The sequence below is a fragment of the Acinetobacter sp. BD54 genome (genome assembly GCF_044778325.1).
Lineage (GTDB): Bacteria > Pseudomonadota > Gammaproteobacteria > Pseudomonadales > Moraxellaceae > Acinetobacter > Acinetobacter baumannii.
Map to the genome: position 1 here is coordinate 1 of NZ_JANJEP010000004.1, position 115,343 is coordinate 115,343.

Sequence of the window (115,343 nt, forward strand, 5' to 3'; positions counted from 1 at the left end):
TCAATTACTGACTTAAATTTCGCTCAAATAAACTTCGAGTAATTTAAACCAATCAATCAATGAAAATTATTTCGATTAATCAATCAGTAAAAATCCACACAAGTTGTTCTTCAATTCTCTTAATGATCTTCTTACTGGTTCGTCACCAGCAAGCTAGGTCGGCTATATTACTCTTAATCTCTTAAAAGTCAACAGGTAATTTCGATATTTTTAAAACTTAGTCTCTAAACCATCTCATCATCAAATTCATCACTTAAAGCAATCAACCTAATCACAAGTAACTGTTTTTCAACAAGTTTATATCTGCATCACCGCCGATGGATGTGCATTATAGACCATTAATAACCCTTTGCAACCCCTTTTTATAGCAATTCATATCAAGCGTACATTTTTTAGGCTTTTTGGCTATATTTCTATATAATTTGATCAATTTTACATTGATAATAGCTTATCGCTTCTGTATTAAAATATATCTCTACCCAACTGCATATTGAATATAGCCTGGCTAGCGGTTAAGGAATTATATGAATTATTCTAATTTACTTTTGTCGAGCTTATTAACTGTAGGTCTTTACACCTCAGCCCATGCTCAAGAAAATCTTACTGAAGAATCTGCCGCTAGTTCGGAAGATGTTACTTCAACCCAGACTCAGCATAGCCGACCTCACTTACAAATTATTAAAGATTTGAAAGGCATAAAAGTTAAAGATTTAAAGATCAACGCAAATGCTGCTCAACCGGATACAGTAAAAGATCCATTACAGTCACTGAACCGTCCAATTTATTCTTTTAACGATATGTTAGACCGCCATGTTTTGCGTCCCGTTGCTGTTGAATATAGAGAAAAGACGCCAGAAGATGTACGTGGTTCTTACCGACAATTTCGTAAAAACCTTGGCGAACCATGGAATGCTGTTAACCAGCTAATTCAAGGACGTCCTGGCCGCGCAGCAAAAACTTTAGGTCGTTTTACTATTAATACGTTAACAACTTTAGGTTTAGCCGATCCAGCGAGCCGCTTAGGCTTACCTCCTGAAGAAGAAAGCTTTGGTGTAACTCTCGGTTACTATGGCGTTCCTTCTGGACCATTTCTTATGCTGCCTTTCTTTGGACCAAGTACTTTACGTGATGGCGTTGGCTTGGCTGTAGATGCTCAGGCCCGTCCACAAAAATACATTATGGATGATCAAGATGGCCTGTATTGGTCGACTAATCTATTACAAGCCGTTGATACACGCGCTCAATATCTAGATTTAGACCAAACGATACAAGGCGATCAGTATGCGATGATTCGTGATTTATATCTCCAACGTAAAGCATTCCAGATTGCCGAGAAAAAAGGTGATTCGGCAGATGTGTCTTTTATTGATGATGACGAATCTGAAGATGTACCAGAAGATAACACTGATAAAACCGAAAAATAATTAAAGGACAAATCAAGGTATTGCATTTTTCTTATAGAAAGGTAATACCTTGATTTTGGTCATACATCCTCTATGATGGATAAAGTGATCTTGAAAAAGGACTACCATATCTTCTATGTATTTTATTAAACCGACACGCTCTATCCCTTTCGTAGAGCAAGCTCTGGAAGCATTACCAGACTTACAAGTCATTCACATAGATGATCTCGATTTATACGACCCAACAATTATCGCAATTGCTGATGTACAAGATTTCCTAACTTATAAATGGCGTTTACCTACAATTGTGATTGCTTTTGAGCATGAAGGTAGTGCTTTAGCTCAAGCATGGGAAGCTGGTGCTCTTGCAGGATGGGTATGGAACCAATTACCTAAAGATCTAAATAAAGCTTTAACAAGAATTGATGCACAATATAAACGTAATCAAGATAGCCGTGATTTACCTTCGGCAGCAGAATTACAAAAACGTTTATTGCCAAATCCTATTGATTTATTAAATTATGAGGTTGAAACTTTTTTCCAACCTTCTGCCTATTTATCAGGCGACTGGTACGACTACTGGAAGCTCAATGATAAAGAGGTTTTATTTTATCTCGCCGATGTATCGGGGCATGGTGTAACAAGTAGCTTATTAACTTCTTGGATGGCAGCCTTTCATGGTCGCTCCAAAACACCACGACAGTTAATCAAAAAGTTAAATGGGATGCTGGTTCAAGAGAATATTGAAAAACATATTACAATTGTGGTCGGTATTCTAAATCTTGAAACTCATAGTCTTCGCTGGTCTAGTGCAGGTCATTACCCTCCTCCAATTATTTTTGAACCTAATCAACCTCCAAAAATTTTAACCACCAGCAGCTTTCCCTTAGGGTTAACTGATGAGTTAGAAGTTGAAGAACATGTATGCACATTAAATCGTCATGCACGTTTCATTATTTGCTCAGATGGAGCACTAGAACCATTTGATGGCGGCTTGAATGATCAGTTTCAACAATTAGTTCAACATTTGCAAAATCAATCATTCCAAGCCCCTGATCACGTTGCTGATGACATTGCCATCTTTAGTCTTTGTCGAATGAATTAATTTAAGAATCAATTAATTACATAATATACGACTTAAGGACTCTTGAGTCTGAGATGGCACTATGTGATAATTTTTCTATCCTTCTCTGAAAATGGCATTTATATGTCAACAGGTCATGTTGAATATGCAAGTTTAAATGGAACGCATATTTTCAAGCTTATTGGTGAAGTGCGAGCCCATTCTTGTATAAGTCTAGACAAACTTTTAAACAGAATTGAACAGCAAGAAAATGTTGTTGGTGCAATCGTTGATTTAACCCAAACAACATTTATTGATAGTACTGTATTAGGTATCCTAGCTAAGCTAGGTTTAAAACTGAAACAGACTCATCATATTCAAGCTGTGATGCTATCTACCAATCCAGATATCACAACCTTAGCCAACAGCATGGGGCTAGGGCAGGTTTTTGTCATCCTGAATTATTGTGGCGATCCTAACGTTTGCACTTTAACGTTAACTGACGAGCACATTACTCATAATGCGATGCTAAGAACCGTTCTGGACGCACATAAGACATTGATGAAACTCAATGCAAATAATCAGAACATGTTTGAGCCGCTTGTTAAGCAATTGCAAAAAGAACAAGACACGCTTGAACAAGTATCTGATAAGCAAAATGCCTAAACTTTATTGCTAATCTGGATGTGTATATGACTCTTGTTTCGGTTGTTCAAATGAATTCTCAAGATGACATTGAAAGCAACTTTCAAGTGATTGAGTCATTGATTCAGCAAAGCAAGGCTCAAAATGCCAGCTTAATAGTTTTTCCCGAAAACTTTGTTTGTTTTGCGGCTGGCAAACAGCGTGAAACAGCAGAGCAATTTGAGTCGATTCAACAAAGACTTGAGAAACTTGCGCATCAGTATCAAATCTGGATTGTTGCAGGCACTCTACCGTGCCCATTTCGTCCAGATGGTTCCATCATACAAGATGGTCGAGTGCGCACAGTGAGTTTATGCATCAGTCCTGAACGTACCGAAGCACGTTATGACAAAATACATTTATTTGATGTACAAGTTGGCGATGCTGTGGGTGGATATCAGGAATCTCGTTTCTTTGAACCAGGAACAGACGTTGTAGTCACATCTACCCCTTTTGGCAATATTGGCCTAATGGTATGTTATGACTTGCGTTTTCCTGAGTTAGCTTTAACCCTTAGACAGCAAGGTGCTCATCTATTAACTGCTCCTGCTGCATTTACCTATACAACAGGTCAGATGCACTGGCAGCTTTTGCTGCAAGCACGTGCAATGGATAGCCAATGCTATGTTTTAGGGGCTGCGCAACAAGGTTGGCATGGGGAAAAACGCCAAACTTGGGGGCATGCAGGAGCAACTGATAGTCGTGGTCAAGTTTTAAGTATGATTGGTTATGAAGGGAACGGTTTAATTACGGTACCTTTTGATTTAGCTGCTCAAGAACTTGTGCGTACATCAATGCCTTTAATGATGCATCGTAAATTAATTCACTATTAAAAGCTTAATTATTCATGTGGAAATACTTATTTAGCATTTTTTGCTTAGGGGCAAATATTCACTGTTATGCGACTGATTTCGGGACAACGAATAATTTTGTCTCTCCAAATTTGCAGCTTAAACAAAATGTACTACCTCCTACTCCAAAAAATATTCCTCTGCCTGCTTTTGGCCAGCGGATTATTGGTTGGGGGACAGGTGCAGAAGGTGCCAGACAGCGTTTAGAGAATATTCAGCCTGCCGATGTTTCTATGATTAAAAAACAAGGAGCAACTTTAGAAATGATCACGGCCTGGCAAGATTTTTATGAACAAGAGCAACAACGTAATGAAAATAACCCAACTGCAAAATATCGTGCTCGTTTAATGAAAAAAATTGCCGACCTTTGGTAACCATTTTAAATTAGTATTTTTAAGTAATGGAGTAATGTTTAGATTACTCCATTTTTTACGTTATCTTATTTTTATCAATAGCTCTAAATTATGAGCATTTAAGAAATTAAACATAAAGCGATATACTAGAAAAGCACCAATTAGTTTTCTGAGGAATATATGGACCAAGACTGTCAAAATCTAAAGCTTGAGAATCAATTATGTTTCCTCATTTACTCAACAAATTTAGCCCTTAATCAACTTTATCGCAAACTTTTAACTCCATTAGGGATTACTTATCCTCAATATTTGGTGATGTTGGTGTTGTGGGAAAAAGATGAGATTACTGTTTCAGAAATTGGCAGCAAGTTATTTTTAGAGTCTTCAACTTTAACCCCAATTTTAAAAAAGTTAGAAGCATTGCAGCTTCTTAATCGTACTCGTTCAAAAGAAGATGAAAGACAAGTCATTATCACGCTTAGCGAAAAGGGGAAAAAACTTAAAGAACAGGCCGTAAATATCCCAATGCATATCTTAGAGGCCAGTTCTTGTGATACGGCTACCCTTCTCGGTCTCAAAGATCAATTAACACAACTCCGTACAAATATAGCTAAATAATCACCAATTTTTTTACAAAATTGACTTGTTAAAATAATTAAGTCGTGTACGATATATTTGCATTCAATTTAATTTAGGAATAAAAAGATGTCATTAGAAAAAGTTGTGTATCGTGCAAAAGCCAAAGCAACAGGTGGCCGTGATGGTCGTGCAACTTCATCAGACGGTGTATTAGACGTACAACTTGGTGTACCTAAAGAAATGGGCAGCGCTGGTGGTGCTGTAACTAACCCAGAACAATTATTTGCAGCTGGTTATTCAGCATGCTTTTTAGGTGCTTTAAAATTTGTTGCAAATCGCGATAAATTCAATATTAGCAAAGATGCGTATGTTGAAGGTGAAGTCGGTATTGGTCCAATTCCAACAGGTTTTAGTATTGAAGTTACTTTAAATGTTTATTTAATCGGTATGGACCGTGAAGAAGCTGAAAAGTTAGTTGCAGCAGCTCATATCGTTTGTCCATATTCAAATGCAACTCGTAACAATATTGATGTGACGTTTAATATTGTGACTGAATAAGTTTTAATATAAAAAATGCCAGAATCATATCGGGCATTTTTTATATCTTACAAATTATGCTTCACTTGCTTCATTGGTTACACGAAGCACTTCTTCAAGTGTAGTTTTACCTGAGAGCACCTTACGTAAACCATCATCGCGAATAGAACCAGAATACTGACGAGCATGGTTTTCTAATTCAAATTCAGCTGCATTACCATGAATGAGACGGCGCATAGGTTCATCAATAGGTACAATTTCATAAATCGCTGTACGGCCATTAAACCCTAAATGAGAACACTGATCACACCCTTGAGCCTCTGGTAACTTTAAACTTGGTTCATGAGAAATATGCTGAAAAACTTGCTTCTCAAAAGTATCGGCTTCACGCCATGTCATACAATGTGGACATAAAGTACGAACCAAACGCTGCGCAACCACCCCAATTAAAGAGCTTGAAAGCAGGAAAGGTTCAATCCCCATATCTTTAAGTCGAGTCACTGCACCAATAGCGGTATTGGTATGTAGTGTTGATAACACCAAATGACCTGTTAAAGATGCCTGCACCGCAATTTCAGCAGTTTCTAGATCACGAATCTCCCCCACCATGACCACATCTGGATCTTGACGTAACATTGCTTTTAAAGCTCGAGCAAAAGTCATATCTACTTTGGTATTCACTTGAGTTTGGCCAATACCTTCAAGCTGATACTCAATTGGATCTTCGGCAGTTAAGATGTTACGGGTGTTGTCATTTAGATCAGATAAGGCAGCATATAAAGTTGTCGTTTTCCCCGAACCAGTAGGCCCTGTGACCAAAATAATACCGTGCGGACGATGTACTAGCTGAGTTAAACGCTCATAGTCATTTGCCATTAAACCTAGGTGAGTCATATTAAGGCGACCCGCTTGTTTATCGAGTAAACGCATGACCACCCTTTCACCATGTGACGATGGCAAAGTTGAAACACGGACATCGACTTCACGACCAGCAAGACGTAAAGAAATACGTCCATCTTGCGGTACACGCTTTTCGGCAATATCGAGTTTCGCCATAACTTTAATACGCGAAACAAGTAACGGGGCTAGTTCACGGCGTGGCTGCACAATTTCACGTAATTGACCATCTACCCGTAAACGAACTGATAGCTTTTTCTCAAAGGCTTCAATATGGATATCTGAAGCTCCAACACGAATTGCCTCAGAGAGAAGTGCATTGATTAGACGAACAATAGGCGCGTCATCCTCTTGATCCATTAAGTCTTCTGTTTCAGGCACCTGATCTGCAAGGCTTAATAAATCTGGATGGTCTTCTAAGCCTGCGGCGACTTGTTGGGATTCACCTGTATCCCCTGCATAACTGGTACTTAATAGACTATTAAATTCTTGTTCAGTGCATAATTGATAGTGTGCAGGTTTCCCCAAAATTCGTCTTGCTTCCTGCAATGCAATTTTTTCTGTATTTTGACGTCTAACAATAAAAACTTGATCACCGTCATAACGAAATAAAACACCATGACGCTTGGCAAAACTATATGGAACTTGTATTTGTTTCAATATTTGCATCACAATTTATAATGATGAGTAAGATGATTTTGAGTGTACTCTAAGCAGATTACAGCGTGAAGTCTGTTTAACAACTCGGTAGAGGAATTTTACGTCTTGTTTGAAAATAATGAATATCAGCCTCACCCCCAGAATTCTTTAAAATGGTGGGGTGAACAGCACTTTGAAATTAACCAGTCCAAAGCATGGCAATTCGGTTCAATGCTCTTTCGTTTAACACGTGGTATAAAAGAATGGCGTATCGAATATTATCGCCCGACTCTCCAAGATGATAATGAGCAAGATTGGCACATCATAACGGATGCAAATTTTGGTTTTCCACATTCTGTGCAAGTCGAACGTTATATGTTTCGGAAAACTAATCCGAAGTTTCTACTCATGCCACGTTTGGCGGACCGATCAGTGGTAATTAAACCAGTTGATCCAATCTACATTCCAGCGGGTCAACGTGGGACACTTTATATTAGTACCCCCCTATGGATTGCCGGTTTAGTTGAAAGTCAGCATGAACCTTTATTTGAGATTCCTGTAATTCAACCCAAAGATACATGGTTTGGTCCTAATGCCCAGCAAGGTGAAATTTGTTATGCAACCTCTGTTGATGGTCGTACCGATTTAAATCTATTAACCCCACGTGCTTTTCGTGCAGTTACGCCGATCGATTTTCATAATACCAGTAATCATCAATTACGCTTTGATCGTATGAATGTACCGGTTACTGCCCTACCACTATTTTATAGTGAAAGTACGGGACGCTTATGGACATCACAAATCAAAGTCTACTATGAAGGCTCTGACCGCCCAGCCCGTATTCGTATTGAAAACCGTACTCCCCCTCTGGCAGGTGAAGTGACTTATGTTCACCCACCACGTTCACCGGGTGGTGCGCTATTTAATATGTTTGATTCATTCTTTTAAGGGGGTTTTATGGCCGATTCAAGTATTCCAAAAGATATCGCTGATAGCCTCAAAAGCATATTTACCAATATCAATACCGAACGAATTAGTGAAATTTTAGTCGGTGTTGTGCTTTGTTTTATTGGTTTTGTCCTTGCCCGTATTATTTCAAATACATTTATTAGAACCGTTGGCTCACGTTTTAATGCTCACCAGCGTCTGGTATGGCGCCGCGGTATTTTCTATTTTATTTTCTTACTCTTCATTATGACGAGTTTAAAAGAAGCCGGGTTCAAACTTAGTGTATTTCTGGGGGCAGCGGGGATCTTAACAGTAGCACTCGGTTTCGCATCACAAACATCTGCCAGTAACTTGATTAGTGGTTTATTTTTGATTGGTGAAGGTTCATTTGAGGTCGGTGATACGATTCAAATTACACTTATTCGCGGGAATACAATCGAAGGCGAAGTTATCTCAATTGATTTGCTTTCGGTAAAGTTACTTACACTCGACAACGTCTATATTCGTTTACCAAACGAACAACTCATTCGTGCTCCTGTACACAACTTATCAAAATATCCAATACGGCGTATTCCAATTACTTTGGCAATTAACTTTCATGAAGACATTATTAAAGTTCGTGAGGTTCTACTTAACGTCGCAGCGAATTATCCACTCGTGTTAGATGATCCAAAACCTGCTGTTACAGTTACTGCCTTCAGGGAGTCATCGATTGAGCTTTTATTTGCAATGTGGTGTCGTCAAGAAAACTCTTTAAAAGTTCGAGATGAAATGCAAGAACGTATCCGAAATGGTTTTTTAGATAACCAAATTGAAATTCCTGTTCCGAAAATGGGCTTAATTGATCGACCATCTACTGCTTTTGCTGAAGATGATATCGATCAATACAGCAATCAAAAAGAGTTAAAACGAGAGCCTAAAGCTTAGGCTCTTGATTCTTCTGTACAGAGGATGACGGTGGTAATGGCGCAAGATAAGCAATAATCAACATTACCCCACCTGCTCCAATAAAAGAAATGACCCGAGTTAATGTCGCACTTTGTGATAGATCAAGCAAAATTAGTTTTAATACAACAATCCCTAAAAGTGCAGCGCCTACAAACCAGAGTTGACGAATCATTTTTCGACTAGAGTATGTAGTCAAAATAAATGCCAATATAACCCAAAGTAACGTCAAACTTAGCTGTACTACACCATTTGTCCAAATTGAAGCACTCCATAGCGGTGTTGCCCAGTAATGGTGCAAGCCTCTGACGACTACACTACTAAATACCAGTAAGCCCACTAAAATTGTTGTAATTTTAAAAGTCCATTCCAGCGATTTATCTTGATCAAAAGCATGCTGATAAATAATAAAGAGTAAGCCAGCGAATACCAAAATTGAAAAGAAGTCAGTTAAGTTAATTAAAGAAACAAAGTAAAGATATTCAGCAGAATGAACATCAACACTCACTACAAGCAACCAAATGAGGCTTAAACACCACACCGGAATTTGATGTAATAGTGTCGTTTTATGAGTTTGATAAGCCCAAAGCGAATAAATCACAGGAACAAAAGCCAAAGCGACTATTGGCATTTTTGGGAAAATAGTCACGCCAACTATCGCTAACGCTAACCAGCTTAAACCAGCCCATACCTTGATGTAACCCAAATGACTTGACTGCGGTTGAGCCATAATAAATAAGCCACTAAGAATAATGGTAGAGACTAGGAAAGTAGTTTGTTGTAATGAGTCTACCCATTTAAACAAAGTAAATACTTGACTCGCAAAGGCCTCCCCTAAAACCAATAACAGTAACAGGCTAATTAAAATTAACTGCAAACTTTGCCATTGCACACGAAGTTTATAGTGAACAATCGCACTAAATATTGCTATTAGAGCGATAGCAAACATCAAATATGGACTTAAAGCATGATGATGCCATGCCATTATTTCTACACCTGCTACGGCGCCCGCATACATGCCTAAACATAAGAAAATACCGCTAAACATGCTTGCGCTAAAATAGCGTTGTTCTTTGCTGTTGTATTGCAATAAATAAAAGGCCGAAATGAATTGGGCAATTGCATAAATGCTAGTGCTTAGCGTTGGAAACTCTTCATTTGCCCAAACCTGATAAAACAGTGCAAGGGAGCTGAGTAAAACTAAAATCACACCAATATATCGGCTTAAACGGTAGCGTTCAGTTACTCCCCATACAATGAGGGCCGTTCCTTGTGCAACCCAGCCAATAGCAGTCCAGTGCGCCCCTTTTGCGAGTGGAAAAATTAAGGCAAAAAAAGCAACCGCGAGAATGAAAAAACTTTTTGCAAGGACTGAAAGCTGAGGATGAGTTTTTTTAATCCAGAACGTTAACACCGCATAGGTGCCTGCTAAAACAGCAGCACCAATTGTTAAAGCTTGGGTCGACTCATGAACTAAATAGGCATGAAGCGTAAAGCCTAGTACAGGTACACTAAAAATAAGACCAACATCTAAGAGCGGAGGTAAACGGATTCCCTCTTGTTTTTCATGTTCTGAAACCCGAGAGATATTTTGGCTATAACGAACACTTAACCAAATAAATAACGCTATATGGAGCCATAAAATCCAGTCTAATGTGTCAAATTTTGCTGGCTCTGCATAAAATGCGATTGCACTACCGCCAATAAACATTGTGGCAAAGAAAGCGATCTGATTTAGGATTTTCCAAGGCTGAATAAAATTAACCGCAGCGACTGCAAGATTAATAACAAGATAGTAACTAAATAAAAAAACTACATCAGGACGATATTGCGGAATAACTAAAGGAGCCGCATAAGCCATACCCAGTGCGAGTATTGCCAAATAAATAGCTTGTTGTTTTAAACTCAGGAATACTGTAATTGCTAATAAAATCGTAAATAGAATACTTGCTGTAGTTAGGCTCGTGATTACACCAAAATGATGTGAGAACACAAGCGTTAGAAAGACAACAGCTAACCCTACACCTTGCAATGCTACAGCAAATAGCTGATTTTTCTTTTGCAAGGTATATCCAAATGCTGTTAATACACCGCCTGCAATCGCAATAAAACCAAGTTTCACGCCTAAGCTCAACTGCCAATGCTCACTTGCAAAACGCAGTAAGAGCACTACCCCAACCATAAGCACAGCAACAGCAACCCTTAAAATTGGATTACCATGAATCATCCAATCGACTGCTGGTTGCCACCATGCGGTGGTCTGCGTACGAACTGTTTGTTTTTCTTGATTTAATGCTATTGTTTCGGGTAAAGCTGGCTCGGTAATATTGTTTGGATCAACTTGCTCTAATACAGGCGTTATCACTTCTGTATGTATAGATTCATTTACATTTACTGTTTGCTTGGCTGTCTCGAGGAACAATAAACGAGTATGAAAAGCGCTGATGGTTTGAATTAAACATAATAATAAAACCAGTAAAGCCCCACCAGCAATCCACATCCAATGATTGATATAAGCAACTAATGCAACCAAGGCGGCTGCATAAATCACTGTTCTTTGCATATGAATAGAATAAAGTGGCGTTTTTTGCTGAGAAAACTGCTGTTCTAAATGAGTTAAACGCTCATGTAGATTTGACAGTAATTGAACGAGAATGACAGTAAGTGCAATAGATAAAGCAACAACGGCACTCTGAAATTTAAAACCAATTGAAATGGCTAAAAACAAAGTCAAAGCGATCAAAACAATGATCATTCCCTGTTTGTCTTTTTTATACATGGGCTTAGCAATATGACACCTTCATTACAGGTCATCTTACTTCAAGCCAATACAAGCGTATATTTATACATACAAAATACTGCAAAAATCATAAACCTGCATTCATAGCCGTTTTCACGTAAAATACCCGTAATTCAGATTAAGGAATTGTTCAATGCCACCATTTGTCTTGGTTGATGGGTCCTATTTTTTATTTCGTGCATATCATGCATTACCACCATTGACGACCTCTACAGGGTTACATACCAATGCAATACGTGGGGCAATTTCTGCCATTCAAAAATTGATGCGTCGTATGCAACCGACACATATGGCCGTTATTTTTGATACACCTGAACCAACTTTCCGTCATAAGCTTTCACCTATTTATAAAGGTGATCGCCCAACTATGCCGGAAGAATTGTCTCAACAGATTCCATATTTACATGCATTGATTAAGGCTCAAGGTATTCCTTTATATAGCCTTCCGGGTGCAGAAGCCGATGACATTATCGGGACTCTCGCTAAACGCGCCGTAAAAGAAGGTCATCATGTGCTTATCTCAACCGGAGATAAAGACATGGCCCAGCTGGTTAATGACTATGTAAAACTTGAAGATAGCTTTAAAGATCGAGTACTAGACACCGACGGCGTATTTGAAAAATTTGGTGTTTGGCCAAACCAGATTATCGATTACTTAACCCTTATGGGTGACGCATCTGACGGCATTATGGGTGTACCTGGCGTAGGCGCAAAGACGGCTGCCAAATTACTGACTGAATATGGGACATTGGATAATATCATTGCCAATGTAGACCAACTTAAAGGTAAACTAAGCCAAAATATTAAAGATAATTTAGACAATATTAAGCTTGATCACCAGTTGGCAAGCATTGTCTGTGATCTTCCTTTAGAACTCGACTGGCATGAATTAAAACTTACTGATCCAAATGTAGATGCCTTACGCACTCTCTATACGGAGCTTGAGTTTAGAAACCAGTTACAGTCTCTCGATCATCCAAACAATCCAAATAGCCCAAGCTATAAGCAGCAAGCTTCACAAACTATTGTCCAAAATGAAGTTAAACCTGCTCAAACGATTGAAACAGAAGATCAAGCAAGCTTGACTAGTCAAGATGACCAGCTTGGAACTGCAAACTATCATACTGTTTTAACACAAGAAGCATGGGATCAGCTCTGGCAACGCATGCAGAATGCCGATCATTTTGCTATTGATACAGAGACTACAAGTCTTGATTACCGTATTGCCGAGATGGTTGGTTTTTCAATCGCATTTGATGCGAAAGATGCCTACTATGTTCCTTTAGCACATAATTACGAAAATGCACCACAACAACTGGACCGTGAACAAGTTTTAGCGCAAATCAAGCCTGTACTTGAAAATGAAGCAGTTAAAAAAATTGGTCATCATCTTAAATATGATGCGCACATTTTTGCTAATCACGGTATTGAACTTAAAGGTTGGTATTTCGATAGCATGCTGGCATCTTATGTACTGAATGCAGCAGCTACTCGTCATGGCATGGATGATGTTGCTCGTGTTTACCTAAGCCATTTGACCACTACTTTTGAGCAAATTGCTGGCAAAGGTGCAAAACAGAAGACTTTTAATCAAATTGAGATTGAAGTTGCAGCACATTATGCAGCAGAAGATGCACATGTGACCTATCGTTTATATGAAGTACTTTCAAATAAACTTAAAGCACATCCTGAATTGGAAAATATTTTATATAACATCGAGATGCCAGTTGCCCGAATTTTATCGGGTATGGAAGAAGATGGAATTCGTTTAGATCATGCTTTCTTAGATAAATTAAGTGTTGAATTTGCGAAAACTATGGAAGATCTTGAAAATCAGGCCATGGAAATTGCAGGTGAAACTTTTAATATTGCTTCGCCTAAACAAGTAGGTGAAATTCTATTTGATAAGTTAGGCATTAAAGGTGGTAAAAAAACTGCAACTGGGCAATACAGCACCAGTGAAAGTGTTCTTGAAAAAATTGAGCATCCCTTAACAGAAATTATTTTAGAACACCGTGGATTAGCAAAATTAAAGAGCACCTATACTGACCGTTTAATTGAGCAGTCGCATAATGACACCCATCGTGTACATACCAGCTATCATCAAGCACTAACGGCAACAGGTCGCCTATCCTCTTCTGACCCTAACTTACAAAACATTCCAATTCGTAGACAGATTGGCCGTCAAATCCGTAAAGCATTTATTGCACCGGAAGGACGAGTTTTGTTAGCAGCCGATTACTCGCAAATTGAACTTCGTTTAATGGCTCATTTTTCTCAAGATGATGCCTTAGTTCATGCATTCCAACATGGTCAAGATGTACACCGAAGAACAGCGGCAGAAGTGTTAGGTATTGCAATTGAAGATGTGACCAATGATCAGCGCCGTCAGGCTAAAGCTGTGAATTTCGGCTTACTTTACGGCATGTCCGAGTTTGGTTTAATTCGTCAACTTGGCTTTACTCGTGAAGAATCGCAAAACTATATCAAACAATACTTCCAACGTTATCCTGGCATTTACGAATACATGCAACGTACTCGCCAATTAGCATCGGAACAAGGGTTTGTTGAAACTATTTTAGGTCGCCGTCTTTATACACCGGATATTGACGCTCGAAATGTGATGGTACGTAAAGCTGCTGAACGTGCTGCAATTAATGCACCTTTACAAGGTAGTGCTGCTGATATTATTAAGTTAGCAATGATTGAAGTAGATAAAATCCTGCCAAAAGATCAAGCAAAACTATTACTTCAAGTTCACGATGAATTGGTGTTTGAAGTTGATTCAAACATTGCAGATGAACTTTCAAAACAAATTGCGGATGTCATGCAGTCTGTTCTGGAAATTTCTGTACCGTTAGTCGTAGAAGTAGGCCAAGGTAAAAACTGGGATGATGCCCATTAATTTATCGATAAACCAATAAAAAAGGGCTGTAATACAGCCCTTTTTTTAATCTTACAAAATTAAAGTCCAGTTAATAAAACTTTAGCGACTTCATTCATTAAGATCTCGGCAATATAGAGTGCCAAAAATGCCAGAATTGGAGATAAGTCAATCATCCCCATATTAGGCAATAAACGACGGAATGGGGCGAGTAACGGTTCAGCTAAATCTTGAATCACCTCAATATAAGGTGAACGAGATTGAGTAAACATAACGACCCAACTCAAAATGATTGTTGCAAAAATTAAGTAACGGCAGAAACGAATCAAATCCTGAATCATGGTCACAAAAGTCAGAATCACTAAATGAACCGGACTATTTGGCATGGAACCCGAAAGATACATTACACCGAAAATTTTCAGTAAATATAAAATAATTAAAAGAACCAACGCTGCCAGATTGAATCGGCCTTTTGCGACCGTTGGAAAAATTCGGCCAAAAATATCAACAATCTTAGTCGCCTTTACTGTCGATAAAACCACAGGATTATAAGGACTTACTGCCGCCAATTGCATTAAAAAACGGAAAAAGACCAATAAAATCGCGACGTTAATTAAAATTCCAAAAATTAGCGCAGAATTTGCACCCATAGTTGTCTTATCCTATTAAAGCTATTTTGCACTGTCACTCAGTTCTTGAGCCAATTCTTGGCTACGTTTCTGTGCAGCAGCTAATGCAGATTGAATATTTTGAGAGATTTGTGCACGATCAAAAACTTCAAGTGCAGCTTGGGTTGTACCATTCGGTGACGTCACATTTTTACGCAGCTCAGACGGAGTATTTGAACTCGTAATTGCCATTTGAGCTGCACCTAATGCTGTTTGAAGAGTTAAAGCAGTTGCAACTTTTTCATCCAAACCTAAATTTTTACCTGCACGAATCATACTTTCCATGAGGTAGAAGAAATAAGCTGGGCCTGAACCTGAAACTGCCGTTACCGCATCAATTTGAGCTTCGGAGTTTACCCAAATTGTTAAACCAGTTGCTGCTAAAATCTGACTCGTTAATTCACGGTCCGAGGCACCAACCACATCAGTCGCGTAAATACCATGAGCACCAGTTTGAACTAATGCAGGTGTATTTGGCATAACTCGCACAATACGTTCACTATCAATCAGATTTGATATTGTCTTAATTTCCGCACCGGCAATAATCGAAATAACCAATTTATCCGATAATAAACCTTTTAACGGACGTAGAACATTTGCCAGAACTTGTGGTTTTACAGCAAGAACAACTACATCGGCATTCTGGATAGCAGCCGTATTATCTTGAGTTACATGAACTTCTTTTTCTTGCAATAGTTGACGAATTTGTTCGACAGGATCTGAAACGGTAATACGTGTTGGTGGTAATCCTCTTGAAATGAGCCCGCCAATTAATGCTTGGGCCATATTACCGCCACCAATAAAACAGATATTACAATTCACTGCTGTTGCCATAACTATATTCGCCATTTACCAGATTACAAGAATGAGAAATTAAATCTGGTTGCCACCCTCCTTCCTCACAATATGGAGACTGAGCCAACCAAAATCCTTTCGGTGTAAAAACCCCAAGCATAACATTATCTAAGACTAATATTTGAATTGTATGACGAAGCCAAGGCAAAATATGTGCTTCTTGAATTGCTTTTTTTAAAGGCCATTGCCCAACACGACCATATAGGTGAATCTTTTCCCCTCCTTGACGTCGAATGATTTTTAATTTTTTATTCAATAAAGAATGACTTAAACCAATTTTTTTACACTCAACATGGAATAGTCCAGCTGCGCCCTGCCATTTTTCTTCTAATTTAAATGAATGCTCTAGTTCAGCATCAACCGGATTTAAAGTTTCAGCGAGATAAACCTGTTTACTCAGCCTATAGAGTATATTTTGATAACGGACATAGTAAAACTTGTTCCAATGTAAAGCGGCTTGAGCATCTGACTTAGACTCAATAACTTCTGTTCTCAGACGCTCGACCATTTCAAATGCAGGTCGATATTGCCCTTGGCCTTTCATCCACGCAGAAAGTAACTGGCGCTGCCGCGCAAAAGATAACTCGGATAATTTCGTTAAATCTAAATAGTCAGCTGAACCAGAATATTGCCAATCATCTTTAAGAACTTCTTCTAAAATTTCAGAAGCATCTTGCATCAGATAACTGGTTCGACTCAAAGCTTGCTGCATTTTTGGAAAACGGCTTGTTAAAAATGGCCACAGTGCTTCACGACACCACACCCTATCGTAATGGGTGTCATAGTTCATTGGATCATCAATATATTTAACTTCAAGCTGAGCGGTCCATAAAGCAATTTGCTCACGTGTTAAATCCAAAAAGGGGCGCCAAATTGTCATATCTTTACGGTAATCAATAGCCTGCATCGCAGCAAGCCCATCTACTCCCGCACCTGACAATAATCGCAAAATAACTGTTTCTGCCTGATCTTGTTGATGATGAGCAAGCAACAGAATTTCATTTTCTTGTAAATGTTGCTGATATGCTTGATAACGCGCTTGACGTGCTTGTGCTTCCAGATTGCCGTTTGCGATCTGAACTTTTTGAATAATATAAGGAATATTTAATATTGTTGCCTGTGTGGCAACCACTTCCGCCCACTCTGCACTTTGATCTTGCAGTTGATGATCAATATAAATTGCTCGGATCTTTTGAGGGAAAATTTGAGCCATTAAATGTAGTAGTAGCATTGAATCCATGCCACCACTACATCCAATAAGAAAAGAACTTTTTTCAGAGAACTCTTGAGCTTGCTTTAAGACGCCATGCCTAAATTTTCGCTGCCAAACTTCATTAAACGTTGATAACGTGCTTCGCATCGTTCATTTGCATCCATTGGTAGCAATTCATCCAAAGCCTGCTTTAAAACTACTTTTAAGTTTTGCATCACACGCTCAGGATCTAAATGCGCACCTTCACCTTCATCTACTACGTATTCAACAATACCTAGTGATTGTAGTTTATCTGCTGTTAAACCTAAAGCTTCACTCGCTTGAGCTGCTTTCTCAGCAGTTTTCCACAAAATAGAGGCACAGCCTTCAGGCGAAATCACAGAATAAATACTATGTGACAACATAATCACTCTGTCAGCAACACCAATACCTAAAGCACCACCAGAACCGCCTTCACCAAGTACTGTTGCGATTACAGGTACTTTCAGGCTTGAAAGTTGAGCAAGGCTAGTCGCAATTGCTTCTGCCTGACCACGTTCTTCAGCACCAACACCCGGATATGCACCCATAGTATCAATAAAGGTGAAAACTGGTAGATTGAAACGCTCAGCCATATCTAAAAGGCGCTGAGATTTACGGTAACCTTCTGGGTTACACATACCAAAGTTGTGCTTTAATTTTTCACGGGTACTACGACCACGGTGTTGTCCAATGACCATCACAGGTTGACCGTCAAAACGAGCAAGACCACCTACCATCGCACCATCGTCACCAAACAACCGATCACCATGCAATGCATCAAACTCTGTAAAGATTTCACCGACATAATCTAGAAACTGCGGACGTTCAGGATGACGTGCAATTTGAACCGTTGTCCACGCTTTGGACTGAGTAGCTTTTTTCATAGGTCGAATATTATCCCTTTAATCGATAAATTTTTCCGACTGAATATTCAATTCAATGTCCCAATGCTTAAACTGCTCTTGCTCATCATGCAAGTCGGCAACTAACAATGGCCATTGTTTGGCATCACCAGAAACACTAAGTTGCCATTGTTGATCATTTATGATGGTCAATTCAATGGCAGGAAGCATCTGATCACTGCGGCTATGGTTGAGTAAAACTGCTAGGCGAAGTAACAAACTTAAATAAACTAATTTATGACCTCCAGCCTTTAAAACTTCATTTTTTACATCATTTCGCAATTTACGGCGGTGATGAGCAACCAAATGTGAAAGATGATTTTGGTCAATTTGTGAGAAACCTGGGATATCGGAATGTTGCAATAAATAAGCACCATGACGATGATAGCCACCATGACTAATCGCTAAACCAATTTCATGCAAATATGCTGCACGGCGCAGTAAGTCACTGTCTTCACTCGTTAAATTAAGTGGTTTAGCAACACTATCAAATAAGTGTTGAGCAGTATTTACAACCCGTTCTGCCTGTTTCGGATCGGCGTTATAACGTCCCATTAACGCTTGTACACTACGGTCGCGGATATCCTCATGCTTAAAACGGCCTAACAGGTCATACATGACTCCTTCACGTAATGCACCATCAGAATATGCCAAACGTTCAATTTCTAAAACTTCAAAAACAGCGTACAAAATTGCCAATCCGGCTGGCAAAACTGCTCGTCGGTCTTCTCGAAGTCCTTCAAAATCAATTTCAGAAATATTTTTGAACTTAAGTAACTTATCTTTAAGTTTATGGAGACCTTCACGTGTGACATTTTCTTGCTCGTCACTTAGCCCCATATTCACCATAATCTGGCGGCAAGCTTTAATGGTCCCACTTGAACCTACAACAGTATCCCACCCTTCCATCTTATAAGTGGTGGCGATTGCTGAAAGCTCTTTACGCGCAGCAACAACTGCTTTATCAAATGCTTTTTGTGTGATTTCACCATCGGCAAAATATGCTTTTGTATAGGCTACACAACCCATCTGTAATGATTCAGTATAAATTGGCTCAAATTCTTCGCCAATAATAAACTCGGTAGATCCACCACCAATGTCAACCACTAAGCGGCGTCCACCATTCGCCATCGTATGTGATACACCAAGATAAATCAGGCGTGCTTCTTCACGGCCTGCAATAATTTCAATAGGTTTGGGCAAAATTTCAGCGGCTTTTTGAATAAACTCATGGCCATTTTTAGCCTGACGCAAAGCGTTCGTCGCCACAATTCTTAAACGATTAGGTTGAACTGAGCCTAAACGCCCAACAAAACGAGCCAAACAGGCTAAACCACGTTGCTGTGCTGCTTCTGTTAAGTTTTTATTTTCATCAAGACCAGCTGCAAGCTGTACTTTTTCTGACATTGAAGCCACTTTTTTAACTTCACCATGATCTACCCGTGCAATGGCAAGGTGAAAACTGTTCGACCCCATATCTATGGCAGCAAGTAATTCTTCATCAATCAGAAAGTCAGACATTATTGAACTAAACCCATAACAATTCACGCCTAGAGTAATTCACAAGAATGCAATTGAAAAGCCATTTTCATCAACAATTAATAGCCTTTGATATTTTTCTATTTGTTAAACGATTGTACAAGCCGATGATGAATATCGTGAGCATCCATTAGACAAATTTACTTAAGCCTTGAATAATAGCATCAAACCCTTACATTGAACTAAGTAGCTATGTAATACTGATAGAGATTATCTTCTCCTATAGTGATAGCACTTTTTTCTAAAAATTGGAGCCGTACCATGTCTGCGACTATTGTAAATACAACTGATGATAACTTCCAAGCAGATGTTCTAGATGCTGAAACACCTGTACTTGTTGACTTTTGGGCAGGTTGGTGTGCACCTTGTAAAGCGATCGCACCTGTTCTTGAAGATTTATCAAGTGAATATGCGGGTAAAGTAAAAATCGTTAAAGTTGACGTGACTTCTTGTGAAGAGACGGCAGTGAAATACAATATCCGTAATATTCCTGCTCTATTACTTTTCAAAAATGGTGAAGTAGTAGCTCAGCAAATCGGCGCTGTGCCTCGTTCTAAACTCGTTAGCTTCATTGACGAAAACGTTTAAGACGTAACGTTACAGATGAAAATACGCTATACCTTTATAGCGTATTTTTTTCGGCTATAAATTGACAAATTAGCTGATCTCACTTATATTGCATGCTCAAGAGGCACTGAAGGGAATCGTCTTCTGTCCGGCTTCTTACAAGACACAAACATAAAGATCGCCACTCGGCAACAGAAATTGTTTTTTCACATTTCTCTTCGAAACAGTTAATCAGACTTCTGAATTGTTATTGTGTAAATACAATTGCGATACTCTTTTTTGTATGCGAGCGATTTTTCTTCTTTTTAAACCACACTCTACTCTTTCCTAATTCTGACCCTTATGAACTTAACTGAACTCAAGAAAAAACCAATCGGCGAACTAATTAAAATTGCTGAATTTATGGGCCTTGAAGGTATGGCTCGTAACCGAAAGCAAGATATTATCTTTGCCATCTTGAAACGCCATGCGATGAATGGCGAAGAAATTTTTGGTGACGGCGTTCTTGAAATTCTCTCTGATGGTTTTGGTTTTTTGCGCTCTGCCGCAGGTTCGTATTTAGCTGGTCCGGATGATATTTATGTGAGTCCTTCACAAATCCGACGCTTTAACTTGCGTACAGGTGACACCATCACAGGTACCATTCGTCCACCAAAAGAAGGTGAGCGTTATTTTGCTTTGCTCAAAGTTAATCAAATTAACTATGACACGCCAGAAAATTCTCGTAATAAAATCTTATTTGAAAACTTAACTCCACTTTTCCCGACCGAACAACTGGTTATGGAACTTGGTAATGGTACAACAGAAGACTTGACCGCGCGTGTAGTCGATTTAGTTGCACCAATCGGTAAAGGTCAACGTTCTATTATTGTCGCTCCGCCAAAAGCGGGTAAAACAATGTTACTTCAAAACATTGCTCAATCTATTGTGAGAAACAATCCGGAAGTTTTCCTTATTGTTTTATTAATTGATGAGCGCCCAGAAGAAGTAACTGAGATGGAGCGTACCGTACGCGGTGAAGTCGTTGCTTCAACATTTGATGAAGCACCAGCACGTCACGTACAAGTTGCAGAAATGGTCATTGAAAAAGCAAAACGTCTTGTTGAGCACAAAAAAGACGTTGTGATTTTACTTGACTCCATTACACGTTTAGCCCGTGCATACAACACAGTAATTCCTTCATCAGGTAAAGTATTAACTGGTGGTGTGGATGCACATGCTTTAGAACGTCCAAAACGTTTCTTCGGTGCTGCTCGTAATATCGAAGAAGGCGGTTCTTTAACAATCATCTCTACTGCTCTTATTGAGACTGGCAGTAAAATGGATGATGTCATTTACGAAGAGTTTAAAGGTACAGGTAACCAAGAAATTACACTTGATCGCCGTATTGCTGAAAAACGCGTCTTCCCTGCCATGAATATTAAGAAATCTGGCACACGTCGTGAAGAACGTTTAATGGATGAAGATAAATTACGTAAAGTTTGGATTCTCCGCAAACTTCTTCACCCTATGGATGAGTTGGCGGCTATGGAGTTCTTACTTGATCGTATGAAAGAAACCAAAACAAATGATGATTTCTTTGATCAGATGAAACGTAAAGCTTCAACATAAACATATTATTTATTCTAAAAAGGCCGCTCTATTGAGTGGCCTTTTTTATTTGGTTGACAAGCTTTACACAAAAATACATTTTGCTGATTTTTATGTAAAATTATTTATAAGTTTTTGAAAACAAATATTTTTAATATAAAAAAGCCATGTTTTTTAGTAGCTTACTTATACCTTTTCCAATATATCTCAGCTGATTAATTGTTTTTTTCTGTTAAAAAACAGGCTTTTTTCACTCTTTTCCCGATCTTTTTTGACAGCCAACAGTAGTATTTCAACATTTGCAGTGATAGCATAGCGGCAGACCAGTTAGACTGCTCCATGCGTTGTTACCTAGCTACGTTTTAGGAATAATAAAAGCAAAACAGTCCAACCTAGGTTTTTTTAATCTCAAATCTTTTTTGTGAGAGTGATGCCATGTTATTCAAAAAATTCGCTGTTGCTGCTGCTGTTGCTGCTACTTTAGCTTTCGTTGGTTGTTCTAAGAAAGAAGAAGCTCCAGCTGCTGGTGCTGCATCTGAAGCTGTAGCTGCTGCTTCTGAAGCTACTGCTGCTGCTTCTGAAGCTGCTGTAGCTGTTGACGCTGCTGCTTCTGAAACTGCTGCTGCTGCTTCTGACGTTGCTGCTGCTGCTTCTGACGTTGCTGCTTCTGCTGCACACTAATCTACACTCTAGATTAGCTAAAAAAGAGGACATTTTGTCCTCTTTTTTATGGCTAAATTTTATGTTTAGACATCAAATAGATTTGATGTATTAATGACTAAGTATACTTTTCTAATATTAAGAAAAATTTATTCTAGGTTTATTTAAAATTATAAATAAAAAAAGCAGATCAATCGATCTGCTCATTTCCAACGCGTTGTCTAAATTTCTGACCCGCTCTGAAGGTAACTACACGGCGTGCAGAAATCGGAATTTCTTCGCCAGTTTTCGGATTACGTCCTGGACGCTCGCGTTTATCTCTAAGCTCGAAATTACCGAAACCAGAAAGCTTAACCTGCTCGCCCGCAATAAGCGCTTGGCTAATTTCGTCAAAGAACAACTCGACCATTTGTTTTGCTTCACGGCGATTTAAGCTGGTTAACTCACTTAAATGATCAGCCATGTCTGCTTTAGTTAATGCTGTCATGAGGCCCTCAATGTCGCTTGATAAGTGTTTTCCAACACTTGGATTATATTGTCCATACCAGATTTAATTTCAGCATCTTCAAGCGTACGTGAAGGATGTTGCCATAATAACGCAAACGCTAATGAGCGTTTACCTTCTTCGACACCCTGCCCCGTATACACATCGAATAACCAAGTAGAGTCTAAAAGCTCTCCACCAGTTTTTTCGATTAACTGCTGAATATCTCTAACATTTATATTATCAGAGATTAAAAGCGCAATATCACGTCTAACCGAAGGAAAACGTGATAATTCTGTAAAATTAGATACATAAGATTGCAAAACAGCAGCCTGATCAAGCTCGGCAACCCAAGTTGTGCTCAAATCTAGTTCGTTTTCTAAAGATGGATGCAAGCGGCCTAGATAACCAATTGATTGGCCATCAACTAAGATTTCAGCAGATTGCCCTGGATGCAACCATGGACGCTCTGAACGTACATACTCAACTTTGACACGTCCAGCAGCTAAAATCTCTTCTACTTCACCTTTAAAATCGAAGAAATCCATTGGCTGTGGCTTAGCATGCCATGATTCAGGTTCACGAGAACCTACGGCAACTAAAGCCAATGTAGGAATTTGCTTCAAATCCTGAATAGAATTAGCTTTTTGATAATCAAAACGTAAACCTAGTTCAAAGAAACGTACGCGGCTTTGCTGACGGTTTAAATTATATTGTACACAAGGAATTAAGCTCGAAAGCAATGTGCTGCGCATTGCAGCCAAATCACTAGAGATTGGATTTGCCAACATTAACGGACTTACTTGCGGGTTCAATTGCTTTTCAAGTTTTGCATCAGCAAAGCTAAAGCTAATCGCTTCTTGATACCCTAAAGTGACTACCGTTTGACGTAACTGTGCGATTTCAAAACGATCTTGGTACTTAGCAAGTTGAACATCCATACTTGGTAAGCTGATCTGAATATTGTCATAACCATCAATACGTGCAACTTCTTCAATCAAATCTTGATAAATTGCCATATCGTAGCGATGTGATGGTGGAACTACGCTCCATTCACCATCCGCTTGAATAGTGACTTCACAACCTAATCGAGTTAAAGCATCTGTAATGAACTCTGCCGCTACTTTGTAACCCAACAACTGGTCTACTTGAGCTTGCTTAAGTTCAATCGCTTCACGTTTCGGAAGTAAATCAGATTTTTCAGCTACAGTAATTGGACCGAACTCACCACCCGCCAACTCTTGAATAAGCTGAGAAGCACGGTTCATCGCAATTAATGGCAATTCAAAATCTACACCGCGTTCATAACGTTGTGAAGAATCTGTATGTAAACCAAAGCGACGAGCACGTCCAGCAATCGCAAGCGGAGCAAAAAATGCGCTTTCCAAGAAGATATCAGTCGTATCATCAGTTACGCTTGATGCTAGACCACCCATGATACCAGCGATTGCTAGTGCTTTTTGGTCATCTGCAATAACCATCACATCATCTTGTAGTTCAACTTCTTGATCATTTAAAAGCTGTAACTTTTCTTGTGGCTGAGCTTGGCGAACATGTACAGTCCCTTCGATTTTAGCTAAATCGAAAGCATGCATTGGCTGCCCCAATTCCATGAGGACGTAATTCGTTACATCAACTAAAATACTATGAGTACGAATTCCTGAACGTGCTAAAGCCTGTTCCATCCATTCAGGGGTCGCAGCTTTAACATTTACATTTTTAATGACACGTCCTAAGTAGCGTGGAGCACCATCAGTGCTGATGACTACTTTTTTCTCATCAGTGATTGTCGCATCAACCGATTTAATTTCAGGCTCATTCATTTGCAGTTGGTTAATCACTGCAACTTCACGTGCGATACCACGAATACTAAAGCAGTCACCACGGTTTGGTGTAATACTAATATCGATGACATTATCATCAAGTTTTAAGTATTCACGAATGTTTACCCCTACTGGAGCATCATCAGGTAACTCAAGTAAACCATCGATTTTATCTTCAAGGTCAATTTCAGAGGCACCGCACAGCATACCTTGTGACTCAACACCACGAAGCTTACCTTTTTTGATTTTAAAATCACCCGGTAATATTGCACCAATAGTTGCCACAGGTGCTTTCATTCCAGCACGAACGTTAGGAGCACCACATACAATTTGTAAAGGCTCACCTGAACCAATATTCACTGTTGTTACACGCAGACGATCTGCATCAGGGTGCTGTTCAACTGTTAGAACTTCACCAACTACAACGCCAGTAAATGGCTTAGCAACAGGTGCCAGCTCATCTACTTCAAGACCAAGCATAGTCAACTGATCAGATAATGTATCACTATCAATTGCTGGATTAACCCATGTGCGTAACCAATTTTCGCTAATCTTCATCTTTATAAAACCTTATTTAATCCTGAAAAAATGTTAGGCAAATTGGCGTAAGAAACGCACATCATTTTGATAGAACATACGCAAGTCATTAATGCCATAACGCAACATTGCAAAACGTTCTACCCCTAAACCAAAAGCGAAGCCTTTGTATTTATCAGGATCAATCCCCGCAGCACGCAATACATTTGGATGTACCATGCCACAGCCTAATACTTCTAACCAACGTCCACGCTCATCCATGATATCCACTTCCGCACTAGGCTCTGTGAATGGGAAATATGATGGACGGAAGCGTACTTTTAAATCTTTCTCAAAAAATTCATTCAGTAGGTTAATCAATAAACCTTTTAATTCAGCAAAGCTGGTGTTCTCAGCAACGTACAAACCTTCAATTTGATGGAACATTGGCGAATGCGTTTGGTCTGAGTCGCAGCGGTATACACGGCCCGGACATACAATACGAATTGGCGGCTGGCTTGTTTCCATGGTACGAATTTGCACACCAGAAGTATGCGTACGCAACAAATGGTTTGCATCGAAATAGAAAGTATCATGCATAGCACGTGCAGGATGGTGCCCAGGAATATTTAATGCTTCGAAGTTATGATAGTCATCTTCAACTTCTGGTCCTGTAGCAACCGTAAAGCCAGCTTTAGTAAAGAACTGGCAAATTCGTTCTTGCACTTGAGTAACAGGATGAACTGTACCAACGCGCTGTCCACGGCCTGGCAAAGTAATATCAATGGTTTCACTTGCCAATTTTTGCGCCAGTGCAGCTTGTTGTAATGCTGTTTGACGTTCAGTTAAAGCGTTATTAATTGTTTCTCGAACAGCATGAATCGCAGCACCTTGTACTTTACGTTCTTCAGGGTCCATTTTCCCTAATGCTTTCGATTGTTCTGCAAGCTGGCTTTTTTTCCCTGTAAATTGCACACGCACCTGATCAAGTGCAACAAGGTCTTGAGCTGCTGCAATGGCAGCAAGCGCTTCTGTGGTCAGGGCTTCCAGTGACATAGTAACTCTCAAAGCAACAAATTTAAAAATATAATAAAACACTGCATTCTAACAGTTTTTCACCGTATTGATGAAGTTTATCCATCATGAAAAATGTATTAGGCAACAAAAAGATAAAACGTATAAAATAATAGCATCGTCAATGAGATCAATTATTATGGCGCTTAATCAGATTTGGAAACAACAACTTACACTTGTGACCTATGGTAACGAATACCTACGTCAGAATTTAAGTTTTAGCCAATGGCGACAACATCATATTTTTGACCAACATAGTTTTCAATTTCGTGACTTAATTTCACAACATTTACTTGCTCAACATTTCCAAGTTTGGTTAGAAGCACTCAAAAAACAAGGGACGACTCAAATCTCTCTTCACCTATCTACTATTTTAAATGAAGAGCAAAACCCGAATAGTAATGTCGAACTTTTACCTTATGCTCATTTTATTGTAAGTCATCAAAACAATAAGAAAATCGCATGGATTTTTGGACATGAGCTTGCCGAATGGTACAGCAGCGATAACGAGTTTGAGCCGCCTCTGACTCAACGCAGCGATTTACGCTTAGAGACTTTCTGGCGTTTTGAATTGAATGAAAAATTATCTAAAAAAGTTGAAGCTGACTTAAAAGCACCTCAATGGGATGAAATTGCAAACTTTATGGAAACTGAGTTATTTCGAAGTAAGTATGCAGCAGGTTTTGAAGAACCAGAATTTCAGAAAAAATATTTTGATGGGTCAACACATCAAATTTCGGTAGAGCATCAACCAACTCTTGCTCTTATTCCTGAAAGCTACCCAGCAGATTGTGCACATCAACTCCTCTACTGCACTCAGGCCTTATCAGATTATTTAGAGCAGAAAAAACGCACCGCAAATGATCCTTTAGGGGAAGACTTAGACCAAGAACAAATTATTAACTTAAGAAACTTTACCCACAAAACTGACGACCTATTTGCAAAACTTATTGTGAAAGCAGCAAATCACTATCAAACAGCTCAATTAAAACCTGTTGAGAAACCTTCTCCTTTTGATGCAACGAATGAGTCCGCAGCTCATTTAAAAGCGCCTCATCATAAGGCTGGAGGAACAGGTGTAATCAAGCTTATTGTTCTGACAATAATTATTTGTGCCTTAGCTTATTATTTTGGTCTTTAATCAAGATTAAAGTTCCCATTCATAAAATAGTTCTGTTATTCCGAGGCCGAACTCTGGTAGTTCGGCTTCTCCAGTTAATTTGGCTCCCATTTTTTCATAGAAGAAGCGACTTGGATTTTTATTAAAAACTTCTAAACGAATAAAAGCATAACCTTGATTTAAAGCGCATTGATAGAACTTTTGGAATAACGCACGCCCTACTCCTTTTCTTTGAATTTCTCCTAATAAATAAAAAGCACGAATTTCAGCAATATTATTTTCCGGATTTAAATAACCATCGAGAAAGCCTTTCACTACTCCATTTTCAGTATAGATAAATAACTTATGATCAGGACTTCTACTTATCTCTTTCCATAACTGTTGTTTATCTAGTACGTTAAGCTTATTCAATATTTCTTGCTTAATCATACCTGTATAGGTTTCTTTCCAACTCTGTACATGTACTTCTGCAATAGACAATGCATCCTTAAATGATGCTATACGAATATCTGTGTCATTTAATGGTTTCAATTCACTTCCCTCATGTCACTACTTTTTAGAGTGAAGCATTAATTCGTCTCGTACTAACCTACTCAGTTAAAAGTAACTCTCGAACATGTATTAAAGCAAAACCCAACAAATTTAGTCCTTGCCATAGAGATGGATCTTGAATGTGTGGATGGTCTTGCGCCATACCAACACCCCAAATTTTATCGACTGGAGATGCTTCAATCAAAATACGGTCTTTTGTTGCTAATAAGAATTTTTTTAACTCCGGATGCTGTGAGAATTTAGCAAAATTCGCCTGCACCACTATGTCAAAACGTTTTTCTTGCCATATCTGTTCATTATAATTACGTACTTTACGGCCTAATTGCTTCGCTTCATTCGGATGTTTAACCTGCAAAATCTGTGCAAAAATTTCTTTATCATTAAATAATTTTGCTTTTTGCGCCATCATATAGTGCTCAGCAGTAAAGTATTCAATACCTTTTACATTAAATTGCGCAGGAAACCACTGGCTAAAACAGCTTTTATCAATAAGATTAGCTTTCTTAGGAGTATGTCCCCAGAAATATAAATATTTGAACTGGTGACCTTGCTGTATTTTTTGAATTAAGTCATTTAGAAATTTTTCGTCTTTCATCATTTATCTCTGATTATTTTCTTTTTTAAAATAGAACCACTAAAAATAAAAAAGACCGCTAAAAGCGGTCTTTTTTGAATCTCTAAGCTTATGCAGCTAATGCGCCTTTAGCTTTTTCAGCTAAAGCAGCAAATGCTACTGCATCATGCATAGCGATGTCAGCTAATACGCGACGGTCGATGATCACTTGAGCTTTTTTCAAGCCATCGATCATACGGCTGTAAGACAAACCGTTTTGACGAGCACCAGCGTTGATACGCGCAATCCATAGAGCACGGAATTGACGTTTCTTCTGACGACGGTCACGGTAAGCGTATTGACCAGCTTTGATTACCGCTTGGAACGCTACGCGGTAAACGCGTGAACGAGCACCGTAGTAACCTTTAGCGCGAGCAAGAATTTTTTTGTGACGGCGATGAGCCACTACACCACGTTTTACACGAGCCATTTATAATCTCCTTAGATGTATGGGCACATACGACGAACTGAAGCAACGTCACTTACGTGAACCATTACACAGCCGCGCAATTGACGGATACGCTTAGCAGATTTTTTGGTCAAAATGTGGCGCTTGAATGCTTGTTTGCGCTTAAAACCGTTTGCAGTCGCTTTGAAGCGTTTAGCTGCACCACGGCGAGTTTTTAACTTAGCCATAGTAACCTCTTTTGGGCACCTGTTCGGCACGATTGCACCATTGCAAAATCGACCTGCAGGTAAGGAAGCGCGTATTTTATAGTATGCTGACTAAAATTAAAACTATTCCTAGAATTTTTTTAAATTAATCCCTTTAGAAATGAGAAAAACCTATCTCTTTTTTAGATGAATATAATCGGCAATAATTTCAGCATCGCTGCTTATTTACCCCTATAATATGAGCAAATTATCAACATACGATATTTCAAATGCAGAAACATGATGCATTCGCTGCCCTCCGCTATAGAGATTTCTCAATTGTCACCATTAATCAATTTTGCTTAACATTAGCAATTTTGATTCAAGAAATTATTGTTGCCTATTCACTTTATCAAATTACCAAAGATCCTTTAACTTTAGGTTTAATTGGACTAGCAGAAGCCATTCCATTTATTGCCCTATCGCTTTGGGGTGGTTATTTTGCTGATAAATTTAATAAACAGGTCATCATGAAAATCTGTTTATTTTTCTCAGTACCTCTTCCTTTAGTTTTATGGTTACTGTTCCATCTGCATGGGTTGGGTCATATCAGTGTAAATTTCCTCTCTTGGGGCATTTATGCGGTTATTTTTGGTTTGGGCACCATACGTGGTTTTTATAACCCTTCTGCTACGTCCCTAAAACCATTTTTAATTCCACGTGAGCTTTATGCAAATGGTGCAACATGGACAACTATTGGCTGGCAGAGTGGTGTAATTATTGGGCCTATGCTCGGTGGGTTCATGCTCGCTTATTTAGGCAGAGAAACCAGTCTTTTTAGTGTTGCTGGTCTACTTAGTATCTGCTTTATTCTCATTAATTTATTACATAAACGTAGCTTTCCTAAAATTGAAACTGCCAATGTTTTAGAAAGCTTAGGCGATGGCTTTCGCTTTATTTGGAAAACCAAAATAGTTCTTTGGGCAATTTCTTTAGACCTTGCCTCTGTTTTATTTGGTGGTGTAATCGCTCTACTCCCTATTTTTGCCGAAGATATTTTAAAAGTCGGTCCTGAAGGCTTGGGTTACTTGCGTGCGGCTCCTTCTATTGGTGCGCTCATTACTATGATTGCTTTAACTCGTTTTCCGCCAACTCAGCACGCATGGCGTAATATGCTACTTGCAGTTGCAGGGTTTGGTGTATTTACAATCCTTTTCGCGTTCTCGAACAACATGTGGTTATCACTATTTGCGTTGGCGATGACGGGTGCTTGCGACAGTATTTCGGTGGTAGTTAGACAAACCATTTTGCAAATATTCCCACCAGAAAATATGCGTGGTCGCGTAGCGGCTGTAAATGGAATGTTTGTCTCATCAAGTAATGAGCTGGGTGCATTTGAATCAGGCTTGGCTGCCAAATATTTGGGAACTATTGCAGCGACTATTTTTGGTGGTTGTATGACTCTTGCAGTAGTAACCTTCTGTTGGCTAAAAACCAATGATCTTTTTAAAGTCGATATTACTAAAAGCTCAGAAGATTAGTTAAATCATTTTAATAAAGCATCTTCGGATGCTTTTATTTTAAATAAAACCTGTAATTACCCAATAAATGAAGATATAACGCCCAGCCTTAGCAATAAGGACCATAAATAAAAAGCGCCAAAAATTTTCTTTGAATAAGCCAGCAACCAAAGTAATAGGGTCACCAATCACAGGTGTCCAACTTAAAAGCAGCGAATAAAAGCCATATTTATGATAAAAGCGTTGGGCTTGTTCTAAACGTTTTTCAGAAACCGGGAACCATTTTTTATGTTTAAACTGTTCTATTTTTAATCCTAACCACCAGTTTATACATGAGCCCAATACATTTCCGAAAGTAGCAATCAAAATGAGAAGAAAAGCTGAATGTTGATTTTTTAATAATAAAGCAGCAAGTACAGCTTCTGATTGTAGCGGTAATAAGGTAGCCGCCCCAAAAGCACTCAGAAAAAGTAAAAAGTAACTTAGCATATTAAATTAGACCAAATCACCTTTCACCTTATTCATTACCCTACCAATAAACTTAGATGACTTTAATAGATAATGCTTTTTGTACTGCAGGGCGTGCTGTTAAGCGAACAATGTATTCTTGTACATACGGGTAATCCTCTAATTGAATCCCCTGCCATTCATAACGCAAAATCCAAGGTAGAATTGCCATATCAGCAATGGAGTATTCCCCTGCAACAAACTTCTGACCAATGAGCTGTTTATTCAACACACCATATAAACGCTTAGTCTCATTTACATAGCGGTCTATAGCATAGGGAATTTTCTCTGGCGCAAAGCGGTTAAAATGATGATTTTGTCCCAACATAGGACCTAAGCCACCCATTTGCCACATAAGCCATTGTTCCACTTCAACTCGCTCTTGCTCGTCTGTCGGGTAGAACAATCCAGTTTTTCGTCCTAAATACTGCAAGATCGCGCCTGATTCAAATACTGAAATTGGCTCACCACGTGGACCATCTTGGTCAACAATGGCAGGAATTTTATTATTCGGAGAAATTTTCAGGAAGTCTGGTTGAAATTGATCATTTTCTAAAATATTAATTGGGTAAAGGGTGTAATCCAGTCCCATTTCTTCTAAGGCAATTGTGATTTTATGTCCATTGGGTGTGCCCCAATAATATAGATCAATCATTCTATTTTCCTATTCATCGTTATCATGACTGCGTCTTGCGTTATATCATGTTTTGGGTAATACAATGATATTTCCAACACCAAAAAACACATAAAATTTGAGAATAACTTTGGCTTAAAACGATATTAAACGTCAGTTTAAGAAAATAGGGCTAAAAGATGAGAGGCATAAAAAAGCACTGCTTTTGCAGTGCTTTTTTTGAGTGTTACTTTTTCTTTTTCGGTCCAAGTAACATACCCATTTGTCGACCTTCCATTTTCGGTGCTTGCTCTACAACCCCTAACTCAGCTACGTCTGCTTCAATTTTTTGCAATTGAGCTAAACCAAGTTGTTGGTGAGCCATTTCACGACCACGGAAACGTAAGGTGATCTTAACTTTGTTGCCTTCTTCAAGGAACTTCAGAATAGCACGAAGCTTAACTTGATAATCACCTACATCAGTTGCTGGGCGTAGTTTGATTTCCTTCACTTGCACTTGATGCTGTTTTTTCTTGGCATCTTTTTGCTTCTGTTTCAGGTCAAACAAGTGCTTGTTGTAATCCATGATTTTACAAACAGGCGGCTCAGCGTTTGCGACAATCTCAACAAGGTCAAGATCTGCATCCTCAGCAGCACGCAGTGCTTCATTTAATGAAACAATTCCTTTTTGCTCACCATCAGCACCGACAAGGCGTACTTCTTTTGCACGGATCTCATCGTTAATTGCTGGACGGTTACTCTTTGCACCTTGTTGTTGGTTACGGTCAGGCTGTTTAATCTTTCTTACTCCACAATATACCGGCCACGTTCGGCGACGGCAGATTTCACTAAGTCAATGAAAGCATCCACTGACATAGTACCTAAATTTTTTCCTGAGCGAGTACGTACATTCACTGTACCTTCTTCAACTTCTCGATCACCAAGAACTAACAGGTAAGGAATGCGCTCTAGAGTACGCTCACGAATCTTAAATCCGATTTTTTCATTTCTCAAGTCAGAAATAGCACGAAGACCATTTTCCTTGAGTTTTGCCACAACTTGCTCACTTGCTTCAGCTTGAGAATCAGTGATATTCATGACACATGCTTGTACAGGTGATAGCCAAGGCGGCATAAAACCAGCGTAGTGTTCAATTAGTATACCAATAAAACGCTCAAAACTACCAAGAATTGCACGGTGCAACATGACAGGTTGATCACGCTCGTTTTCTTCAGTTACATAAGAAGCATCTAAACGAACTGGCAAGTTGAAGTCACACTGAATGGTACCACATTGCCATACACGACCAAGACAGTCTTTTAAAGAGAACTCAATCTTTGGACCATAGAATGCGCCTTCACCCGGCTGCAATTCCCATTCAAGACCAGCTGCATCTAAAGCATCTGCCAAAGATTTTTCAGCTAAATCCCAAAGTGCATCATCCCCTACACGCTTTTCTGGGCGAGTAGATAATTTCATTTGAACTTCTTCAAAGCCAAAGTCTTTATAAACATCTAAAGTGAGTTTAATAAAGTCTGCAACTTCTTTACCGATCTGTTCTTTAGTACAGAAGATATGCGCATCATCTTGAGTAAAACCACGAACACGCATAATACCGTGTAAAGAACCAGACGGCTCATTACGGTGACAAGAACCAAACTCAGCTAAACGAATTGGTAAATCACGGTAAGACTTTAATCCTTGGTTAAACACTTGAACGTGACAAGGACAGTTCATTGGTTTTACAGCATAGTTACGACTTTCAGAATGAGTCGTAAACATATTTTCTGCATAGTTTGCCGCATGACCAGATTTCTCCCAAAGCGTAAAATCTACGATTTGCGGAGTTTTGATTTCTTGGTAACCATTGTCTTGCTGAACTTTACGCATGTACTGTTCTAGTACTTGATAAATAGTCCAGCCATTTGCATGCCAGAACACCATACCCGGTGCTTCTTCTTGCATATGGAACAAGTCTAATGCTTTACCAATTTTACGGTGGTCACGCTTTTCAGCTTCTTCAATACGCTTGATATAAGCTGCTAACTGTTTTTTATCAGCCCAAGCAGTACCATAGATACGTTGAAGCTGTTCATTCTTCGCATCACCACGCCAGTAAGCACCAGAGATTTTAGTAAGCTTGAATGATTTTAAGAATTTTGTGTTCGGTACGTGCGGACCACGACACATATCTACATATTCTTGGTGGTAGTACAAGCCCATTGCTTTTTCTTCAGGCATGTCTTCCACAAGACGTAATTTATATTCTTCGCCGCGGTCAGTGAATACTTTGATGACTTCATCACGCGGTGTCATTTTTTTGATAACGTCATAATCTTGATCGATGAGCTTTTTCATACGCTCTTCAATCGCAGCCATATCATCTAGTGTAAAAGGACGTGGCATCCAGATATCGTAATAGAAACCTTCTTCGATGACCGGACCAATCACCATTTTTGCTTCAGGGAAAAGCTGTTTTACTGCGTGCCCTACAAGGTGTGCACAAGAGTGGCGAATGATCTCAAGACCTTCTTCATCTTTTGGAGTGATAATTTGTAAGGTCGAGTCTTCGGTAATTAAGTCACATGCATCAACTAAGCGATCATTTACTCGTCCAGCAACGGTATTTTTTGCTAAACCAGGCCCAATACTTTGAGCGACTTCCATAACAGATACAGGGTGATCAAAACTCTTTTGATCGCCATTTGGCAATGTGATAATTGGCATAAAAAAATCCTTAAGGAGTGATGCCCTATACGAAGGAGCATTTCACCGCGAGATTATGATCGAGGCAAGCCTCAAAATATAAAAACGGTGTAAATCAAAATTAAAAAACCTGAAAGATTTTACACTTGTTCAAGCCAAGTGAAAACCTTTGTACTCATAAAATCATAAATACATTTTGCTTATACGGTAAACAGCAATAAATGACTTTAATAAGGACCTAGCTAAATTTTCAGAAATACATAAATAGGATAATTATTCATCAGAACTGATTTAAGATGTTGAAAATAGCATTTCTGCTCATTTTCTGACTGGGAGGTATTTCTCTTTAAGACTAAAGCATTAATGCTTTGATTACTATTAAGCCATATTTTCAAAGAATGAATTAAAAAATAGAACATGGAGTTGTTTCACATGGTTAGTGCCTATAACGAATTACCACGTACACCCGCAAACTTTGTTGCATTATCCCCTCTGCGCTATTTAGAGCGCGCAGCTTATATCTATCCAGACCAAGCTTCTATTATTCATGGCAACCGTCAGATTTCATGGAAACAAACTTATCAGCGCTGCCGTCAATTTGCATCTCAGCTTCAACAATTAGGCATAGTTAAAAATGATACGGTTTCAGTTTTACTGCCAAATGTACCAGCAATGATTGAAGCACATTTTGCTGTACCAATGGCGGGTGCTGTTCTTAATACCCTAAATACCCGTTTAGACGCTAAAACCATCGCTTTTATGCTAGAGCATGCTGAAACTAAAGTACTTTTAGTTGACCCCGAGTTTGTTAATTTAGCAAGAGAAGCTTTATCACTTATTCCTAACCAACATATTATTGTGATTGATGTTGCGGATGAAGAGTATAAAGGCGAAAACCAATTCCTTGGTTCTTTCGAATATGAGGAATGGTTATCTCAAGGCGATGCCAATTTTGAATGGCAATTACCTGAAGATGAGTGGGATGCAATTAGTTTAAATTATACCTCTGGAACCACTGGAAATCCTAAAGGAGTGGTTTATCACCACCGAGGTGCATATTTAAATGCGGCTAGTAATATTTTAGCTTGTGGCATGAAACCTCGAGCCGTTTATTTATGGACACTTCCTCTGTTTCATTGTAATGGTTGGTGCTTTGCATGGAGTATTGCAGCCAGTGGCGGAACCAATATTTGCCTACGTAAAGTTGACCCAGAACTGGTGATGCAGCTTATTGCAAAACATAAGGTGGATTACTTCTGTGGTGCTCCAATCGTCCTATCTATGATTATTAATCTGCCTAAGGAAAAGCAGCCAAGCATAGAACATCATGTTGAAGTTATGGTGGCAGGTGCTGCTCCACCTGTCGCTGTCATTGAAGGTATGCGAAATATTGGAATTAATGTCAACCATGTGTATGGTTTAACCGAAACCTATGGACCATCTGCGCTTTGTGCTTCTCAAGCGGGATGGAGCGACCTCTCCATTACCGAGCAAGCGCAACTACACTCTCGTCAGGGTGTACCTTATCCTTTACAAGATAGTATGCGGGTGTTAGATCCTGAAACGATGCAGCCAGTTCCAAATGACGGTGAAACCATGGGAGAAATCATGTTCCGTGGCAATATTGTCATGAAAGGATATTTAAAAAATCCAAAGGCAACTGAGGAAGCTTTTGCAGGTGGCTGGTTCCACACTGGAGACTTAGCGGTTTGCCACCCAGATGGTTATGCAAAAATTACTGACCGCTCTAAAGATATTATTATTTCAGGTGGAGAAAATATTTCATCTTTAGAAGTCGAAGACGTTTTATATAAACACCCAGCAGTTTTAACAGCCGCTGTTGTGGCAAAACCTGACGAACGTTGGCAAGAAGTACCCTGTGCATTTATTGAATTAAAAACTGGGGCTAGTGTCACGCCTGAAGAAATTATTGAGCACTGTCAAAAAGAACTTGCGCGCTTTAAAGTTCCTAAAGATGTGGTGATTACTGAAATTCCAAAAACCTCAACAGGTAAATTGCAAAAATTCATCTTGCGTGAATGGGCAAAAGAACGCGCTTAACCCGAATCCTATAAAAATAAAAAAGCGGCGTATCTAACACCGCTTTTTATTAAAAACTGTATTAACCTTGATCTGACAATAGAGCAACCTGTTGTACATAGTTAATAAATTTCATTTTAGTTGCTTCAAGATCTGCTTCTGCAACTTGCTGGGTTTTGTCACGATTAATTCTTAACACATGCTGACGTAAAGTATGTCGCTCTGATGCATTATAGATTTTGCTAAACTCATTGATTGCAGGATCGCCCTGCTCGATCATACGATCCACCCAACGCATGAGTTGAGCTTGTTTTTTCGCGCCTTGCTGAGGAGTTAAATAAGATAAAATGACTGTCTCATCTTCATTACGCAAGAGTTTACCAACACGCTGAAACTGACGACGGCGCGCTTCGAATGAACTAATATTCTGAACTTCCAAAAGAGCATCAATTAAACGCTCATCAACAGGAAGTTTTTGAATTTGTTTGATAGAAAGTTGTGCTAACTGCTCACCTAAAGCAGCCATACGTTGAACTGCTTTTTTCTGTTCGGTTTTACTTGCACGTCCTTCTAAAGAATCAAAATCTTCTTCAGTATAACGCTTGGGACGACGTGCCACGATTAATCTGCCTCATAAAATTTTGCGGCGAATAACGCCTGTACTTCATTTAATGCCTGTTCTTCGTCAGTGCCATCAATGACTAAACGTAAAGTAGTCCCTTTACCTGCACCTAACATCAGTAACGACATAATATTCTTTGCATCTACTAAATGATCGCCCTTACCAATTTGAATTGACGAACGAAACTTTGTAGTGACCTCTATCAGTTTTCCTGATGCACGTGCATGTAAACCGAGTTTATTAATTACATCAACAGTTGTGTCTATCATGACCAGTGCTTCATTTCTCTGTGTAAGACCTGAACAGACCATTCTGCCTCAAGTGCTTGTTTTAGTCTATCTACCATATAAACTGAACGATGCTGGCCGCCTGTGCAACCTATTGAAATCGTCATATAGTGACGATGCCCTTCAGCAAATGCCGGCAGCCATTTTTTTAAGAAGTGGAGAATGTCCTCAAACATTTCATTTGCTTGTGGACTTGCTTCTAAAAATTGTTTAACTGGCTCGTCTAAACCAGAAAAGCGGCGTAATTCTAAATCCCAATGCGGATTTGGTAAATGCCGTACGTCAAAAACATAGTCGGCATCTAAAGGAATGCCATGTTTATAACCAAATGACTGCAATATAACAATCAGATTATCTGACTGCCCTAGTTTTGATAGCAAGATATGTTTTAAATCGTGAACACTTTTATCTGTGGTATCAATGTGAACAGTGGCACGAAACTGAATTGGAATCAGCAACTGCTTTTCTTCATGAATACACTGTAAAAGGCTTTTGAAACGATTTGCTAACGGATGTGGACGACGTGAAGCACTAAATCGTGCAATCAAATCTTGATCTTGTGTCGTCAGATAAATCACATCAACCGTACCATGTTTTTGTAATTGCTCAAAAACATGGTCGAACTCTTGCATATCTGCCCGAGTACTTCGTACATCCACCCCTAAAGCAAGCTGCTCAAGATTATTTTCATGATCTAGCTTTGCCACGATCTCAGGCAGCAATGCCAAAGGTAAATTATCAATACAGTAGTAGCCCAAATCTTCTAATACTTGAAGAGCTGAAGATTTTCCTGAACCAGACTGTCCTGTCACGATAAGTATACGCTTCATGGCATGGCTGTCCTTTTATATATTATTGAGGTGTAAAGGCAACTTGTAGATTATCAATTAAGCGCGTTCCACCTAATTTCGCCGCGACAAACAACACAATATCACGATCAAATTGAGAAGCAGCTAACAAATTAGGTTGGCGAGCCTCCACATAATCCACAACAAAACCATTGTCTGTCAACAGTGTTTTCAAATCTGCCAAGACTTGTTGTAAATCTTTACCTTGGTGTAATTGCTCTTCGGCTTGTTTTAAACCTTGATAAATGACTGGTGCAACCTGACGCTGTTCAGGAGTCAAGTAACCATTTCTTGAACTCAGTGCCAAACCGTCTTCTGCACGAACAATTGGTACGCCAATAACTTCTAACGGAATATTCAAATCCTGTACAAACTGGCGAATCACTGCTAATTGCTGGTAGTCTTTTTGACCAAAGAAAGCATAATTCGGTTGCACAATATTAAAGAGTTTGGTGACAACCAGTGCTACGCCATCAAAGTGCCCCGGACGTGAGCTTCCACATAAATCATCAGTAATTTGACTGACGCTAATGTTAGTTAAGCGAGGTTGTGTACCGTACATTTGCTCAACTGATGGTGCAAAAATAATGTCACAGCCAACATCTGCAAGTAGACGACTATCCTGCTCTAACGTACGCGGATAATTATCAAAATCTTCACCTGGACCAAACTGTGTTGGGTTCACGAAGATACTCACAACCACAACATCACATAACTTTTTCGCTTCACGAACAAGAGTGAGGTGGCCTTCATGTAGATTTCCCATCGTTGGGACAAAACCAATGATTTTACGTGCAGCTCTAGCAGGATTTAAAGAAGCAGCTAAGCCTTGTATAGTGGTTTCTGTTTTCATGAATTACAGCTCAACTTGGAAAGTGTGTTCTTTAGCTGGGAACGACTGATCTTGTACAGCAGCATGAAAAGCTTTAAAAGCATCTAAAATCGCTGTTTCACCAGATTGCTCTTTCATAAAGTTACGTACAAAACGCGCAACTCGACCAAACGTTAGTCCTAACATGTCTTGTACAACCAATACCTGACCATCAGTCGCATTACCTGCCCCAATACCGATCACAGGAGTATTTGGGAACAATTCGGCAATTTCTTGACCTAATTGTGCCGGAACGCATTCAAGTAATAAAACTGCCGCGCCCGCTTCAACCACCGCCGTACAATCGGCAATAAGCTGATCGGCTGCTTCACGCGTTCTAGCTTGTAACTTGTAGCCACCAAATACATGTACAGACTGAGGAGTTAAACCTAAATGTACACATACAGGCACACCATTACGTGTTAACACTTGGACAGTTTCACTTAGCCATGCACCACCTTCGATTTTGATCATTTGGGCACCAGCTTGCATAACTGTTTTCGCATTCTGCAAAGCATCGTTTAAAGTGGCATAACTCATAAATGGTAAGTCAGTCATAATTAAAGCATGCTGATTACCGCGACGGACTGCCGCTGTATGATAGGCCATGTCTTCAACAGTTACAGGTAAAGTTGAGTCACGCCCCTGAATTGCCATTCCAAGAGAATCACCAATTAAGATCGTATCAATTTCAGCAAGTTCCATTGCTTTTGCCATACTTGCATCGTAACAAGTTAGGCAAGAGAACTTACGTCCTTCGGCTTTAAATTTTCTTAAGTCACTTAGACTAATCATGATGGTATCCTCTACAGGAGTTTGCAGAACGTAATAAGTCCGGCTTTAAGCCCAAGACTCATCAGCAAGTACAGTCAGCGTTGGCTGCTGTATGAGTTCTAAATTTTTAAGTGGCTGATCATTAATATGTAGATCAGCATCTAAATCTAATAAAGGAATCACAACAAAATCTCGTTGTAATATTCCTACATGCGGCACCGTTAAGCGCTCATTTTGTATTTTTTCATTGCCATAAATCAGTAGATCAAGATCTAAAGTTCGCTCCCCCCAATGACGGAGTCTCACCCGCCCAGCTTCCTGCTCAAAACGCTGTAATTGGTCAAGTAATTCAAGCGGAAGTAACTCGGTTTTTAGCTGAGCGACTGCATTTAGATAATTCGGCTGATCTTGGGGACCCATAGGGGGACTTTGGTAAAGTTTAGATACTTTCACTTCACCAAGAGATTTAAGTTTGGTTATCGCTTCAGATAGAATCTGGCGTGAATCACCTAGGTTACTTCCTAAGCCAATATATGTGGTTACTGTCATTGTGTCGGCCCAAAAATAACTTGGCTCAAATCACGTTGTACCCGCTTGCGCTTTAAAATTGGATGATCACTCATCACATTCGTTTGTGCTGCGGAAGATTTTTCAATAAAACGGTCAATAGACTGCTCTTGTCGTGCACGCTCTTTTTTACCACGACGGCTTCGAGGCTCTGGAACATCAACCAAAGGCTCAATTTCCGTATCAACTTTATTGCTTTCAACAGGCTCAGCAGCAACCTTACGACGACTTTTCGCCTTCTGACGATTATATTGGCTAATCGCAGCTTCTTTTTCGTCGTTTGACATTTCTTGGTAAGCTTCCCACCAGCTTCCCATTCCCTGTGTTGTGTCATCACCTGATTTTTCACGAAGTAATAAGAAATCAAATCCAGCGCGGAAACGAGCATGGCTTGCCAATGCTTCAATTTGCTGTGGTTTTGGATTAAGCAAACGGGTTTGCATTTCCCAAACTTCACGAATAAAAGTTTCGGCAAAACGAGGAATAACTGTGCGTGTTGCTTGACGTTTTAAAACATCCAAACCTGCTTGAGCACGTGCTTCGGCCGGAACAACGCCTTTTGATAAATAAAAATCACAACGCTCTAAAAATGGCTGCCACAATAAAACCGCATAGAAAAATGCCGGATTAATCGTTTTACCCACCTGAATACGTTGATCAGTATTTTTTGCTGCACGTTGAATAAATGGAGTGAGATCCGGACGAATATCAGCAAAAAGCTGTTTCCACACGCCAAAGTCAATCAACATTGGTAATACGCGTGCCAAATGCCCCATTGTGAAAAGCTTTTGAGACTCATCATATAAACGGTGTGGTGAAACATCACGAAGTAATTGCGTCATCTCAACATCAAAAATGTCGAGAATTGCCGGATCAATTTTAAAGTTGAGCTTAGCTGCAAAACGTAATGTCCGAAGCATACGCACCGGATCTTCTTCAAAACGTTGCACAGGATCGCCCAATAAACGTAAAGTCTTACTTTTGACATCATCAATTGCTTTACAGAAATCGAGCACAATACCCTTACGCGGCTGGTAGTACAGAGTATTGATAGAAAAATCGCGTCGAGCAAAGTCCTGTTCGATGGTTCCCCAGTTGTTGTCACGTAAAATCATGCCCGAAGCACTGGTCACCGCTTTTTTAGGAGGAGCACGGAAAGTTGCAACTTCGATTAGCTCACGTCCTGAATAGACATGTGCCAATTCAAATCGACGGCCAATAATTCGGCATCGACGACCAAAAACTTCTTTAATTTGAGAAGGTGTTGCATTGGTGACTGCATCGAAATCTTTAGGATTGAGTCCTAGCATTAAATCACGGACACCACCCCCAACAATATAAGCTTCATAGCCTGCTTTAGTCAGACTATCGATCACATCTAAAATCGAAGAAGGAAGTTGGGCTGTGGACAAACCACATTTTGACGCTCGCAAGGTTTGCAAAAGACGCTGTCTCCTACGTCAGGACGTAAATAACAAGTTGTCGCTAATCATAGCTCTAACACACACAAAGGGCAATTTGATTCTCTTAGATTGCGCAGGAAATGATAATTGACGAATAGAACTTTTATAAGGCTAAACGCGATTTATTTTTTTCAAAAATAGCTGGTCCAATTCCTTTAACGTTTTTAATTTCGTCAATATTTTTAAAGCTACCGTTCTTTTGCCTGTATTCTACAATCGCTTGAGCCTTTTTCTCACCTACACCTTTTAATTGCTGAAACTCATTTACATTCGCCTGATTCAAATGAATTTGCCCTGTAGAGTCATTAAAATTTTTAGTTTGAGAAATTTTAGAACTATTAGAATGAGAAGACTTAGTGATGTTTAACTTTTGGTCATACATCTGCTGTTTAGCCTTCCATTCTTGAAAGTTTTGATCAAAAGATTGAGCGCAAACCGAAGGTGAAATTACTCCCAAGCACAACATTATTAAAAGAAAATACTTATTTTTCCAAAATCTCATGCTGTATTGCATGTGGTTTTTCCCCTGATTTTAATTGTCGTTTTGCCTGATTCCACAATTCATCCATTTCGGACAAGGTCATGTCTTCCAATGTTCTTTGCTGTTTTATGGCTTGCTCTTCAATAAAAGCAAAACGACTTCTAAATTTATGTATGGTTGATAAAAGTGAACTTTCACTTGAAATGCCAAGTTTACGTCCTACATTGACTAATGAAAACAGGCAGTCTCCAAATTCATCTTGAATTTCATTACTATTTTGATTTTTAAGTGCCTGTTTAAACTCATCTAATTCTTCTTCTAATTTTGTATAAGCATCTTCTACCGTTTCAAAATCAAACCCAACTTTTGCGACATTTTTTTGAATTTCCTGCGCTTGAGATAGTGCTGGTCCATGTTTAATTTCATCTAATCTTGATTGTGGTTTGCCTTGCTTTTCTTGTTGTTTAATTTGTTTCCATAACTCACTTACTTGTTCTGGTGTTAAGTTGTTAAATTGGTCTGCTTGAAAAACGTGCGGATGACGTCGTACTAATTTTTCACTAATTGCCTCAACCACATCTTGAAAATTGAACGCCCCCTGCTCGCTAAACATTTGCGATTGAAATACCACTTGTAATAACAGATCACCCAATTCATTCCGAATTTCATTAATGTCACCTTGACGAATTGCAGCCTCGACTTCATATGCCTCTTCAATCGCATATTTAGTCAGTGACATTGGAGTTTGCTCTTGGTCCCACGGACATTTTTCACGTAGCTCTTGCATAATTTTAAGCAATTTATCCATGTAACCCTCAAGTTCAAAAAATTGGTCAGTAACTTTAAAATCTTAATTTGCTATGATCAAAATTAAAGCGGCAAATCATTCTTCATATTGTAACGATAAAGAGAAAAAAAGATGAAACATAGCATTCTGATTAGTGGCGCAGCTCAAGGTATTGGAGCAGAAATTGCACGGGTATTTTATCAGCGGGGTTATAAAGTCGGCATTTATGACATTAATGAGTCGCTTGCTCAAAATTTAGCGCAGGAATTAGGGCCGAATGCATGCGCAGGGTATCTAGATGTCAGTGACTACAGCCAGTGGCAACATATATTAAAAGAATTTACCGACTGGGTTGGGGAGCTTAATATTTTGGTAAATAACGCAGGGATTTTATATTCCGGAGCCTTTGAAAATATCGATATCAAGTCACACCAAAGAACAATCAATATTAATGTAAACGGCGTAATCAATGGTTGCCATGCTGCGCTCCCTTATTTAAAGCAAGCTTCTTTTGCACGAGTCATTAATCTCTCTTCGGCTTCTGCAATTTACGGGCAAGCTGACCTCATTTCATATTCAGCCAGTAAATTTGCAGTGAGAGGAATTACGGAAGGTTTAGATGTGGAATGGAAAAAATACGGTATTCGTGTTTTAGATGTGATGCCTTTATTTGTACAAACCGCAATGGTCAACAATATGGATGCAGGTTCTATTCAAAACATGGGAGTCGATTTAACGCCTAATGATATTGCTCAACAGGTGCTTTCACTTGTAGAGAAAAAAGCTCATTTCTGGACACCTACTCACACTCCAGTTGGTATAAAAACCAAATTGCTTTATCAACTCTCAACAATAAGCCCCCAGTTTTTAAATCGTTTAACTAATATTTATCTATCAAGAAAGTAGCTTATAAAAAAGGCCGTCAATTGACGGCCTTTTTCTCAATTTAGTTAAACACCTTGAATCATGCGTCGTGCGCTAATAATCCCCGGTTGTTGCTCTAAACGAGCTAACAAACGTGAAAGCTGAGCCAAGCCTTTCACCTCAATGAGCAACTTCATATTAGCAATACCATCTGCCTCAGAAATTGTGTTCACCTGACGAATATTAATCTGGTCAGAGAAAATCACTTGAGTTAAATCTTTGAGTAAGCCACGACGATCATAAGCCTCAACTACAATTTGAACACTTTGACCACGAGTTGGCTGCATCTCCCAATCCGCTTCAACAGCACGTTCTGGCTCTTGCTTGATCATGCGTTGATAATCAGAACACAAGACTTTATGAATACTTACCCCACGGTTCAACGTGATATAACCGGCAATTGATTCACCATGAACTGGTTGGCAACACTGCGCAATATGTAGCTCAACATTGTCTAAACCATCAATTAAGATGCCATGCGCAGACAGAGTATGGCTGGCACGTGGGTTTAATGTTGGTTTAAGTACCAGTTCAGGCTCATCCTGATCCAGATGCATTTGACGATTAATCTGATTAATCAGGGCATGCAAACTAATATCGCCGCTGACCAGACTAACCAAAATATCATCCCCTGTTTTCACATTAAAATGTGACGAGTAATCGTTGAGATCAATACTCTTAGGGTGAATCGCCAATCGAGACAATTCTTTGTTGAGTAACTCACGACCAACTTCAAGGTTCTTACTACGGTCTTGCTGTCTGAACCAATGACGTAATTTGTCACGAGCACGAGCTGTCTTGATATAACCTAAAGAGTTCACCAACCAGTCACGGTTAGGCTCACGATCTTTTTTGGTTAAAATCTCAACCTGCTCACCTGTTTTTAGCGTATAGGTTAATGGTACATAGCGCTGGTTAACACGCGCTGCATAACACTTGTTTCCAACCTCTGTATGCACATGGTAAGCAAAGTCTAAAACTGTTGAGCCACGTGGTAGTTCTTTAATATCACCATCACGACTAAAGACATAAATCTTTTCAAAACCTTCAAAGTCTTGAAGTTGATCAAAACCTTCCGTCTCATCTTCATTTTGATGTACTGTTGTTTCATTACGTTCTTGGTAATGTTCCAAAACAGCACGAAGCGAATGCAAACGATGGTTAAAAGAGTGGTCGGTATTCTTTGAACCTTCTTTATAGTTAAAGTGCGAACATACCCCTAACTCTGCTTCGTCATGCATCTCATGAGTACGAATTTGTACTTCTAAAGATTTATTCTCAGCAATAACAGCAGTATGTAATGAGCGATAACCATTGGCTTTCGGGTTGGTAATATAGTCATCGAACTGATGTGGGATATGACGCCAAATCTGATGAACAATACCTAATGAGTGATAACACTCAGGTACGCTATTCACCAATACACGTAAAGCACGAATATCATAAAGCTGATCGAAACTTAGGTTTTTGCTTTTCATTTTTCGATAAATCGAATAAATGTGTTTTGCTCGACCTGTAATTTCAGCTTCAATACCATGCGCCGCCAATTCACTTTTTAAACGGTCTATCACGAACTGGATATAATGTTCACGCTCAAGACGTTTTTCATTGAGTAATGAAGCAATCTCTTTATAACGGTCTGGCGCCAAATAACGAAACGCTAAATCTTCAAGTTCCCACTTCAGCTGTGCAATACCAAGGCGATGCGCTAATGGTGAATAAATAGTTAAAATTTCACGCGCCACACGCTCTTGACGTTCACGTGATGAGTTTGCCAACTCACGTAAAGAGTAAGTACGTTCAGCTAACTTAATTAAAACGACACGAACATCTTCGGTCACTGAAATCAGCATTTTATAAATGCCGCTTAAATGTTCCCGTTGGTTGTTATTAAAATGGTCTTCTAGTCGTTTATTTTTTTCAATAAGCTCTGAAAGCTTACCCATTGCCAAAGTACCTTTGACAAGGTTATAAACTTGCTCACCAAACTTCCGCTTTACTTCTTCTATATCAGTAATGTCCTCACGAACACTACGATAAAGCATTGCAGCAGATAAAGTATCTTCATCTACATGTAAATGCGCCAGAATATCAGCCATTCCAACACCAGTAGCAAATGTATTGGAACGATGATTAACCGTTGAATCTAACTCTTTTTGTAGGGTTAAATGCGCAACCTCTTCGAGTTGTTTAAGCTCTGCCCCATCTAATATTTCACGAACCCGATCCAACCATGAGGCTAAACCGACTTGTGTTTCGGCGGCATGCTCTACAGTCGTTTCCTCTGACAACTCAGTTAGTTGTTCAGGTAACTGTTCACGTACTGTGACCATACCATTCTCCTGGATATGTAACTCATGTTTTTAATCGTTTATCTCTTGAATTTTCTCAAATAAAGCAATCGATTCAACATGTTCTGTGTGCGTAAACATGTCCATAACCGCTGCTTTTTTTAACTGGTAACCATGTTGAACCAAAACACCTGCATCCCTTGCTAATGTTGCTGGATTACATGATACATAAACGATTCTTTTTGCTCCAAAGTTCGGTACATACTGCATAATTTCATATGCACCAGCACGAGGAGGATCAATCAATAATGCATCAAATCCTTGATTTGCCCAAGAATGATGCGAAAAATCTTTTGTTAAATCTTGTGAAAAGAAGCTTGCTTGCACCAGATTATTACGCTTTGCATTATCTGTTGCCCGCTGCACCATTTCTTCACTTGCTTCCACACCTACAACCTGACCCTTTGCACCAACACATCGTGCAAGTGGAAGCGAAAAATTACCTAACCCACAAAACAGATCCAGTACTCTTTCACCCTGTTGCAATTGAAGCAATTCACATGCCAATTGCACCATTTGTTCATTTACTGTGGCATTGACCTGCGTAAAATCCAATGGCGAAAAAGCAAAATTTACATCAAATGCATTTAAAGCATAATGTAATCGCATAGCTCCTTGTTCTTCATCAATACGACGAAGACTTTCGGGTCCTTTAGGTTGCAAATACAACTGCCAGCCTTTGTGTAACGCAAATTGTCTTAATTGGTTGACATCAGCATTGTTTAGTTTTTCGATATGACGAACTAATAAAGATGTTTCATGATCACCTTTTGCTAATTCTACATGACCAATATGCGCTTTGCCTTTTAGACTTTGGAGTAAATTACGCAATTCTGGCAGACTATCTGATAACTTTTTATCCAAAACGCTACAAGTATGGATAGATGTTAAACGATTACTATGATGCTCACGGAAACCTAGAATCAAACGGTCCTGTTTTGGCAAATAGCGCACACCTATTCGAGCACGACGGCGATAATCACTTTGCAAAGAACGAATTGGTTCTAACCATTGTTCAGGCTGAATACCAGCAAAGTGTTGCAAGTGTGATTGGAGGACATTTTGCTTTAAACGGATCTGCTCATCAGGGTGGATGTGCTGCATGCTACACCCACCGCAAATACCATAATGAGGACAAACTGCCTCTACACGATTTGCTGAAGGTTCTGCTAAAAGCGCTACCATTTCAGCTTCTTCAAGCCGCTTAGCCTCATGCGTAATTTGGGCTTTTACTGTTTCTCCAGGCAACGCATAACGAATAAACACTTTTTTACCATGCTTATCTGCCGGATGGTCTGGATGAGAACCATAATGCGCAATTCCCCGCCCCTCATGAGAAAGAGTTTCAACCTGAAAAATATATTCGGGTTGTTGAGGTTTACGAGATTTGGCTTGCTGTTTCAAAGAATGAACCTAAAAATTTAAAGGATTAAAATAGTGGGACGTAAATTCGGTATGTTTCGATGTACGTTGCCACACCTCAAGAAAATCGGCTTGCTGAGGCATAGTCTGTAAATACTCAATACTCGAACTAATCCAGTGGTTATGCTCATCTACATTCATTTGGCCTTTGAGCAATAGCCAACGCAAATAAATAAACCATGTATTGAGCACATCACCTTCACAATAACTGGTTAACTTTAACCATTGTTCTGTACGTACATATTCAGGCACATGATAACCCGACTCACCACGTTTACCTGGTAAACCTAAAATACAGGCTACATCATCGAGTTTCTGGAAATTACGGCCATTAAACATTGCCATAACATCCATTAAATCAATATGACGGTGGTGATAACGGTTTTGGTAATTATTAAAACGCTTCTGACTATCAAGCTCGCCTTGATCAAATAACCCGGGTGCCGAAAGACCATGATACATGGCACGGAACAAAATGACGGGCAAATCAAATTGCGAGCCATTCCAGCTCACTAAAGTTGGATGGCGCTTATCAAAAATGGATAGAAATTTCTGTAAAATTTCAGCTTCCGAATAGTGTTCCCGACTAAAAGAAAATAATCTGAAACCTGATTCATCAATCCACAAACCAGAAATACACACGATTTCATGTAAAGGCAAACGCTGAAAATCCATGCCAGATTCTTGGCGACGGATTTTTGTGAGTGCCTGTTCAACATCTGCCTCTGGCAAATCAAGATGATATAAATGCGCTCCCGCTTTTAAATCAGTTAAAGTTTCAATATCAAAAACTAAAGTAGGAAAACGCATTTTTTCTCTCAATTATGAGTCATCAGTCCTGTACTGAGAACAGGCCTGTAGACAAGTAGCGATCACCACGGTCACAGATAATGCAAACAATCACAGCATCCGGATTTTCTTCTGCAATTTTTACTGAAGCCCATACCGCCCCGCCAGAAGATGTACCTGCACTAATTCCTTCCTCACGTGCTAAACGGCGAGCCGTTTTTTCCGCTTCAATTTGCGGAATATCCATAATTTGATCAACACGCTTTGGTTCGAAAATCGTAGGTAAATATTCCTGTGGCCAACGGCGAATACCGGCAATATTTGAACCTTCAGAAGGTTGTAAACCAATAATTTGAATATCTGGATTTTGTTCTTTTAAATACTTAGAAACACCCATAATGGTACCGGTTGTACCCATTGAACTTACAAAATGGGTAATCTTTCCACCTGTTTGTTTCCAAATTTCAGGGCCAGTCGTAAGGTAATGAGCTTCCACATTATCTGGATTACCAAACTGATTGAGGACTAAACCTAGGCCTTCAGCTTGCATTTGCAAAGCCATATCTCGTGCAGCTTCCATATTCGGCGCTTCAATCAATTCTGCGCCATAAGCACGCATGGCGTCCTTACGCTCCTGACTTGAATTCCCTGGCATAATAAGTTTCATTTTATAGCCGCGCATCGCCGCAACCATAGCTAAAGCAATACCGGTATTACCACTGGTAGCTTCAACCAATGTATCACCTGGTTTAATTTGACCACGCTTTTCAGCCTGCATAATCATGTTATATGCAGGACGATCTTTTACAGAACCTGCTGGATTATTACCTTCCAATTTTGCTAAAACCGTTGCCTGCGTATGACAAGCCAAGCGCTGCAAACGGACCAGAGGTGTTTTACCTACATAGTGATCTAACAAAAATTCGTCGGCTAAAAAATCAGGTTGTGTATTACTCATGATCAACACCTAAATCGGGGTGGCACTATTGTATGAAAAAATGATCGGTACTGCATCCATTTCACTATGCTTTTTAATGAAAGTGATTAAAGCCCAGTCAGTTATAAAATGCCGTCTGTTTTAAAATAAAGCGTGATAATATGCCCTACAGAGAGATCAATCTGATGTAGCTATGTCTAATTTCAATAAAACCTTATCGAAACGCTTACGTCTGAATCATGCATATGGGCAATTAATTGCTCTTATTTTTGTGCCCATTATGATTTTAACGTGTGTTGGGGCTTTTCTGGTTTTAACTGAAACATCACGTTCTGCAAAGCAACAACAATTGCATCATGCCTCAGCGATTTTGGCACGCTACAATCAAATTGCTAAAGATCTCTACACATTAGTAGAACTACAACCAGACGAATATGATCATGCTCAACATATTATGCAAAGTATGTTTAGCGAGAAAAATCTAAAGCGTGCTGCTTTAATTGATAGTAATGGTCAGACTTATTTAAGTATCGGTTATCGAGATAATCGTTACTGGCCTAACTTCACACAAAACAATAACTTTTTTGGTCCGATCTCTTATAACCATAATAATATTTATGGAGTCCGTATCATTGATACCGCAGGAAAGCCTCCTGTCTGGCTCTTGATTGAAATGGATAATCAACCACTTGAATTAGCGCGTTATCGCATTTTGATTGCTTTGGTCATTACCGGCCTAATGACTTTATTATTACTTTTGCTCTGTCTTAACTTTTATTCTCGCCGCTGGATTGCACCCATGTATGAAATACGTATGCAATTACAGCGTCTCAATGCAGACACTTTAGACCAACACATCGTGATTAACAGTTCCGGTGAGTTAAGATTACTCCAGCGCGATATCGCAAACGTGGTGAAACGCTTACACTTTAGTTTTTTAGAGTTAAAAGAACATACCGAACAAACAGAAGAAGACTTACGCAGAACTTTAGATACTTTAGAAGTTCAAAACATTACTTACCGTCAAGCACGCGACCAAGCCATTTCATCTAATCAGGCAAAATCGGTTTTCCTTGCCAATATCAGTCATGAACTTCGTACACCCCTTAATAGTATTGATGGCTTTATTCATTTATTACTTCGCCAACAAAATTTAAGTAACGAACAGAACCTTTATTTACAAACTATTCGCAAATCCTCTGCCCATTTATTAGCATTAATTAATGATGTATTAGATTTCTCCAAAATTGATGCAGGTAAACTGGAACTTGAAACAGCACCTTTTGACTTAGAAGAAGCTGTATTTGATGTCATGGATATGTTGTCACCTTTGGCTGCACAAAAGCACATTGCTATGGCTTTTTATTATGCAGATAACATTCCTCAACAGGTGATTGGTGATGCTTTACGCTTTAAGCAAATTTTGACTAATTTGATTTCCAATGCCATCAAGTTCACGCCAGACGGTGAAATTATTGTTCGTGTACGTATGGAACATGATGACATCGGTCAGTGCTTGCTTCATTTTAGTGTTCAGGACAGTGGTATTGGTTTAAGTGGTACAGACCGTAAAAAATTATTTGAGTCGTTTTCGCAAGGCGATGCATCTGTTACCCGCCAATTTGGTGGTACAGGCTTAGGTCTGGCAATTTCTAAACAATTGGTTCATCTCATGCATGGCCAAATTGGCTTTGAAGATAACCAAGAACGTGCTCCAACAGAAAAAGGTTCAACATTCTGGTTTACTGCACAGTTTGCTGTAGATGAAGAACATGAGATTGAACATCCTCACTTCGAACATTTACAAGTGGTGTCTTATTTAGCTCACCCTGCAACAGCCAGTGTTTTGCGCTACTATCTTGAAAATTATCAAGTACCACATATCGAAACTCAATCGATTCTGGACTTGTTTAGCCGCTTAAAACATCTCGACCAAAAAGACAATACATGGCTCATTGTTGATCATAGTGGTGATACTGAAGCTCTACTCAAAGAAATCCGTAGCCGCTATCAAGGTAACTTAGCAGTTTACGGCTATCAAATGACGCTTGAGCCAAACATGCTCACCGAATATCGCGCTCGCCCACTTTATCAACCATTAAGCCGCAGTGGCCTCATTCAATTATTAAGTGACCAACCCATCTTTGAAGAGGAACAACAAGACTTTAATGGACAGGGTTTACATATTTTGGCGGTCGATGACCATTTACCTAACTTAATTGTTTTAGAAGCATTATTAGGTGAGTTAAATGTCAAAACCACTAAGGCTTTAAGTGGACAAGAAGCGCTGAATATTATTCAAGAAAGAATTGATCAGAAGCTTAAACCATTTGATTTGGTATTTATGGACATTCAAATGCCAGTTATGTCGGGCATTGATACCACACGTGCGATCCGATCTTTAGAATCCACTTTAGATGGGGAAATGCAACTTCCAATTATTGCTCTAACAGCCCACGCGCTTGCAGATGAAAAGCAAAAGCTTCTTAAAGTTGGTATGAATGACTATGTCACCAAACCAATTCAAATGGAGCAGATCATTCAAATTTTAACGCAATGGACGAAAAACAACTTCACTGCGCAAAATCTAGCTAAAGATCATCATGTGGTTGCAGAAGCGTTAGATCCAGAAATTTTAAATTGGCAGCAAAGTTTACAACTGGCAGCAAACAAAGAAGATTTAGCTCAAGATCTTCTCAAAATGTTGGTAGATAGCTTCCCAACCGAGCTAGAAGAAATGCAACAACTCATTGAGCTTGAAGACTTTCCTCAGCTTGAGCATGTACTACACCGTCTCTATGGCGCAACACGCTATGTAGGCACACCAAAACTTCAACAAGTGACGGGAGACTTTGAACAATTTATTTCTACGCTACGCAAAGAACGCCGTAGAGCTGACGATGGCTTCATTGAAGAAGTCATGAGACGTTTCGATGAATTAGGTCTCGTCATTAAAGAAGTTGAGAGTGCAGCTCATCAAATTTTAGTCATACCAGATTAAATAACAGTTGCTAAATAGGCATGACTGACCTGTCATGTTTCCAATTTCCAGCCATGCTATGCTCCGCTTATCGATAAAAAAATAAGCGGGAATTTCATGGCACTTTTACGTATTGAAAAAAATAATGGCATTGCAACAGTTTATCTAAACCGTCCTGATAAACGTAACGCTATGAGTTTTGCTCTACTCAAAGAACTTGTAACAACGGCTAAAGCTATACAAAAAGACCGAGATATCCGCTGTGTAATTTTGACAGGTGAAGCACAAGTGTTTAGTGCTGGTATTGATTTATCTGACTTAAACAATCCTAAGAACTCTGCATTTGCCATTTGGGAACTTATTAAGCCAGGGCAAAGCCTTTTCCAAAAAGCTTTTCTTATTTGGCAAAATTTGCCCGTCCCTGTTATTGCCGCTCTTGAAGGTTATTGTTTTGGGGCAGGTATGCAACTTGCACTAGCTGCCGATATCCGCATTGCCCACCCAGACACTAAAATGTCGATTATGGAAAGCCGTTGGGGTTTAGTACCAGATATGGGTCTTACCCGTTCGCTCAAAGGCTTGATTGGAGTTGACCTTGCAAAAGAGCTGACTTTAACTGCCCGTGTTTTTGACGGAAATTATGCAAAAGATATTGGACTTGTGACTCACTTAAGTGAGAATCCATTAGAAAAAGCAAATGCGATCGCTTCAGAAATGTTACAGCGCTCACCTGATGCATTGACTGCTGCAAAACGTGTACTAGATGCAATGGAACATCAACCAGAAAAATCATTACGCTTAGAAAAAATCTGGCAACTTAAATTATTACTTGGTAAAAATAGCAAACTTGCTCGTAAAAAAGACAAACATCCGGAAGTTAAATTTTTACCACGCCAATATAGATAAGAGCTTTATTATGAATTTTGATCGTAATACTCCTATTGCTTTTTTAGGCATAGGACTTATGGGAAGCCGTATGGCAAGCCGTCTTATACAAGCCGGCTTTCAGGTCGCAGTATGGAATCGAACAACATCTGCTTGTGAAGAACTTATTGATATTGGCGCGCATGCACTCGATCTTTCCAACATCGGACAGTACCCTCTCATTTTAACTTGCCTAGCCGACGATAAAGCTGTGCAAGCAGTATTTGATCAAATTCAAACAAACTTAAAAGCGGGTCAGGTCATTGTCGACTTCTCAAGTCTCTCTGTTGCTGCGACAAAAGCACTTGCTCAGGCTGCTGCTTCACAAGATGTGATATGGATTGACTCCCCTGTTTCAGGCGGTACAACTGGGGCAGAACAAGGCACGCTAGTCATTTTTGCAGGTGGCGATGCTCAAACTATTGAAGCTTTAAGTCCTGTTTATAATGTTCTTTCCCAACGTGTCACACGAATGGGAGATACAGGCACAGGACAAGCAACTAAAATTTGCAATCAACTCATTGTGGCAGCAAACAGTGCCCTGATTGCCGAAGCAGTTGCACTGGCAGACCGGGCGGGTGTAGATACCACTTTACTCGCTCCTGCCCTAGCTGGCGGATTTGCCGACTCAAAACCTTTTCAAATACTGGCACCACGTATGGCGACTCATACTTTCGAACCTGTTCAGTGGAAAGTTCAAACATTATCGAAAGACCTTAACAACGCAGTAACATTGGCTAACAATGTTAATTTAGACATCCCCGTTGCACAAAAAGCTCTATTACAGCTACAAACTCACCAAAAAAATGGCTTTGCTGAGAAAGATTTAGCTACTATGATTCAAGTAGTAGAGCAATAATAAACGGAGTTTGTGTATGGGTCGTCTTGCCGTTAACTTATCCATGATTTTTACCGAAGTTCCTTTAATTGAACGCTTTGCATTAGCCCATGCAGAGGGCTTTGAACATGTAGAAATTCAATTCCCATACGAGCTTGCCATTTCTGATATTCAAGACCAACTTGAACGTTACAACCTAAATTTATGTTTAATTAACGTTCCTGCTGGTGACCTTATGCAAGGTGGAAATGGCTTAGCAGGTATACCGGGTCAAGAGGCAGCATTTCGTGAAGCATTACAGTTAGCGATTCGCTATGCCACAGCATTAAAAGTACCACGTGTTAACATTTTGGCAGGCAAGCAACCTCAAGACTCTGACTTACTTCCTTGCCTTAAGACACTTGCAAGCAACTTAAAATTAGCCTGTGATTTACTGACAGAACACGATATTGAACCTGTATTTGAAATGATTAATGGCACAGATATGCCACGCTTTTTGGTACAGAACATTGCCCAAGCCCAAGAAATGCTAGAAGCAGTCAATCACCCTGCCTTAAAAATGCAATATGACTGTTACCATATGGCAATGATGGGTGAAGATGTACTTGAAGGTTTACAAGAAAATATTCACCAGATTGGCCATATTCAGTTTGCAGATTGTCCGGGACGCCATGAACCCGATACAGCTCAAATACCGTATGAGCAAATTTTTTCATGGATTAAGCAAAGTGCTTATGAGGGCTATATTGCGGCAGAATATAAACCCAAAAATGGCTCAAATCAGTCATTTACATGGAAAAAGAAATATTTTTCCGATGATGTAAATATATAAACTGTTACTAGTTTTGTTTGAAATTCTGAGTGAAAACCACTATATTAGATAGTGAGTAATTGTCAGGAAAATATACCCTATATGAATTTAGAACCATCGCCCAGCGTGTCTAATTCTCACGATTTCGCAATGAATACCTCAAATAAAGACGTACAAGCTTGTCTTAAAGTCGTCCATGACGCTTTAGTTGATGTAAAAGCAAAAGATATTCTACAGTTAGATGTTAGTTCTATTAGCAATGTTGCTGATGCTATTGTCATCGCGAGTGGTACTTCTACTCGTCACGTCAAAGCACTTGCTGACAATGTTGCAGAAGAAGCTCGAAAAGCTGGTTTCCGCCCGATTGGCGTTGAAGGCGAACGAGATGCCGAATGGATCTTAATTGATCTTGGCTTTGTTGTAGTACATGTGATGCTACCAACTGCCCGCAAATTCTATGATTTAGAAAGCTTATGGCGTACTGCTCCAGAGTCGGTCGCATAAAATTTTGCTTTTAAAAAAGCGGCTCTTTTGAGCCGCTTTTTGTTTATACACTTACTGAAACTTTTATTATTTAAACACCCACCTTTACCCTCATGTTCTATGAAAAGCTGGTAACTCAACAAAACTTTAATAACACTAACAAGCAAGTCATCACTCTTATTTAAAATTGACATGACAAATTGTCAGAATTCCAGCACTATACCAATTCTTATAGTCTCATCAATAAATAGCATAACCGGAGCACTAAAAAGTGAAGATACTCATTACAGGCGCCAACACAGGTATTGGTTTTGCCACAGCAGAACAACTTGTAGAACAAGGACAACATGTCATTTTGGCATGCCGAAATCCTCAAAAAGCACAAGAGGCACAAAACAAACTACGCTCACTCGACCAAGGACAAGTCGATGTCGTTTCTCTTGATTTAAACAGCCTTGAATTAACTCAAAAAGCTGCCGAAAAAATTACAGATAAATATGGTAGCCTTGATGTACTTATTAATAATGCCGGTCTATTTTCAAAAACAAAGCAACTCACCGTAGATGGGTTTGAACAGCAATTTGGCGTTAACTATTTAGGTCACTTTTTGTTAACTCAAAAACTACTTCCCGTTTTAAAGCAGTCTCCTCAAGCACGCATTATTCATCTAGCGTCTATTGCTCATTGGGTTGGTTCAATTAAGCCTAATAAATTTCGTGCAGAAGGTTTTTACAATCCCCTGTTCTATTATGGACAATCCAAGCTTGCAAACTTACTGTTCAGCAATGCATTAGCTGAACAACTAGCAGATAGTTCAATTACCAATAATGCATTACACCCCGGTGGTGTTGCTTCCGATATTTATCGCGATTTACCAAAACCAGTTTATGCAGCCATGAAAGTAGGTTTAGTTCCAACATCGGTTCCTGCAAAGCTCATTACAGAAATGGCGACTGGCGACACATGGCAAAACCGCAATGGTGAATATGTCAGTGCGCATATGCCAGACTGGAAATCTTCCCATGCCAAAAACCAGCAATTAGCACGCGATCTCTATCAGCAATCTATGACTCTAGTGGAAAAGTTCCTCTAACCTTCAAAAAATAAAAAACCACCCGAAGGTGGTTTTTTTATATCAAAGCAACTTAGTGGCCTGTACCGTTAATTGCTTTCGTCATATCTTCAACAACTTTCTTAGCATCACCAAAGATCATCATTGTTTTTTCGTTATAGAACAAATCATTATCAAGACCAGCATAACCTGTCGCCATAGAACGCTTAATCACCATGATTGTACGTGCTTTATGTGCTTCAAGAATCGGCATACCATAAATTGGTGAACCTGGGTCATCTTTTGCAGCAGGATTCACAACGTCGTTTGCACCAATAACAAGTACTACGTCAGTTGCCGGGAAGTCTGAGTTGATCTCATCCATTTCCAAGATGTCTTCATATGCTACGTCTGCTTCAGCAAGCAATACGTTCATGTGACCAGGCATACGACCTGCAACCGGGTGAATTGCGAAACGGACGCGAACACCTTGCTCTTTTAGAATTTCACATAACTCTTTTACAGCATTTTGTGCACGACCTTGCGCCATACCATAACCCGGCACAATCACAACGCTGTCTGCATTTGACATTAAGAAGCCAGCATCATCAGCAGAACCTGAACGGTAGTTACGTTGAACTTGTTCACCTTTAGCAGCTGTAGAAACTGCTGCACCACCCATTGCACCACCAAACAATACGTTGATGATTGAACGGTTCATTGCTTTACACATGATGTATGACAGAATCGCACCAGATGAACCCACAAGTGAGCCCGCAACGATCAACATGTTGTTTTCAAGGGTAAAACCAATACCTGCTGCTGCCCAACCAGAGAACGAGTTAAGAAGCGATACCACTACAGGCATGTCACCACCACCTACCGGTGCAATCCATACCCAGCCAAATGCAAGTGCAAGTGCAGTCATTGCCCAGAAAGCAGTCATATTGCCAGTTGTGAAGAAGTAAAAACCACAAGCCAACATCGCAACAAAGATAAGTGCTTGAACAGGTTTAACCCATCCACCAGAGATTGTTTTAGCCCATTTTTTCGCAGCCAATTTACCGTAAGCAAACACAGATGCTGTAAAGGTAATCGCACCAACAAAACAACCAACAAACAATTCAAATAGGTGAACCTTGCTCATGTGTGCATGTTGCACGCCAGCCGCTGTTAATGCTGCCTCATTTTGAGCAAACAATGCTGTAAGCTGGTTGTTATGCAAAATTGCTGCAACCGCAATTAAAACCGCAGCCAAACCCACCAATGAGTGCATAAGTGCAACAGTTTCAGGCATTTGAGTCATTGGTACAGTACGTGCACGTGCAATACCCACAATCGCGCCAAGCACCATTGCACCACCAATCATCCAAATAACCGGGTTATTGGCAACAAAGAAGGTTGTTACAACTGCAATCGCCATTGCGATCATACCGTAACGGTTACCTTGAATTGCTGTTTTAGGACCAGATAGGCCGCGAAGCGTCAAGATAAAGAGAATTGCGCCTACAAGGTACAACCAGTTTGCATTTGCTTGAATAAATTCCATGTCAAAGCCCTCTTATTTCTTTTGCTTAGGCTTGAACATTTCCAACATGCGTGCAGTTACTGCGAAGCCGCCGAAAATATTAATGCTTGCTAAAAATACTGCAATCGCACCAAGTACGCTCACAACATTCACACTTTGAAATGCAACATTTGCATCTACACCAAGTACAGGCAGGCCAACTGTTTGTAACATCGCACCAACAACAATAATCGATGACAATGCGTTGGTTACTGCCATAAGTGGCGTGTGCAAAGCTGGTGTAACACCCCAAACAACGTAATAACCTACGAAGATGGCAAGGACGAAAATTGTAATAGTTTCAACCATGAGAAATCTCCTTAACCACGCTTAAGCAGCACTTGACCGCCATGAGTGACCAATAGGGCTTTTTGGATTTCGTCTTCTTGATTAATCGCAAAGTTTTTGTCTTTGTCGAATAAAGTCTCTACGAAATTAAAAACGTTACGTGCATATAATGCAGAAGCTTCTGTCGCAACAGTGGCCGGAATATTTGGAATACCCAAAATTTTTACGCCATTTTCAGTGACAACAGTTTCGCCAACTTTAGAACCTTCAACGTTACCGCCTGTTTCAACTGCCATATCTAAAATGACAGAGCCTGGTTTCATTTTGGCAACAGTTTCAGCTTTGATCAGACGCGGTGCATCACGACCTGGTAACAATGCTGTTGTAATCACGATATCGGCATTCGACACAGCTTTATCTACAATCGCAGCTTGGTCTTTGATGTATTGCTCACCCGGCATCCAGCCATAACCATTTTTTGCTGCATCTGCTGCACGTTGCTGTTCTTCTTCAGACATTGGTACGTCTAACCACTTACCGCCTAAAGACTCAACCTGATCTTTTGCCGTTGGACGTAAATCTGTTGCTTCAACAATTGCACCCAAACGTTTTGCAGTAGCAATCGCTTGAAGGCCTGCCACCCCAACACCCATAATCACAACACGTGCAGGCTTTACAGTACCAGCAGCAGTCATAAGCATTGGGAACATGCGTTGATATTCAGCAGCTGCAAGCAAAACTGATTTATAACCAGCTAAGTTTGCTTGAGAAGACAACACATCCATGTTTTGTGCACGAGAAAGCGTACGAGGAAGCAATTCCAGAGCAAAAGCAGACACTTGCTGATTCGCAAATTGGTCTAGCTCGGTATTACGATAAGGATCAAACATTGCTACAACAGTTGTATTTGCTGCAAGTTTTTGAATTTCCCCGCCTTGTGGCGCACGAACTTTCAAAATAATTTGACTACCCGTATAGGCATCATCCGTAATGGTTGCACCGACCTGTTCATAAGCACTGTCAATGTACGCAGCCTTTACACCAGCACCACGTTCAATCACAACGCTATGACCAGCGCTAATCAACTTCTTTACTGTCTCTGGCGTAGCAGCTACACGATTTTCACCGACGACAGTTTCGGTTGGGATTCCGATCTGCATGAGCGTTCCTCAAGCTAATTTCTCATTGTCAAAAACATTGCAACCCGCAATGTTTCCCCCATGTGTATTCTTTGTACAGAATTTGGATTCTAATTGAACTTTTTGAAAATACCACCCACTATTTATTTAATAAATACCCATATTTTGAACTGATGATTCACGATATTTGACTTGAGGTGTAATATAGGAAGATTTTTCTTTTTTGCAGACAATAGTCTCTCTTATACAGTCCTGTATATGAAAATTTCTTTATCTTCGTTTCAAATTGGGTCTTTTTTTGCGCTTTGCTCTGCTTTTCTATTCAGCACAAAAGCGATTTTTATTAAACAAACTTATGCCCTTTCTCCATTAGTAGACGGTACAGTCCTGATGGCTTTACGGATGTTAAGCGCTTTACCGTTTTTTCTATTAATTTGCTGGTTCAATAGGCATCATAATCAGGGCATAAAAAAGAAGGATTGGCTAATTTTAATTTTTGCCGGTCTATTAGGCTACTACTTTGCCAGCTGGCTCGATTTCATGGGCCTCATGTTTATTAGCGCTTCTTTAGAGCGAATCATCCTATTTTTATATCCCACACTTACCGTGATCGCTTCAAGTCTGCTCTACAAACAAAAATTAGATGTAAAAAGTTTATTCGCCATTTTTCTTAGTTATGGTGGAACCGTGTTAGTGATGCTGCAAGAGCACAACAATGCACCAATTCAGGGCAACTTTTGGCTCGGAACAAGTTTTGTATTTGCTAGCGCTGTAGCTTTTGCCGGTTATTTACTGCTGACTCCACCATTAATTAAAAAATTTGGTTCTTGGAATTTCACAGGCTTAGCTTTAACAGTTGCCTGTATAGGTACATTAACCCATTACACTTTAAGTACCTCTCACCCGATTCAACTTCTATTACAACTTCCCTCAAGTGTAATTTGGTATGGGATTGGCTTAGGCTTTTTAGTCACTGTCTTACCTACCGTTATGCTTATGCAAAGCATTGAACGATTAGGTGCCTCTCAATCTGCGATGATTGCTTCGATTGGACCCGTTTTAACGATTTTGCTTGCCGTTGCTTTTTTAAATGAACACCTAAATATATGGCAATGGGTCGGTTGTTTCCTCAATATAGTCGGCGTAATGATGATTACTTTAAGAAAGAAAAGACTAAAACACTAAATGCTCTTGACCTCAACTTAAGTTGAGGTTGGATACTCATCTAAATTTTATTAAACGGTTGAGTTCCATGGACAAAGAAATTTTTAAAATCATAAATCCTTCTACTTTATATGATCCAACACCTAACGCTTACAGTCATATCGCTGTAGTAAGCAATTTTAACAATATTATTCATATTGCAGGTCAAGGTGGCGAAGACCAACAAGGTCAATTAAGTTCTCATTTCAGCGAACAAGTCCTACAAGCATTTGAAAATATTAACTATGCGTTAGTGGCTGCCAATGCAGAGCTTACGGATATCGCTGTTTTAAGAATTCTAGTTGTTGACCATTCGGTAGAAAAACATGAGATTTTGATTAAAATTATGAAGGATTTATGGAAAAATCATCCTTTTCCAGCCTGCACACTCATTCCTGTGCCGCGTCTTGCACTAGAACATATGCTCATTGAAGTCGAAGCAACGGCATACACTTAATAAAATCGAGAGAACATCATGTCTACCCCTGAAGATATCAGTCAAAATAAACCTTTACTTTGGTTGATGGCAGCAGCATGTGGCCTATGTGCAGGTGTGAATTACTATTGCCAACCCCTTATTCACTCTATTCAGCAAGATTTTGCTGTAACTCAAGCACAAGCTGCTTTAACAGTAACATTTGCTCAGGTGTCTTATGCCTTAGGTTTACTCTTTATTGTGCCAATGGGGGATATCGTCAATAAAGCCAAAGCTATTCCGTTTTTAATGATGCTTTGTGCAGTTGGCCTATTTACCTCTGCTTTTGCTGTTAACTTACCTATGCTCTGGATCGGTACAATTTTAGCGGGTTTGTTTTCAGTTGCAGCTCAAGTGCTTATTCCTCTTGCAACAATGACGGTTAAACCTGAAAAAACTGGTGAGATTATTGGCTTCTTAATGAGTGGCTTATTGGTCGGGATTTTACTCTCTACCAGTCTGGCTGGCTTATTTTCCAACCTTTTCCACTGGAAAGTCGTTTATGCCATAAGCGGTATATTAATGCTTTTGTTGGCCTATACCTTAAAAAGCCGCCTACCTTATGTCATGCGTATGAAACTGAACTATGGACAAATCTTTATTTCCATGGCTCAGCTTTTAAAAGAGGAAAAGCGTCTATTATTAAGAGCGCTTACAGGTGCTTTCGCCTTTGCAGCAGTAAGTATTCTATATTCCACCATCGCATTACTTCTCACCTCGGCACATCATTTACCCGATCTATTTATTGGACTGGTACCTTTAGTCGGTATCTTTGGTGCGTTATCAACACGTTATATCGGCAAATATGCCGACCAAGGCTACACACGTTTACTCACCTGGATGGGTTGCGGGCTATTTTTGGTAAGCTGGATTTGTTTCTATTTCGGACAAACTCTACTTTCAGCTTATGTTATTGGTTTTGCTTTAATTCAATTGGCACTTGCCCTTGTTCACACCAGCAACCAAAGTATTATTTTCCGTTTACGTCCCGATGCTAAATCTCGTATTAATGCTATTTATATGACTACTTATTTTATTGGTGGTGCAGCTGGTTCGGCATTAGGGATTTTTGCATGGAATCGTGGTGGATGGACCATGACTTGCCTAGCAGGTGTTGGACTCGTTGTATTTTGTATTTTATTTAGCATGATTGATGCTTTCTTACAAAAAAAGCAAATGGCTTAGCTATAAGGTAATTTGTTAAAAATCATCTTACTATATCTAACATTAGGGCGGTTATAAATTACGCAGTTAAATGCCACTGTCGATTCAGGGCTAAACCCCGTATAATGCTGCCCTTTCTTTAATTTAGCGACTTTTGGGTCTTTCGGTTATGCAATCACTTCAATCGTTACAACCTCGTATTTCAGTAGCCCCAATGATGGATAGGATCAACTAAAATAAAATATCATTTATTATTAAAAACTTAGAAACAAAAATAAAATTCATGGTGTAAATTTAGTGTAAAAATTTAATTACTGAAAAATAATTTAAAAATCCAGCCCATTTATGAATGGCTGGATTTTTATTTGATCTATTTTTGATAAGCTAGCTCAAAAGATCCTATTTCCTCTAAGACATACCGAATGTGGTGGCTCGTATCAATTGCAACCCATTGCGTAGGATTTCCTATAAAATTATTAATACCGTGCGCACATTCAAAGATTTTATTGTCTCCCCAACTAAAGCTTACATCTTCATAATAGATAGAATTAATTAATCTCATTGCTAGCTGCTTTCTATGCCCATGACTTCCACCATCTCTAGAAAATGGATGGCCTCTTACGACATAGTAATTTTTATCTATAGTGTAGATAATTTTTCCATTCGTATGTTGATTAATAATCTGCTTTTCTGGAGCTGGATGTCTTGCTCCATGATCTGCAAACTTCAATTTAACATTAGGGAACATGTTTCTTAAAGTCTGCCATACAACCATTTCTTTTCGAAGTACTGGACCATCCGTATCATGATCTTCAATGGCTTCTGCAACGCTTGAAGGATATGAAGCTCCACTGATAGAAATGTATTTAAAATCATATTCAGTTAATACTTCTAAAAAGTCTCTAGACTTGCTTAGCATCTGTTCAATTGTTATACGATTGACACTTACATCCCCAAAATCTAATAATATAGAACAATTATTTTCTGCTAATTTTAAATCAGAAATAATTGATTCTAGTTGTTCTTTGAAAAAATCAGGTTCATCAATATCATACATTGCCTCACCATCTAATCTAATACAAAAATAAGGAGCCTCTGGATAATTTAAATTTTTCATTGTTTGATGATAAAGACTGCTCATTTGATCAAACCAACGGTCATAACCAATTACAGGAACTACCTTTACTCCTAATGCAAACAATTTGTTATACGTATAGGTTAGGAAATGCTCACCATTCTCCAATAAAGCTTCAGATGGTTTCCAAAAATAACCATCCACTAAAGCAATATTTCCACTCCATAATTTCCCTATTTTCTCGCAACGGCTATTAATATCAACAAGTCTTGAAACCCCTTCTTTATAAATATTAGGCATTTCAAATAAAGGGTGGAAAGTTGGCTGTATTTGATATTCTAACTGCTCAGACCTAATAGGTTTTATCGCATCAAATTCACCTTGCTTCGCTTTCATGATTGGGACATATTCTGGAATTTTCATCATCTCTACTCCTCAACACTTAATAAATGAGAATTGGTTAATAATGCCTTGACCTGATATTGACCAACCAAGTCTGAAAATAAGGTGTAATTTCCCAACTCTTTTCGAATACGCCCTGCAATGATTGCTGGATGAACTCTCAACTCTTTAGCCAACTTTTCAATAGATTCTTTACTTGGTGAGATAAATGCCTCTGTACGTCTCAAAACTCCTCTTGGTATAAATGCCTCTCTTGCCAATCGATTTGCTTCAGCCTCCCTCCGATCCTCCATACTTGATGAATCTAAATCATCGAGAAATGCTTCTGTTTCATCAACATGCTTCCAAATATGTGCGCATTCATGTAGTAACGTAAACCAAAAATTATCCAATCGGTCATATCGTAAACTTAGCCCAATAATAGGAGTGCCGTCACTGTCCTTCAATGCCGCTCCATCAAGATGCGTACCCTTAAGATGAGGCTCAATGACTACAGCAATTCCATGCTTTTCTAAGTATTCAATTGCTAATATTGGCCCATGCTCAAACCAGCTTAATTGAGCTAACTCTCTTAAAAAATTACTATTTATTAAATTAGGGTCATATTTTCCTAGACTATCTTTCTTATCTCTAGCTTGGAGAATGACTCTAGCTAGCCACGCATACAGTGCATACATCGTATTAGGTGTTTGGGCATCACCAGACAACTTTCGTTTAAAAGAAGCTGAGCCGATTTGTAACCCTGATTGAGCAATATATTTTTGGATAATACTCTCAGTTGATGCTGCCGTATCAGCAAGAAATGTTTTTAACCACCCCCTATTTTTCATCTCTTTAACAGGAAATTTAGACCAATCAATATTATTTTTATCTAATGTATTCTTTGAATTTGATAAACCAATTAATGTCTCTACCGACAGTCCCAACCCTACAGATAATGCTCGGATCATATCTACGGTTAAAGCTCTTTTTCGATTAAGAACTTCAGAAACTCTACTAGTAGTACCAAAATATGGGGCCAAATCAGCTTGTTTTAACCCTTTCTCATGCATCCTAAATAGAATTGCATCAATAGGATCAGGCGCCTCTATCGGATATTGTTTATTTTCATAATCTTCTATTAAAACCGATAATAATTCCAACCGATCACTCTCAGGACTTCCTATAGCCGGATTTAGCATAATTAAAGAATGCACTTCGTCAAGATAAGCTTGATACTGCTCTCTTGTACGAATAACTTTAAATTCCATTGTTAGCACCTTTAATGTTTACAGCTTTAATAATCGCTATTCTTTGAGAAAACGCGATTTGTAGACAAATAACCCATTTAGAGTTATGTATCGAAAATTCGAAACATTGATTTTCCAAAATAGATACTTTTGGAAATTGTTTCAGAATATCTTCCGCGCCCCGCCAATGAGCATCACGTATTTCAGAGATCCAACTTATGAGCCATTTTTTAGCAAACTCACACTCAATCACTGTTATTTTTTCAAGACCTAAAAGCTTCATTTAAAAATATTCCCAATTTGGGAATAAATTACACCATTTCAAAATACAACTCAATTCCCATTTTGGTAATTATCATAAACTAATTATTGAGAACTACTTTAATTGCTTAAATATTTATCAGTGATATGGTCTTTGTTAGATTTTTTTGAAATAAAAGAATAAATTTAATTAAATAAATCAATATTTAAAGTTTGATATGTTAGATATTGAATTGACATAAGCTGCCCATAATTCCTTCATTCAAAACCTAATTTAGTCACGGTCTTTCTAACAGAATTACAGTCTGACTAACCTCTAATGATCTTAAATAATAAATAACAGTAAAAATACTTTCTGTTATAGGGATAGGTAGTCTATAGATTGTTTTATGTATGTGGACAAATCCAGACTTGTCCACATATTTAAAATTAGGAGTCACTACCTATGCGTTTGCGTTCACGACTTCTAAAATTTTTCACATATAGGCCATCAATCATTTCTTTTGGCTCTAAAGCTAAGGCGCAATTAGCTAAAGTAGCAATTGTATTATCTGTTAACTTAAAGTCATTAGGTAAGAAACCATATTCTTTCTGACGATTACATTCAATAGCTTCAAATAAAGCTCTAAAATAATCAACTAAGGAAGCTCTCTCACCTCTTGTTGCCACTTCAGTAATAGAATCAATAGCAATAGGTACGGCCATTCTTGCATCTTCAGCGATAACTTTCATTACATCATCTAACCGAGGCCAATATTTAAGATCAAACCGACCTTGGAGTTGCTTTAATTTATCTAGCAAAGATGTTCTAAAATACGGATTATTCTGAGATGCTTCACGAATTACATTACCAATGTGATAATGGGTATCTGTCATAAAGCCAGAAGTATTTATTAACTCGGATCTAGTTTCTAGGAGAGCTGCTAATTCATGAGCTTTAATAGAAATTTGCTGATTAATCTCATTCAATTTTTTCTGAGCAGCTCTAGACTTTATTACTTCCTCTGGACTATGCATTGAAGTAATTTCTACTAACAAATCTAAAAAATTTGTGAGGGCTTGATGATATTTCCCTAGTTTTGAATACAACTCACTATAAGCATGTTGTAACTCAACTTTACGCTCAAGTAACCTATCAATGATTATATTTTCACTAGGAAGTATCTTGGCTTGCGTATTAGTAGCTTTTTTATCTAATAGAATAGCTACACATACCTCTTGAGCTTTTATTTCATCTATAGACTTCATGATTTCATCTCTGTAATTGGTTCTGCTTACAGTGTAATTAGCTCAATTAAATCTGTCGGTATCTGAGTAATAACAACTTTTGTAGTACTCAGATACCTCCTTACTCATGAAAGAGTATATAAACAGTAGACTAGTTTTATTGGGAATTATATTAAGCAACTAGAGTCTAGTTAAAATTTTCCAGTTATTGATCACTAACTAAATTAGAACCAATACCACCAAAAAAAAATATAAGTGTTTGATATAAAAAATATATAAACCTTCTATATCTTTAGCCATCCTTTATTTAAGAATTTTTAATCTATAGCTAAGTAAACAGCTATTTCATCGACTACTGCTTTGGCTGTTCTAGAAACCCCAATTAATGTTGCCGATGCCATGCCTGTCCATTCACCATAACCAACTAGCCAAAGGTTGTTTATTTTTATTGAACGCCCATCATTGACAGCAACAGTCTGATTAGGTTCTATCACTCCTAGACTCCTTAAGTGATTTAGGGATGCTTTGAAGCCTGTACACCAAATCACAGCATCAACCAATTGTGTTGAACCATCCTCCCAAACAACCGAATATTCTTTAAATGCTTTAAAGGGTTCTCTGCTATGTAATACCCCACGTTCACGTGCATCTTTGACACTATCAATCATGACAATATCCCCTAGACCACCAATGGGTTGATCAACTATTCGTCCCTCCTGTTGTGCCTTCAAACGTTCTGTTGCTCGAAGGAATAAAACACGCCCATCAACATCATCCGATAAAAATTGAGGAGGATTTACTGTGATCCAAATAGTGTCTGCAACTTCTGAAACTTCAGCAAGAATTTGAGCACCAGAGTTACCTCCTCCTATCACTAGAACCTTTTTATTAATAAAAGGTTCTGGATTAACATAATGTGCTGAATGGGTTTGTATTCCTTTAAATCTTTCTAATCCTTCGTAATGTGGAATATAAGGCTGACTCCATGTACCTGTAGCACTGACAACGGCCTTTGCTCGCCAATATTTATCACCCGCATATACATCTAAGCAGTCATTTTTTTTCTCAATATGATCAACATGTATAGGTCGAATGACAGGAAATTGATAGCGTTGTTCGTATGCAGATAAGTATTGAATCACCTCATTCCGCGTTGGATAAGTTTGTTCAGTTTTTGGCATCATCCAGCCCGACAACGAACTCCAAGTATTTGGAGAAAAAAGACGTAAAGACTCCCAAGCATGTAACCATGCACCACCTGCCTGATTTTGGTCATCTAAAATCACAAATGGAATTTTCTTACGTTTTAAAAAATAGGCTGTAGCAAGAGCTGCTTGTCCACCACCAATAATGACTACATCTACTTCAGCTTGTAATTGAGACAAATTATCTCTCCCTCTTCTTTATTGTCATAAACAAAATCAAAAGCCCAGCCTGTTTAACAGACTGGGCTTATTTCTTAAAACTTTCAAGTGATTGAATTAGCTTTTCAATCGTTCAATTGATCTAGATATTTTTCAGCATCTAGAGCAGCCATACAGCCTGACCCAGCTGAAGTAATCGCTTGACGATAAATGCTGTCAGCGACGTCACCAGCAGCAAAAACACCAGCTACAGAAGTTGCTGTTGCATTACCAGAAGTACCGCTTTGTACTTGGATATAGCCATCACGTAAGTTTAATTGACCATCAAACATTCCAGTATTTGGTTTGTGGCCAATTGCAACGAATAGACCATGAACCTCTACGTCTTGCTTAGACTCATCTTGAGTTGATTTAAGGCGAACACTTGTTACACCAGTATTGTCACCCAATACTTCTTCAACTTCGTGATTCCAGATAATGCTGATTTTGCCTTCTTTTTCTTTAGCAAATAAATGATCTTGCAAAATCTTTTCAGAACGTAAGCTATCACGGCGGTGTACTAGCGTTACATGTGAAGCAATATTTGATAAATAAAGCGCTTCTTCAACAGCAGTGTTACCACCACCTACAACCATTACTTTTTGGTTTTTGTAGAAGAAACCATCACATGTTGCACATGCGCTTACGCCTTGTCCCATAAAGTTTTGTTCAGACTCTAGGCCAAGATATTGAGCTGTAGCACCAGTTGCAATAATCAAAGCATCACATGTGTACTCTTCCATATCACCTTTTAGAACAAAAGGACGTACGTTTAAGTCCACTTCGTTAATATGGTCATAGACGAGTTCTGTACCAAAGCGTTCAGCATGTGCTTGCATACGATCCATTAATGCAGGACCAGTTAAACCTTCAGGATCGCCCGGCCAGTTGTCAACTTCGGTTGTTGTTGTAAGTTGCCCACCTAGTTGTAAACCCGCAATTAAAGTAGGTTTAAGGTTTGCACGCGCTGCATAGACAGCTGCACTATAGCCCGCAGGGCCAGAACCGAGAATTATCAGACGTGAATGTCTACTTTGCATTTAGTTCTCTCCAATGTGTTACAGACTACGCTGGTTAACACGTTTAGATAATTCTTCAGCAGATTCTTTACGCTCAGAATATCGATCAGTTAGATACAGGCTTTGTCCACGCGTAAGTAATGTAAACTTATAGAGTTCTTCCATCACATCTACTATACGATCGTAATAAGAAGATGCTTTCATACGTCCATCTTCTTCAAACTCTAAAAAGGCTTTAGGAATTGAAGATTGATTCGGGATTGTAATCATCCGCATCCAGCGCCCCAAAATACGCATCTGGTTAACGCTATTAAAAGATTGTGAACCACCACTAACTTGCATAAGTGCTAAAGTTTTACCTTGCGTCGCACGTATTGCACCACCAGCCAAAGGAATCCAGTCGATTTGGGATTTAAAAATAGAACTCATAGAACCATGACGCTCAGGTGAACACCAAACCATACCCTCTGACCAAGCCAAAAGTTCATGCAATTCTTTTACTTTTGGATGTTCAGTATCGGCATCTTCTGGCAAAGGCAATCCTTTCGGATGAAAGATTTTCACCTCAGCACCAAACTCCTCCAAGATTCGTCCTGCTTCCATCACCGCTAAACGACTATAAGAACGTTCACGATTCGAGCCATATAACAATAAGATGCGTGGTGCATGATCCAGTGCTTTAGCTTGAACTTTCTCTAAAGTAGGTCGATCAAGAAGATTCATATCAACATTTGGGAGATTCATAGATTTACACCGATTCAAAATACTTTTTTCTTAGCCATAAAGAGACACTGACCAAAGCAATCAAAACTGGTACTTCAACTAATGGCCCAATGACTGTAGTAAATGCCACAGGCGATGCTAAACCAAAGGTTGCAATGGCTACAGCCAGTGCTAACTCAAAATTATTACCCGCAGCAGTAAATGAAATTGCTGTAGTTTTTGGGTAGTCATTACCCATCCACTTACTCATAAAGAAACTAATGAAGAACATTACGATAAAGTAAATTGTTAATGGAATCGCAATTCGAATTACATCCAAAGGCAGACTCACTACATCTCCACCTTTGAGACTAAACATAGCAACAATAGTAAACAGTAATGCCAATAGACTTAATGGACTGATCTTCGGTAAAAAGACATTTTGGTACCACTCTAAGCCTTTGGCGTTGACTAAGATCAAACGGGTCAAGAAACCAAGAAAAAAAGGAATACCCAAGTAAATTAATACCGCGTGGGTAATCGTCCAAAAATCCACATTGATTACTTGCCCAGCAATACCAAAATAAGGTGGTAAGAAGGTAAGAAATAACCAAGCATAAGTACTAAAGAACAAAATCTGAAAGATACTATTGAATGCAACCAATGCTGCTACATATTGGTTATCGCCGCAGGCTAAACCATTCCAAACTAAAACCATTGCAATACAACGAGCTAATCCGATCAGGATTAGTCCAGTCATATACTCTGGATAGCTATGCAAAAAAATAATTGCTAATGCAAACATTAATACAGGAGCAATAATCCAGTTCTGTACTAAAGACAAAGTTAATGTTCTTTTGTCTTTAAATACTTGTGGTAGAGCTGCATAGTCCACTTTGGCTAACGGTGGATACATCATCAGAATCAAACCAATCGCAATTGGAATATTGACAGAATCCACACTCATTTTGTCTAAAGTAACGGAAGCTTGAGGTAAGAAGACACCTATCGCAATCCCCAACCCCATCGCAATGAAAATCCATAGCGTCAGGTTACGATCTAAAAATGACAGTCTTTGTTGAGCCATGATTTTCTCATTCAATATCTGATATGTGATTGATTGCAGCAATTAATTCAGGACGAGACATATTTGCTGTATCAAGTGCAAATAAAGCATCTAAACGACGGTTGATATGGTCTACTGTCACTTGGAAAGCTTTTAATTTTTCCTCTTTAGGCAAGTCTAAATGTGATGGATCAGCCAAGCCCCAATGTGCCTTGATCGCTCCCCCCAAATAAAGAGGACAAGCTTCTTGAGCTGCTGAATCACACACAGTAATCACTACATCAGGTTTATATTGCTCACAGTCATCAATGGTTTTACTCCATAAACCTTCTGTTGAAAGACCAAGGTTTTCCAAAGTTTCAATAGTCAATGGATGCACCTGTCCTGATGGCTTACTACCTGCACTGTATGCTTTCCAGTCATGAGGAGCACGACTGTTAAAAAGCACTTCAGACAAAATGCTACGACAACTATTTCCAGTACACAAAAAAAGGAATTTCATAATCTATTACTCACAATAACTATTTATAGAAAGCGTGTTGGTATTGCTTACAACTTGACTAGATGATGTTTTTTTTAAAGTATCTAGAATTTCAAAACACCATGCTGGAAGTTGTTGATTAATGCTGTAGTACACCCATTGGCTTTGTCGTCTGTCTTGTAAGAGACCAGAAGAGCGTAATAAAGCTAAATGCCTAGAAATCTTTGGTTGACTCAGTTGTAGCTTTTCTGTCAGATCACAAACACAGAGTTCTTTATTCTCAGCAATTAAAGTGACAATATTGAGACGGGTTTCATCTGATAAGCATTTAAAAAAATTAACTTGATCCATCTTTGCTACCTATAAATTTGGATATGCAGATAATCACATACAAGAACTAAATTTTTTAATTTACTCTCTGACCATTTTCGTCGATCACTTGTTCACCATCTTCTTTAGTGAAAGCACCTTTTTGTGGTAATGGCAGAATATCCAAGACAACTTCTGAAGGACGACTTAAGCGAGTACCTAATTCAGTAACAACAAATGGTCGATTAATCAAAATAGGATGTTCAAGCATAAAACTGAGTAGTTGTTCATCACTCAAATCACTACGATCAAGCTGTAAATCCCGATAAGGATCTACATTCTGACGAATAGCCTCTCTTACTGTTAAGTTTGCATCCTGAATCAATTTAACTAATTCGTCATGACTAGGTGGTGTAATGAGATATTCAATAACGGTTGGTTCAATTCCTGTATTGCGAATCAAAGCCAAAGTATTCCGAGAGGTGCCACAAGCAGGATTGTGATAAATCTTTACATCTAATGAAGTTGTCATGAAACTGGGACCTCTAATATATTAATATCTTTATATATGAATTAGCATATATATGCAACTTCATATATGATGGTCTGCAAAATACAATCCATTAAATAAGCTAGTTAAATTTGAAAAACTGCTGTAAACAATTCATTTTAGATTAAGAATTTAGCAATAATATTAAATAAGCCAATATACGTATCAGTAAGTTTGAGAAACAAATGTGATCACTAACTTTTTATTCAGGCTAACTTCTTCAGTACACCACATTTGTCCACTGTACATAACCCATCACAAGTCTTTCTTATTTCTAATAGCTGCTGTATGAGTTTCTGCTGATTCCGAATATTTTCCTCTACATCGTTAATATGTGAATCGATAAGCTCATTCACATCAGAACAATTTAGATTAGGCAGATCCTTATAATTTAGTAATTTTTTGATTTCAATTAAGTTCATATTCAAAGAACGACAATTCACAATGAATTTCAACCGATCAATGTAATCTTCAGTATATAGTCTATAGTTACCTTGAGTTCGATCAGGTTGCGGGATTAAACCTTCTTTTTCATAAAACCGTATTGTCAGTACTGAGCACGACGTTTTCTCAGAGAGCTCTCCTATCTTCATAAACATTAGAAATACTCAAAATCCAACTTGACTCTATAGTAGCTATAGAGATTTTAATATGCAATAAGTAAAGATATGACTATGGGCACATCAATGAGTGGTTGCGGTTGTAATAAAGAAAGTTCTTGTGAAGACACTAAGCAAAATCAAAATGAATCAGAAACAAATTCTGGTAACAGTAAAGATTTAACTGCTGAAGAAAGTAAAAGCTCTTGTTGTGGTAATGAAGTACCACAACAATCTAAGCCAGATGAAAAAGATTCTTGTGCTAGTACTCAGCCATGTTCTACGCAGTCAAACTCATGTTGCACCCCAGATTCAATAAGTTCACCTGAGATAATCAGTGATAATGAGGGTGTAGCGACTTTCATCAGTGACTATAAAATCCCTAAAATGGATTGTTCCGCAGAGGAACAAATGGTTCGGATGACTTTATCTTCTTTGGTAAATGTTAAGAGGCTAGTTTTTGATTTGCCGAATCGAAACCTAAAAGTTATGCATAATGGTGAAAGTAATGAAATCACTGCAAAACTTGAAGCTCTTGGGTTTGGCGCTAAATTAAATAAAACTGAAGCCTATGTAAATAAAGAGCATGCAAAAGAAATCAGTACGTTTCTGATTCCGAAAATGGATTGCTCTGCTGAGGAGCAAATGGTTCGTATGGCATTGTCTCCAGTGAGTGAGGTCAAAGGACTAATATTTGATTTACCTAATCGGAAATTAAAAGTTTTTCATAATGATGGTCTTAATGAAATTACTAGCAAACTTGAAGCACTTGGTTTTGGAGCCAAACTTGAAAGTACCGCTGCCTCTGTGGGTGAAATGCCTGAAAAAGCAGATACGTCTGAACAAGCAAAAGTTTTAAAAATTCTTTTAGCGATTAATCTCCTATTATTCTTTATAGAGTTTATCAGTGGTTTGGTAGCTGCCTCTACAGGCTTGATTGCTGACTCATTGGATATGCTTGCTGATGCCACAGTGTTTGGTATAGCACTGTTTGTTGTTGGTAAAAGTGTAAAAAAACAATTAAAAGCAGCGCATCTTTCAGGCTGGTTACAGTTAATTCTCGCTACTTCTGTAATTGTAGATGTTGTGCGTCGGTTCATTTATGGTAGTGAGCCAGAGTCTTTCTTGATGATTGGAATTGCTGCTTTAGCGCTAATTGCCAATTTTTATTGTATATACCTAATGTCTCATCAAAAAAATGATGGTGCACACATGAAGGCTAGTTGGGTCTTTTTATCCAATGATATCATAGTCAATTTTGGTGTGATTTGTGCAGGGATACTAGTTGCTTTGACAGGTTCCGCATATCCAGATCTTGTTATAGGAATAATTGTTTCACTTTTCGTACTTAACGGTGCTCGAAAAATTTTGGCATTGAAATAAGAGTATTAAAAATGAATTTATTCCAAGTTAAACCAAACGAATTTGTCAAAATTGTTGACCTAAAAAAAGGTAACCAATATTTAGATAAAAATGATCCAGTTCTCGAACGACTTGAATTGTTAGGTTTCAGAATTGGTGAAACTTTACAAGTTCTAGCTAAGGGACTTTTCGGTGGTGATCCAGTATTGGTTCAAATTGAAACTTCTCGATTTGCGTTAAGAAAGAATGAAGCTGAACGAATTTTTGTAGAGATTGTTTCAAATGAACAGTAAAAATATTGCACTTATTGGTAACCCAAATTGTGGGAAAACATCTCTCTTTAATACTTTAACAGGTACTCGTCAAAAAGTAGCTAATTATGCTGGTGTTACTGTTGAGCGGAAAGAAGGTTTTTTTAAACTACCTTCTGGTGAATCAGTTCGAGTTTTAGATTTGCCCGGCACATACAGCTTAAAGCCTACGAGTCTAGATGAAGAGGTAACAAGGGCTGTATGCTTAGGTGAGCTTGAGGGTGAGGTTCTACCTGATATATATGTATGTGTGGTTGATGCCACTAATTTACATTTACATTTAAGTCTTGTGCTTGAAATAAGGGCATTGAATCGACCAATGCTTCTTGTTTTAAATATGATGGATGAGGTCAAAAAGCGTGGTATTTCGATAGATATTAATAAGCTATCAGAATTGTTGGGTATCCCTGTTATTGAGGCTGTTGCCGTTAAAACTAAAGGCGTGCAAGAACTACTAAATCAATTAGATCAAAAAAATCTATTTGTCACTCCTTATCATTCTGATCTGAATCATTTTGATCAGATTAAAAATATTACTAAACAGGTAATTTTAAAAAATGATAACGGTGATGCAAGAACAGCTTTCTTGGATAAAATTTTCTTACATCCTGTACTTGGTTTAGTCATCCTAACGCTTACCATGTTTGTCATGTTCCAAGCCGTTTTTATCTGGGCACAACCTTTTATCTCATTAATTGAAAATGCAATTGCTTGGTTAGGTAATACAATTGGCCCGCTTATTACTCATCCATTACTTAGAAGTCTTATTGTTGATGGGGTAATCGCTGGATCGGGTAGTGTTTTGGCTTATATGCCGCAGATCCTTATCTTATTCTTCTTTATTTTAATTTTAGAAGAATCAGGTTATTTGCCACGAGCAGCATTCCTTTTGGATAAATTAATGTCCAAAGCTGGTTTAAGTGGACGTTCCTTTATTCCACTATTGTCTAGTTTTGCCTGTGCTATTCCTGGTGTCATGGCAACACGAAGCATTAGTTCGGAAAGAGATCGTCTAGCAACCATTATGATTGCGCCATTAATGACTTGTTCTGCAAGATTACCTGTTTATGCTTTGCTAATTGCGGCATTCATTCCAAACAAATTAGTTTATGGTTGGTTGAGCCTACAAGGTTTAGTTCTTTTTGGACTATATATGGCTGGAATTGTTTCAGCATTATGTGTTTCTTTATTTTTGAAACTAGTTAGAAAAGATAAAACAGAAAGTATTTTTATCTTTGAGTTGCCTACTTATCGATTGCCAGATATTCGAAACGTTGCATTAGGACTTTATGATCGAGCTACGATCTTTCTAAAAAGAGTTGGTGGTATTATCGTAGCATTATCTATATTGCTTTGGGTGTTGGTTACGTTCCCTCAACCACCTGAGCATGCCACGATGCCTGCTATCAACTATAGTTTAGCTGGACAACTTGGACACATTATTCAGCCTATATTTGCACCTATTGGCTTTACTTGGGAAATCTGTATCGCATTAATTCCTGCTATGGCTGCAAGGGAAGTTGTCATTGCTGCTTTAGGTGTAATTTATGCTATGTCTGGAGATGAAGATACTGTAACTCAAACATTGTTGAGTCAAATCTCTGGTCCTGATGGTTGGGGGCTAGCTACAGGGATGTCATTATTAGTTTGGTACATTTTCGCACCACATTGTCTTGCAACATTAGCGACCATTCGTCGTGAAACTGGTAGCTGGAAACAGCCTGTTATTATGGCGACTTACTTATTTGGGCTTGCGTATTTCTTTGCCTTCATTACATATCAGCTTATTAGTAGACTTTAATCAAAATAAGAATATTTCATAAAGAAAAATGGATGCCTTCGCATCCATTTTTCTTTTAAGTATCAAACTGATTATGAGCTTTTTTTCACAGCAACAATAATCTGACTCTCACCCTCTATTTTTAATTCGAAGTCAACCTTTTCCCCTACAGTTAAACCATTCAATAATGCTGGATCTGCAACTTTAAAGCCCATGGTCATTGCAGGCCATTTAATTGCAGGAATTGCTTCATGGTCGAGTGTTAGAATATTTTCTTTCGTATCAATAGCAGTAATCACACCAACAGCTTGAGCTGTTGCAACTGTAGATGACTCTTTACTCATCTGCTCCATCGGTGCTTCCGCTTTCTTTTGCTCTGATGCCTCATTTTTGCTACATGCACTTAACGCAGCAACAGTTGCAACAAGAGCCACAATTTTCATAAATTTCAACATAATAAAACCTCTTTTGACGAAATAATAAAACGATCAATTCTTTGATAGTTTTCTTTTGATTAAAAGCTGATATGCCGCAGGGATAACAAACATAGATAAGAGAGGGGCTGAAATCATCCCCCCAACCATAGGTAAAGCAATACGACTCATTAATTCAGAACCTGTTCCAGTCCCCAACAGAATAGGGATTAACCCCGCCAAAATGACAGCGACTGTCATTGCTTTAGGGCGAACACGTAGCACGGCTCCTGTATGAATTGCCTTATTGAGTTGTTGCTCTGTTAAGGATGCCGTTGAAGAAGATAGGCTTTGCTGTGCATGCTCAATTGCTTGCTTTAAATAGAACAACATGACTACACCAAACTCTGCGGCAACACCAGCAAGTGCAATAAAACCAACAGCAATCGCAACCGAAAAGTGATAATCACTCAAGTACATAGCCCAAATACCACCAATCAAGGCAAAAGGTAGTGTTGCCATAATCAGAACAGCATCTTGTACTTGCCTAAAAATCAAATAGAGCAATAGAAAAATGATCATCAAAGTAATTGGAATAACAACTTTTAAGCGAGCATTCGCACGCTCCATGAACTCAAACTGTCCTGAATAGCTAATGCTCATGGCAGAAGAACGTTTTACTTTTTGGTCTATGGCCTGCTTCAAATCTTGTACAACCGAAGCTAAGTCACGTCCTTGTACATCGACATAGATCCAACCACTTGGACGGGCATTCTCACTTTTAAGCATTGGCGGCCCATCTGTAATTTGAATATTAGCAACACTACTCAAGACTATTTGTTGACCAGATTCAGTTAGAATCGGTAAATTTCTTAAGGCTTCCAGTGAATCTCGAATCTCTCGTGGGTAACGTACATTAATGGGATACCGTGCCAAGCCTTCAACAGTTTCACCAATATTTTCCCCGCCAATCGCTGATGAGACGATTTGCTGTACATCTTTAATATTGAGACCATATCGCGCAGCCTGCATACGGTTAATATCAACATCAACATATCGACCACCTGTGAGCCGTTCAGCTAAAGCTGAACTAACACCGGGCACCTGTTTAGCCACTTGTTCAATTTGCTGTGCTACCCGATCAATATCTTGCAGATCATTTGCTGAAACCTTAATCCCGATTGGACTTTTCACCCCAGTTGCCAACATATCAATCCGGTTACGGATAGGTGGCACCCAAATGTTTGTTAAACCCGGTACTTGGACTGCCTTATCTAGTTCTTTTATCAATTTGTCAGGTGTCATACCTGAACGCCATTCAGACCGTGGTTTGAACTGAATCGTGGTTTCAAACATTTCTAATGGTGCAGAATCTGTGGCTGACTCTGCGCGACCAGCTTTACCGAATACTGTTGCAACTTCAGGAACGGTTTTAATCATTCGATCAGTCTGTTGGAGTAGCTCAGAAGCTTTTGCTGCGGACAATCCCGGTAAAGCTGAAGGCATATACAGTAAATCACCTTCATCCATATTGGGTAGAAACTCCCCACCTAACCGTGTTAAAGGGAAAAGACTAATAAGGAAAATTAGCAATGCACCAAGTAAAATTGTCTTTGGATGAGCTAAAACCTTATCCAACATAGGGCTGTATATTTTGATCAGAAAACGGTTCAGTGGATTACGCTGTTCAGAAGGTAATTTCCCTCGAATCCAATAACCCATTAAAACGGGAATCAAGGTAATGGATAAACCTGCTGCTGCTGCCATTGCATAGGTTTTAGTAAATGCCAGTGGTGAGAACAAGCGACCTTCTTGTGCCTGTAAAGTAAAAATAGGAATGAAGGATAAGGTAATGATGAGTAGACAGAAAAATAAAGTTGGCCCGACCTCACTGGCAGAACGTGTAATGATGTTCCAACGGACTTGTGCTTCCAAGACTTGCTCAGGATGTTCGTGTTGCCAAGTTTCGATATGCTTATGTGCATTTTCAACCATTACAATTGCGGCATCGACCATAGCGCCAATCGCGATAGCAATACCACCCAACGACATGATATTGGCATTTAGCCCTTGATAATGCATCACCAAGAAAGCAGATAAAATCCCAAGCGGCAAAGAAACAATAGCCACCATTGCTGAACGTAAATGCCAGAGGAATAGTCCACAGACTAAAGCCACCACAATAAACTCTTCAATTAATTTATGGCTGAGATTTTCTACTGCTCTATCAATCAATTGACTGCGATCATATACAGGAACAACTTGTACACCTTTCGGTAGACTTTGTTGTAATTCAGCTAGCTTCGCTTTCACAGCAGTAATCGTTTCACGTGCATTTTTACCTGCTCGTAAAATCACGACACCCCCAACCGTTTCACCTTGCCCATTCAATTCACTGATGCCACGACGCATTTCTGGACCAAGTTGAATAGTTGCAACATCACCTAAAGAAACAGGAACACCGAAACTATTTGTTCGTAAAGGAATTTGGCGAAAATCATCTAAAGTTTTTAAATAACCAGAAGCCCGCACCATATATTCCGTTTCAGCCATTTCCAGAACTGAACCACCAGTTTCCTGATTAGCTTTTTGAATCGCCTCAATGACATTGTTTTGTGTGACACCTAAAGTAGCCATCTTGCTTGGGTCTAAGACAACCTGATATTGCTTAACCATTCCCCCAATTGTGGCAACTTCAGCCACGTTAGGTAATGTCTTCAGTTCATACTTTAAAAACCAGTCTTGTATGCTTCTCAGCTCCGAAAGATCATGCTGTCCTGTTGGGTCTACTAATGCATATTCATAAACCCAACCAACGCCAGTGGCATCTGGTCCCAATGAAGATTTCGCATTTGCAGGCATTTTCCCTTGAATTTGATTTAGATACTCCAATACACGAGAACGGGCCCAGTAAAGGTCAGTATGTTCATCAAAGATGACATAAACAAATGAGTCACCAAAAAAAGAATAACCGCGAACAGTTTTAACACCGGGCACCGATAACATGGTTGTTGTTAAAGGGTAGGTCACCTGATTTTCAACAATTTGTGGTGCCTGACCAGAAAAATTAGTTCGAATAATTACTTGTACATCAGACAAATCTGGTAATGCATCGACCGGAGTATTCTTTACGGCCCAAGTTCCCCAAGCAGCCAGAATTAAAGCGGCCAACAGGACAAATACACGATTTGCAATTGAAAAACGAATAATACGGGCAATCATAATCGTCCTCCCGTTTAGTTCTTCATAGATGTCATAGACATCTTGGAAATGTCAGAAATAACGTAAGTATCTCTAGCATGTGTAAAACTAAAACGGACCTGATCGCCTTGCTGAATTTGGGTAAATGGTTGCACTGGTTGTTTAAAGCTCATAGTCATAGCCCCCCAACCCAACTCAGGAATCGCCTGATGTGAAATGGTAATGTCTTGAGCTGTGACTTTTTCAACTTTACCAATGCCTTGATATATTGATGTCTTAACCACTTGAGATGAAGTCTTCGATTGTCCAGTGTTCAGCTTATCCAATACACCTTGTAAATTTGCTTCAGAATCAATCAGGAATTGCCCTGAAATTACCACCTTCTGACCAGCTTTCAACCCTTTTAGAATTGCAATTTTATTGCCATCACTTTGACCTAACTGTACTACAACAGGTTCAAAACGCCCTTGCTCATGTCCCACAATGACAACGTTCCGAGTACCTGTACGTATAACAGCTTGCTCTGGTATAACTAAATTGCTTTGTGGGTTGTTGGAGAATTTAACGGAAGCAAACATTCCCGGCTTGAGCAATCCCTCTCTATTGGGCAACTCAATACGAACTTTTATGGTTCTACTCGTGCTATCCAAAGTTGGTAAAATATCAATGACTTTACCGGACACTATTTGAGGATATGCAACAAAAGTAGCTTCAACTTTCATTCCCCGTTTTATCCCGGCAATTTGTGCTTCTGGAACAGATGCTTCTAACCAGATTGGGCTTATCCCCTTGATGGTGACAAGCGTTTGCCCCATAGCTAAAGCCATTCCATTGCGGACTTCTAACGAATCAATAAATCCACTTACAGGTGCACTTAAAGTCATATTGGATTGCACTCGATGTGTCCGCTCGACTTGATTAATCACATTTTGTGGGATTCCTAAAAGCTGTAAACGTTGTCGGCTTGCCTGAATAAGAGAACGATCTCTTGTTCGGAGTACAGCTAGAAATTCAGTTTGTTCTCCTGTCCATTCAGGTATTGAAATATCAGCTATGGGACTGCCTTGCGTCACCATATCCCCAACAGCATGTCCGTACACTCGTTGGACGAAACCACTTGCTCTTGTTTGTAAAATAGCTACCTGTCGTTCATTGGTCTGCAATATACCATTGGTTAACAAAGTATTTCCCATCACAGCTTGTTCGACTGAAGCATAACGAATTGCTAAATTTTGTTGGAGGGATGGATCAATCTTAACCGCAGGATAACTGTCTTCAGTCATCGTAGTATTTTCATCTGCATATTTAGGAACCAGTTGCATGTCCATAAATGGCGATTTCCCCGGTTTATCAAAATGCTGTTCAGGCTTCATTGGGTCGTACCAATACAACACTTTGGCAGCCTGTTGCGGACCTGATTGAGGATTGTATTTCTGATGTGCAATCCAGTATCCAGCACCACCACCCGCAGCCAGACTAATTACCGCAACGCCCATGACAGTAACTGCTAATTTATTTCTTAACATTATGGCTGCCCCTCAACATGGTTTAAGGTCGGTTCTTCAAAGGCATAATAAAGTTGGGCTTTAGTCACAGCCTGTTGCTGTTGGAGATCAATGAGACGCAAACGCTGTTCTAAAAGAGCTTGTCGAGCAGCAATAACATTAGACAAATTACTTTTACCTGCTTGATAGCTTGCCAACTGTAAACCCACTTTTTGTTTAGCGAGTGGAATACTTGTTTGCATCGCACGTCTAATTTGCTGATCAAGTGCATCAAGATCGGATAACCCATCATCTAGCATAGTGAGATGGTCACGGTATTGGACTTCTTGATCGGCGGTAATCCTGTTTTGTTCGGCTAAAGCTGCCTGAATGAGTGGACTACTACGTCTTTTTGAAAAGACAGGAAGCTCTATTGTTAGTTGCACCCCGATCATATCGCCAAATTCGGGTGCTTGATGCTGATAAGCAAGTTCAATACCCCAATCTGGTTTCTGTAAAGCCTGAGCTTGCTTCAGTTTTGCTTCAGCAGTTTGCTTTTCTGCCTGAAATGCTTTTAATTCAGGATGTTGATGCAAATGATGATATAGCTTTGATGTATCAAGGTAGATAGATGGTGCTTGGTCAGGTAAGGTTTCAATTTGAGAGAGATTTTCAGTAGGTTCTGCACTGACTAACCGATGCAACTCTAACTTGGCTTTATTTAAATCACGAAGTAAATCATCCTTCTGGTCAAGCAATACCGTGGCTTCTTGTCTTGGATCAAGTGCATCGGCAATGATTGTACGACCAGAGATGACCTGTGTTTGAGTAATTTGAGAAAGTAATCGATTCTCTGAAAACAGTTCATCATATAGTGCTAATTTACGTTCAAGATAAAAGCGCTTAAGCCAAGCAGATGCGACTTTCTGACGTACCTCAATACGCAGAATCTCAGTTTGAGCATTGGCCGAACCTAGTTCAGCTTTTGCTAAATCGACCTCAGCTTGTCTTTTGGCACGATTTGGAAAATCTTGCATCACGCCAATTTTTTGCATAGTCATACCTTCGCGTGTGACTGACCATGCGGCATCGCCGGATACAGGGTAATTATCTAAACCTACAAATAATTTAGGGTTGGGTAAAATACCTGAAGCTGAAACCATATTTTCAGCCCCTTCAATCCTTGCACTATTTGCTCTTAGGGTAGGTGCATATTGCTCAGCAAGCTTCATAGCTGTATTCAAAGTTAATGGCTCAGCATAAGCCTGACCATAGACCAGACAGAAACAGATAGTAGCTATTGGCCATCTCTTACGATGAGATTGCTTTTCTTTATAAATATTCATATTTTTTGCTCTAAAATGTTTACGCGCACGCGCAGAACATTCATAGAAAATTCTATGAATGATAGAGGACTATCAAATTAGTTAGAGCGTGGAGGCTTCCATAAACCCGAAGGGTATGGAGAAGGAAGATTTTGATCTAAAGAGTAAAAAGCTGAGCGCTCTATAGGAAAGGAAACCATTGAGTGCAAAATACCCTGAACGTCATTAGCATATACAAGCTTGGTAAAAGACATAATGCAATCTTGTTCAGACAGACAGGATGGATCATGCAGAGTTTTTTTGGACTTTGCTTCTCCTTTCATACAATCAGTATGCATCATATTCTGATTTTTCGACTCTTCCATTTGCATGGATTGCATCTGTTCAGATGGCATTAAACATCGTTTATGTACAGACGAGGCAACAGCAGCCGATCCTACTAACAGGATAGCAAACGATAAAAACAGCGATAGGCATGTTTTTAACCACTGCATAGACATAGACCAAATTTTAAGCTTTTTTAGTTTTACAGAATTGAATCGTAATAGCAACAATTTCATGAATAGTAGCCGAAACTACTATTCATGATTTCAAGTTATAGTATTTTAAAATACCAATTCGATGCCTGCACCATATTTCCATCCTTTTTCGGACTCAGTTGCTTCTTGCACGTTAGTTGCTTTTTGTCCTTTTTCATATTGGTAGGCCACATCAATGAAAGGTCGGATTCTTTTAGTGATCTCATACCGGGTTTTGATACCAGTTTTTAACTCAGATAAACCTGATTTTGCAGCATAGTTAGAGTCATCGCTAAATACAGCATCTACTTCGAGATAAGGTTGTGTGATCAATTTCTGGGTTAACAAGAAATCACGTTCGACTTCTAAGCTTGCCCCCCAGAAATTATTATCACCACCGTACAAATAAGCTTGAGTTTCAAAGAAATAGGGAGCTAATCCCAATACACCAATAACACCATCAACCCGATCACTGTTGCTGTTATTTTTATCTTCACTGTATCTCACCCCAGCCTGTACATCCCAGAAGGGTGCTACATTACGGCTATAAAGTGCTGACACATCATATTTTGGATCATGACTTTCTGCTTTATCCAGATTTGCTTCAATAAATAGGCGATTTTCATCTGTGCCTATCAATGTTTCAATTTTCGATCCTAAAGTACCTTTACCATCTTCATCCACAGTCCACTCATTCTCAAATTTAGTTGTTTGAAAAACTTGTCCACCATGTTCTTTCAGATGCTTATCATGATTTCGGCTATTGGATGTTTCAATTTCAGCTTCAAGACCTGTTTGGTAAGTATTACGATCAACATAACTTAGCCCACCAGGCTCTTTTAATAGCATTTTCATACTCTCGGACTGAGAGGATTTAGTACTATTATCCATGCTTTGAACATCCGTATCATTTGCAAAAGCTAGACCTGATAATCCAATTAAAGCTATTGATAATAGTGTCTTAGAATATATTTTTTTAGTGGTGCGCATGTTGATTTACCCCCTTATCATTAGTATTAGGTTGAGCAACAACATCTTTCGAATCAGTACTATTACTATCGACATTTGCCACAATAAGTTTATTCATCATTCCAGCAGACATGTGATAGAGCAAATGGCAATGAATAGCCCATTCACCTAACTCATCAGCCGTTAATAAAGTTGTAACTGTCTTACCTGGTGGAACAATAACCGTATGTTTATTCGGCATATTACTTGGATCTTGGCCATTTTCCAGTTGCATAAACATGCCGTGTAAATGCATCGGATGAGCCATCATACTATCGTTAACAAATTTCAAGCGTATACGCTCACCATATTTCACTTTAAATGGTTCAGTTTCATTAAACTTCTTACCATTAATTGTCCAAATATAGCGCTCCATATTTCCACCTAAGCGGATTTCAATTTCACGTTCTGGAGCACGGGTATCTTTTTGAGGGGTTAAAGATTGTAGATCACTATATTGAAGTGCTTTTAGTCCAGCTGGGGTTGAGGCATTCGCCCATCCGTAAACCACTTCATCTGATCCAGAAGAGCTCATTGTTTTTGAAGACATGTCATGATCCATACCCTTCATTGAAGACATGTCATGATCCATACCCTTCATTGAAGACATGTCATGATCCATACCTTTCATTGAAGACATGTCATGGTCCATACCTTTCATTGAAGACATGTCATGATCCATACCTTTCATTGAAGACATGTCATGATTCATTCCCATATCTTCCATTGTCAGTAAAGCACGGGGACGAGGTGTCGGCATGACAATACTTTTTACAGGTGAAGTATTTTCGTCATGTAATGTACCGATAGAAAAACCACTTCGGTCAATAGATTCAGCTTCAATCTGATAATTTGCCTGTTTCGGTTCTACGATAACATCGTAAGTCTCCGCTGTTCCTATCCGGAACTCATCCACTGGCACGGGTTTGACTGGCTGTCCATCCGCGCTGACTACTGTCATTTTCAGATTAGGAATTCTTACATCGAACAAAGACATTGCCGAGGCATTGATAAACCGGAGACGTACTTTTTCTCCAGCTTTAAAGTTTCCAGTCCAATTTTGTTCTGGAGTCTTACCATTCATTAAAAACGTATAGTTTGTTACATCAGACATATCTGTCTTAAGCATTCGCATCTGATTCCACATGGAACGATCTTTCCATGTTGCTTTTAAACCATCTCTTTTAATCTGCCTAAAAACATCAAAAACTGTTTCTCTTCGATTCTGGTAGTAATCAGCTTCTTTCTTGAGATTACTCATAATCTGACCACTAGTAGAATTGTGAAAATCAGAGAGTAAGACTACGTAATCTCTATCAGCTTTTTCTCCGGCCGTTAAAGGAACTTTATTTTTGGGATAAATGACTAAAGGGCCATATAGACCATCTTGCTCTTGACCTTTACTATGCGAGTGATACCAATAGGTTCCATTCTGACGAACCTTGAATTTATATTCATAGGTTTTATTTGGTGCAATACCATCAAACTGGTTGAACCCCGGTACTCCATCCATGATGCCAGGTAAAATTAAACCATGCCAATGAATAGAAGAATCTTGGTTTTTCAACTTGTTGTGTACACGAATAACGGCATCATCGCCTTCCTCAAACTCAAGAAGAGGCGCAACAAACTTACCATTTACAGTAATTCGTTTTAGAGGCTTTCCTGTAATATTCACCGTCTGTTCAGCAATTGTTAAATCATATTCTTTAACCGCTGCCATAACCCAAGTCGACGAAAACAATCCGACTCCTATTAAAAGGACATGACTTAATTTTCTAGACATTTATTTTCACCTATCTATAGTTAATTGAGGGCTAAGCAGGTGGATAAAATACTTTTCCCTCAATATCTTATTTCACGTATTAATTATTTATTTGGCATATTCATTTTAGAATGGTCCATGTCCATCATCTTAGAATGGTCCATGTCCATCATCTTAGAATGGTCCATATCCGTCATCTTAGAATGGTCCATATCCGTCATCTTAGAATGGTCCATGTCTTTCATCTTAGAATGGTCCATTTGGGACATATCAGACATTTGGCTGTGATCATGCTGACTATGGTTCTGTTGATTTTCCTTACCATCTTTCATATCACAAGGCTTTTTGCATTTCTCTTGTGCTTTTGCATTTACTTTAACTTCTGTACTTAAAGTATTTTTCTGTTGAGCATCAGCAGCCCAAGATTGGCTTCCAGCAATTAAAGTCCCAACACACATAAAAGCAGTTAAGCTACGACGGAATAGAGTTTTCATTGATTGCTCCAAAAATAAATTTTATATAACTAACTTATAGGTTGGAACCGGACATCTATGTGACTTGAAAATGACATTTTTGTAATCTACATCGCATCGTGTATTTATAACGTTATTATGGTCTTAATATGCGATACGGGGCTTAATAAATGAGAATCTTACTAGTTGAAGATGAACAAAAAACTGGTGATTATCTAAAGCAAGGTCTTTCTGAGGCAGGATATATTACAGACTGGGTTACAGATGGCTTATCAGGTAAACATCAAGCTCTTTCTGAAGAATACGATCTAATCATACTAGATGTAATGTTACCGAAGTTAGATGGCTGGAATATCATTAATGATATTCGCAAAAGTGGAAAAACTATGCCTATCCTTTTTCTCTCAGCTCGTGATCAAATTGAAGATAGAGTTAAAGGCCTGGAATTAGGAGCTGATGATTATCTGGTTAAGCCTTTTGCTTTTGCAGAACTTCTTGCCCGAATTAAAACCTTACTTCGTCGCGGTCAACAAAAGGAAGATAGCAATATTATTACGATTGCTGATCTTGAACTTGATCTTCGTAAACGTCGCGTCACACGTGCTGGACAAAGAATTGACCTTACAGCTAAAGAGTTCGCATTGATGGAATTATTCATGCGTAGACGTGGCGAGATTCTGCCTCGTGCTCTCATTGCTTCTCAAATATGGGATATGAATTTTGATAGTGATACCAACGTTGTAGAAGTCGCTATCAAACGTCTAAGAAATAAAATAGATAGTAATTTCAGTCCCAAGTTGATTCAAAACATCCGCGGAATGGGGTATGTCTTAGAGGTAGAAGATGACTCATAAACTGTTTAATGCGATCAGTTTCCGTATTGCACTCATCTTCTCGTTATCTACCATTATTATCTTAATGATTATGGGGCTGGTCATTCATCAGCTTGTTATGCATCATTTCGAAACTCAGGACCGTACTCAGCTAGAAGGGAAAATTCAGCTTTTAGAAAATTTACTGGAACAGAATCCGAAAAATACTGATGAATTAAAGATATATTTAAAAGATGCTTTAGTTGGCCATCATGACCTAATTGTCCAGATTGAACGCCCAACTGGCCAAATCATTTTTAGTTCAGCACCTGCCGTTATAAAGGCTCAAACATTAGTAAAGTCTAAACATATCCCTTGGATAGAGTGGGAAATTCAAAATAAAACCTATCGTGGTTTAGTTTATAAAAAGTCGTTTGATAAAAATATGAGTGTTCCAACTGCTCAGATTATTGTTGGAATCGATACCTCCGAACATCAACATTTTTTAAACGACTTTAGACGACAATTGTTATATATCGGAGTGGTGGGCACAATTTGTTTAATGTTTTTAGGTTGGTTTGCCGCATGGAGAGGCTTACGTCCAGTTCAGAAAATGGCAAAAGTTGCAGAAGGTATTTCAGCTCAGCATCTATCTGAACGGTTAGCGGTCGATAACACTCCTACTGAACTAAAATCATTAGCCATAGCCTTTAACGATATGCTAGATCGATTAGAAACTGCTGTAGAAAAACTCTCAGATTTTTCATCTGATCTTGCCCATGAAATAAGAACGCCAATTAATAATTTAATGACTCAGACTCAAGTATGTTTATCTCGTAGTCGGGATATTAATACTTATCAGGAAGTCCTCTTTTCTAATCTGGAAGAGTTTGAACGTTTGGCTCGAATGGTTTCAGATATGTTATTTCTTGCAAAGGCAGAGCATGGCCTACACTTACCAAACCTGCAACAGGTCAACCTGGTACAAGAAATTTCTGCTCTATTTGACTTTTATGATGCTATCGCTGCTGAAAAGGGAATGTCTCTAGAACAAAGTGGACAAGGATATGTTAAAGGCGATCCTTCAATGTTACGTCGTGCACTGAGTAATTTACTATCAAATGCGATCAAATATGGCAAACCTGATACAGTAATTAAGATTAACTGCCGACAAAATATTGATACCACTATATTTACAATCGAAAATGAAAGCTCACCAATAACATCTGAGCAGCTGAATCGGTTATTTGACCGTTTTTACCGTACGGATGCGTCCAGACAAAGAGTTGAGGAAGGCACAGGTTTAGGTCTAGCAATTACCAAGTCAATTCTTGATGTACATGGTGCAACGATTCAAGCGGACTATAACAACGGTCGGATAGCTTTTAAAATAATTTTTAAAAAATAAATGCTTGTGAATAAAAAATAACTGACTACTCATATCTGTATCTAAAAAATTATGAGTAGTCAGAGAATGATCCTTTCTTAACTACGTAATCTTAAAGCATTACCAATAACCGATGCTGAACTTAGGCTCATTGCTAAAGCTGCGATCATAGGAGAAAGTAGCCAACCGGTAAATGGATATAAAATACCCGCAGCTAAAGGGATGCCTAAAGCATTATAAAGAAATGCAAACATTAGGTTTTGCCTCATATTTTTAATAGTGGCCTCTGACAGGGAACGAGCGATCTCTATACCCCGTAAATCACCTTTGATTAAAGTGACTTGAGCACTATTCATGGCCACATCTGTTCCTGTTCCCATTGCAATACCAATATCTGCTTGAGCTAAAGCTGGGGCATCATTAATGCCATCACCTGCCATTGCAACCATTCTTCCTTCGTTTTGTAATTTATTAACCAGTTCCAGTTTATCTGCCGGTTTAACTTCTCCATAAACTTCATCAATACCTAATCTAGCACCAACTGATTTTGCAGTAGTTAAACCATCTCCTGTGGCCATTATAATTCTTAAACCAGAATTCTTCAGAGCATGCACAGCCTCAGGTGTACTCGCTTTGATTGGATCTGAAACAGCCAATAACCCTACGAGCTTCCCATCAACAGCCAAATGCATAACACTTGCACCTTCTGCTCTTAATTGCTCCGCTTGAGGGATATATGTATCAACTGATATGCCGAGTTGTTCCATTAGGGCTGTATTGCCTAATGCTAATTGTTGCCCGTCTAACTCGCCCTTCACACCAATTCCGGAACCTGACTCGAAAGATGTTGGTGTTGTTAGTACAAGATTTCTTTCACGGGCAGCCCGTACAATTGCATCCGCCAAGGGATGTTCACTACCTTGATCCAAGCTGGCAGCTAATCTGAGAACTTCATTCTCTTCATATCCGGATAAAGCAATGACCTTATCAAACGAGGGGCGGCCTTCTGTTAAGGTGCCTGTTTTATCAATAATTAATGTATCAATCTTACGTAAATTTTCTATTGCTGCGGCATCACGGAAGAGTACGCCATTGGATGCACCACGACCTGTTGCGACCATGATTGACATGGGTGTAGCCAATCCTAAAGCACACGGGCAAGCAATAATTAAAACTGCGACAGCATTGATTAGTCCGTATACCCAACTTGGTTCTGGTCCAAATATTCCCCAACCAAAAAAGGTAAGGATAGATATACCGATCACCACCAGCACAAACCAGCCGGCTACCTGATCTGCCATTCTTTGCATAGGGGCTTTAGAACGCTGAGCTTGTGCCACCATTTGAACTATCTGTGAAAGTACTGTTGAAGAGCCGACCTTTTCCGAGCGCATCACTAATGAACCGTTCATATTCATTGTCGCACCTATGACTTGGTCACCTATACGTTTTGTTACCGGAACCGGCTCTCCCGTTAACATCGACTCATCAATAGAACTAGAACCTTCTGTAATTATTCCATCAACAGGTACTTTTTCACCTGGCCGCACTCTCAGTAAATCTCCAACATGGACATGGGAAAGTGGAATATCTTCCTCTGTACCATCTTTATTAATTTTTCTTGCAGTTTTTGGTGCCAACCCAAGTAAAGATTTTATTGCTGTAGAAGTTTGCGAACGTGCCTTTAACTCAAGAACCTGGCCTAATAAGGTCAGTGAAATGATTGCGGCTGTTGCCTCAAAATAGACAGCAACACGCCCCATAGAGATGAAAGACGCTGGGAAAACTTGTGGGGCTAAAGTCCCAACGACACTATAAATAAATGCAGCTCCAGTCCCAATTCCAATTAAAGTCCACATATTCGGACTACGATTTAAAATTGAATGCCAACATCTAACAAAAAATGGCCAACCTGCCCAAAAGACGATAGGTAAAGTAAGGACAAGTTCAATCCAGCTTTGCACCTTCATTTCAAACCAGTTCAACTGATGCCCGAACATCGCCAAAAATACGACGATGAGGGTTAAAGGTAAGGTGTACCAAAATCTTCTTTTAAAATCTTTAAGTTCAGGATTATCATCAGCTTCATCTAGATTGGGTAGTAATGGTTCCAGGGACATACCGCATATGGGGCAGTTACCGGGATGATTTTGCCGGATTTCCGGATGCATTGGGCAAGTATAAATTGATGAGGTATTTGCATTTACACTATTTGACTGTGCCTCCATCTTATTTAGAGAGGCATTTGCGGAAGCAGATCCATTTTCTTTAGCAATATATAAAGCAGGATCATGCTTAAATTTTATCTGACATTTTTCACTACAAAAGTAAAAAGTCTTATTGCCAACCTGTTCATGAAATTTAGATTCTTCTGTTACAGCCATGCCACAGACAGGATCTTTAAATGCTTCATTTATAGTTTTCTTTTCATGATGATGGTCCATATATAAACCTCCTTCATATTTAATTTTTTTAAAAAACAATTAGCTTTGGACAGAAATAAATTTCCGGTTATTTGAATATTTAATGAACATTTTTCTTGATAAAGTCAGTGTAGCACTTGTGAGTTTTCAATTCTAAAAATGACAAAAATGTAATTTTGGAGTCATCAAGACGTTTCTCTCATTCTTAAATAATAGGCATACAAAGAGTGATGACCAACTCGATCAATTTAGGAATTTCACTGGGTCATTACTTAGCAAGTACTAATTTTAAAAAGGTGATGAAATGAAAATTTTCCAGAATAAAGTGTCGGCTCTACGTAATGTACTAGTAGGTGCGACTATGGTTGTAGCTGCTTCAAGCGCATTTGCTCATGTCAAACTTGAAAGTGCTACTCCGGCTATTAATGCATCTGTAGCAAGCCAGCCAAAAAATATAACTCTGAATTTTGGTGATGAAGTCATGTTAATGAATGTCAAATTACTTGACGCTCAACGTAAAGACATCCCTTTAAATTACCAGGTAACTCATGATTTAAAAAAATCATTTGAAGTCGCAGTACCTAAACTTAAGAAAGGCAAGTACACAGTGGTTTGGACCACAATGGGTGCTGATGGTCATAACATGAATGGTGAATATAGCTTCACCATTAAATCAGCGAAATAACCATAAAACACCAGTAGTCTATATGCCAGCAGCTTGCTGGCATATTACTATCGCCGGGGAATAAATATGAATCCTGAAACTTGGATATATGCAACGTGGCTGATTAAAGTCGTTTTATATTTAGGAATAGCCTTTGTCGTTGGGGGCGCCTTTAGCTATTTTCTACTGGGACGCTATTTAGAAATCAAGAAAACTCTCCTAAAGTACATTACTATCGGTGCCGGATTAGGCTTTATTTCAAGTACTTTAGGTTTCTTCGTTCTTATAGGAAGTTTTGCCAATACAGGTCTTTCTGGGATGTGGGACAGTAACTACATTAATATCTTAGTAAATACACCTACTGGGCATATCCATATCATCCGTTCAGTCAGCTTCGCACTTTTACTGTTATTTATGCTCGTAAAGCTTAGTAAAGGGACTATCCAGATTTCCAAAGTAGAAGGGACAATTTTTACCATCCTGCTCATCCCCATAGTTTTTAGTTTTTCACAACTAGGCCATGTTACGAATTTACCTTTATTCGCTCAATTCTTATTATCAATACATGTACTTGTAATGTCCTTATGGATGGGATCACTTTTCCCTTTATGGAGAACAACTAAAAAAATTACTGGTCTTCCATTAAAAGATCGCATGCATTTATTTGGAAGAATCGCAGCATTTGTTGTAGGAATACTACTCGCTTGTGGTGCCAGTATTGCGCTGTTACTCATTAAAGATTTTAATACTCTACTAAATACTCCTTATGGACATGGTTTTATTATTAAGATCGCATTTGTTCTAAGCATTTTATTATTAGCTGCCTTTAACAAATGGTATTTTACCCCTCGCTTACAAGATCCGAAATTTGCTAGACAGTTGGGTTATGCCATTTTATTTGAAATGTCATTAGGCCTAATGATCCTTTTAACGACTGGATATATTACAACTGTAGTCGGCATTGAGTAATTGGAGTAGTAGCAATGCTTTCATAGTTAAAAATAACCTATTAATTTTCATATAGATGTCACTCCTAATTTCTCAAAAACCACATATATACGTAACTTTTTTGATTTTTTAAAAAATTAAATTTAGCTGCATAAAAGGACCACGTCTTAAAGACGTGGTAAAAAACTTTTTAGAAATATATTAGAATTTAGCGGCCTTATTTAAGACACCATTCTTAATGCTTGTTCCAACCCACGTTGTTTAAGATTGGCTCCAGCCCCAAACCATGCTGAATCCATCCTGTAGTCCGATGAAATGGCCCTTCGCTCGTGATCGACAAACTCGGTAATACTACAAAGCAGCCCATAAGCCGTATCTTTAGCTGAAGCTAACTCAGCCCCACGACCATGCCCGTTAAACATGGTCATGACCTTAGACATAGCACGTCCATTCGGTTCGGTTTTATTATCAGCTTTGGTTGAATAGACTTGTTTAGGGGTAGCTACATTACGGTAGAACTGAATGATACTTTCATCCTGTTCGGCAATGTTCAGGTTCGTGTTATTAAACACTGCATCAAAGTAAGCTGCCGCTTCTTGCTGGGTGACTTTACGCTGGCTCAGTTGCTTCATTTCATACATGTGCTCGTCCCATGCACGCACTGAAATACCCAATTGCTGTTTAATCTTTTCTGCATCAAACTTGGTACTGTGCGGAACTTTCACTACACCAACACTGCTATTCTGCCCACGTAAGGCAATCGCTAAGGTGTTGCTACACACCACACGAATCGAAGTAAATTGCGCTGTGGTTGCCAACGTACCATCACAAGCAGTTGCCAACAAAATGTAACCATTACTGACATCCTTACTTTTCAACGCTGCCGATTGCCCCGTTCTTGCCAATGCCCAGAACTTACGCCCCCCTTTAAGTACCCCCGCTGTTTCCAGTTCAAATCCCGATTGCTCGGTAAGGTCACGGTAAAATTCTAGAATTTCTTTGGGTTGTACTTCTTGGTAACGCTGACTCACTACAGACAATGGTGCATGAGTATCTGAACGATAAAGTACTCGTTGCTCTTCATAAGGCATCAGAATATTTTGTCCTCGTTCATTCTTTGCCATATAGCTGACATTGGATGATTCTATTCGCCAGTCCATACCAGCTTGCTGTGCCCAGATTTCTATCGGCTGATTTTGAGGGAGCTGATTTCCCAGACCATGCCATGGGGTTTGACCTACAAAAGCCATTGTTTCCACGTGATGTGCCACGATTAATTTCCTTTAAGTGATATTTAAATATTTTGAAAGTTATAAACGATGTGAATTAAGCAAATCCTGATTGCTGGATTTCAAAATGTTCCAGACATTGCTCACACTGGTAATACAGTGTCACCATATTGTCTTGATGCTGTACGTAGAGCAGAAACATTCCACCGATAACCAAGCCAATAAAACCGCCTACCAAAGGATGAACAGAGCTTCGTTTTGACAATTGCATACAGGCGGATGCCAGAGACATGGGTGAGAATGATGAAAGCTTTGCAAACACCCCTGAACTGGGCTCAGTCTGGCGGAGTAATATGATGTGTAATGAATGACAGTAAGGACACTGGAGCATGTGCTTTCTCCTTAAAAAGCGGACATAAAAAGAGCCTGCGAATTTGCAGGCTCTTTTTGTCTGGGTTCAATTTTCTAATTTACTTGCCACGCTGTTTATTTTTACAGTCAGCAACAGCTTGTGGAACGTGATTTAAACCCGGATCACATGGATCACTTCGACCGAGTATATAAATACGTCCCATTTTTCGAGGTTTTACACCAATGAAAGTCACAAAAGTACGTGAGGTCGTATAGGGAATCCGCGCCACGGTGTTGTAAGAGCTTGTACCTACACTACCTATGGCTAAAATCTGTTCACACTCATTAAACATTGACGCTTTAAATGTTCTTCGGGTTCCATTAACTAAAACAGTCTTATAAGTACACGTCACTGGTCCAGAATAACCCACCTGTTCTATTAAATAAGCAGGTATTTCATGGGGTTTAAGATCCAATGCATAAGTTGAAATACTTACGAATGCTAAACCTATACCTAGAAATAGTTTTTTCATTTGATCGATCTCTATTTCTTAATGGTTTACAAAGTACAGGTAAGTTCAACACTGTCGATGGTCTGTTTCGTTTTAATATCGAACATGTTTTGCATGAGTAGACATTCACCAGTATTCGTATACGCACTGTAGAATATTGCTAAAACATATTTCTGTTCTGGACCATATTTCATTACTTGCCAACCTGTCCAGTTGGATGGAATTGAAGTCACCTTATTTCCATCAGTAATAGAGAACCAATAGTCGGTATTATTCTCCCAAGTTTTTTCCAGAGTATCTTGCCATTCTTTAGGGAGTTGGTTCACTTCAAACAAACCACAGGTTACTTTGGCAGAATCCAAACATTTACCACTATTCATATCAGAGGTATAAAGTCCATTCCCTAGATATTTGCCCTTAGAACCCTCCTCTGTTTTTTGAGTAGGATCTGCTTCTTTTGCCTGTATTTCTAATACAGGTTCACTGCTAGCCTGAATTACAGGTTCAGAGGCAGCGGGTTCAGAAACAGATGCCATTACCTTTTTTTCTGATTTAGGCTTTAAAAACTTGTCATAGCCGACCCATCCTGCAAGTACCACAACTAGTGTAGATAAAACACCAATAATAAAAATCTGGATATTCTTAGTTTGTGTTGTCATCATGCTTCCCCCTTTCGGCTTCATGAATTTGTTTAATTAATGAGAGCAATTCTTCCGCTCTCTCATTTGGGTAATATGTATTTAAAATTTCTTTATTTATGGTTTTCCTGATTAAGGTTAGCTTGATTAAAAGCAGGGACTTCCTCTCCACTTTGAATACTGATTACAGTGTTATCATCAGCAGTAACTGATTGGCTTTTAACGTCTTCCAGCATCTGCTCGGTTTGTTCATCCTGAGCATGGTCATAGGCATAAAACAAAGTGAATGACAGAATAAAAAAACCTATATAAGCGGCATACCATTTCCAGCGCCGTTTGAGCCGTTGCGGATTAATCTCCATCGACTACACTCCCAAATAGGCTTTTAATACGCCTCTGGCCTGATTGAGTTGTTATGCCTGTTGCTCAATCAACTGACGGACTGACTCGGGTAAGGTCTGGTATTTATCGGGGTGGAAATCTGCCATCTTTTTTCGGTAAGCAACTTGAAGTGATTGCTCACTCAATAGTTCAGGCTGAAGCTCAAGAAGTTTGCAGGCCTCTAATTGTTCCTCGGTCAGATCAGAAACTTTTTTCTCGTTCATCTCACCTGCCATACATTGATAGACAATTTTGACGAGATCAGGAAAGACTGCCCTTGAGACATTAGATACACGGCATAAATGAGTCATGAAAAGATCAGCTTGATTCTGCTCAACTTGACCGAGTGCCATGGCATAGACCAGTTGCTCAATCATCTCTCTACGGAAGTTATAGGCAAGCTTATCTTTAAGGTCTGCCAGACGATGTAATAAGTCTTCATAATCAAAGAGCGTCTGTTTATTCAGGAGTTGTTCGATATACTGATGCACTGCCTTATCATTCAGTTTAGTAAAATGATCGGATACCGCTTCTTTCGATCGGGTATTCCATTGCCCCACACTAAAGGTAATGAAGTAGGCAAACAGATCAATCATGATCTGCATCTCGGCCTCAATCTTGATACTCATTTGCCTATCGTCCTGTCTTCCGTGTAGTCCCTGACAACATTCATTTAAGAATGCCACCAAAGCACGAATCACACTCTTATCCAGTTGGCTAAAGTTCAGTTCATCATGACCATTGATTAAAATCGAACTGGTGATCATTCCAATTTCAGCTTCTAACTGCTGGATATGTTCGAACAGATAAGTCTGCTCATCTTCAAAGCTAGCTTTATAGAAGAGCCCCTTTTCCGTTACGCACATCCCGACCTTGGCGCTGCCAAATACTGTGTCGTCAATCAGCATCAGTACATCATTAGGGCCCACAGCATAAGGTAAATATGTCATAGCACCTTGTAACTTTTTATTGGGAATGACTGGTGCAAAATAAATGTTGTCGCTACTCCTCAATAAGGGCACCCACTGACTCTGCTGGATTCTTTCCTTTATACTCATCACCATACGCCCCCTAGAAAAACCAGCGTATAAATATAAAAGGCCAGACCAGAGCACGACCGAGTAGATAAGCGCCTGAGTAATGCCCCGGATATTCCCAAATGCAATACAACCAGTAACCTATGACAATCGTAAAATAGAACGTAAAAAATGGATGTTTCATAATCATTATTCCTAAATTGAGTTGCATAAACCCTTCCCGTTGCCCGAACAGGCAACAGGAAATGAGTGATTTAATGATTTGCTTAAAGCTTTAAATATGTATTGTTAAAGTTTATGTACGCACTGCTGACCTGACTGATACATCACACTGTCTAAGTCATTCGGGATATAGCTCATACGTTCAATCTGGCGCATGACTTTGCGACCATAATGTTCTTCCACTTTGTCATAGACACAGGAGCAATAGCTGCGACTGCCGCCCATGTTGTAACAGCCCTGCTTCACACCCTTTTCAAACTGGGAAGAACAACCATTTAGAATCAGAATACTGACACCCACTACACCCATCAGAATTTTATTTTTCATCGTTATATCCAGTGATATGGTCATGCAACTTAGGCTTTTTTAGGCAACACAAAGCCCTGCCACGGTATAGCCCACATGACATTTTTATTAAGTTAAATTTTTAGACGAAAAAAGCTAAAGCTTGATAAACCAGAAGTTCATCAAACCCTATTAAAACTAGTCGGGAAGTGTAAAAAGAATATGCATAGCCAACTCCTTTATATTGGGAGTTCTGCCAAAGCATTAATTTAGAATTATGGTGGCAGAACGAAAGTGGGTTGACAGACTGATAGTAAAGAACCAGCACGCACAAGGCGTCCCCCTTCCGTCCTACCGCAACAAAAAAGGGGGACGGGTGTACCTACATCGAAAAACAAGTTTTCAATGCACTTTACTATTCGGCCTGTCAAAGCCGGCTGGCAATGTAGGCCAGCAAGCAAAGGATAATGCGCAATATTTAAGGTGTCAATCATCTATCGACTAAGTCGTCAAGTGATTGTTATTGTTTTTCATTAGATTAAGTTATTAAACTAACCATTGCGCAAAATGAAGGATGATTCGGTGCTTCGGTTAAAATGTCTTGGCGGCCCTCTGTATGGACAGGAATATTCTCATGCACACGATGAGTTTATTTTTAAAGACAAACAGACAGGAAAACAGACGCATTATCGTAAACAGACTTTAGACTTCACACCGCCCCAAGAGTTCTTTGTAGCAGAATCAATTTCTACAACCGTAGCCTACAATCTTGCATTGCAATTGATGAAACGCTATTGAGACCTTTTAGTAATACACAGACCTACTATTAACAACCAGTAATGAGTGATTTTCTAGCACTTGCTTCAATCCATAATAGGTTTATAATCCGCTAAAATGCATCACCCTATTACGATTTTAACCCAACAATTACAAATCAAAGCTAAAACCTAATTTTGACTACTTTTCACCCAAAACATCGCAAGTCGGTACAGAATCATCACAAGTCGGTACATAAATAGAGTGTTGATTTAAGAGCTAACATCCTACCCCAGTATCTAAAACTCTTTTGCAAGTTAGGCTAAATCATTATTAAATTTTAAGCAGTTACGAATTATAATATTTACACTTCTTTAAAATGAATAAGCGAACTTGAGTACATGGCAACTGCTAATAAAAATGCTAAGGCTAAAAAAGAAACCTCCTCTACTGAAAACCTCAAAAAACTTACTGGCCTAATTGACCAACTTGAAGAACATATTATTAGAAGACATAAATTCCCTTATGGTTCTCCATCTGCCTATGCCGAACAATACAAAGCTTATCTACCTGAACAAATAGAGTCTGTAAGTGAAGAAATAACGGAGAATGACCGAAAGTGGTTTTATGAACAGCTTGATCAAGGCTTATTAAAAGAATCACCAGAGCAATACGCACTCCGTCAACAGGCATGGAGATTACCTCCACCATTACTTCGAGGAAAATCTAAAACTCACATTTATATCCCTGAACAAGACCGACTTGCCCGACACTATGGTGAAATCGCGAATGAAATTCGTGATTTTAAAAACATAGTATCAACTATCAAAGTCAGAATTTTTAAAGAAAAAGAAAAACAAGCTGAAAAACATTTTAACGAAGCATTTCGCCTCTACTCCGAACACCATGATTGCTCCTTTTATGTCTATACACTACCAGAAGATATTTATAAACAAATTAGGCAATCTCAGTTAGCACGGAACAGCCATAAACAATCCCATAGAATAAAAGAAATTTATTTATCAATTGTTCAACGTTTTATTACCGAGGATAAAAAAACTTATTCAAGTATGGATATGGTTTTAGGGGCAATTGAAGAGCAAGCCCTCTCACAAATTCCAGAGGAACTCGTTCAAGAATACAATTCTGAAATAGAACATTGCCTACTAAAAAAAGAAGAAGCCGAGTATTACCTTTTTGCCACCCGAAATGATTTATCTACAGTCAAAATCGAATATGAAGGTGACGACAAAGACAAAGACAAAGACAAAGACAAAGACAAAGACAAAGACAAAGACAAAGACAAAGACAAAGACAAAGATGATAAAAAAATTAAACGGATAGAAGCTCAGAAACGTGATCAGCCTCTTATTTCTTTTATGGGTTATCCTACCGAACGTTTTGAAGAGATGAGAACTTATTATCTAAAAAAGAGTTCTAAATTAACTCAATTAAAAAATAATATGTTGACTCTTATTCCACCAACAAAAGATGAAAAAGAGAGAATGGAATTATTAAATCCTCATATGAAGAAAAAAGAATATAAGACTGTAAATCTAAAGTCTGATAAAAAATGGTTAAAAGAAGATAGACCTGACTTATACAAATTACTCGAAGCTTTTGTAAGAAAGAAGTCTACCACCTCAAATAAATAAAAAAATCTTATCATTAATATAATTTTATAAGAGCATGTTATATCTAGATTGATATGCTCTTTTTCTTAGAAGAATATAAAAATACTATAAAATTTCATTTTTTAAAAACCTTAAAAAAAATTAAAATATCAACAACTTATATATAAATTCCCCGCAGTTTTTTTGGGGTGGTCAATTTTTTTCTAGAATTTTCCTTATGCAATAAAGCATACAAAACTTGATACATAAGGAAACAATATGAACAGCTTAACCCGAAGCCTGCAACAGATCAAATTGAGAAATACATTCAATTGGAAGCTTAGCAATTTACAGTTGTGGATCAACCCAAGAATCGCTCAACGAAACCATTTAAATGCTGCGTAACTCAGGACATCGCAACTTTTAAAAAGTCCTCGTATTACCGTCATTTTTTGGTAGAGCATTCTCGGAGTAAAGTGCAATCGGCTTTTCGGTTTAAATACAATTGTAATAAGTAATATTAGATATATGTAATTAATCTACTAGATACTTATTGTCATAAGCAGTATGCCTTAGCAAATACTGCTTATGGATTAGATTGATTTAAGTGTGTATCCATTTGAGATGAATACACTCCAGATAGATTAGTCAACACCCACTCTACGCCTACCCTAATGGACATTTCTAAACGATGTCCATAGGGAGAGCTTTTACCTCATGACGCCTAATACGTAATTAATTATTTGTATGTAGGTATATTATGAAATCTTTAAACACAAACACTTCAGCTAAACCAATTCTTCCACCTGTCGCACAATTCTCAGGTGCAGATAGAGATGCATTCTTAGAACAACTCAAGGAAGATTTTTCAACTCATGAACATATGACAGAAAGCGGTAAGACTGAAATATTCAGAATGAGTATAAACCACGAACTTGAAACAATACTCAGTCGTGTTGAGCTCATTAAGTATTTGGTGGAGGAGCGTCCAATCGCGACCCTTAAATCTATTAAAAGTTTTAAGGGTAAAGAGCAACTGCGTGTTGAATATGCCAAGGATATTCCACCTTTACTGAAGAACCAAATTGCGACAATCTTTGTTTCTATTCATTCTAGCAACTACAAGATGGGCATTGAATTACAAGCCTTTCAGGACACTTTCTCAGAACTATCAGATGAAGAAAAACATACCCTATATGGCTTTGCTCTGATCAATCAGTGTTATACATCTGAACAAGCTCAAGCCTATGTTGCGGCTTTGATTAAATTTCAGAAGCTGTTTGCAGCAAAAATGGAAAGTGCTTCAATTCGAAAACAGCTTTCGAGTCGTGCTAGTAACCGACGCCGTCCTAAACAGCGTTGTGTTCAGCTTGTTGAAACGCTACTAAAAATCCATTCTAGAATCCTCGTTGTTCGAGTAGACCTAGGATTGATACGTGATCCAGCCAAGCTTCAAGAACGCTCTATTTCCCCTGATTTTGCTCAGGCTGGGCACGATATTGAGTTTATGCAAAAGTCTATGGCTCGGTTCTATGAAGCCGCTAAACGTAATCAGCTTAAGCATGCGATTGGGTACATCCAGCGTCTTGAATACACGCCCGCCAAAGGTCTACACCTCCATTGCTACTATTTCTTTAATGCCAATGACCATCGTGAAGACATCACGTGGGGGCAATATATTGCTGAGAAATGGAAGATTGCTACAAACAATCTTGGTTCTGCTTTTATCTGCAATATGAAAAAGAATGAGTACCGCTATCGTGCTTTGGGCATTCTGGCTTATAACGACCATGAAATGCTTGAGAACCTCAAAGCTACGTTTGACTACATTTGTAAAAATGATCAGTACTTTGCCTTTACTGTTCAGGAGAGACTTCGTAGTTTCCGCATAAGCCAATTACCTGACGTACCAGATACAAAGCTTGGTCGCTCACGTAAGTTTGAACAGCTTAACCTTCTAGACTCTGATCAATCAGATGATGCTCACGAAGGAGGACTGTAATATGACTAAATATGCATCAGATGCGTTACATGTAGCCACACATTTATCATGCAGCATTCAACCTACTTATGCTTATGATCTGATTGGTTCGGAGAGGTCGGCAAAAGCTCTTGGGAAATCAAAAACCACGAGCATGTTTGCAAAACAAAAGTCTCAAAATAGTCATGGAGCGTTGTCTCTCAGTAAACCTGTTGAATTGATTAGGTCCATGTATCCATTAGTGACAGGTTCCCCTGTCACTAATGGGATGTTAGCCGTTCGTCTAAAACCAGAGAATGAGCTGTTTATTCAGTTTATTAAACAAATAGGACCTATGGTCAATGTTGGAATTTACTGTGACGATCAGTATTTTTCGAACAAAATGACGGGCTATCAATATACGCTCAATACTAGACAGGTTAATGAGAAGTCATCGGCTTGGGATGCAGAACAAGTTCGTATTGAAGAGTTATTTGATTCAACAATGAAGGCTATAATCAAGGACAATTCTGGCTTCGAGACACATGAGCTAAATCTGCCAATGCAATTTACGCTTTCAGCGAATACAACAACGTATTCCAAAAAGCAATATTTAGATCAGCAGAAGAAAGATATGATCGCTGTTTTCCTTAATGAAAGCGGTAATAATGATGTTATTGCCGTCTTTTCCAAATGGGAACTTACACCTCAAGGACAATTAGCACTTAGACTGGTGTTTTTACTGGAACGCCAGTTCATAGATGATCCTATTGGTTTATCTGATGAAAATGCTTTCGTTGCCTTACAAGGTAATCTGGAAGGCCTGTTTAATTGCAAAGCATACCCTGTGCCTATGGCATTAAACGGCTTTATGCAAACCAATCGCTTTTTTAAAGGTGATCCAAAGTATAAAGACCTTATTAAGTTGCTTAAAACGTATCTAGTTGGCACCGATACAATCCTTCGAATCTGGGATACGCAGTCTGGTTTTGATGTTTTGTATTCTAAATTTAAAGCTAGTTAGTTCAGGAGCGATTTCACAATGGGAGTATTTCAGTTAAAAACCGCTGATTACCTGTTCATGAAATATCGCACTATGACTGTTGAACTTATGACGGTAGTACAAGAATATTACCCTCATTTAAGTAAGGCGGAAGCGCTGAGAAAGGCAAATAATCAAGAATTTCCTTTCTCGGTCTTTAAAATAGATCCAAGCAAACGTGCACCATTTCTGGTACACGTTCAAGACTTGGCTGGTATTTTAGACAAAAAGTATTCTGAAGCTGCTAAAGACTTTGCTACGTTTCATCAATGAGGCGTAGCACCTCTTCCAATTGAATTACATTTCGCCTTGACTTCACAGAAACATAACGCTGTAAGCTACCCCAAGAATCATGCAAACTTACTTTCTGAATTTCAGGTATTGTAAAACTTTGTTCTGCAAGTCTCGTACAACCTTCATGTCTTAAATCATGAAAGTGCAAATCCTCAATTCCCAACATTCTACAAGCATCACGAAACTCTTTTCCTATGGTTTTCGGATTCAATGGCAATAAAAGCTGCTTATCATACCCCAATTGAAGCATACGGCTTCGAACTTCATTATCTAACAAAAGTTCAATTATTCTTTTACATGGTTCCAACACTTCAAAAGACTTATGATTGCCTTTTGAACCATTTGGGTTTTTCAAATCATAAACTTTCCATGCAGAATGGTAAGAATCATAATCTTGCAGCCATAAGCGTGTTAACTCTGCTTCACGTCTGCATGAAAAAATTGCAAACCAAATAATTAAATGCATTGGATACTTAGTGCCATATTTATTTAATTTCCAACGTTCAGCAAAAAATTTCGTTAAAGTAACTAAATCTTCATTTGTGGGAAGCCTATCTCTAACTTTACTAGAAGAGATTTGGCGAGTTTTTCTAAGCTGTGCTGTAGCTTTGTCAAAGTTACTTAAATCAATCTCTACACCCCACATAACAGATGCATGAGATAGCACGCCTCTAATATGTAATAGCTCATGCTGCTGTGTACTTGTTGCAATAGGTTCCAAGCCAAGATTCGGCACACCTTTCCGTCTTAGAGCAACATGCTCAGCCAAATGTGTTGAATGTATTTTTGTGATAATATTGCGCGCGATTGGCAACTTCTTAATTAAGAGTAGAGCATAGCGTTTCGTCCTTCCGTATTCGCTCCCAACTTCATCCAAGTATTTATCTATGGCATCTGACAAAGTTAGGTCAATCAGTTGTTCTTTGCCAAGTAAAATATCTGGATTTTCTTGAATCTCGACTTCTCTTTTTTTAAGCCAGTTTTCTGCCACTTTTTTTGAATGAAATGTTTTGCTTTCAGAATAAGCTGGATAGCCTTTTTTATTGATCCGGATAGCAGCGCGGTAACTAACGTTTCCATCTGCACCTTTTCTGGCAGTAATTGACCCCATAATTTTACACCACGAACCATTTTTTTTATTATGGTGTAAATTTTGGTGTAAATGCAAACCGATTTACGCAGCTAAACATGAGTTCCCACAGATTCAAACAGATTGCAAAACACTGATTAAAGGTATGATTTTTAATGACTATTAATAAAACCATTGAAACTATTAAATCTCCAAGAATCAGTGTAGCCCCAATGATGGACTGGACTACAAAGGATTATCGATTCTTTGCGCGCTTGTTTAACCCGAACGTTGTGCTTTATACAGAAATGGTGACTACGGGCGCGATTCTATTTGGCGATGCGAAACGCCATTTGGACTATAACGCTCAAGAACACCCAATCGTATTGCAGCTTGGCGGCTCAAACCCACAAGAGCTTGCCACTTGCACAAAAATGGCCGAAGACTGGGGTTATGACGAAGTCAACTTGAATGTAGGCTGCCCAAGTGACCGTGTACAGAACAATAAAATCGGTGCATGTTTAATGGCAGAGCCAGACTTGGTCGCTGAATGTATTCACAGCATGCAAAAAGCGGTGAATATTCCAGTAACGGTTAAGCACCGTATCGGTATTGATGATATGCAGTCTTACGAAGAAATGCTGCACTTTGTAGATACTGTAGCAGCAACAGGTTGTACTCACTTTGTTGTACATGCCCGTATTGCGATATTGAAAGGTTTGTCTCCGAAAGAAAACCGAGAAGTACCACCGCTACGCTATGAAGATGTTTACCGTTTAAAGCAAGAACGCCCGCATCTGACTATTGAAATTAATGGTGGTATTAAAACTTTTGCCGAAACTCAAGCTCATTTACAGCACGTTGACGGCGTCATGATTGGCCGTGAAGCCTATCACAACCCTTACTTACTTGCTGAGCTCGGCCAACTTTGGAACCTAGAAGCGCCAGATCGTTTCGATATTATGGAACAAATGCTACCGTATATTGAACAACGTCTAGCTGAGGGTGCGCCACTTTCTATCATTACGCGTCATATTTTAGGTTTATTCCAAAATTTACCGGGCGCTCGCAAATGGCGACAGGCGCTAAGTGGTGGAAATGCAAAAACTTTAACTGATGTCGAGAATGCAATCCATAATATGCAAGCTGCCATTATCCGTACTGAAGAGTATTTAAAGGAACACCAATTTTAAGCCAGCCCATGTTTCTAAAATTGTAAGAAAATGTGGCATTTTAAATCAGAGACTTAGATTTTGAGTATATTCGCAAATGTTGGCTCGAAATATTCAAAACTAAGCTCTGATTAATTATTTATATTCAATAATATCAAAAACTTAATTTGTATGATTTCAAATGCTCTTTTAATTAGCCCTTTTTTCCATAGCCAGAAATAAAAACTGGTAAAAAGATACGTTATTACATAACATAAACAAAACTTTTAAGTTTGGGCCATTAGTATCTCTGAACGCCACAGGTAGGTGGTGATTTTCTAAATACGGATATAGGTAGTACGGGTAGAGATTTCACGATGATTATTTATGACGGACAAGTAGCTGATAACTATATGTATCAGGATTCAAATCAGGCAGCCATTGTTGTATCCCACAGCACACCAAGCCTCCCTTATCCATTCACCATGAAACCCAATAATCACTCCACTGAAACCAACACTCCTCCAGCCATTGATGTAGAAAAATTCGTAGCTAAATTAGAAAGTATTACCTCTAGACGCAGTAAAGCGCGTTGTGCACGTAGCATCCGTATTGCGCTTGAGTCTGCTGGTGCCGATGTTGAAAACCATCCGATTGCAGCATCTGATTGGGGCGATACCCTCAAGAAAATTGGCTATAAAGAAATAAATCCAGCCTTTGATGAGCCACAAGAAGGCGATATTTATATCATTCACAGAACCCGCAACCATATTTACGGTCATATCGCTGGTTACACAGGAAGCGAATGGGTGTCGGACTTTAAACAAAGTAGTTATGACGTCTATAAAGATGATAACGTCACCTATACTTACTATAGATTAGGCTAATTCACTTCTAAGATAGAAACATTTGATGAATTTGCTCGGCACAATGCTGAATGATTTCATCATGGCCTTTTCTATAGACCAGTAAAACTTCCGAAAGAGATAGGGAATCTTCCAAAGGTATTAGTTTTACATTGGAAGGTAAGATTTGTTGAAACTCCGCAGGAACAATACCTACCCCTAAATTTGCCGCCACGAGCTGTAACTGTGAAATCTTACGCGACTGAATGGAGGCTTTTTGTGGGGTAAATCCTGCGGCTAAACACAGATTTGCGACCAAATAACTTAAGCCTCCTCTTTCAGCATGAGGCGTTGATACAAAACACTCATGTTTTAAGTCTTTTAAATAAACCTTTTCTGATTTAGCAAACTTGGCATGATCAATATGCACAGCCACCATTAAAGGCTCTTCATATAACTTAAAAGTATTTATACCATCTAAAGTATGCCGAACTGGTGGGCGGATCAAACCGATATCAATTTCACCATTTAATAACGCTAAGATTTGCTGCTCGGATGACAAGGTATTAATCTCAAAGCTCAACTGCTGCGTTAAGCTAACTTCTTTTAATATCTGAACCTTTGTATTATCCACGACAATACTGCTGGAATGAGCAATTTTAATCTGTCGATTTTTCCCTTCCGAAACACTTTTAGAAAGATCAATAATTTCATTTAAATAAAGCAAGTTATCTTTTATTTTCTTATAGAAGACCTCTCCCGCTGGCGTGAGTCTTGCTCTTTTGTCCGTACGATCAAACAACTGAAAATCAATTTCTTCTTCTAATAGCTTCATTTGTCGACTTAAAGCAGACTGGGCAATAAATAGCTTTTCGGAAGCAGCGGTAAAACTCCCTTCTTCAACAATTTTTATGAAATATTGGAATTGTTTTAATGTGAGCATTACCATCTCAAAATTAGATCATTTGGTCTATTTTCTATATTAGATTAGATAGATTCCCTTCGCTAGAATTTTAATCAAGACCATTCACTTAATTGAATTCTTCATGAAGTACTTAAAAGGTTTCGCAATATGCACCATCGTTATTTTAATTTTATGGTGCTTTAAATTTTATGATCAGCAATTACCCATACATCCCAAACAAGACAATATAGAGCTATATGATTAAATAGTTTTTCCCAAAACAAAAGGCATGCCCTCACCTAAGCGCATGCCTTTTCCATATTTAAATTAGGCTTTCTTTAAATCGAGCTTTTTCAAAACTTCAGCCACAGCAATCATGGCAAAGCTTGAAGTCACCACCACTGCTGAACCATAGCCACCACAGCGCAACCCAGCCGATGGGCAGACATCTGCGCTTGAAAATGGATTATCGATTGAGTAAATACAGGTAATGCCAAATTTCTCTTTTGGCTTTTTACAGATGCCGCGAGCACGAAGTTGACTACGTAGCTTCGCTAACATTGGGTCTTGTTCTGTTTTTGATAAATCAGCTACGCGGATTTTAAGTGGATCGAGCTTACCCCCTGCTCCACCCGACACAATTAAAGGAATTTTATTAAAACGACAATGAAGCATTAAAGCCAGTTTTGCTTTAACGTCATCAATACAGTCCAAGATAATATCGGGTACAGGATTTAAAAGTTCTGTGACATTCTCAGGTGTTAAGAAGTCATCAATAATATTGACTTTAATGCGTGGGTTAATTTGACGACAACGCTCCGCCATAATCTCAACTTTTTCACAGCCCAGAGTTGAGGTCATTGCAGGTAGCTGACGGTTTACATTTGACGCTGCAACCACATCCATATCGACTAATGTGATCTCACCAATACCTGTACGCGCTAAAGCTTCTACCGCCCAACTGCCGACCCCACCAATACCAATCACCATCACATGACTTTGTTCATAGTGCTGGAACGATGAATCACCATAAATTTTGGCTGCACCTGCAAAACGGCGGTCATATTCATCTTGTTGGAGATCAGTCATTGCTACTCTTTGAGGGGATATAAAACACGGGAGGTATTTTACTGCTTTTCAGAAGAAAGTATATTTCAGATCAAAGAAAACTTGAGATAGCGATATTTGAGTTCACGACAAGTCTTATCATTATAAATCAAATTATATTATTTAAGATTTAAGTCATTATTTACTAACATGACAGGCGGCATGGATGCCGCCCAGTTGGGCTGCGGTATAAGGATATACCGTCAGCCCGACAAAGGATTTTTGTTACTTTTTATCCTTAAAAAGTAAGGATACGCCTATATAGTCAACATTAGCTCATACACATTCATTATAAGGCTGTGCTAAGTTTATCGATTTATGAAGCAATCAAATTCCGAAGTACATAATGCAAAATACCACCTGCCTTAAAGTACTCAACCTCATTTAACGTATCAATTCGACATAACACATTAAAATGACTAGCTACTCCATTTGGCCCTTTCACATCAACCTCAAGAATTTCATGAGGCTGAATACCATCCGATAAACCACGAATCGAAATGACTTCATGACCCGTTAAGTTGAGGGACTGTCTGGTTTGGCCATCAACAAACTGTAATGGCAACACGCCCATACCCACCAAGTTTGAACGGTGAATACGTTCAAAACTTTCAGCAATGACAGCTTTTACACCTAACAAGTTCGTTCCTTTGGCAGCCCAGTCACGTGAAGAACCTGTTCCGTATTCTTTACCAGCAATAATCACAAGCGGTGTATGTTCTTGTTGGTAACGCATTGCCGCATCATAAATGGCAAGCTTCTCACCACTTGGCACATGTATGGTATTACCGCCTTCTTCACCGCCGAGCATTTCGTTTTTAATACGAATGTTGGCAAAGGTGCCTCGCATCATGACTTCATGGTTACCACGTCGTGAACCATAAGAGTTGAAGTCTTTTGGCTCAACACCTTGCTCTTGTAAATATCGACCTGCCGGACTGTCTTTTTTGATATTACCCGCTGGTGAAATATGGTCGGTTGTTACCGAGTCACCAAGCACTGCCAAAATACGTGCCTGTTCAATATTCTTGATTGGTTTTGGTGGCTCACCAATACCTTCAAAGAACGGCGGATGGCGAATATAAGTCGAGTCATCAGCCCATTCGTAAGTTTTACTTTTTGGAATCTGAATCGCTTGCCAGCTTTCATCACCATCAAACACCGCAGCATATTCTTTGTGGAACATGTCGGTATTTACTTTTTGTAAAACGGCATCAATTTCTGCCTGACTTGGCCAGATATCTTTTAAGTAAACAGGTTGCCCATCTTTACCTTGCCCGATTGGTTGAGTCGTTAAATCGGTACGGATATTCCCAACTAAACCATAGGCAACCACAAGTGGTGGTGAGGCAAGCCAGTTGGTTTTAACTAATGGATGCACACGCCCTTCAAAGTTACGGTTACCCGAAAGTACAGATGCCACGTTTAGATCATGACACTGAATTGCATCTTCAATTGGTTCAGGTAAAGGACCTGAGTTACCAATACACGTTGTACAACCATAACCAACCAAGTTATAGCCCAACTCATCTAAATACGGCGTAAGCCCAGCCGCCAATAAATAGTCGGTCACGACTTTAGAACCAGGCGCAAGTGAACTTTTTACCCACGGTTTACGCTGCAAGCCTTTTTCAATGGCTTTTTTAGCAAGTAAACCAGCTGCCAACATGACACTTGGGTTAGAAGTATTGGTACATGAAGTAATTGCTGAGATGACGACATCACCATGATTCAACGGATATTCTTGCCCTTCAATCACACAAGATGGGCTTTCATGCTGAATATTGGCTTTGGTCGCTTCTACAGCCGTACCGCCACCGCCTTCATTTTCTAAACGTTCTTTCGCTTCTTTGGCTGGCTTAAGGGTTAATTCCATGAGCGCATTAAACGTTTTAGGTACTTCCGATAAAAGCACACGGTCTTGAGGGCGTTTTGGACCTGCCAAACTTGCCTGAACCGTACTCATATCTAAACTTAAAGTATCTGTAAACACAGGTTCATCACCCGCATTACGCCATAAACCTTGCGCCTTGCTATATGCTTCCACCACTGCAATACGGTCACTTTGACGACCTGTTAATTTCAAATAACCCAAAGTCACTTCATCAATTGGGAAGAAACCACAAGTTGCACCATATTCAGGCGCCATATTGGCAATGGTTGCACGGTCAGCAAGTGGTAAATCGGCTAAGCCATCGCCATAGAATTCTACAAATTTACCTACCACACCTTTTTGGCGAAGCATTTGAGTAATGGTCAGCACTAAGTCAGTTGCCGTAATCCCTTCTTGTAATTTGCCAGTCAGTTTAAAACCGATCACCTCAGGAATGAGCATAGAAATAGGTTGGCCTAACATGGCAGCTTCTGCTTCAATACCCCCAACGCCCCAACCTAATACCCCTAGACCATTAATCATGGTGGTATGTGAATCTGTACCCACTAAGGTGTCAGGGAAAGCAAAGGTCTGTCCGTTGTCTTCACCTAACCACACTGCTTGAGCCAAATACTCTAAATTGACCTGATGGCAAATACCAGTACCCGGTGGCACGACACTAAAGTTATTAAATGCAGATTGTCCCCAACGCAAAAATTGATATCGCTCGCCATTTCGCTGCATTTCAATTTGAACGTTTTCTTCAAAAGCCTGATCATCGGCAAAATGGTCTACCATCACAGAGTGGTCAATAACCAGATCTACAGGTGATAACGGATTAATTTTTTCAGGGTCACCCCCCGCTTCAGCCATTGCAGCACGCATTGCGGCCAAGTCAACGACTGCCGGAACGCCGGTAAAATCTTGCATTAAAACCCGTGCAGGTCGATATTGAATTTCTTGATCTGAGGTACGGGTTTTTAGCCACTCAGCTAAAGCATAAATGTGTTCTGTTTTAACACTGTGCTGATCTTCAAACCGTAATAAGTTTTCCAACAGTACTTTTAATGATTTCGGCAGTTTGGCAATGTCACCTAGCTTTTTCTCGGCTTGGGTTAAGCTAAAAATCTGATAATTGCTGGAACCTACTGTTAGCGTCTGTAAAGCATTAAAACTATTGATATTGCTATACTTAGCCATTGGGTTATCCTCCCATGTCTGGCAATGTTATTTTTCACGTTTTTACATGTTGTTTTCTTACTTTAAGCTTCTTTTTTAATCGCTGTGTTTTGTTTTAGTTACTATTTCTAATCTTTGATTTTTATTACGATAATTTCAAAGCAGATAAAGAGTTTTTCCACAGCAAATCTGCTAATTCTGACTCTGCCATATTTAAATTTTCAGCTAAACTTTTTAGTACATAAGGTAAATTCACAGGCGTATTTCGAGTACGCTGCTCAGTTGAAGTTTGGCAGCAAAGTGGCGTCATATCAGGACAGTCTGTTTCAATCACTAAATGCTCAGCACCTATAGCCTGCACAACCGTATGAAGCTTTTTCGCATTGGGGTTCGTGATTTGTCCCGTCACACCAATTTTAAAACCAAGCTTAATCAGGCCTTTTGCCTCCTCTACTCCGCCACTAAAGGCATGAGCAATGCCACCGAGTTTAAACTTATGCGCTTTTAATAGTGCGAGCACATCACCATGTGCTTTTCGTATATGAAGCAACACTGGTTTTTGGTATTGAGTTGCCAGATCTAACTGATCAGCAAAATACTGTTTTTGCTTGGCATATATATCGGGCTGCTTGTGTTCCTTTAAGAAGGTATCTAAGCCGATTTCTCCTACTGCGATGCAGTCTTCTTGCTGCAAAGTCTGTTCAAGATGAGAAAGATGCTCTGGTCTGTGCTGCTCAATATAAAACGGATGCAACCCCGGCGCTAAATAAGAAGTAGGTACATTCTCCCACTGCTTGAGCTGATGATGAGTGTGTACCAACTCATCAAAACGTGACTGTAAAAAGCCTATTAACACCAGAGCATCCACACCCACTTTTTTAGCTTCAAGTGCTAATTGCTGCCGATCTTCATCAAAATCGGCAACATCAAAATGGGTGTGAGTATCAAACAGATGCATTAGTTGGTACTTTTTACGGCAGGTGTCGAAGCTGGTTTGGCTTTAGGCTGCGGCAAATATTCTTCTTTCAATACATCTTGTAATTGGTCATATGGAATGACTAAACGAGGTAGTCCGACCACATAAGGTCCAATTTCATATTCGCCATATTGAAGAATCAAGCCTTGGTCACCTAACAGGAAATTTTCTGTGAGTTTAAACGGCCAAGCTTGCTCATATTCACTCACACTATTTGCAAGTTTTGAGTCTGTCACCCAAGCTTTAAATGCTTCATGTGCTAATTTTTCTAAAGCCGCTTTTTTCTCTGGACGTAATAAGTCTTCAAGTTTGACCTGCTTTTCTTTCTTTAAGTCAAAATTATAATATTGCTGCGCTGCCGAGCCATGTGCCCCGCCTAAATAGCTACTACTATTTACAACAACAGTTACGACTTTACCTTGAGACTGTATGATTTTAGGTTTCACCAACAGATTAATCTGGTGATTACTACTTAGAGCCTTTAACTCATTGTCCAAATCAATAAATGAATTTGCATAGCGCTGAACCTGAGCATCGAAACTATCTTGTTGCTCTGTAGCGGCAGCTGTTGAAGCTTCTGTCTTCTTATCAGCTTGTGCTGCTTTTGCATCAGGTTCTGCAATTTCAAGAATCTGACCGAGTGCTTTTAAAACTTGTTGATCAATAATCTTATCAATAAAAGGGAAATTACTTTGTAGGCGTTCTACCGTAAATTCAGGACAAGTTTTACCATCACAATCCGGTAAAGTCACTTTACTTGGAACTGTTTCCCCTTTCAAAGTCAGTTCTACAGGCTTTTGTTCAACCACAGCCGGTTTTTGCTGATCTTCCGACTCTTTAGGATCACTTTTAGGCTGACATGCCACCAAAAATATCGCAGAAGCAAGTAGCGTTAAACGTAGCGAAGCCTTAGAAGTTAACATCATATTTTGCCTTTATTCTGAGAAGATTATGCATAACTCATATGAAGTTAGCGCATCTACAAGTAGGTTGCAAATTCTGCTACCAACTTAAAACATTTGTTCATAAACCTGAGGTTGCAATATTTTTTTCGTTTGTTCTGTTGTTAAATAAATATCAAGTTGAGGCGCATCTTTCGTAATCTGATTTGCCTGATAGTGCAAACCTACCCCTTCACCATCAAAGAACCAGTCAGCTTGTCCCCAATATAAAGTTTTTGGGGCCTGTTTTTTGACATCGGCAGTTTGCTTTTTCAACCAGTCCTGGTACGCAGTTTGAACAATTTGATGTACTGTCGGTTGCTGGTCTTTTTTAAGCACATCAAGCAACGTTAAGTTTTTATGAAGTTTACGATCAGCCACAAAAAAATAATAACGATCTTTTATGGTGATTTCTTCTTGTTTACTGTCTAAAGCCAATTGCAATAACACATACTGGTTACGCTGCGAGGCAATGCGTGTACGAATGTGTAACTCATAAGCACGATTTTTAGAATACTTATCTTGCCATTCATCCGACTTTTTCACGTAAGCATTAATCGCTTGTTGAAGGCTTAAATCTTTTTTCAAATTAATTTGAGCCTGAATAACTTTCGCCTGATTTTTTTCAATCCAGCTATTTAACCACGCATCTTGAGTTTTTATGGTTTGAATATCGACATCAATACAATTTTTCTTTTCACAAAACGGCACTGCATAATTTGCTTTGGTTTCGGTCAAATTTAAATAAGGTAAAACCTCTGCTTTCTCAACCGGATGGTCTTGAGTAGAAGCTGAATTTTCTTGAGAAGATGATGAAGACTGAGGCTTTTTCCAGACAAATACACAAATAGCCAAAATTAGAGCTATGGCTGCAACCACAAGCGCAATAATTGTCTTTTTACTCAAGTTCATTTCATCATCCTTTCTTATTTTTCAAAACAAAACAGCTTCTATTCGAAGCTGTTTGTCACATTTACATGATTAGTGTTCACGTGTGCTACGGAACTCGATATCAGGCCAACGCTCTTGCATAATCTGCAAGTTCACTCGGCTTGGCGCAAGATACGTTAAGTGTCCGCCACCATCAATAGAAAGTTGGTCATGTGCCTTTTTCTTAAACTCGTTAAGAATCTTTTCATCATCACAATGAATCCAGCGTACCGTATTTACACTTACTGGCTCATAAACACAGTCAACTTTATATTCTTCTTTCAAGCGGTAAGCAACAACGTCGAACTGAAGTACACCCACAGCTCCCACGATCAAATCATTGCTAATTTGTGGCATAAATACCTGAGTTGCACCTTCTTCAGACAACTCTTTCAAACCTTTTTGCAACTGTTTTGACTTTAATGGGTCTTTCAAACGTACACGGCGGAACATTTCCGGCGCGAAGTGAGGAATACCTGTGAAGTGCAAGTTTTCACCGCTAGTGAAAGTATCACCAATCTGGATTGTACCGTGGTTGTGTAAACCAATAATATCGCCCGGCCATGCTTCTTCTAAGTGCTCACGCTCGCCTGCAAGGAAAGTCAACGCATCACTAATACGAACTTCTTTACCAATACGTACGTGATTCATTTTTAGGCCTTTCTCGTATTTACCTGAACAAATACGCATGAAGGCAATACGGTCACGGTGTTTAGGGTCCATGTTGGCTTGAATTTTAAATACAAAGCCAGAGAAACCTTCTTCTTTCGCTTCAACCACACGTTCTTGCGTTGGATGCGCTTTAGGTTCAGGTGCCCAGTTCATAAATGCATCGAGAACGTGGTCAACACCAAAGTTACCTAATGCTGTACCAAATAAAACAGGTGTTTGTTTACCTTGTAAGAAAAGTTCACGATCTAATGGCTCATTTGCCATTTGTACAAGCTCAAGTGACTCTTCAAAAGAAGCCCAAGCTAACTCACCAACTTTTTCACGAATATCGGCGTGATTATAGCCATCACGTACTTCAATATCGGTAATGGTT

At 39.0% G+C, this 115,343-nt stretch carries 113 protein-coding genes and 1 pseudogene (1 of these 114 running past the window's edge); 41 read left to right on the plus strand and 73 right to left on the minus strand.

What is annotated here, in order from left to right; all coding sequences use genetic code 11:
• The first annotated feature begins 524 nt into the window (after positions 1–524).
• The 7 genes from NQ782_RS07370 (at position 525) to NQ782_RS07400 (ending at position 5,491) form a co-directional block, all read left to right on the plus strand.
• A complete protein-coding gene (locus NQ782_RS07370; RefSeq protein WP_001109856.1) occupies positions 525–1,424 on the plus strand; it encodes a VacJ family lipoprotein in 900 nt (299 codons plus the stop codon).
• A gap of 115 nt (positions 1,425–1,539) precedes the next feature.
• Entirely contained in the window at positions 1,540–2,508 is a 969-nt protein-coding gene (gene gigA, locus NQ782_RS07375) for an RsbU family protein phosphatase GigA (RefSeq protein WP_000273589.1), read from the plus strand.
• Positions 2,509–2,610: 102 nt separating this feature from the next.
• A complete protein-coding gene (gene gigB, locus NQ782_RS07380) occupies positions 2,611–3,132 on the plus strand; it encodes an anti-anti-sigma factor GigB (RefSeq protein ID WP_000103065.1) in 522 nt (173 codons plus the stop codon).
• 26 nt (positions 3,133–3,158) lie between these two features.
• Positions 3,159–3,983: a carbon-nitrogen hydrolase family protein gene (locus NQ782_RS07385; RefSeq protein ID WP_000177091.1), complete on the plus strand. Its 825-nt coding sequence runs from the start codon at positions 3,159–3,161 to the stop codon at positions 3,981–3,983.
• A gap of 14 nt (positions 3,984–3,997) precedes the next feature.
• On the plus strand, positions 3,998–4,375 hold the full coding sequence (locus tag NQ782_RS07390) for a DUF4951 domain-containing protein (RefSeq protein ID WP_005112058.1): 378 nt from the start codon (positions 3,998–4,000) through the stop codon (positions 4,373–4,375).
• Positions 4,376–4,534: 159 nt separating this feature from the next.
• Positions 4,535–4,972 carry a MarR family winged helix-turn-helix transcriptional regulator gene (locus tag NQ782_RS07395; protein WP_005112061.1) on the plus strand — a complete coding sequence of 146 codons (438 nt, stop codon included), beginning with the start codon at positions 4,535–4,537 and terminating at the stop codon, positions 4,970–4,972.
• Positions 4,973–5,059: 87 nt separating this feature from the next.
• A complete protein-coding gene (locus NQ782_RS07400) occupies positions 5,060–5,491 on the plus strand; it encodes an organic hydroperoxide resistance protein (RefSeq protein ID WP_267581183.1) in 432 nt (143 codons plus the stop codon).
• A 54-nt stretch (positions 5,492–5,545) separates the two neighbouring features.
• Here the strand turns inward: NQ782_RS07400 and gspE are convergent, their stop codons facing one another.
• On the minus strand, positions 5,546–7,036 hold the full coding sequence (gene gspE, locus NQ782_RS07405) for a type II secretion system ATPase GspE (protein WP_001166321.1): 1,491 nt from the start codon (positions 7,034–7,036) through the stop codon (positions 5,546–5,548).
• 96 nt (positions 7,037–7,132) lie between these two features.
• On the opposite strand from gspE, the gene NQ782_RS07410 reads away from it, so the two are divergent.
• Positions 7,133–7,954, plus strand: coding sequence for a hypothetical protein (locus tag NQ782_RS07410; protein WP_000462729.1), 822 nt, complete (start codon positions 7,133–7,135; stop codon positions 7,952–7,954).
• A 9-nt stretch (positions 7,955–7,963) separates the two neighbouring features.
• Positions 7,964–8,881, plus strand: a complete 918-nt coding sequence (locus NQ782_RS07415) for a mechanosensitive ion channel family protein (protein WP_000785635.1) — start codon at positions 7,964–7,966, stop codon at positions 8,879–8,881.
• Here NQ782_RS07415 and NQ782_RS07420 read toward each other — a convergent pair.
• Positions 8,871–11,678, minus strand: a complete 2,808-nt coding sequence (locus tag NQ782_RS07420; RefSeq protein ID WP_057093068.1) for a DUF2339 domain-containing protein — start codon at positions 11,676–11,678, stop codon at positions 8,871–8,873. The genes NQ782_RS07415 and NQ782_RS07420 overlap by 11 nt on opposite strands.
• A gap of 154 nt (positions 11,679–11,832) precedes the next feature.
• Between NQ782_RS07420 and polA the strand changes: the two genes are divergently transcribed.
• Positions 11,833–14,604, plus strand: a complete 2,772-nt coding sequence (gene polA, locus NQ782_RS07425) for a DNA polymerase I (RefSeq protein ID WP_057093071.1) — start codon at positions 11,833–11,835, stop codon at positions 14,602–14,604.
• A gap of 59 nt (positions 14,605–14,663) precedes the next feature.
• On the opposite strand, the gene NQ782_RS07430 is transcribed toward polA, so the two are convergent.
• The 5 genes from NQ782_RS07430 to ppx are packed head-to-tail and all read right to left on the minus strand — an operon-like array spanning position 14,664 to position 19,763.
• Positions 14,664–15,233, minus strand: a complete 570-nt coding sequence (locus NQ782_RS07430; protein ID WP_000501183.1) for a YggT family protein — start codon at positions 15,231–15,233, stop codon at positions 14,664–14,666.
• A gap of 21 nt (positions 15,234–15,254) precedes the next feature.
• A complete protein-coding gene (gene proC, locus NQ782_RS07435; RefSeq protein WP_085916948.1) occupies positions 15,255–16,091 on the minus strand; it encodes a pyrroline-5-carboxylate reductase in 837 nt (278 codons plus the stop codon).
• Positions 16,063–17,466 (minus strand): tRNA lysidine(34) synthetase TilS, encoded by a 1,404-nt coding sequence (tilS, locus tag NQ782_RS07440; protein ID WP_079745733.1) that lies wholly within the window; start codon positions 17,464–17,466, stop codon positions 16,063–16,065. The genes proC and tilS overlap by 29 nt, the downstream gene beginning before the upstream one ends.
• Positions 17,403–18,224 (minus strand): acetyl-CoA carboxylase carboxyltransferase subunit alpha, encoded by an 822-nt coding sequence (locus NQ782_RS07445; RefSeq protein WP_000710403.1) that lies wholly within the window; start codon positions 18,222–18,224, stop codon positions 17,403–17,405. Before NQ782_RS07445 ends, tilS begins: the two co-directional genes overlap by 64 nt.
• An 18-nt stretch (positions 18,225–18,242) precedes the next feature.
• Complete coding sequence (gene ppx / locus NQ782_RS07450; RefSeq protein WP_001279273.1) at positions 18,243–19,763, minus strand: exopolyphosphatase; 1,521 nt, start codon at positions 19,761–19,763, stop codon at positions 18,243–18,245.
• A gap of 279 nt (positions 19,764–20,042) precedes the next feature.
• Between ppx and trxA the strand changes: the two genes are divergently transcribed.
• On the plus strand, positions 20,043–20,369 hold the full coding sequence (trxA, locus tag NQ782_RS07455) for a thioredoxin (RefSeq protein ID WP_001276875.1): 327 nt from the start codon (positions 20,043–20,045) through the stop codon (positions 20,367–20,369).
• Between the two features lie 321 nt (positions 20,370–20,690).
• Positions 20,691–21,959 (plus strand): transcription termination factor Rho, encoded by a 1,269-nt coding sequence (gene rho, locus NQ782_RS07460; RefSeq protein WP_001054522.1) that lies wholly within the window; start codon positions 20,691–20,693, stop codon positions 21,957–21,959.
• Positions 21,960–22,153: 194 nt separating this feature from the next.
• Here rho and NQ782_RS07465 read toward each other — a convergent pair whose 3' ends face one another.
• Positions 22,154–22,279 carry a hypothetical protein gene (locus tag NQ782_RS07465; protein WP_002127429.1) on the minus strand — a complete coding sequence of 42 codons (126 nt, stop codon included), beginning with the start codon at positions 22,277–22,279 and terminating at the stop codon, positions 22,154–22,156.
• 94 nt (positions 22,280–22,373) lie between these two features.
• Between NQ782_RS07465 and NQ782_RS07470 the strand changes: the two genes are divergently transcribed.
• Positions 22,374–22,619, plus strand: a complete 246-nt coding sequence (locus tag NQ782_RS07470) for a hypothetical protein (protein WP_000897685.1) — start codon at positions 22,374–22,376, stop codon at positions 22,617–22,619.
• Positions 22,620–22,788: 169 nt separating this feature from the next.
• Here NQ782_RS07470 and NQ782_RS07475 read toward each other — a convergent pair whose 3' ends face one another.
• The 3 genes from NQ782_RS07475 to pheS are packed head-to-tail and all read right to left on the minus strand — an operon-like array spanning position 22,789 to position 26,477.
• Positions 22,789–23,085, minus strand: coding sequence for an integration host factor subunit alpha (locus NQ782_RS07475; protein WP_000126166.1), 297 nt, complete (start codon positions 23,083–23,085; stop codon positions 22,789–22,791).
• Positions 23,082–25,463, minus strand: coding sequence for a phenylalanine--tRNA ligase subunit beta (gene pheT / locus NQ782_RS07480; protein ID WP_000703076.1), 2,382 nt, complete (start codon positions 25,461–25,463; stop codon positions 23,082–23,084). The genes NQ782_RS07475 and pheT overlap by 4 nt, the downstream gene beginning before the upstream one ends.
• Before the next feature lie 33 nt (positions 25,464–25,496).
• Entirely contained in the window at positions 25,497–26,477 is a 981-nt protein-coding gene (gene pheS, locus NQ782_RS07485) for a phenylalanine--tRNA ligase subunit alpha (RefSeq protein ID WP_000050953.1), read from the minus strand.
• Between the two features lie 157 nt (positions 26,478–26,634).
• Between pheS and NQ782_RS07490 the strand changes: the two genes are divergently transcribed.
• Positions 26,635–27,636: a hypothetical protein gene (locus tag NQ782_RS07490; RefSeq protein ID WP_031962694.1), complete on the plus strand. Its 1,002-nt coding sequence runs from the start codon at positions 26,635–26,637 to the stop codon at positions 27,634–27,636.
• A gap of 6 nt (positions 27,637–27,642) precedes the next feature.
• Here the strand turns inward: NQ782_RS07490 and NQ782_RS07495 are convergent, their stop codons facing one another.
• The 5 genes and pseudogenes from NQ782_RS07495 to NQ782_RS07515 form a co-directional block, all read right to left on the minus strand.
• A complete protein-coding gene (locus tag NQ782_RS07495; RefSeq protein WP_000803553.1) occupies positions 27,643–28,146 on the minus strand; it encodes a GNAT family N-acetyltransferase in 504 nt (167 codons plus the stop codon).
• A 58-nt stretch (positions 28,147–28,204) separates the two neighbouring features.
• Entirely contained in the window at positions 28,205–28,762 is a 558-nt protein-coding gene (locus tag NQ782_RS07500) for an NADAR family protein (RefSeq protein ID WP_057092813.1), read from the minus strand.
• Between the two features lie 88 nt (positions 28,763–28,850).
• Complete coding sequence (gene rplT / locus NQ782_RS07505; protein WP_000124858.1) at positions 28,851–29,210, minus strand: 50S ribosomal protein L20; 360 nt, start codon at positions 29,208–29,210, stop codon at positions 28,851–28,853.
• Positions 29,211–29,221: 11 nt separating this feature from the next.
• The gene (gene rpmI, locus NQ782_RS07510) at positions 29,222–29,416 is read right to left on the minus strand and encodes a 50S ribosomal protein L35 (RefSeq protein WP_001096359.1); all 195 of its coding nucleotides are present in this window, start codon (positions 29,414–29,416) and stop codon (positions 29,222–29,224) included.
• Positions 29,404–29,535 (minus strand): annotated as a pseudogene (locus NQ782_RS07515) (hypothetical protein); the annotation flags it as partial. The pseudogene NQ782_RS07515 and the gene rpmI, both read right to left, overlap by 13 nt.
• A gap of 129 nt (positions 29,536–29,664) precedes the next feature.
• Here NQ782_RS07515 and nreB point away from each other — a divergent pair.
• Entirely contained in the window at positions 29,665–30,915 is a 1,251-nt protein-coding gene (nreB, locus tag NQ782_RS07520; RefSeq protein ID WP_001169060.1) for a nickel resistance MFS transporter NreB, read from the plus strand.
• A 39-nt stretch (positions 30,916–30,954) separates the two neighbouring features.
• Here nreB and NQ782_RS07525 read toward each other — a convergent pair whose 3' ends face one another.
• From NQ782_RS07525 to thrS, 4 genes are all read right to left on the minus strand, one after another.
• Positions 30,955–31,383, minus strand: coding sequence for a YqaA family protein (locus NQ782_RS07525; RefSeq protein ID WP_000954155.1), 429 nt, complete (start codon positions 31,381–31,383; stop codon positions 30,955–30,957).
• A 52-nt stretch (positions 31,384–31,435) separates the two neighbouring features.
• A complete protein-coding gene (locus NQ782_RS07530; protein ID WP_000566575.1) occupies positions 31,436–32,056 on the minus strand; it encodes a glutathione S-transferase N-terminal domain-containing protein in 621 nt (206 codons plus the stop codon).
• Between the two features lie 205 nt (positions 32,057–32,261).
• On the minus strand, positions 32,262–32,813 hold the full coding sequence (infC, locus tag NQ782_RS07535; RefSeq protein WP_012297364.1) for a translation initiation factor IF-3: 552 nt from the start codon (positions 32,811–32,813) through the stop codon (positions 32,262–32,264).
• A gap of 5 nt (positions 32,814–32,818) precedes the next feature.
• Positions 32,819–34,741: a threonine--tRNA ligase gene (thrS, locus tag NQ782_RS07540; RefSeq protein WP_001121792.1), complete on the minus strand. Its 1,923-nt coding sequence runs from the start codon at positions 34,739–34,741 to the stop codon at positions 32,819–32,821.
• Positions 34,742–35,152: 411 nt separating this feature from the next.
• On the opposite strand from thrS, the gene NQ782_RS07545 reads away from it, so the two are divergent.
• Positions 35,153–36,781, plus strand: coding sequence for an acyl-CoA synthetase (locus tag NQ782_RS07545; protein WP_057092815.1), 1,629 nt, complete (start codon positions 35,153–35,155; stop codon positions 36,779–36,781).
• Positions 36,782–36,842: 61 nt separating this feature from the next.
• Here the strand turns inward: NQ782_RS07545 and yjgA are convergent, their stop codons facing one another.
• The 9 genes from yjgA to mazG all read right to left on the minus strand — a co-directional run bounded on the left by yjgA (position 36,843) and on the right by mazG (position 43,481).
• Positions 36,843–37,379, minus strand: coding sequence for a ribosome biogenesis factor YjgA (gene yjgA, locus NQ782_RS07550; protein WP_000124014.1), 537 nt, complete (start codon positions 37,377–37,379; stop codon positions 36,843–36,845).
• A 2-nt stretch (positions 37,380–37,381) separates the two neighbouring features.
• Positions 37,382–37,651, minus strand: a complete 270-nt coding sequence (locus NQ782_RS07555; RefSeq protein WP_000567533.1) for an HPr family phosphocarrier protein — start codon at positions 37,649–37,651, stop codon at positions 37,382–37,384.
• Positions 37,648–38,499 (minus strand): RNase adapter RapZ, encoded by an 852-nt coding sequence (rapZ, locus tag NQ782_RS07560; RefSeq protein ID WP_000821671.1) that lies wholly within the window; start codon positions 38,497–38,499, stop codon positions 37,648–37,650. The genes NQ782_RS07555 and rapZ overlap by 4 nt, the downstream gene beginning before the upstream one ends.
• A 22-nt stretch (positions 38,500–38,521) precedes the next feature.
• Positions 38,522–39,370, minus strand: a complete 849-nt coding sequence (gene panC / locus NQ782_RS07565; protein ID WP_000846362.1) for a pantoate--beta-alanine ligase — start codon at positions 39,368–39,370, stop codon at positions 38,522–38,524.
• Positions 39,371–39,373: 3 nt separating this feature from the next.
• Positions 39,374–40,183: a 3-methyl-2-oxobutanoate hydroxymethyltransferase gene (gene panB / locus NQ782_RS07570; protein ID WP_000624763.1), complete on the minus strand. Its 810-nt coding sequence runs from the start codon at positions 40,181–40,183 to the stop codon at positions 39,374–39,376.
• A gap of 45 nt (positions 40,184–40,228) precedes the next feature.
• The gene (folK, locus tag NQ782_RS07575) at positions 40,229–40,711 is read right to left on the minus strand and encodes a 2-amino-4-hydroxy-6-hydroxymethyldihydropteridine diphosphokinase (protein WP_000219222.1); all 483 of its coding nucleotides are present in this window, start codon (positions 40,709–40,711) and stop codon (positions 40,229–40,231) included.
• The gene (pcnB, locus tag NQ782_RS07580; RefSeq protein WP_001194201.1) at positions 40,708–42,171 is read right to left on the minus strand and encodes a polynucleotide adenylyltransferase PcnB; all 1,464 of its coding nucleotides are present in this window, start codon (positions 42,169–42,171) and stop codon (positions 40,708–40,710) included. The genes folK and pcnB overlap by 4 nt, the downstream gene beginning before the upstream one ends.
• Positions 42,172–42,295: 124 nt before the next feature.
• Complete coding sequence (locus tag NQ782_RS07585) at positions 42,296–42,706, minus strand: ComEA family DNA-binding protein (protein WP_057092817.1); 411 nt, start codon at positions 42,704–42,706, stop codon at positions 42,296–42,298.
• Positions 42,675–43,481, minus strand: a complete 807-nt coding sequence (mazG, locus tag NQ782_RS07590) for a nucleoside triphosphate pyrophosphohydrolase (protein ID WP_000359489.1) — start codon at positions 43,479–43,481, stop codon at positions 42,675–42,677. The genes NQ782_RS07585 and mazG overlap by 32 nt, the downstream gene beginning before the upstream one ends.
• A 111-nt stretch (positions 43,482–43,592) precedes the next feature.
• Here mazG and NQ782_RS07595 point away from each other — a divergent pair, with 111 nt between their 5' ends.
• Positions 43,593–44,366 (plus strand): SDR family oxidoreductase, encoded by a 774-nt coding sequence (locus tag NQ782_RS07595; RefSeq protein ID WP_057092818.1) that lies wholly within the window; start codon positions 43,593–43,595, stop codon positions 44,364–44,366.
• A gap of 44 nt (positions 44,367–44,410) precedes the next feature.
• Here the strand turns inward: NQ782_RS07595 and NQ782_RS07600 are convergent, their stop codons facing one another.
• Genes NQ782_RS07600 through cysM form a run of 4 tightly spaced genes read right to left on the minus strand, consistent with a single transcriptional unit; the run spans position 44,411 to position 49,904 of the window.
• On the minus strand, positions 44,411–46,717 hold the full coding sequence (locus NQ782_RS07600; RefSeq protein WP_000259109.1) for a bifunctional (p)ppGpp synthetase/guanosine-3',5'-bis(diphosphate) 3'-pyrophosphohydrolase: 2,307 nt from the start codon (positions 46,715–46,717) through the stop codon (positions 44,411–44,413).
• Positions 46,718–46,747: 30 nt separating this feature from the next.
• Positions 46,748–48,139 carry a 23S rRNA (uracil(1939)-C(5))-methyltransferase RlmD gene (rlmD, locus tag NQ782_RS07605; protein WP_000813064.1) on the minus strand — a complete coding sequence of 464 codons (1,392 nt, stop codon included), beginning with the start codon at positions 48,137–48,139 and terminating at the stop codon, positions 46,748–46,750.
• A 9-nt stretch (positions 48,140–48,148) separates the two neighbouring features.
• Positions 48,149–48,967 (minus strand): 3'-5' exonuclease, encoded by an 819-nt coding sequence (locus tag NQ782_RS07610; protein ID WP_001212165.1) that lies wholly within the window; start codon positions 48,965–48,967, stop codon positions 48,149–48,151.
• Between the two features lie 22 nt (positions 48,968–48,989).
• Positions 48,990–49,904 carry a cysteine synthase CysM gene (gene cysM / locus NQ782_RS07615; RefSeq protein WP_000072604.1) on the minus strand — a complete coding sequence of 305 codons (915 nt, stop codon included), beginning with the start codon at positions 49,902–49,904 and terminating at the stop codon, positions 48,990–48,992.
• 172 nt (positions 49,905–50,076) lie between these two features.
• Here cysM and NQ782_RS07620 point away from each other — a divergent pair, with 172 nt between their 5' ends.
• The 6 genes from NQ782_RS07620 (at position 50,077) to NQ782_RS07645 (ending at position 57,012) form a co-directional block, all read left to right on the plus strand.
• Positions 50,077–52,884: an ATP-binding protein gene (locus NQ782_RS07620; protein WP_000064534.1), complete on the plus strand. Its 2,808-nt coding sequence runs from the start codon at positions 50,077–50,079 to the stop codon at positions 52,882–52,884.
• A 96-nt stretch (positions 52,885–52,980) separates the two neighbouring features.
• Entirely contained in the window at positions 52,981–53,769 is a 789-nt protein-coding gene (locus NQ782_RS07625) for a crotonase/enoyl-CoA hydratase family protein (RefSeq protein ID WP_001196724.1), read from the plus strand.
• A 10-nt stretch (positions 53,770–53,779) separates the two neighbouring features.
• Positions 53,780–54,646, plus strand: coding sequence for an NAD(P)-dependent oxidoreductase (locus NQ782_RS07630; protein WP_001008372.1), 867 nt, complete (start codon positions 53,780–53,782; stop codon positions 54,644–54,646).
• Positions 54,647–54,662: 16 nt separating this feature from the next.
• Positions 54,663–55,457, plus strand: coding sequence for a hydroxypyruvate isomerase family protein (locus NQ782_RS07635; protein WP_000532984.1), 795 nt, complete (start codon positions 54,663–54,665; stop codon positions 55,455–55,457).
• Positions 55,458–55,538: 81 nt separating this feature from the next.
• A complete protein-coding gene (gene rsfS, locus NQ782_RS07640) occupies positions 55,539–55,940 on the plus strand; it encodes a ribosome silencing factor (RefSeq protein ID WP_001047580.1) in 402 nt (133 codons plus the stop codon).
• A 250-nt stretch (positions 55,941–56,190) separates the two neighbouring features.
• Complete coding sequence (locus tag NQ782_RS07645) at positions 56,191–57,012, plus strand: SDR family NAD(P)-dependent oxidoreductase (RefSeq protein ID WP_086230940.1); 822 nt, start codon at positions 56,191–56,193, stop codon at positions 57,010–57,012.
• 52 nt (positions 57,013–57,064) lie between these two features.
• On the opposite strand, the gene NQ782_RS07650 is transcribed toward NQ782_RS07645, so the two are convergent.
• From NQ782_RS07650 to NQ782_RS07660, 3 genes are read right to left on the minus strand one after another with little or no spacing between them, the layout of a single operon-like run.
• Positions 57,065–58,519, minus strand: a complete 1,455-nt coding sequence (locus NQ782_RS07650; protein WP_000394405.1) for an NAD(P)(+) transhydrogenase (Re/Si-specific) subunit beta — start codon at positions 58,517–58,519, stop codon at positions 57,065–57,067.
• 12 nt (positions 58,520–58,531) lie between these two features.
• Positions 58,532–58,846 carry a proton-translocating transhydrogenase family protein gene (locus NQ782_RS07655; protein WP_000230434.1) on the minus strand — a complete coding sequence of 105 codons (315 nt, stop codon included), beginning with the start codon at positions 58,844–58,846 and terminating at the stop codon, positions 58,532–58,534.
• A gap of 11 nt (positions 58,847–58,857) precedes the next feature.
• Positions 58,858–59,985: a Re/Si-specific NAD(P)(+) transhydrogenase subunit alpha gene (locus NQ782_RS07660; protein WP_001165467.1), complete on the minus strand. Its 1,128-nt coding sequence runs from the start codon at positions 59,983–59,985 to the stop codon at positions 58,858–58,860.
• A 237-nt stretch (positions 59,986–60,222) separates the two neighbouring features.
• Here NQ782_RS07660 and NQ782_RS07665 point away from each other — a divergent pair, with 237 nt between their 5' ends.
• The 3 genes from NQ782_RS07665 to NQ782_RS07675 all read left to right on the plus strand — a co-directional run bounded on the left by NQ782_RS07665 (position 60,223) and on the right by NQ782_RS07675 (position 62,827).
• The gene (locus NQ782_RS07665; protein ID WP_000703584.1) at positions 60,223–61,149 is read left to right on the plus strand and encodes a DMT family transporter; all 927 of its coding nucleotides are present in this window, start codon (positions 60,223–60,225) and stop codon (positions 61,147–61,149) included.
• 67 nt (positions 61,150–61,216) lie between these two features.
• Positions 61,217–61,624 carry a RidA family protein gene (locus NQ782_RS07670; RefSeq protein ID WP_057092822.1) on the plus strand — a complete coding sequence of 136 codons (408 nt, stop codon included), beginning with the start codon at positions 61,217–61,219 and terminating at the stop codon, positions 61,622–61,624.
• Positions 61,625–61,642: 18 nt separating this feature from the next.
• The gene (locus NQ782_RS07675) at positions 61,643–62,827 is read left to right on the plus strand and encodes an MFS transporter (RefSeq protein ID WP_000106683.1); all 1,185 of its coding nucleotides are present in this window, start codon (positions 61,643–61,645) and stop codon (positions 62,825–62,827) included.
• Positions 62,828–63,176: 349 nt separating this feature from the next.
• Here the strand turns inward: NQ782_RS07675 and NQ782_RS07680 are convergent, their stop codons facing one another.
• The 12 genes from NQ782_RS07680 to cadR all read right to left on the minus strand — a co-directional run bounded on the left by NQ782_RS07680 (position 63,177) and on the right by cadR (position 73,129).
• Entirely contained in the window at positions 63,177–64,307 is a 1,131-nt protein-coding gene (locus NQ782_RS07680) for a beta family protein (RefSeq protein ID WP_000975797.1), read from the minus strand.
• A gap of 2 nt (positions 64,308–64,309) precedes the next feature.
• A complete protein-coding gene (locus tag NQ782_RS07685; RefSeq protein WP_000394712.1) occupies positions 64,310–65,533 on the minus strand; it encodes an ImmA/IrrE family metallo-endopeptidase in 1,224 nt (407 codons plus the stop codon).
• A complete protein-coding gene (locus NQ782_RS07690) occupies positions 65,523–65,795 on the minus strand; it encodes a type II toxin-antitoxin system HigB family toxin (protein WP_000770669.1) in 273 nt (90 codons plus the stop codon). Before NQ782_RS07690 ends, NQ782_RS07685 begins: the two co-directional genes overlap by 11 nt.
• Before the next feature lie 407 nt (positions 65,796–66,202).
• Complete coding sequence (locus NQ782_RS07695; protein WP_000835370.1) at positions 66,203–67,021, minus strand: hypothetical protein; 819 nt, start codon at positions 67,019–67,021, stop codon at positions 66,203–66,205.
• 296 nt (positions 67,022–67,317) lie between these two features.
• A complete protein-coding gene (locus NQ782_RS07700; RefSeq protein WP_000080827.1) occupies positions 67,318–68,385 on the minus strand; it encodes an ArsO family NAD(P)H-dependent flavin-containing monooxygenase in 1,068 nt (355 codons plus the stop codon).
• 104 nt (positions 68,386–68,489) lie between these two features.
• Complete coding sequence (gene trxB, locus NQ782_RS07705) at positions 68,490–69,443, minus strand: thioredoxin-disulfide reductase (RefSeq protein WP_001191832.1); 954 nt, start codon at positions 69,441–69,443, stop codon at positions 68,490–68,492.
• An 18-nt stretch (positions 69,444–69,461) separates the two neighbouring features.
• Positions 69,462–70,166, minus strand: a complete 705-nt coding sequence (gene arsH, locus NQ782_RS07710; RefSeq protein ID WP_001052988.1) for an arsenical resistance protein ArsH — start codon at positions 70,164–70,166, stop codon at positions 69,462–69,464.
• Positions 70,167–70,170: 4 nt separating this feature from the next.
• On the minus strand, positions 70,171–71,211 hold the full coding sequence (arsB, locus tag NQ782_RS07715) for an ACR3 family arsenite efflux transporter (protein ID WP_000068658.1): 1,041 nt from the start codon (positions 71,209–71,211) through the stop codon (positions 70,171–70,173).
• A 7-nt stretch (positions 71,212–71,218) separates the two neighbouring features.
• On the minus strand, positions 71,219–71,692 hold the full coding sequence (locus NQ782_RS07720; RefSeq protein WP_000670223.1) for an arsenate reductase ArsC: 474 nt from the start codon (positions 71,690–71,692) through the stop codon (positions 71,219–71,221).
• A gap of 6 nt (positions 71,693–71,698) precedes the next feature.
• Positions 71,699–72,022 (minus strand): metalloregulator ArsR/SmtB family transcription factor, encoded by a 324-nt coding sequence (locus NQ782_RS07725; protein WP_000373080.1) that lies wholly within the window; start codon positions 72,020–72,022, stop codon positions 71,699–71,701.
• A gap of 55 nt (positions 72,023–72,077) precedes the next feature.
• Complete coding sequence (gene arsC, locus NQ782_RS07730; protein WP_000213577.1) at positions 72,078–72,512, minus strand: arsenate reductase (glutaredoxin); 435 nt, start codon at positions 72,510–72,512, stop codon at positions 72,078–72,080.
• A gap of 224 nt (positions 72,513–72,736) precedes the next feature.
• On the minus strand, positions 72,737–73,129 hold the full coding sequence (gene cadR, locus NQ782_RS07735) for a Cd(II)/Pb(II)-responsive transcriptional regulator (RefSeq protein WP_000480874.1): 393 nt from the start codon (positions 73,127–73,129) through the stop codon (positions 72,737–72,739).
• A 75-nt stretch (positions 73,130–73,204) separates the two neighbouring features.
• On the opposite strand from cadR, the gene NQ782_RS07740 reads away from it, so the two are divergent.
• From NQ782_RS07740 to NQ782_RS07750, 3 genes are read left to right on the plus strand one after another with little or no spacing between them, the layout of a single operon-like run.
• Positions 73,205–74,512: a cation transporter gene (locus NQ782_RS07740; RefSeq protein WP_000537300.1), complete on the plus strand. Its 1,308-nt coding sequence runs from the start codon at positions 73,205–73,207 to the stop codon at positions 74,510–74,512.
• A gap of 11 nt (positions 74,513–74,523) precedes the next feature.
• Positions 74,524–74,784, plus strand: coding sequence for a FeoA family protein (locus tag NQ782_RS07745; RefSeq protein WP_001048218.1), 261 nt, complete (start codon positions 74,524–74,526; stop codon positions 74,782–74,784).
• Positions 74,774–76,603: a ferrous iron transporter B gene (locus NQ782_RS07750; protein ID WP_001086233.1), complete on the plus strand. Its 1,830-nt coding sequence runs from the start codon at positions 74,774–74,776 to the stop codon at positions 76,601–76,603. Before NQ782_RS07745 ends, NQ782_RS07750 begins: the two co-directional genes overlap by 11 nt.
• Before the next feature lie 71 nt (positions 76,604–76,674).
• Here the strand turns inward: NQ782_RS07750 and NQ782_RS07755 are convergent, their stop codons facing one another.
• From NQ782_RS07755 to NQ782_RS07790, 8 genes are all read right to left on the minus strand, one after another.
• Entirely contained in the window at positions 76,675–77,037 is a 363-nt protein-coding gene (locus tag NQ782_RS07755; RefSeq protein ID WP_000911302.1) for a copper-binding protein, read from the minus strand.
• A gap of 33 nt (positions 77,038–77,070) precedes the next feature.
• Positions 77,071–80,217 carry an efflux RND transporter permease subunit gene (locus tag NQ782_RS07760; protein WP_000561666.1) on the minus strand — a complete coding sequence of 1,049 codons (3,147 nt, stop codon included), beginning with the start codon at positions 80,215–80,217 and terminating at the stop codon, positions 77,071–77,073.
• A gap of 14 nt (positions 80,218–80,231) precedes the next feature.
• Positions 80,232–81,722, minus strand: coding sequence for an efflux RND transporter periplasmic adaptor subunit (locus tag NQ782_RS07765; protein WP_000945698.1), 1,491 nt, complete (start codon positions 81,720–81,722; stop codon positions 80,232–80,234).
• On the minus strand, positions 81,722–83,026 hold the full coding sequence (locus NQ782_RS07770) for a TolC family protein (protein ID WP_057093056.1): 1,305 nt from the start codon (positions 83,024–83,026) through the stop codon (positions 81,722–81,724). Before NQ782_RS07770 ends, NQ782_RS07765 begins: the two co-directional genes overlap by 1 nt.
• Before the next feature lie 77 nt (positions 83,027–83,103).
• On the minus strand, positions 83,104–83,565 hold the full coding sequence (locus NQ782_RS07775; protein WP_000771473.1) for a hypothetical protein: 462 nt from the start codon (positions 83,563–83,565) through the stop codon (positions 83,104–83,106).
• A 45-nt stretch (positions 83,566–83,610) separates the two neighbouring features.
• Positions 83,611–84,513, minus strand: coding sequence for a copper resistance protein B (locus tag NQ782_RS07780; RefSeq protein WP_032028810.1), 903 nt, complete (start codon positions 84,511–84,513; stop codon positions 83,611–83,613).
• Positions 84,500–86,317, minus strand: a complete 1,818-nt coding sequence (locus tag NQ782_RS07785; protein ID WP_079281618.1) for a copper resistance system multicopper oxidase — start codon at positions 86,315–86,317, stop codon at positions 84,500–84,502. The genes NQ782_RS07780 and NQ782_RS07785 overlap by 14 nt, the downstream gene beginning before the upstream one ends.
• A gap of 83 nt (positions 86,318–86,400) precedes the next feature.
• A complete protein-coding gene (locus NQ782_RS07790) occupies positions 86,401–86,790 on the minus strand; it encodes a hypothetical protein (RefSeq protein WP_057094178.1) in 390 nt (129 codons plus the stop codon).
• A 149-nt stretch (positions 86,791–86,939) separates the two neighbouring features.
• Between NQ782_RS07790 and NQ782_RS07795 the strand changes: the two genes are divergently transcribed.
• Entirely contained in the window at positions 86,940–87,623 is a 684-nt protein-coding gene (locus tag NQ782_RS07795; RefSeq protein ID WP_001221580.1) for a heavy metal response regulator transcription factor, read from the plus strand.
• Positions 87,613–88,989, plus strand: a complete 1,377-nt coding sequence (locus NQ782_RS07800; RefSeq protein WP_000149046.1) for a heavy metal sensor histidine kinase — start codon at positions 87,613–87,615, stop codon at positions 88,987–88,989. Before NQ782_RS07795 ends, NQ782_RS07800 begins: the two co-directional genes overlap by 11 nt.
• A 77-nt stretch (positions 88,990–89,066) precedes the next feature.
• On the opposite strand, the gene NQ782_RS07805 is transcribed toward NQ782_RS07800, so the two are convergent.
• Positions 89,067–91,412 (minus strand): heavy metal translocating P-type ATPase, encoded by a 2,346-nt coding sequence (locus tag NQ782_RS07805; RefSeq protein WP_000349575.1) that lies wholly within the window; start codon positions 91,410–91,412, stop codon positions 89,067–89,069.
• 283 nt (positions 91,413–91,695) lie between these two features.
• Here NQ782_RS07805 and NQ782_RS07810 point away from each other — a divergent pair, with 283 nt between their 5' ends.
• Positions 91,696–92,076 (plus strand): copper resistance protein CopC, encoded by a 381-nt coding sequence (locus NQ782_RS07810; protein ID WP_000689220.1) that lies wholly within the window; start codon positions 91,696–91,698, stop codon positions 92,074–92,076.
• Positions 92,077–92,142: 66 nt separating this feature from the next.
• Positions 92,143–93,024 (plus strand): copper resistance D family protein, encoded by an 882-nt coding sequence (locus NQ782_RS07815; protein WP_086230938.1) that lies wholly within the window; start codon positions 92,143–92,145, stop codon positions 93,022–93,024.
• 200 nt (positions 93,025–93,224) lie between these two features.
• On the opposite strand, the gene NQ782_RS07820 is transcribed toward NQ782_RS07815, so the two are convergent.
• The 8 genes from NQ782_RS07820 to NQ782_RS07855 all read right to left on the minus strand — a co-directional run bounded on the left by NQ782_RS07820 (position 93,225) and on the right by NQ782_RS07855 (position 97,700).
• Positions 93,225–94,274 (minus strand): DUF932 domain-containing protein, encoded by a 1,050-nt coding sequence (locus tag NQ782_RS07820; protein WP_000930100.1) that lies wholly within the window; start codon positions 94,272–94,274, stop codon positions 93,225–93,227.
• A gap of 55 nt (positions 94,275–94,329) precedes the next feature.
• Positions 94,330–94,623, minus strand: coding sequence for a hypothetical protein (locus NQ782_RS07825; protein WP_005116050.1), 294 nt, complete (start codon positions 94,621–94,623; stop codon positions 94,330–94,332).
• A gap of 79 nt (positions 94,624–94,702) precedes the next feature.
• Positions 94,703–95,116, minus strand: a complete 414-nt coding sequence (locus tag NQ782_RS07830) for a hypothetical protein (RefSeq protein WP_000732630.1) — start codon at positions 95,114–95,116, stop codon at positions 94,703–94,705.
• 26 nt (positions 95,117–95,142) lie between these two features.
• On the minus strand, positions 95,143–95,754 hold the full coding sequence (locus tag NQ782_RS07835; RefSeq protein WP_001991904.1) for a hypothetical protein: 612 nt from the start codon (positions 95,752–95,754) through the stop codon (positions 95,143–95,145).
• A 92-nt stretch (positions 95,755–95,846) separates the two neighbouring features.
• On the minus strand, positions 95,847–96,095 hold the full coding sequence (locus NQ782_RS07840) for a hypothetical protein (RefSeq protein WP_000405166.1): 249 nt from the start codon (positions 96,093–96,095) through the stop codon (positions 95,847–95,849).
• A gap of 51 nt (positions 96,096–96,146) precedes the next feature.
• Positions 96,147–97,172, minus strand: a complete 1,026-nt coding sequence (locus tag NQ782_RS07845; RefSeq protein WP_057094333.1) for a DnaJ family molecular chaperone — start codon at positions 97,170–97,172, stop codon at positions 96,147–96,149.
• 13 nt (positions 97,173–97,185) lie between these two features.
• A complete protein-coding gene (locus tag NQ782_RS07850) occupies positions 97,186–97,335 on the minus strand; it encodes a hypothetical protein (RefSeq protein ID WP_002017940.1) in 150 nt (49 codons plus the stop codon).
• A gap of 104 nt (positions 97,336–97,439) precedes the next feature.
• Entirely contained in the window at positions 97,440–97,700 is a 261-nt protein-coding gene (locus NQ782_RS07855) for a hypothetical protein (protein ID WP_000790979.1), read from the minus strand.
• Positions 97,701–98,240: 540 nt separating this feature from the next.
• Between NQ782_RS07855 and NQ782_RS07860 the strand changes: the two genes are divergently transcribed.
• From NQ782_RS07860 to NQ782_RS07880, 5 genes are all read left to right on the plus strand, one after another.
• A complete protein-coding gene (locus NQ782_RS07860) occupies positions 98,241–98,456 on the plus strand; it encodes a hypothetical protein (RefSeq protein ID WP_001995220.1) in 216 nt (71 codons plus the stop codon).
• Between the two features lie 359 nt (positions 98,457–98,815).
• Positions 98,816–100,069, plus strand: coding sequence for a prohead core protein (locus NQ782_RS07865; protein ID WP_209045876.1), 1,254 nt, complete (start codon positions 98,816–98,818; stop codon positions 100,067–100,069).
• A gap of 718 nt (positions 100,070–100,787) precedes the next feature.
• Positions 100,788–102,029 carry an inovirus-type Gp2 protein gene (locus NQ782_RS07870; protein ID WP_000838837.1) on the plus strand — a complete coding sequence of 414 codons (1,242 nt, stop codon included), beginning with the start codon at positions 100,788–100,790 and terminating at the stop codon, positions 102,027–102,029.
• Between the two features lies 1 nt (position 102,030).
• Complete coding sequence (locus NQ782_RS07875; RefSeq protein WP_000170388.1) at positions 102,031–103,011, plus strand: hypothetical protein; 981 nt, start codon at positions 102,031–102,033, stop codon at positions 103,009–103,011.
• 18 nt (positions 103,012–103,029) lie between these two features.
• The gene (locus NQ782_RS07880; protein WP_000538009.1) at positions 103,030–103,302 is read left to right on the plus strand and encodes a pyocin activator PrtN family protein; all 273 of its coding nucleotides are present in this window, start codon (positions 103,030–103,032) and stop codon (positions 103,300–103,302) included.
• On the opposite strand, the gene NQ782_RS07885 is transcribed toward NQ782_RS07880, so the two are convergent.
• Positions 103,286–104,434 carry a tyrosine-type recombinase/integrase gene (locus NQ782_RS07885; RefSeq protein WP_000534868.1) on the minus strand — a complete coding sequence of 383 codons (1,149 nt, stop codon included), beginning with the start codon at positions 104,432–104,434 and terminating at the stop codon, positions 103,286–103,288. The genes NQ782_RS07880 and NQ782_RS07885 overlap by 17 nt on opposite strands.
• 134 nt (positions 104,435–104,568) lie before the next feature.
• Here NQ782_RS07885 and dusA point away from each other — a divergent pair, with 134 nt between their 5' ends.
• Both dusA and NQ782_RS07895 read left to right on the plus strand, forming a co-directional pair.
• Complete coding sequence (gene dusA / locus NQ782_RS07890; RefSeq protein ID WP_000154493.1) at positions 104,569–105,585, plus strand: tRNA dihydrouridine(20/20a) synthase DusA; 1,017 nt, start codon at positions 104,569–104,571, stop codon at positions 105,583–105,585.
• Positions 105,586–105,920: 335 nt separating this feature from the next.
• On the plus strand, positions 105,921–106,430 hold the full coding sequence (locus NQ782_RS07895) for a hypothetical protein (protein WP_000587862.1): 510 nt from the start codon (positions 105,921–105,923) through the stop codon (positions 106,428–106,430).
• Positions 106,431–106,437: 7 nt separating this feature from the next.
• Here NQ782_RS07895 and NQ782_RS07900 read toward each other — a convergent pair whose 3' ends face one another.
• The gene (locus NQ782_RS07900; RefSeq protein WP_057094578.1) at positions 106,438–107,331 is read right to left on the minus strand and encodes a LysR family transcriptional regulator; all 894 of its coding nucleotides are present in this window, start codon (positions 107,329–107,331) and stop codon (positions 106,438–106,440) included.
• 103 nt (positions 107,332–107,434) lie between these two features.
• Here NQ782_RS07900 and NQ782_RS07905 point away from each other — a divergent pair, with 103 nt between their 5' ends.
• A complete protein-coding gene (locus NQ782_RS07905) occupies positions 107,435–107,557 on the plus strand; it encodes a hypothetical protein (RefSeq protein ID WP_086230937.1) in 123 nt (40 codons plus the stop codon).
• Between the two features lie 62 nt (positions 107,558–107,619).
• Here NQ782_RS07905 and NQ782_RS07910 read toward each other — a convergent pair whose 3' ends face one another.
• The 6 genes from NQ782_RS07910 to NQ782_RS07935 all read right to left on the minus strand — a co-directional run.
• Positions 107,620–108,381 (minus strand): ThiF family adenylyltransferase, encoded by a 762-nt coding sequence (locus NQ782_RS07910; RefSeq protein WP_057094576.1) that lies wholly within the window; start codon positions 108,379–108,381, stop codon positions 107,620–107,622.
• Between the two features lie 334 nt (positions 108,382–108,715).
• Entirely contained in the window at positions 108,716–111,472 is a 2,757-nt protein-coding gene (gene acnA, locus NQ782_RS07915; RefSeq protein ID WP_057094574.1) for an aconitate hydratase AcnA, read from the minus strand.
• 124 nt (positions 111,473–111,596) lie between these two features.
• The gene (locus NQ782_RS07920) at positions 111,597–112,409 is read right to left on the minus strand and encodes a TatD family hydrolase (protein WP_000550007.1); all 813 of its coding nucleotides are present in this window, start codon (positions 112,407–112,409) and stop codon (positions 111,597–111,599) included.
• Complete coding sequence (locus NQ782_RS07925) at positions 112,409–113,350, minus strand: RsiV family protein (protein WP_057094572.1); 942 nt, start codon at positions 113,348–113,350, stop codon at positions 112,409–112,411. Before NQ782_RS07925 ends, NQ782_RS07920 begins: the two co-directional genes overlap by 1 nt.
• An 87-nt stretch (positions 113,351–113,437) precedes the next feature.
• On the minus strand, positions 113,438–114,280 hold the full coding sequence (locus NQ782_RS07930; protein ID WP_001054078.1) for a hypothetical protein: 843 nt from the start codon (positions 114,278–114,280) through the stop codon (positions 113,438–113,440).
• Positions 114,281–114,349: 69 nt separating this feature from the next.
• Positions 114,350–115,343: the 3' portion of a peptide chain release factor 3 gene (locus NQ782_RS07935; RefSeq protein ID WP_005129683.1), read on the minus strand. Its footprint extends 596 nt past the window's final position; the window shows 994 of its 1,590 coding nt (coding positions 597–1,590); its start codon lies beyond the right edge, outside the window; the stop codon is at positions 114,350–114,352.

What these genes read in the sequence shown, in the direction of transcription:
- NQ782_RS07370 (WP_001109856.1), top strand. Translation starts at nt 525, where the DNA reads ATGAATTATTCTAATTTACTTTTGTCGAGCTTATTAACTGTAGGTCTT.
- gigA (WP_000273589.1), top strand. Translation starts at nt 1,540, where the DNA reads ATGTATTTTATTAAACCGACACGCTCTATCCCTTTCGTAGAGCAAGCT.
- gigB (WP_000103065.1), top strand. Translation starts at nt 2,611, where the DNA reads ATGTCAACAGGTCATGTTGAATATGCAAGTTTAAATGGAACGCATATT.
- NQ782_RS07385 (WP_000177091.1), top strand. Translation starts at nt 3,159, where the DNA reads ATGACTCTTGTTTCGGTTGTTCAAATGAATTCTCAAGATGACATTGAA.
- NQ782_RS07390 (WP_005112058.1), top strand. Translation starts at nt 3,998, where the DNA reads ATGTGGAAATACTTATTTAGCATTTTTTGCTTAGGGGCAAATATTCAC.
- NQ782_RS07395 (WP_005112061.1), top strand. Translation starts at nt 4,535, where the DNA reads ATGGACCAAGACTGTCAAAATCTAAAGCTTGAGAATCAATTATGTTTC.
- NQ782_RS07400 (WP_267581183.1), top strand. Translation starts at nt 5,060, where the DNA reads ATGTCATTAGAAAAAGTTGTGTATCGTGCAAAAGCCAAAGCAACAGGT.
- gspE (WP_001166321.1), bottom strand. Translation starts at nt 7,036, where the DNA reads ATGCAAATATTGAAACAAATACAAGTTCCATATAGTTTTGCCAAGCGT.
- NQ782_RS07415 (WP_000785635.1), top strand. Translation starts at nt 7,964, where the DNA reads ATGGCCGATTCAAGTATTCCAAAAGATATCGCTGATAGCCTCAAAAGC.
- NQ782_RS07420 (WP_057093068.1), bottom strand. Translation starts at nt 11,678, where the DNA reads ATGTATAAAAAAGACAAACAGGGAATGATCATTGTTTTGATCGCTTTG.
- polA (WP_057093071.1), top strand. Translation starts at nt 11,833, where the DNA reads ATGCCACCATTTGTCTTGGTTGATGGGTCCTATTTTTTATTTCGTGCA.
- NQ782_RS07430 (WP_000501183.1), bottom strand. Translation starts at nt 15,233, where the DNA reads ATGGGTGCAAATTCTGCGCTAATTTTTGGAATTTTAATTAACGTCGCG.
- tilS (WP_079745733.1), bottom strand. Translation starts at nt 17,466, where the DNA reads ATGCGAAGCACGTTATCAACGTTTAATGAAGTTTGGCAGCGAAAATTT.
- NQ782_RS07445 (WP_000710403.1), bottom strand. Translation starts at nt 18,224, where the DNA reads ATGAAAAAAGCTACTCAGTCCAAAGCGTGGACAACGGTTCAAATTGCA.
- ppx (WP_001279273.1), bottom strand. Translation starts at nt 19,763, where the DNA reads ATGTCTGACTTTCTGATTGATGAAGAATTACTTGCTGCCATAGATATG.
- trxA (WP_001276875.1), top strand. Translation starts at nt 20,043, where the DNA reads ATGTCTGCGACTATTGTAAATACAACTGATGATAACTTCCAAGCAGAT.
- rho (WP_001054522.1), top strand. Translation starts at nt 20,691, where the DNA reads ATGAACTTAACTGAACTCAAGAAAAAACCAATCGGCGAACTAATTAAA.
- NQ782_RS07465 (WP_002127429.1), bottom strand. Translation starts at nt 22,279, where the DNA reads ATGGAGCAGTCTAACTGGTCTGCCGCTATGCTATCACTGCAAATGTTG.
- NQ782_RS07470 (WP_000897685.1), top strand. Translation starts at nt 22,374, where the DNA reads ATGTTATTCAAAAAATTCGCTGTTGCTGCTGCTGTTGCTGCTACTTTA.
- NQ782_RS07475 (WP_000126166.1), bottom strand. Translation starts at nt 23,085, where the DNA reads ATGACAGCATTAACTAAAGCAGACATGGCTGATCATTTAAGTGAGTTA.
- pheT (WP_000703076.1), bottom strand. Translation starts at nt 25,463, where the DNA reads ATGAAGATTAGCGAAAATTGGTTACGCACATGGGTTAATCCAGCAATT.
- pheS (WP_000050953.1), bottom strand. Translation starts at nt 26,477, where the DNA reads ATGTCACTGGAAGCCCTGACCACAGAAGCGCTTGCTGCCATTGCAGCA.
- NQ782_RS07490 (WP_031962694.1), top strand. Translation starts at nt 26,635, where the DNA reads ATGGCGCTTAATCAGATTTGGAAACAACAACTTACACTTGTGACCTAT.
- NQ782_RS07500 (WP_057092813.1), bottom strand. Translation starts at nt 28,762, where the DNA reads ATGAAAGACGAAAAATTTCTAAATGACTTAATTCAAAAAATACAGCAA.
- rplT (WP_000124858.1), bottom strand. Translation starts at nt 29,210, where the DNA reads ATGGCTCGTGTAAAACGTGGTGTAGTGGCTCATCGCCGTCACAAAAAA.
- rpmI (WP_001096359.1), bottom strand. Translation starts at nt 29,416, where the DNA reads ATGGCTAAGTTAAAAACTCGCCGTGGTGCAGCTAAACGCTTCAAAGCG.
- nreB (WP_001169060.1), top strand. Translation starts at nt 29,665, where the DNA reads ATGCAGAAACATGATGCATTCGCTGCCCTCCGCTATAGAGATTTCTCA.
- NQ782_RS07525 (WP_000954155.1), bottom strand. Translation starts at nt 31,383, where the DNA reads ATGCTAAGTTACTTTTTACTTTTTCTGAGTGCTTTTGGGGCGGCTACC.
- NQ782_RS07530 (WP_000566575.1), bottom strand. Translation starts at nt 32,056, where the DNA reads ATGATTGATCTATATTATTGGGGCACACCCAATGGACATAAAATCACA.
- thrS (WP_001121792.1), bottom strand. Translation starts at nt 34,741, where the DNA reads ATGCCAATTATCACATTGCCAAATGGCGATCAAAAGAGTTTTGATCAC.
- NQ782_RS07545 (WP_057092815.1), top strand. Translation starts at nt 35,153, where the DNA reads ATGGTTAGTGCCTATAACGAATTACCACGTACACCCGCAAACTTTGTT.
- NQ782_RS07555 (WP_000567533.1), bottom strand. Translation starts at nt 37,651, where the DNA reads ATGATAGACACAACTGTTGATGTAATTAATAAACTCGGTTTACATGCA.
- rapZ (WP_000821671.1), bottom strand. Translation starts at nt 38,499, where the DNA reads ATGAAGCGTATACTTATCGTGACAGGACAGTCTGGTTCAGGAAAATCT.
- panC (WP_000846362.1), bottom strand. Translation starts at nt 39,370, where the DNA reads ATGAAAACAGAAACCACTATACAAGGCTTAGCTGCTTCTTTAAATCCT.
- panB (WP_000624763.1), bottom strand. Translation starts at nt 40,183, where the DNA reads ATGATTAGTCTAAGTGACTTAAGAAAATTTAAAGCCGAAGGACGTAAG.
- folK (WP_000219222.1), bottom strand. Translation starts at nt 40,711, where the DNA reads ATGACAGTAACCACATATATTGGCTTAGGAAGTAACCTAGGTGATTCA.
- NQ782_RS07585 (WP_057092817.1), bottom strand. Translation starts at nt 42,706, where the DNA reads ATGCAATACAGCATGAGATTTTGGAAAAATAAGTATTTTCTTTTAATA.
- mazG (WP_000359489.1), bottom strand. Translation starts at nt 43,481, where the DNA reads ATGGATAAATTGCTTAAAATTATGCAAGAGCTACGTGAAAAATGTCCG.
- NQ782_RS07595 (WP_057092818.1), top strand. Translation starts at nt 43,593, where the DNA reads ATGAAACATAGCATTCTGATTAGTGGCGCAGCTCAAGGTATTGGAGCA.
- NQ782_RS07600 (WP_000259109.1), bottom strand. Translation starts at nt 46,717, where the DNA reads ATGGTCACAGTACGTGAACAGTTACCTGAACAACTAACTGAGTTGTCA.
- NQ782_RS07610 (WP_001212165.1), bottom strand. Translation starts at nt 48,967, where the DNA reads ATGCGTTTTCCTACTTTAGTTTTTGATATTGAAACTTTAACTGATTTA.
- cysM (WP_000072604.1), bottom strand. Translation starts at nt 49,904, where the DNA reads ATGAGTAATACACAACCTGATTTTTTAGCCGACGAATTTTTGTTAGAT.
- NQ782_RS07620 (WP_000064534.1), top strand. Translation starts at nt 50,077, where the DNA reads ATGTCTAATTTCAATAAAACCTTATCGAAACGCTTACGTCTGAATCAT.
- NQ782_RS07625 (WP_001196724.1), top strand. Translation starts at nt 52,981, where the DNA reads ATGGCACTTTTACGTATTGAAAAAAATAATGGCATTGCAACAGTTTAT.
- NQ782_RS07630 (WP_001008372.1), top strand. Translation starts at nt 53,780, where the DNA reads ATGAATTTTGATCGTAATACTCCTATTGCTTTTTTAGGCATAGGACTT.
- NQ782_RS07635 (WP_000532984.1), top strand. Translation starts at nt 54,663, where the DNA reads ATGGGTCGTCTTGCCGTTAACTTATCCATGATTTTTACCGAAGTTCCT.
- rsfS (WP_001047580.1), top strand. Translation starts at nt 55,539, where the DNA reads ATGAATTTAGAACCATCGCCCAGCGTGTCTAATTCTCACGATTTCGCA.
- NQ782_RS07650 (WP_000394405.1), bottom strand. Translation starts at nt 58,519, where the DNA reads ATGGAATTTATTCAAGCAAATGCAAACTGGTTGTACCTTGTAGGCGCA.
- NQ782_RS07655 (WP_000230434.1), bottom strand. Translation starts at nt 58,846, where the DNA reads ATGGTTGAAACTATTACAATTTTCGTCCTTGCCATCTTCGTAGGTTAT.
- NQ782_RS07660 (WP_001165467.1), bottom strand. Translation starts at nt 59,985, where the DNA reads ATGCAGATCGGAATCCCAACCGAAACTGTCGTCGGTGAAAATCGTGTA.
- NQ782_RS07665 (WP_000703584.1), top strand. Translation starts at nt 60,223, where the DNA reads ATGAAAATTTCTTTATCTTCGTTTCAAATTGGGTCTTTTTTTGCGCTT.
- NQ782_RS07670 (WP_057092822.1), top strand. Translation starts at nt 61,217, where the DNA reads ATGGACAAAGAAATTTTTAAAATCATAAATCCTTCTACTTTATATGAT.
- NQ782_RS07675 (WP_000106683.1), top strand. Translation starts at nt 61,643, where the DNA reads ATGTCTACCCCTGAAGATATCAGTCAAAATAAACCTTTACTTTGGTTG.
- NQ782_RS07680 (WP_000975797.1), bottom strand. Translation starts at nt 64,307, where the DNA reads ATGATGAAAATTCCAGAATATGTCCCAATCATGAAAGCGAAGCAAGGT.
- NQ782_RS07685 (WP_000394712.1), bottom strand. Translation starts at nt 65,533, where the DNA reads ATGGAATTTAAAGTTATTCGTACAAGAGAGCAGTATCAAGCTTATCTT.
- NQ782_RS07690 (WP_000770669.1), bottom strand. Translation starts at nt 65,795, where the DNA reads ATGAAGCTTTTAGGTCTTGAAAAAATAACAGTGATTGAGTGTGAGTTT.
- NQ782_RS07695 (WP_000835370.1), bottom strand. Translation starts at nt 67,021, where the DNA reads ATGAAGTCTATAGATGAAATAAAAGCTCAAGAGGTATGTGTAGCTATT.
- trxB (WP_001191832.1), bottom strand. Translation starts at nt 69,443, where the DNA reads ATGCAAAGTAGACATTCACGTCTGATAATTCTCGGTTCTGGCCCTGCG.
- arsH (WP_001052988.1), bottom strand. Translation starts at nt 70,166, where the DNA reads ATGAATCTCCCAAATGTTGATATGAATCTTCTTGATCGACCTACTTTA.
- arsB (WP_000068658.1), bottom strand. Translation starts at nt 71,211, where the DNA reads ATGGCTCAACAAAGACTGTCATTTTTAGATCGTAACCTGACGCTATGG.
- NQ782_RS07720 (WP_000670223.1), bottom strand. Translation starts at nt 71,692, where the DNA reads ATGAAATTCCTTTTTTTGTGTACTGGAAATAGTTGTCGTAGCATTTTG.
- NQ782_RS07725 (WP_000373080.1), bottom strand. Translation starts at nt 72,022, where the DNA reads ATGGATCAAGTTAATTTTTTTAAATGCTTATCAGATGAAACCCGTCTC.
- arsC (WP_000213577.1), bottom strand. Translation starts at nt 72,512, where the DNA reads ATGACAACTTCATTAGATGTAAAGATTTATCACAATCCTGCTTGTGGC.
- cadR (WP_000480874.1), bottom strand. Translation starts at nt 73,129, where the DNA reads ATGTTTATGAAGATAGGAGAGCTCTCTGAGAAAACGTCGTGCTCAGTA.
- NQ782_RS07740 (WP_000537300.1), top strand. Translation starts at nt 73,205, where the DNA reads ATGGGCACATCAATGAGTGGTTGCGGTTGTAATAAAGAAAGTTCTTGT.
- NQ782_RS07745 (WP_001048218.1), top strand. Translation starts at nt 74,524, where the DNA reads ATGAATTTATTCCAAGTTAAACCAAACGAATTTGTCAAAATTGTTGAC.
- NQ782_RS07750 (WP_001086233.1), top strand. Translation starts at nt 74,774, where the DNA reads ATGAACAGTAAAAATATTGCACTTATTGGTAACCCAAATTGTGGGAAA.
- NQ782_RS07755 (WP_000911302.1), bottom strand. Translation starts at nt 77,037, where the DNA reads ATGTTGAAATTTATGAAAATTGTGGCTCTTGTTGCAACTGTTGCTGCG.
- NQ782_RS07760 (WP_000561666.1), bottom strand. Translation starts at nt 80,217, where the DNA reads ATGATTGCCCGTATTATTCGTTTTTCAATTGCAAATCGTGTATTTGTC.
- NQ782_RS07765 (WP_000945698.1), bottom strand. Translation starts at nt 81,722, where the DNA reads ATGTTAAGAAATAAATTAGCAGTTACTGTCATGGGCGTTGCGGTAATT.
- NQ782_RS07770 (WP_057093056.1), bottom strand. Translation starts at nt 83,026, where the DNA reads ATGAATATTTATAAAGAAAAGCAATCTCATCGTAAGAGATGGCCAATA.
- NQ782_RS07775 (WP_000771473.1), bottom strand. Translation starts at nt 83,565, where the DNA reads ATGAAATTGTTGCTATTACGATTCAATTCTGTAAAACTAAAAAAGCTT.
- NQ782_RS07780 (WP_032028810.1), bottom strand. Translation starts at nt 84,513, where the DNA reads ATGCGCACCACTAAAAAAATATATTCTAAGACACTATTATCAATAGCT.
- NQ782_RS07785 (WP_079281618.1), bottom strand. Translation starts at nt 86,317, where the DNA reads ATGTCTAGAAAATTAAGTCATGTCCTTTTAATAGGAGTCGGATTGTTT.
- NQ782_RS07790 (WP_057094178.1), bottom strand. Translation starts at nt 86,790, where the DNA reads ATGAAAACTCTATTCCGTCGTAGCTTAACTGCTTTTATGTGTGTTGGG.
- NQ782_RS07795 (WP_001221580.1), top strand. Translation starts at nt 86,940, where the DNA reads ATGAGAATCTTACTAGTTGAAGATGAACAAAAAACTGGTGATTATCTA.
- NQ782_RS07800 (WP_000149046.1), top strand. Translation starts at nt 87,613, where the DNA reads ATGACTCATAAACTGTTTAATGCGATCAGTTTCCGTATTGCACTCATC.
- NQ782_RS07805 (WP_000349575.1), bottom strand. Translation starts at nt 91,412, where the DNA reads ATGGACCATCATCATGAAAAGAAAACTATAAATGAAGCATTTAAAGAT.
- NQ782_RS07810 (WP_000689220.1), top strand. Translation starts at nt 91,696, where the DNA reads ATGAAAATTTTCCAGAATAAAGTGTCGGCTCTACGTAATGTACTAGTA.
- NQ782_RS07815 (WP_086230938.1), top strand. Translation starts at nt 92,143, where the DNA reads ATGAATCCTGAAACTTGGATATATGCAACGTGGCTGATTAAAGTCGTT.
- NQ782_RS07825 (WP_005116050.1), bottom strand. Translation starts at nt 94,623, where the DNA reads ATGCTCCAGTGTCCTTACTGTCATTCATTACACATCATATTACTCCGC.
- NQ782_RS07830 (WP_000732630.1), bottom strand. Translation starts at nt 95,116, where the DNA reads ATGAAAAAACTATTTCTAGGTATAGGTTTAGCATTCGTAAGTATTTCA.
- NQ782_RS07835 (WP_001991904.1), bottom strand. Translation starts at nt 95,754, where the DNA reads ATGACAACACAAACTAAGAATATCCAGATTTTTATTATTGGTGTTTTA.
- NQ782_RS07840 (WP_000405166.1), bottom strand. Translation starts at nt 96,095, where the DNA reads ATGGAGATTAATCCGCAACGGCTCAAACGGCGCTGGAAATGGTATGCC.
- NQ782_RS07845 (WP_057094333.1), bottom strand. Translation starts at nt 97,172, where the DNA reads ATGAGTATAAAGGAAAGAATCCAGCAGAGTCAGTGGGTGCCCTTATTG.
- NQ782_RS07850 (WP_002017940.1), bottom strand. Translation starts at nt 97,335, where the DNA reads ATGAAACATCCATTTTTTACGTTCTATTTTACGATTGTCATAGGTTAC.
- NQ782_RS07855 (WP_000790979.1), bottom strand. Translation starts at nt 97,700, where the DNA reads ATGAAAAATAAAATTCTGATGGGTGTAGTGGGTGTCAGTATTCTGATT.
- NQ782_RS07865 (WP_209045876.1), top strand. Translation starts at nt 98,816, where the DNA reads ATGGCAACTGCTAATAAAAATGCTAAGGCTAAAAAAGAAACCTCCTCT.
- NQ782_RS07870 (WP_000838837.1), top strand. Translation starts at nt 100,788, where the DNA reads ATGAAATCTTTAAACACAAACACTTCAGCTAAACCAATTCTTCCACCT.
- NQ782_RS07875 (WP_000170388.1), top strand. Translation starts at nt 102,031, where the DNA reads ATGACTAAATATGCATCAGATGCGTTACATGTAGCCACACATTTATCA.
- NQ782_RS07880 (WP_000538009.1), top strand. Translation starts at nt 103,030, where the DNA reads ATGGGAGTATTTCAGTTAAAAACCGCTGATTACCTGTTCATGAAATAT.
- NQ782_RS07885 (WP_000534868.1), bottom strand. Translation starts at nt 104,434, where the DNA reads ATGGGGTCAATTACTGCCAGAAAAGGTGCAGATGGAAACGTTAGTTAC.
- dusA (WP_000154493.1), top strand. Translation starts at nt 104,569, where the DNA reads ATGACTATTAATAAAACCATTGAAACTATTAAATCTCCAAGAATCAGT.
- NQ782_RS07895 (WP_000587862.1), top strand. Translation starts at nt 105,921, where the DNA reads ATGATTATTTATGACGGACAAGTAGCTGATAACTATATGTATCAGGAT.
- NQ782_RS07900 (WP_057094578.1), bottom strand. Translation starts at nt 107,331, where the DNA reads ATGCTCACATTAAAACAATTCCAATATTTCATAAAAATTGTTGAAGAA.
- NQ782_RS07905 (WP_086230937.1), top strand. Translation starts at nt 107,435, where the DNA reads ATGAAGTACTTAAAAGGTTTCGCAATATGCACCATCGTTATTTTAATT.
- NQ782_RS07910 (WP_057094576.1), bottom strand. Translation starts at nt 108,381, where the DNA reads ATGACTGATCTCCAACAAGATGAATATGACCGCCGTTTTGCAGGTGCA.
- acnA (WP_057094574.1), bottom strand. Translation starts at nt 111,472, where the DNA reads ATGGCTAAGTATAGCAATATCAATAGTTTTAATGCTTTACAGACGCTA.
- NQ782_RS07920 (WP_000550007.1), bottom strand. Translation starts at nt 112,409, where the DNA reads ATGCATCTGTTTGATACTCACACCCATTTTGATGTTGCCGATTTTGAT.
- NQ782_RS07925 (WP_057094572.1), bottom strand. Translation starts at nt 113,350, where the DNA reads ATGTTAACTTCTAAGGCTTCGCTACGTTTAACGCTACTTGCTTCTGCG.
- NQ782_RS07930 (WP_001054078.1), bottom strand. Translation starts at nt 114,280, where the DNA reads ATGAACTTGAGTAAAAAGACAATTATTGCGCTTGTGGTTGCAGCCATA.